The organism is Pseudarthrobacter quantipunctorum, assembly GCF_045291495.1.
GTDB classification, from domain to species: domain Bacteria; phylum Actinomycetota; class Actinomycetes; order Actinomycetales; family Micrococcaceae; genus Arthrobacter; species Arthrobacter quantipunctorum.
The window spans coordinates 3,758,104-3,870,546 of sequence record NZ_CP148033.1 but is presented as its reverse complement, the minus strand read 5'-3'; the positions used below and the strand labels follow the sequence as shown (position 1 = coordinate 3,870,546).

The 112,443-nt window shown below is 66.9% G+C and carries 108 protein-coding genes (2 of these 108 cut by a window edge); 73 read left to right on the top strand and 35 right to left on the bottom strand.

Annotation, left to right across the window (positions count from 1 at the left end):
- Window positions 1-463, top strand: the 3' portion of a protein-coding gene (locus WHH00_RS17680) for a glycerophosphodiester phosphodiesterase (RefSeq protein WP_406634836.1). 341 nt of this gene lie to the left of the window's left edge; 463 of the gene's 804 nt are visible here — the last part of the coding sequence; the start codon falls outside the window, past its left edge; it ends in the stop codon at window positions 461-463.
- 43 nt (window positions 464-506) lie between these two features.
- Here the strand turns inward: WHH00_RS17680 and WHH00_RS17675 are convergent, their stop codons facing one another.
- The gene (locus WHH00_RS17675; protein ID WP_406634834.1) at window positions 507-974 is read right to left on the bottom strand and encodes a hypothetical protein; all 468 of its coding nucleotides are present in this window, start codon (window positions 972-974) and stop codon (window positions 507-509) included.
- 140 nt (window positions 975-1,114) lie between these two features.
- Here WHH00_RS17675 and WHH00_RS17670 point away from each other — a divergent pair, with 140 nt between their 5' ends.
- On the top strand, window positions 1,115-1,381 hold the full coding sequence (locus WHH00_RS17670; protein ID WP_406634832.1) for a DUF6480 family protein: 267 nt from the start codon (window positions 1,115-1,117) through the stop codon (window positions 1,379-1,381).
- Window positions 1,382-1,439: 58 nt separating this feature from the next.
- On the opposite strand, the gene WHH00_RS17665 is transcribed toward WHH00_RS17670, so the two are convergent.
- The 3 genes from WHH00_RS17665 to WHH00_RS17655 all read right to left on the bottom strand — a co-directional run bounded on the left by WHH00_RS17665 (window position 1,440) and on the right by WHH00_RS17655 (window position 5,874).
- Complete coding sequence (locus tag WHH00_RS17665; RefSeq protein WP_406634830.1) at window positions 1,440-2,501, bottom strand: EAL domain-containing protein; 1,062 nt, start codon at window positions 2,499-2,501, stop codon at window positions 1,440-1,442.
- Window positions 2,502-2,666: 165 nt separating this feature from the next.
- Window positions 2,667-4,214, bottom strand: coding sequence for a putative bifunctional diguanylate cyclase/phosphodiesterase (locus tag WHH00_RS17660; protein ID WP_406634828.1), 1,548 nt, complete (start codon window positions 4,212-4,214; stop codon window positions 2,667-2,669).
- A gap of 19 nt (window positions 4,215-4,233) precedes the next feature.
- Entirely contained in the window at window positions 4,234-5,874 is a 1,641-nt protein-coding gene (locus tag WHH00_RS17655; RefSeq protein ID WP_406634826.1) for an ATP-binding protein, read from the bottom strand.
- A 258-nt stretch (window positions 5,875-6,132) separates the two neighbouring features.
- Here WHH00_RS17655 and WHH00_RS17650 point away from each other — a divergent pair, with 258 nt between their 5' ends.
- The 5 genes from WHH00_RS17650 (at window position 6,133) to WHH00_RS17630 (ending at window position 10,110) form a co-directional block, all read left to right on the top strand.
- Complete coding sequence (locus WHH00_RS17650) at window positions 6,133-6,915, top strand: class I SAM-dependent methyltransferase (protein WP_406638667.1); 783 nt, start codon at window positions 6,133-6,135, stop codon at window positions 6,913-6,915.
- Between the two features lie 156 nt (window positions 6,916-7,071).
- The gene (locus WHH00_RS17645; RefSeq protein ID WP_406634824.1) at window positions 7,072-7,521 is read left to right on the top strand and encodes a hypothetical protein; all 450 of its coding nucleotides are present in this window, start codon (window positions 7,072-7,074) and stop codon (window positions 7,519-7,521) included.
- 93 nt (window positions 7,522-7,614) lie between these two features.
- Window positions 7,615-8,031, top strand: a complete 417-nt coding sequence (locus WHH00_RS17640) for a hypothetical protein (protein WP_406634822.1) — start codon at window positions 7,615-7,617, stop codon at window positions 8,029-8,031.
- 71 nt (window positions 8,032-8,102) lie between these two features.
- Window positions 8,103-8,912: an SDR family oxidoreductase gene (locus WHH00_RS17635; RefSeq protein WP_406634820.1), complete on the top strand. Its 810-nt coding sequence runs from the start codon at window positions 8,103-8,105 to the stop codon at window positions 8,910-8,912.
- A gap of 73 nt (window positions 8,913-8,985) precedes the next feature.
- Window positions 8,986-10,110, top strand: a complete 1,125-nt coding sequence (locus WHH00_RS17630) for a glycerate kinase (RefSeq protein ID WP_406634818.1) — start codon at window positions 8,986-8,988, stop codon at window positions 10,108-10,110.
- Window positions 10,111-10,114: 4 nt separating this feature from the next.
- On the opposite strand, the gene WHH00_RS17625 is transcribed toward WHH00_RS17630, so the two are convergent.
- From WHH00_RS17625 to WHH00_RS17615, 3 genes are read right to left on the bottom strand one after another with little or no spacing between them, the layout of a single operon-like run.
- A complete protein-coding gene (locus tag WHH00_RS17625; protein WP_406634816.1) occupies window positions 10,115-10,459 on the bottom strand; it encodes a LuxR family transcriptional regulator in 345 nt (114 codons plus the stop codon).
- Window positions 10,460-10,484: 25 nt separating this feature from the next.
- Entirely contained in the window at window positions 10,485-11,147 is a 663-nt protein-coding gene (locus tag WHH00_RS17620; protein ID WP_350001407.1) for a DUF6766 family protein, read from the bottom strand.
- Window positions 11,148-11,149: 2 nt separating this feature from the next.
- Window positions 11,150-11,671 carry a DUF6328 family protein gene (locus tag WHH00_RS17615; protein ID WP_406634814.1) on the bottom strand — a complete coding sequence of 174 codons (522 nt, stop codon included), beginning with the start codon at window positions 11,669-11,671 and terminating at the stop codon, window positions 11,150-11,152.
- Between the two features lie 207 nt (window positions 11,672-11,878).
- On the opposite strand from WHH00_RS17615, the gene WHH00_RS17610 reads away from it, so the two are divergent.
- The 5 genes from WHH00_RS17610 (at window position 11,879) to WHH00_RS17590 (ending at window position 16,104) form a co-directional block, all read left to right on the top strand.
- Window positions 11,879-12,778, top strand: a complete 900-nt coding sequence (locus WHH00_RS17610) for an SDR family oxidoreductase (RefSeq protein ID WP_406634812.1) — start codon at window positions 11,879-11,881, stop codon at window positions 12,776-12,778.
- A gap of 55 nt (window positions 12,779-12,833) precedes the next feature.
- Window positions 12,834-13,181, top strand: coding sequence for a hypothetical protein (locus tag WHH00_RS17605; protein ID WP_406634810.1), 348 nt, complete (start codon window positions 12,834-12,836; stop codon window positions 13,179-13,181).
- 181 nt (window positions 13,182-13,362) lie between these two features.
- On the top strand, window positions 13,363-14,235 hold the full coding sequence (locus tag WHH00_RS17600) for a glycosyltransferase family A protein (RefSeq protein WP_406634808.1): 873 nt from the start codon (window positions 13,363-13,365) through the stop codon (window positions 14,233-14,235).
- Window positions 14,236-14,329: 94 nt separating this feature from the next.
- The gene (locus WHH00_RS17595; protein WP_406634806.1) at window positions 14,330-15,226 is read left to right on the top strand and encodes a GAF domain-containing protein; all 897 of its coding nucleotides are present in this window, start codon (window positions 14,330-14,332) and stop codon (window positions 15,224-15,226) included.
- A complete protein-coding gene (locus WHH00_RS17590; protein WP_406634804.1) occupies window positions 15,223-16,104 on the top strand; it encodes an SGNH/GDSL hydrolase family protein in 882 nt (293 codons plus the stop codon). Before WHH00_RS17595 ends, WHH00_RS17590 begins: the two co-directional genes overlap by 4 nt.
- Here the strand turns inward: WHH00_RS17590 and WHH00_RS17585 are convergent.
- Window positions 16,101-17,441: a uracil-xanthine permease family protein gene (locus WHH00_RS17585; RefSeq protein WP_406634803.1), complete on the bottom strand. Its 1,341-nt coding sequence runs from the start codon at window positions 17,439-17,441 to the stop codon at window positions 16,101-16,103. The genes WHH00_RS17590 and WHH00_RS17585 overlap by 4 nt on opposite strands.
- Window positions 17,442-17,651: 210 nt before the next feature.
- Here WHH00_RS17585 and WHH00_RS17580 point away from each other — a divergent pair, with 210 nt between their 5' ends.
- Complete coding sequence (locus WHH00_RS17580; protein WP_231456333.1) at window positions 17,652-18,257, top strand: malonic semialdehyde reductase; 606 nt, start codon at window positions 17,652-17,654, stop codon at window positions 18,255-18,257.
- Between the two features lie 166 nt (window positions 18,258-18,423).
- Window positions 18,424-18,933 (top strand): 2'-5' RNA ligase family protein, encoded by a 510-nt coding sequence (locus tag WHH00_RS17575; protein WP_406634801.1) that lies wholly within the window; start codon window positions 18,424-18,426, stop codon window positions 18,931-18,933.
- On the opposite strand, the gene pgm is transcribed toward WHH00_RS17575, so the two are convergent.
- Window positions 18,930-20,591 (bottom strand): phosphoglucomutase (alpha-D-glucose-1,6-bisphosphate-dependent), encoded by a 1,662-nt coding sequence (pgm, locus tag WHH00_RS17570; protein WP_406634799.1) that lies wholly within the window; start codon window positions 20,589-20,591, stop codon window positions 18,930-18,932. The two genes, WHH00_RS17575 and pgm, sit on opposite strands and share 4 nt — an antisense overlap.
- A gap of 247 nt (window positions 20,592-20,838) precedes the next feature.
- Between pgm and WHH00_RS17565 the strand changes: the two genes are divergently transcribed.
- Both WHH00_RS17565 and WHH00_RS17560 read left to right on the top strand, forming a co-directional pair.
- Window positions 20,839-21,705 carry an NERD domain-containing protein gene (locus tag WHH00_RS17565; protein WP_406634797.1) on the top strand — a complete coding sequence of 289 codons (867 nt, stop codon included), beginning with the start codon at window positions 20,839-20,841 and terminating at the stop codon, window positions 21,703-21,705.
- 49 nt (window positions 21,706-21,754) lie between these two features.
- A complete protein-coding gene (locus WHH00_RS17560) occupies window positions 21,755-22,375 on the top strand; it encodes a DUF4190 domain-containing protein (RefSeq protein ID WP_406634795.1) in 621 nt (206 codons plus the stop codon).
- A gap of 109 nt (window positions 22,376-22,484) precedes the next feature.
- On the opposite strand, the gene WHH00_RS17555 is transcribed toward WHH00_RS17560, so the two are convergent.
- Together WHH00_RS17555 and WHH00_RS17550 are read right to left on the bottom strand one after the other, a co-directional pair.
- Entirely contained in the window at window positions 22,485-23,912 is a 1,428-nt protein-coding gene (locus WHH00_RS17555; protein ID WP_406638665.1) for an FAD-binding oxidoreductase, read from the bottom strand.
- Window positions 23,913-24,152: 240 nt separating this feature from the next.
- Window positions 24,153-24,851, bottom strand: coding sequence for a FadR/GntR family transcriptional regulator (locus WHH00_RS17550; protein ID WP_406634793.1), 699 nt, complete (start codon window positions 24,849-24,851; stop codon window positions 24,153-24,155).
- Between the two features lie 134 nt (window positions 24,852-24,985).
- On the opposite strand from WHH00_RS17550, the gene WHH00_RS17545 reads away from it, so the two are divergent.
- Genes WHH00_RS17545 through WHH00_RS17535 form a run of 3 tightly spaced genes read left to right on the top strand, consistent with a single transcriptional unit; the run spans window position 24,986 to window position 29,127 of the window.
- Window positions 24,986-26,353 (top strand): SLC13 family permease, encoded by a 1,368-nt coding sequence (locus WHH00_RS17545; protein WP_406634791.1) that lies wholly within the window; start codon window positions 24,986-24,988, stop codon window positions 26,351-26,353.
- A gap of 49 nt (window positions 26,354-26,402) precedes the next feature.
- Window positions 26,403-27,617, top strand: coding sequence for a CaiB/BaiF CoA transferase family protein (locus WHH00_RS17540; protein ID WP_406634789.1), 1,215 nt, complete (start codon window positions 26,403-26,405; stop codon window positions 27,615-27,617).
- A 1-nt stretch (window position 27,618) separates the two neighbouring features.
- Window positions 27,619-29,127 carry a carboxyl transferase domain-containing protein gene (locus WHH00_RS17535; RefSeq protein WP_406634788.1) on the top strand — a complete coding sequence of 503 codons (1,509 nt, stop codon included), beginning with the start codon at window positions 27,619-27,621 and terminating at the stop codon, window positions 29,125-29,127.
- A gap of 134 nt (window positions 29,128-29,261) precedes the next feature.
- On the opposite strand, the gene WHH00_RS17530 is transcribed toward WHH00_RS17535, so the two are convergent.
- From WHH00_RS17530 to WHH00_RS17515, 4 genes are all read right to left on the bottom strand, one after another.
- Window positions 29,262-29,765, bottom strand: a complete 504-nt coding sequence (locus WHH00_RS17530; protein ID WP_406634786.1) for a lipopolysaccharide assembly LapA domain-containing protein — start codon at window positions 29,763-29,765, stop codon at window positions 29,262-29,264.
- A gap of 186 nt (window positions 29,766-29,951) precedes the next feature.
- Entirely contained in the window at window positions 29,952-30,152 is a 201-nt protein-coding gene (locus WHH00_RS17525; RefSeq protein ID WP_406634784.1) for a hypothetical protein, read from the bottom strand.
- Window positions 30,153-30,329: 177 nt separating this feature from the next.
- The gene (locus WHH00_RS17520; protein WP_406634782.1) at window positions 30,330-30,557 is read right to left on the bottom strand and encodes a hypothetical protein; all 228 of its coding nucleotides are present in this window, start codon (window positions 30,555-30,557) and stop codon (window positions 30,330-30,332) included.
- Window positions 30,558-30,694: 137 nt separating this feature from the next.
- Window positions 30,695-32,146 carry an amidase gene (locus WHH00_RS17515; protein WP_406634780.1) on the bottom strand — a complete coding sequence of 484 codons (1,452 nt, stop codon included), beginning with the start codon at window positions 32,144-32,146 and terminating at the stop codon, window positions 30,695-30,697.
- Window positions 32,147-32,342: 196 nt separating this feature from the next.
- Between WHH00_RS17515 and WHH00_RS17510 the strand changes: the two genes are divergently transcribed.
- The 3 genes from WHH00_RS17510 (at window position 32,343) to WHH00_RS17500 (ending at window position 34,076) form a co-directional block, all read left to right on the top strand.
- Window positions 32,343-32,669, top strand: coding sequence for a rhodanese-like domain-containing protein (locus tag WHH00_RS17510; protein WP_406634778.1), 327 nt, complete (start codon window positions 32,343-32,345; stop codon window positions 32,667-32,669).
- 128 nt (window positions 32,670-32,797) lie between these two features.
- The gene (gene pheA / locus WHH00_RS17505) at window positions 32,798-33,778 is read left to right on the top strand and encodes a prephenate dehydratase (RefSeq protein WP_406634776.1); all 981 of its coding nucleotides are present in this window, start codon (window positions 32,798-32,800) and stop codon (window positions 33,776-33,778) included.
- A 94-nt stretch (window positions 33,779-33,872) separates the two neighbouring features.
- Window positions 33,873-34,076, top strand: coding sequence for a hypothetical protein (locus tag WHH00_RS17500; protein WP_406634774.1), 204 nt, complete (start codon window positions 33,873-33,875; stop codon window positions 34,074-34,076).
- Window positions 34,077-34,079: 3 nt separating this feature from the next.
- Here the strand turns inward: WHH00_RS17500 and WHH00_RS17495 are convergent, their stop codons facing one another.
- Window positions 34,080-35,135 (bottom strand): diacylglycerol/lipid kinase family protein, encoded by a 1,056-nt coding sequence (locus tag WHH00_RS17495; RefSeq protein ID WP_406634772.1) that lies wholly within the window; start codon window positions 35,133-35,135, stop codon window positions 34,080-34,082.
- 91 nt (window positions 35,136-35,226) lie between these two features.
- Between WHH00_RS17495 and serS the strand changes: the two genes are divergently transcribed.
- The 4 genes from serS to WHH00_RS17475 all read left to right on the top strand — a co-directional run bounded on the left by serS (window position 35,227) and on the right by WHH00_RS17475 (window position 39,351).
- Window positions 35,227-36,507, top strand: coding sequence for a serine--tRNA ligase (gene serS / locus WHH00_RS17490; protein ID WP_406634770.1), 1,281 nt, complete (start codon window positions 35,227-35,229; stop codon window positions 36,505-36,507).
- A gap of 189 nt (window positions 36,508-36,696) precedes the next feature.
- Window positions 36,697-37,710 carry a hypothetical protein gene (locus WHH00_RS17485; protein ID WP_406634768.1) on the top strand — a complete coding sequence of 338 codons (1,014 nt, stop codon included), beginning with the start codon at window positions 36,697-36,699 and terminating at the stop codon, window positions 37,708-37,710.
- A 170-nt stretch (window positions 37,711-37,880) separates the two neighbouring features.
- Complete coding sequence (locus WHH00_RS17480) at window positions 37,881-38,741, top strand: HAD family hydrolase (protein ID WP_406634766.1); 861 nt, start codon at window positions 37,881-37,883, stop codon at window positions 38,739-38,741.
- Window positions 38,742-38,766: 25 nt separating this feature from the next.
- Window positions 38,767-39,351 carry a histidine phosphatase family protein gene (locus tag WHH00_RS17475; protein WP_406634764.1) on the top strand — a complete coding sequence of 195 codons (585 nt, stop codon included), beginning with the start codon at window positions 38,767-38,769 and terminating at the stop codon, window positions 39,349-39,351.
- A gap of 12 nt (window positions 39,352-39,363) precedes the next feature.
- On the opposite strand, the gene WHH00_RS17470 is transcribed toward WHH00_RS17475, so the two are convergent.
- On the bottom strand, window positions 39,364-39,963 hold the full coding sequence (locus tag WHH00_RS17470; RefSeq protein ID WP_406634762.1) for a hypothetical protein: 600 nt from the start codon (window positions 39,961-39,963) through the stop codon (window positions 39,364-39,366).
- A gap of 137 nt (window positions 39,964-40,100) precedes the next feature.
- Here WHH00_RS17470 and WHH00_RS17465 point away from each other — a divergent pair, with 137 nt between their 5' ends.
- Window positions 40,101-42,479, top strand: a complete 2,379-nt coding sequence (locus WHH00_RS17465; protein WP_406634760.1) for a phosphoketolase — start codon at window positions 40,101-40,103, stop codon at window positions 42,477-42,479.
- 74 nt (window positions 42,480-42,553) lie between these two features.
- Here WHH00_RS17465 and WHH00_RS17460 read toward each other — a convergent pair whose 3' ends face one another.
- Window positions 42,554-43,738 carry an IS30 family transposase gene (locus WHH00_RS17460; protein WP_374152828.1) on the bottom strand — a complete coding sequence of 395 codons (1,185 nt, stop codon included), beginning with the start codon at window positions 43,736-43,738 and terminating at the stop codon, window positions 42,554-42,556.
- 82 nt (window positions 43,739-43,820) lie between these two features.
- A complete protein-coding gene (locus tag WHH00_RS17455) occupies window positions 43,821-44,573 on the bottom strand; it encodes a DUF429 domain-containing protein (RefSeq protein ID WP_406634758.1) in 753 nt (250 codons plus the stop codon).
- Window positions 44,574-44,710: 137 nt separating this feature from the next.
- Here WHH00_RS17455 and WHH00_RS17450 point away from each other — a divergent pair, with 137 nt between their 5' ends.
- The gene (locus WHH00_RS17450) at window positions 44,711-45,559 is read left to right on the top strand and encodes an alpha/beta fold hydrolase (RefSeq protein ID WP_406634756.1); all 849 of its coding nucleotides are present in this window, start codon (window positions 44,711-44,713) and stop codon (window positions 45,557-45,559) included.
- Here WHH00_RS17450 and WHH00_RS17445 read toward each other — a convergent pair.
- Window positions 45,481-46,902: a carboxylesterase family protein gene (locus WHH00_RS17445; RefSeq protein WP_406634754.1), complete on the bottom strand. Its 1,422-nt coding sequence runs from the start codon at window positions 46,900-46,902 to the stop codon at window positions 45,481-45,483. The two genes, WHH00_RS17450 and WHH00_RS17445, sit on opposite strands and share 79 nt — an antisense overlap.
- Window positions 46,903-47,008: 106 nt before the next feature.
- On the opposite strand from WHH00_RS17445, the gene WHH00_RS17440 reads away from it, so the two are divergent.
- Window positions 47,009-48,193: an IS30 family transposase gene (locus WHH00_RS17440; RefSeq protein WP_374152828.1), complete on the top strand. Its 1,185-nt coding sequence runs from the start codon at window positions 47,009-47,011 to the stop codon at window positions 48,191-48,193.
- Window positions 48,194-48,345: 152 nt separating this feature from the next.
- On the opposite strand, the gene WHH00_RS17435 is transcribed toward WHH00_RS17440, so the two are convergent.
- Window positions 48,346-48,834 carry an inorganic diphosphatase gene (locus tag WHH00_RS17435; protein ID WP_015935533.1) on the bottom strand — a complete coding sequence of 163 codons (489 nt, stop codon included), beginning with the start codon at window positions 48,832-48,834 and terminating at the stop codon, window positions 48,346-48,348.
- Between the two features lie 152 nt (window positions 48,835-48,986).
- Here WHH00_RS17435 and dacB point away from each other — a divergent pair, with 152 nt between their 5' ends.
- The 14 genes from dacB (at window position 48,987) to panC (ending at window position 62,979) form a co-directional block, all read left to right on the top strand.
- Window positions 48,987-50,516, top strand: a complete 1,530-nt coding sequence (gene dacB, locus WHH00_RS17430) for a D-alanyl-D-alanine carboxypeptidase/D-alanyl-D-alanine-endopeptidase (RefSeq protein ID WP_406634751.1) — start codon at window positions 48,987-48,989, stop codon at window positions 50,514-50,516.
- Window positions 50,517-50,669: 153 nt separating this feature from the next.
- Entirely contained in the window at window positions 50,670-51,803 is a 1,134-nt protein-coding gene (locus WHH00_RS17425) for a zinc-dependent metalloprotease (protein ID WP_406634750.1), read from the top strand.
- Between the two features lie 171 nt (window positions 51,804-51,974).
- Entirely contained in the window at window positions 51,975-53,030 is a 1,056-nt protein-coding gene (gene tilS / locus WHH00_RS17420; RefSeq protein WP_406638663.1) for a tRNA lysidine(34) synthetase TilS, read from the top strand.
- 31 nt (window positions 53,031-53,061) lie between these two features.
- Window positions 53,062-53,613 (top strand): hypoxanthine phosphoribosyltransferase, encoded by a 552-nt coding sequence (gene hpt / locus WHH00_RS17415; RefSeq protein WP_041651844.1) that lies wholly within the window; start codon window positions 53,062-53,064, stop codon window positions 53,611-53,613.
- Between the two features lie 233 nt (window positions 53,614-53,846).
- Window positions 53,847-55,910, top strand: a complete 2,064-nt coding sequence (gene ftsH / locus WHH00_RS17410) for an ATP-dependent zinc metalloprotease FtsH (protein WP_406634747.1) — start codon at window positions 53,847-53,849, stop codon at window positions 55,908-55,910.
- Between the two features lie 9 nt (window positions 55,911-55,919).
- Window positions 55,920-56,564 (top strand): GTP cyclohydrolase I FolE, encoded by a 645-nt coding sequence (gene folE / locus WHH00_RS17405; protein ID WP_231457894.1) that lies wholly within the window; start codon window positions 55,920-55,922, stop codon window positions 56,562-56,564.
- 11 nt (window positions 56,565-56,575) lie between these two features.
- Window positions 56,576-57,496, top strand: coding sequence for a dihydropteroate synthase (gene folP, locus WHH00_RS17400; RefSeq protein WP_406634744.1), 921 nt, complete (start codon window positions 56,576-56,578; stop codon window positions 57,494-57,496).
- Window positions 57,497-57,506: 10 nt separating this feature from the next.
- Window positions 57,507-57,914: a dihydroneopterin aldolase gene (folB, locus tag WHH00_RS17395; RefSeq protein WP_406634742.1), complete on the top strand. Its 408-nt coding sequence runs from the start codon at window positions 57,507-57,509 to the stop codon at window positions 57,912-57,914.
- Window positions 57,911-58,456 (top strand): 2-amino-4-hydroxy-6-hydroxymethyldihydropteridine diphosphokinase, encoded by a 546-nt coding sequence (gene folK / locus WHH00_RS17390; protein WP_406634740.1) that lies wholly within the window; start codon window positions 57,911-57,913, stop codon window positions 58,454-58,456. Before folB ends, folK begins: the two co-directional genes overlap by 4 nt.
- A complete protein-coding gene (locus WHH00_RS17385) occupies window positions 58,453-59,025 on the top strand; it encodes a DUF3180 domain-containing protein (RefSeq protein WP_231455725.1) in 573 nt (190 codons plus the stop codon). The genes folK and WHH00_RS17385 overlap by 4 nt, the downstream gene beginning before the upstream one ends.
- Window positions 59,006-59,518 carry a PH domain-containing protein gene (locus WHH00_RS17380; RefSeq protein WP_406634738.1) on the top strand — a complete coding sequence of 171 codons (513 nt, stop codon included), beginning with the start codon at window positions 59,006-59,008 and terminating at the stop codon, window positions 59,516-59,518. Before WHH00_RS17385 ends, WHH00_RS17380 begins: the two co-directional genes overlap by 20 nt.
- A 35-nt stretch (window positions 59,519-59,553) precedes the next feature.
- Window positions 59,554-61,173, top strand: coding sequence for a PH domain-containing protein (locus WHH00_RS17375; protein WP_406638661.1), 1,620 nt, complete (start codon window positions 59,554-59,556; stop codon window positions 61,171-61,173).
- A complete protein-coding gene (locus tag WHH00_RS17370; RefSeq protein WP_406634736.1) occupies window positions 61,166-62,059 on the top strand; it encodes a Rossmann-like and DUF2520 domain-containing protein in 894 nt (297 codons plus the stop codon). Before WHH00_RS17375 ends, WHH00_RS17370 begins: the two co-directional genes overlap by 8 nt.
- A gap of 2 nt (window positions 62,060-62,061) precedes the next feature.
- A complete protein-coding gene (gene panC, locus WHH00_RS17365) occupies window positions 62,062-62,979 on the top strand; it encodes a pantoate--beta-alanine ligase (protein ID WP_406634734.1) in 918 nt (305 codons plus the stop codon).
- A 10-nt stretch (window positions 62,980-62,989) separates the two neighbouring features.
- Here panC and WHH00_RS17360 read toward each other — a convergent pair whose 3' ends face one another.
- A complete protein-coding gene (locus tag WHH00_RS17360) occupies window positions 62,990-63,256 on the bottom strand; it encodes a hypothetical protein (RefSeq protein WP_406634732.1) in 267 nt (88 codons plus the stop codon).
- Window positions 63,257-63,384: 128 nt separating this feature from the next.
- Here WHH00_RS17360 and WHH00_RS17355 point away from each other — a divergent pair, with 128 nt between their 5' ends.
- Window positions 63,385-64,056 carry a TetR/AcrR family transcriptional regulator gene (locus WHH00_RS17355; RefSeq protein ID WP_406634730.1) on the top strand — a complete coding sequence of 224 codons (672 nt, stop codon included), beginning with the start codon at window positions 63,385-63,387 and terminating at the stop codon, window positions 64,054-64,056.
- A gap of 43 nt (window positions 64,057-64,099) precedes the next feature.
- Here the strand turns inward: WHH00_RS17355 and WHH00_RS17350 are convergent, their stop codons facing one another.
- On the bottom strand, window positions 64,100-65,137 hold the full coding sequence (locus tag WHH00_RS17350; protein ID WP_406634728.1) for a LacI family DNA-binding transcriptional regulator: 1,038 nt from the start codon (window positions 65,135-65,137) through the stop codon (window positions 64,100-64,102).
- On the bottom strand, window positions 65,116-66,876 hold the full coding sequence (locus WHH00_RS17345) for an alpha-amylase family glycosyl hydrolase (protein WP_406634726.1): 1,761 nt from the start codon (window positions 66,874-66,876) through the stop codon (window positions 65,116-65,118). Before WHH00_RS17345 ends, WHH00_RS17350 begins: the two co-directional genes overlap by 22 nt.
- Before the next feature lie 217 nt (window positions 66,877-67,093).
- Between WHH00_RS17345 and WHH00_RS17340 the strand changes: the two genes are divergently transcribed.
- The 5 genes from WHH00_RS17340 to WHH00_RS17320 all read left to right on the top strand — a co-directional run bounded on the left by WHH00_RS17340 (window position 67,094) and on the right by WHH00_RS17320 (window position 73,306).
- On the top strand, window positions 67,094-68,422 hold the full coding sequence (locus WHH00_RS17340) for an extracellular solute-binding protein (RefSeq protein WP_406634724.1): 1,329 nt from the start codon (window positions 67,094-67,096) through the stop codon (window positions 68,420-68,422).
- 8 nt (window positions 68,423-68,430) lie between these two features.
- A complete protein-coding gene (locus tag WHH00_RS17335) occupies window positions 68,431-70,035 on the top strand; it encodes an ABC transporter permease subunit (protein ID WP_406634721.1) in 1,605 nt (534 codons plus the stop codon).
- Window positions 70,032-70,973, top strand: a complete 942-nt coding sequence (locus WHH00_RS17330; RefSeq protein WP_406634719.1) for a sugar ABC transporter permease — start codon at window positions 70,032-70,034, stop codon at window positions 70,971-70,973. The genes WHH00_RS17335 and WHH00_RS17330 overlap by 4 nt, the downstream gene beginning before the upstream one ends.
- 136 nt (window positions 70,974-71,109) lie before the next feature.
- Window positions 71,110-71,676, top strand: a complete 567-nt coding sequence (locus WHH00_RS17325) for a type 1 glutamine amidotransferase domain-containing protein (RefSeq protein WP_406634717.1) — start codon at window positions 71,110-71,112, stop codon at window positions 71,674-71,676.
- Between the two features lie 154 nt (window positions 71,677-71,830).
- Window positions 71,831-73,306: a DHA2 family efflux MFS transporter permease subunit gene (locus WHH00_RS17320; protein ID WP_406634715.1), complete on the top strand. Its 1,476-nt coding sequence runs from the start codon at window positions 71,831-71,833 to the stop codon at window positions 73,304-73,306.
- 67 nt (window positions 73,307-73,373) lie between these two features.
- Here the strand turns inward: WHH00_RS17320 and WHH00_RS17315 are convergent, their stop codons facing one another.
- A complete protein-coding gene (locus tag WHH00_RS17315; RefSeq protein WP_406634713.1) occupies window positions 73,374-74,210 on the bottom strand; it encodes an alpha/beta fold hydrolase in 837 nt (278 codons plus the stop codon).
- A gap of 78 nt (window positions 74,211-74,288) precedes the next feature.
- Complete coding sequence (locus tag WHH00_RS17310) at window positions 74,289-74,960, bottom strand: TetR/AcrR family transcriptional regulator (protein ID WP_406634711.1); 672 nt, start codon at window positions 74,958-74,960, stop codon at window positions 74,289-74,291.
- Between the two features lie 235 nt (window positions 74,961-75,195).
- On the opposite strand from WHH00_RS17310, the gene WHH00_RS17305 reads away from it, so the two are divergent.
- The 5 genes from WHH00_RS17305 to atzF are packed head-to-tail and all read left to right on the top strand — an operon-like array spanning window position 75,196 to window position 83,911.
- Window positions 75,196-76,698, top strand: coding sequence for an amino acid permease (locus WHH00_RS17305; RefSeq protein WP_406634709.1), 1,503 nt, complete (start codon window positions 75,196-75,198; stop codon window positions 76,696-76,698).
- A gap of 52 nt (window positions 76,699-76,750) precedes the next feature.
- On the top strand, window positions 76,751-77,626 hold the full coding sequence (locus WHH00_RS17300; RefSeq protein WP_406634707.1) for an urea amidolyase associated protein UAAP1: 876 nt from the start codon (window positions 76,751-76,753) through the stop codon (window positions 77,624-77,626).
- The gene (locus WHH00_RS17295; protein WP_406634705.1) at window positions 77,623-78,300 is read left to right on the top strand and encodes an urea amidolyase associated protein UAAP2; all 678 of its coding nucleotides are present in this window, start codon (window positions 77,623-77,625) and stop codon (window positions 78,298-78,300) included. Before WHH00_RS17300 ends, WHH00_RS17295 begins: the two co-directional genes overlap by 4 nt.
- Window positions 78,297-82,058 carry an urea carboxylase gene (gene uca, locus WHH00_RS17290; protein ID WP_406634703.1) on the top strand — a complete coding sequence of 1,254 codons (3,762 nt, stop codon included), beginning with the start codon at window positions 78,297-78,299 and terminating at the stop codon, window positions 82,056-82,058. Before WHH00_RS17295 ends, uca begins: the two co-directional genes overlap by 4 nt.
- Window positions 82,055-83,911: an allophanate hydrolase gene (atzF, locus tag WHH00_RS17285; RefSeq protein WP_406634701.1), complete on the top strand. Its 1,857-nt coding sequence runs from the start codon at window positions 82,055-82,057 to the stop codon at window positions 83,909-83,911. Before uca ends, atzF begins: the two co-directional genes overlap by 4 nt.
- An 89-nt stretch (window positions 83,912-84,000) precedes the next feature.
- Here the strand turns inward: atzF and WHH00_RS17280 are convergent, their stop codons facing one another.
- Window positions 84,001-84,855: an alpha/beta hydrolase gene (locus WHH00_RS17280; RefSeq protein WP_406634699.1), complete on the bottom strand. Its 855-nt coding sequence runs from the start codon at window positions 84,853-84,855 to the stop codon at window positions 84,001-84,003.
- A gap of 104 nt (window positions 84,856-84,959) precedes the next feature.
- Here WHH00_RS17280 and lysS point away from each other — a divergent pair, with 104 nt between their 5' ends.
- From lysS to WHH00_RS17230, 10 genes are all read left to right on the top strand, one after another.
- Window positions 84,960-86,492, top strand: coding sequence for a lysine--tRNA ligase (gene lysS / locus WHH00_RS17275; RefSeq protein WP_406634697.1), 1,533 nt, complete (start codon window positions 84,960-84,962; stop codon window positions 86,490-86,492).
- Between the two features lie 2 nt (window positions 86,493-86,494).
- A complete protein-coding gene (locus WHH00_RS17270) occupies window positions 86,495-86,674 on the top strand; it encodes a hypothetical protein (RefSeq protein WP_406634695.1) in 180 nt (59 codons plus the stop codon).
- Window positions 86,675-86,808: 134 nt separating this feature from the next.
- A complete protein-coding gene (locus WHH00_RS17265) occupies window positions 86,809-87,141 on the top strand; it encodes an Lsr2 family protein (RefSeq protein WP_406634693.1) in 333 nt (110 codons plus the stop codon).
- Window positions 87,142-87,469: 328 nt separating this feature from the next.
- Complete coding sequence (locus WHH00_RS17260; RefSeq protein WP_104185679.1) at window positions 87,470-89,962, top strand: ATP-dependent Clp protease ATP-binding subunit; 2,493 nt, start codon at window positions 87,470-87,472, stop codon at window positions 89,960-89,962.
- 457 nt (window positions 89,963-90,419) lie between these two features.
- Entirely contained in the window at window positions 90,420-92,540 is a 2,121-nt protein-coding gene (locus WHH00_RS17255; protein ID WP_406634691.1) for an alpha/beta fold hydrolase, read from the top strand.
- 70 nt (window positions 92,541-92,610) lie between these two features.
- Window positions 92,611-93,120 carry an amino-acid N-acetyltransferase gene (locus WHH00_RS17250; RefSeq protein ID WP_231455765.1) on the top strand — a complete coding sequence of 170 codons (510 nt, stop codon included), beginning with the start codon at window positions 92,611-92,613 and terminating at the stop codon, window positions 93,118-93,120.
- Between the two features lie 245 nt (window positions 93,121-93,365).
- Complete coding sequence (dhaK, locus tag WHH00_RS17245) at window positions 93,366-94,367, top strand: dihydroxyacetone kinase subunit DhaK (RefSeq protein ID WP_406634689.1); 1,002 nt, start codon at window positions 93,366-93,368, stop codon at window positions 94,365-94,367.
- A 2-nt stretch (window positions 94,368-94,369) separates the two neighbouring features.
- Window positions 94,370-95,002 (top strand): dihydroxyacetone kinase subunit DhaL, encoded by a 633-nt coding sequence (gene dhaL / locus WHH00_RS17240; protein WP_406634687.1) that lies wholly within the window; start codon window positions 94,370-94,372, stop codon window positions 95,000-95,002.
- Window positions 94,999-95,691 carry a dihydroxyacetone kinase phosphoryl donor subunit DhaM gene (dhaM, locus tag WHH00_RS17235; protein WP_406634685.1) on the top strand — a complete coding sequence of 231 codons (693 nt, stop codon included), beginning with the start codon at window positions 94,999-95,001 and terminating at the stop codon, window positions 95,689-95,691. The genes dhaL and dhaM overlap by 4 nt, the downstream gene beginning before the upstream one ends.
- Window positions 95,692-95,758: 67 nt before the next feature.
- A complete protein-coding gene (locus tag WHH00_RS17230; protein WP_406634683.1) occupies window positions 95,759-95,935 on the top strand; it encodes a hypothetical protein in 177 nt (58 codons plus the stop codon).
- A gap of 52 nt (window positions 95,936-95,987) precedes the next feature.
- Here WHH00_RS17230 and WHH00_RS17225 read toward each other — a convergent pair whose 3' ends face one another.
- The 3 genes from WHH00_RS17225 to WHH00_RS17215 form a co-directional block, all read right to left on the bottom strand.
- A complete protein-coding gene (locus tag WHH00_RS17225) occupies window positions 95,988-96,476 on the bottom strand; it encodes a hypothetical protein (RefSeq protein ID WP_406634681.1) in 489 nt (162 codons plus the stop codon).
- 118 nt (window positions 96,477-96,594) lie between these two features.
- Window positions 96,595-97,026 carry a DUF3592 domain-containing protein gene (locus WHH00_RS17220; protein ID WP_406634679.1) on the bottom strand — a complete coding sequence of 144 codons (432 nt, stop codon included), beginning with the start codon at window positions 97,024-97,026 and terminating at the stop codon, window positions 96,595-96,597.
- A gap of 77 nt (window positions 97,027-97,103) precedes the next feature.
- Window positions 97,104-98,039 carry an A/G-specific adenine glycosylase gene (locus tag WHH00_RS17215; RefSeq protein WP_406634677.1) on the bottom strand — a complete coding sequence of 312 codons (936 nt, stop codon included), beginning with the start codon at window positions 98,037-98,039 and terminating at the stop codon, window positions 97,104-97,106.
- A gap of 192 nt (window positions 98,040-98,231) precedes the next feature.
- Here WHH00_RS17215 and WHH00_RS17210 point away from each other — a divergent pair, with 192 nt between their 5' ends.
- Window positions 98,232-98,918 (top strand): hypothetical protein, encoded by a 687-nt coding sequence (locus WHH00_RS17210; protein WP_406634675.1) that lies wholly within the window; start codon window positions 98,232-98,234, stop codon window positions 98,916-98,918.
- 64 nt (window positions 98,919-98,982) lie between these two features.
- Here the strand turns inward: WHH00_RS17210 and disA are convergent, their stop codons facing one another.
- From disA to WHH00_RS17195, 3 genes are all read right to left on the bottom strand, one after another.
- Window positions 98,983-100,059 (bottom strand): DNA integrity scanning diadenylate cyclase DisA, encoded by a 1,077-nt coding sequence (gene disA, locus WHH00_RS17205; RefSeq protein ID WP_066280172.1) that lies wholly within the window; start codon window positions 100,057-100,059, stop codon window positions 98,983-98,985.
- Between the two features lie 261 nt (window positions 100,060-100,320).
- Window positions 100,321-100,827, bottom strand: a complete 507-nt coding sequence (locus WHH00_RS17200) for a 2'-5' RNA ligase family protein (protein ID WP_406634672.1) — start codon at window positions 100,825-100,827, stop codon at window positions 100,321-100,323.
- A gap of 110 nt (window positions 100,828-100,937) precedes the next feature.
- Window positions 100,938-101,147, bottom strand: coding sequence for a hypothetical protein (locus WHH00_RS17195; protein WP_406634670.1), 210 nt, complete (start codon window positions 101,145-101,147; stop codon window positions 100,938-100,940).
- Between the two features lie 259 nt (window positions 101,148-101,406).
- Here WHH00_RS17195 and WHH00_RS17190 point away from each other — a divergent pair, with 259 nt between their 5' ends.
- Together WHH00_RS17190 and WHH00_RS17185 are read left to right on the top strand one after the other, a co-directional pair.
- Window positions 101,407-103,020 (top strand): peptide chain release factor 3, encoded by a 1,614-nt coding sequence (locus WHH00_RS17190; protein WP_231455777.1) that lies wholly within the window; start codon window positions 101,407-101,409, stop codon window positions 103,018-103,020.
- A 5-nt stretch (window positions 103,021-103,025) separates the two neighbouring features.
- A complete protein-coding gene (locus tag WHH00_RS17185; protein ID WP_406634668.1) occupies window positions 103,026-104,270 on the top strand; it encodes a beta-ketoacyl-[acyl-carrier-protein] synthase family protein in 1,245 nt (414 codons plus the stop codon).
- A 223-nt stretch (window positions 104,271-104,493) separates the two neighbouring features.
- On the opposite strand, the gene WHH00_RS17180 is transcribed toward WHH00_RS17185, so the two are convergent.
- Window positions 104,494-105,009, bottom strand: a complete 516-nt coding sequence (locus WHH00_RS17180) for an NUDIX domain-containing protein (protein WP_406634666.1) — start codon at window positions 105,007-105,009, stop codon at window positions 104,494-104,496.
- A gap of 119 nt (window positions 105,010-105,128) precedes the next feature.
- Between WHH00_RS17180 and WHH00_RS17175 the strand changes: the two genes are divergently transcribed.
- Window positions 105,129-105,401, top strand: a complete 273-nt coding sequence (locus tag WHH00_RS17175) for a hypothetical protein (protein ID WP_350001243.1) — start codon at window positions 105,129-105,131, stop codon at window positions 105,399-105,401.
- 126 nt (window positions 105,402-105,527) lie between these two features.
- Here the strand turns inward: WHH00_RS17175 and radA are convergent, their stop codons facing one another.
- On the bottom strand, window positions 105,528-106,901 hold the full coding sequence (radA, locus tag WHH00_RS17170; RefSeq protein WP_104185665.1) for a DNA repair protein RadA: 1,374 nt from the start codon (window positions 106,899-106,901) through the stop codon (window positions 105,528-105,530).
- 224 nt (window positions 106,902-107,125) lie between these two features.
- Between radA and WHH00_RS17165 the strand changes: the two genes are divergently transcribed.
- The 5 genes in view from WHH00_RS17165 to WHH00_RS17145 are tightly spaced (at most 58 nt apart) and all read left to right on the top strand, a layout consistent with a single transcriptional unit that may run on beyond the window.
- The gene (locus tag WHH00_RS17165; RefSeq protein WP_406638659.1) at window positions 107,126-108,391 is read left to right on the top strand and encodes an ABC transporter substrate-binding protein; all 1,266 of its coding nucleotides are present in this window, start codon (window positions 107,126-107,128) and stop codon (window positions 108,389-108,391) included.
- Between the two features lie 58 nt (window positions 108,392-108,449).
- On the top strand, window positions 108,450-109,466 hold the full coding sequence (locus tag WHH00_RS17160; protein ID WP_231455783.1) for a carbohydrate ABC transporter permease: 1,017 nt from the start codon (window positions 108,450-108,452) through the stop codon (window positions 109,464-109,466).
- Entirely contained in the window at window positions 109,463-110,383 is a 921-nt protein-coding gene (locus tag WHH00_RS17155) for a carbohydrate ABC transporter permease (RefSeq protein WP_406634663.1), read from the top strand. Before WHH00_RS17160 ends, WHH00_RS17155 begins: the two co-directional genes overlap by 4 nt.
- Window positions 110,383-111,825: a GH1 family beta-glucosidase gene (locus WHH00_RS17150; protein ID WP_406634660.1), complete on the top strand. Its 1,443-nt coding sequence runs from the start codon at window positions 110,383-110,385 to the stop codon at window positions 111,823-111,825. Before WHH00_RS17155 ends, WHH00_RS17150 begins: the two co-directional genes overlap by 1 nt.
- Before the next feature lie 48 nt (window positions 111,826-111,873).
- Window positions 111,874-112,443, top strand: partial view of a LacI family DNA-binding transcriptional regulator gene (locus tag WHH00_RS17145; protein WP_406634658.1) — the 5' portion only. It continues 447 nt past the right edge of the window; the window shows 570 of its 1,017 coding nt (coding positions 1-570); the start codon lies at window positions 111,874-111,876; its stop codon lies off the right edge, out of view.

Sequence of the window (112,443 nt, the reverse complement as noted above, 5' to 3'; positions counted from 1 at the left end):
GGACGTCAAGGACTGGAACTCCGTCCGCAGCATCGCGGCCGGAATCGAAAAACACCAGGTGCACCACCGGGTGTTGCTGACGAGCTTCTCGGACCGCCGGCGGCGGGCGGTGCTGAAGTTGCTGAGCCAGCCGGTGGCGGCATCGGCCGGTGTGGTGTCGGTGGGTTTGTTCACCCTGCTGGGCCGCCTGCTCCCCGGGCCGGTCTTCAGGTGGAGCATGCGCTGGAACCTTCGCGGAGTCCACGCCCTGCAGGTTCCGGTGCGCTACGGCCGGGTGCACGTGGTGACACCCGGCTTTGTCCGGCGGGCCCACGCCCTGGGCCTCGTGGTGCACGTCTGGACCATCAACGATCCGGAGGAGATGCGCCGGCTCCTGGAGCTGGGCGTGGACGGGCTGGTCACCGACCGCGCGGACCTGCTCCGCGAGGTGCTGCTTGAACGCGGAGAGTGGCCGCGCGGCTGACGGCGCCAGCCGCGCTGACTACTCCCCGGATCGCGCGCCGCTCCTAGCCGCGGCCGGTGCTGGTGGACGGGTCCTGGTCGCCTTCGGACGGGTCGGCCCGCAACTCGTCAGGGTTGGACTCCGGCAGGCCTCCTGAGCCCGGGACGCCGCGGTGGGAAGCGGGAGAGCCGCCCGGTGCCTGCGCGCCGCCGGCGGGGCCGCCGTCGTCGTCCTGGCCTGCACTGCTGTTTCCAGCGGCGGCCGGGCCGCCACCCTCCCCATCCGACTCCACGTCCCCGCCAAAGGGGGACTCGGAGACCGGGCCCGGAGCAGCTCCGGTCTTGAGCCCCGGGGCTTTCTGCTTCTCCGCCTCCATGGCATTGGAGCCCTCGCTGATGGACGAGTGGACCTCCACGTCATCATTCGGGTCGGTGGGCTCAGGAACATGCGCTGACTCTGTGGGCTTTGATGTACCCGCCAGATCCTCCATGGCGTTTTCTGCTGCCTTGCCGATGCTGTCGCCGATACCCATGTGACTGCTCCTTCTCGCGTCGCGTGCCGGGCGCCCCAGCGGATGCCCGGAGCATTACCCTTCCAGAATTATCAGCATGCTTACAATTAGTCCAGAGCCGGGGCAAGGAACCGCGGCCGGGCAGGAAGGACGCAAGCACCATGAGCAGCTACCATCCCGAAAATGATCCAGCAAACCCGGACCAGCCGGGCAAGACCCCGCCTGCCGGTGCCAGGGAAGGCGTGAGCCAGCCAACTGCCGGCCGGCCCGGCGGCGCCGGTCAGGGCGGGAAAGACTCTGCCGGCTCGTCGAATCCGGATCCCGCCGAGGGCAATATCACGGGCCTGGAACCGGGCGGGGGAGTACCTCCGGGCGAGACGCCTCCGGCAGAAGACCAGATGAGCGGCGACCAGGGCCACAGCGAATAGCACCAGCGGCGGCTGGTCCTCCGGATGTCCTCCGGAGGGCGCCGGCCCCGCTGGCGGGTCAGTGCGATTCGTTGGCCACCGAAGGTTCGCCGGCCTGTCCGCTTCCCGCAAGGTGGCGGTTGAGCCCGTCCACGTCCAGGCGACCGTTCCAGCTGGCCCAGTCTATGGGCCGGACAGAAGGCCTGCCCAGGAGGTAGCCCTGCCCTGCGCTGATGCCGAGCTCGGTGAGGACTTTGAGTTCCCCTGCGGTTTCTACGCCTTCGGCGACAAGGGTGGTGCCGATCTGCTCCGCGAAGTCCACCAGGCAGGCGGCCAGGGCGCGCTGGATGCCGTCATTGTCCACATCGCCGATCACGTTCCGGCCCAGTTTCAGGAAGTCCGGCCGGAGGTGCACCATCCGGCTCAGTGCCCCCGCCCCTGAGTGGGTGTCGTCCACGGCGATCCTCAGGCCCCGGTCCCGCAGCGGGTTGATGGCGGAAATGAACTGCGGGTATTCCTCGTCCTTGACGGTCTCCGTCATTTCGAGCACTACCCGGTCAATGGGCAGGTCGATGTGATCGAACAATTCAGGCAGGCGGGGGTCCAGGCAGGAAGCGGGCGAGATATTGAGGGACACGAACAGGTTCCCGGGAAGCGACTTCGCCGCGGCGGCCGCAGATCCCAGTGCGGCGAATTCCAGGTTCGCGCCCAGGCCGACGGCGGCGGCCTCGGCAAACCACAGTTCCGCGGCAGCGCCGTCATCGCTGACGAACCGGGACAACGCCTCGACTCCCACCACGCTTTTTTCTGCCAGGCCATAGATTGGCTGGAAGGCGGTCATGAGCATCTGGCTTTCGAGCAGCGCGCTGATGCGTGACATGCTGCGGATCGCGTCGATTTGCTCTGCCACTTTCGGCGGGACTGCGGGGGTAATCCGCATTTCCCGGGCGCTCTCCAGCGTTTCCGCGGTATTGGCGTCGCTGCGCCGCGTCTCCAGGAGATATTCGAGCAGCGCCCGTTCCGGCACTCCCGGATTTTCATCCAGGCTGTTGCTCAGCCGCTGCCGGACAGCCTCTCCGGACGGATCAGTATCCGCCAGCACAGCGGCAATAATTCCCCATGCTTGTGTACGAACCGACATTAGCTACGCCCCCAGTTGACGAAGTAATGACCCAGTGGCCCCGATGTTGTTCAATTTCCAAACGCCTTTTAATTCCGGTGTCCATGCTGAAACCTGATTTTCGCGGCGACGAAAACCAGACACCGCACGATGATCGTATATCGCGGGAAACAAAAGCGCAGTACTTTACCCCTGCTGGGCCGGGCTTTCAGCCTGGGCCGCCAGCAATTCCGGAATTTGCCCGGGCGGGACGGGCCTGCTGAAGAAATAGCCCTGCGCGCTGAGGCAGCCCAGGCCGCGAAGGAGTTCGGCCTGCTCTGCCGTTTCCACGCCTTCCCATACGGCCTCGAGTCCGCAGGCCCTGACCAGTTGCAGGACCGCTGCCACCAGTGCGGGCTGGGTCGGATCGGTTCCCAGGCCAGTGATGAGGGACCGGTCCACTTTGACCCGGTCCACCGGAAGCCGGCGCAAATAACTGATGGACGAGTAACCGGTGCCAAAATCGTCGATCTCGATGCCCACACCCAGTCCCCGGAGACCGCCCAGCGAATAGCGGTCCAGTTCGTTCCCTTTGACGATTGCCACTTCCGTCAGCTCCAGCACCACCTGCTCGGGCCTTACGCCGGTTTCCTTCAGGACATTCCTGACGTCCTCGATGAACTGCAGGCTCTGCAGGTCCGTGGCCGAGATATTGATCCGGACGGAGAACCGGCTGTCCACCAGCCCTGCGTCGATCCAGTCGCGGAGCTGGTGCACCGCGGCCCGGAGCACCCACAGCCCCAGCTCGGAGATCAGGCCGGCCTCTTCGGCGAGGGGAATGAACTCATCGGGCATGATGAAGCCGCGGGTGGGGTGGTTCCAGCGGACCAGGGCCTCCACGCCTTCGATCCGTCCGGTAGCCAGCTCCACCACGGGCTGGTAGTAGAGGGTCAGGCCGCCGTCCTTGAGGGTGGCACGCAGGTCCTCCACCAGCTGGCTGCGAAGCCTGCGGACCAGCAGGAGCCCGGGTTCGAAGCGGTGCAGCCGGTTCTGGCCTTCCGCCTTTGAGGCATACATGGCGACGTCGGCTTCCATCAGCATGTCCTCGGGGGTCTTGCCGGCACCGCCTGCGCTGAGCCCGATGCTCGCACCGCAGCGCACGCTGCGGCCGGGCAGCTCCACCGGCTGTCCCAGCGCCGCCAGGATGCGATGCCCTACGATGCCCGCCTGGTCCGGGGACGCCGCGGGCAGGACGATGGCGAACTCGTCGCCGCCCAGGCGGGCAACGACGTCGGATTCACGGACGGCGCTGCGGATCCTTTCTCCCACGGTCACCAGGACGTGGTCGCCGGCGGTGTGGCCCAGGCTGTCGTTGATGGATTTGAAGGCGTCCAGGTCCATCAGCAGGAGGGCCGGGCCCTCCCCGGACTGGGGATTGGCGTCCGCCTCCAATGCGCCCTTCAGCGCGTCGATCAGGGCGGAGCGGTTTGCCAGGCCCGTGAGCGGGTCCTGCATGGCCATCTTCTGCATTTCCAGGTGGGCTTCGTGCAGGAGCTGGGTCCGCACCTGCACGCGCTGCTCGAGCTCTTCGTAGATGATCTGAAGGTCCTCGGCGAGCAGGTTGGTGCCCATGATGATCGCGTCGAGTTCATCGCGCGCGGGGGACACTTCGATCCGGGAGGTCAGGTCGCCGGATGCCAGGCGCACAATGCCTTCCAGGAGCTGGGAGAGCCGCGGGTCGTTATCCGCAAACATTCTGTTCCTGCATTCGGGTTCAGTTTTCCTGGCTGCGGGTGTCAAGGGGGAGGCTGACGGTGACCGTGGTGCCGCTGCCCAGGGTCGAGGACACATCGATCCGGCCGCCGTGCCGGGACACGATGTCCTTGGTGATGGCCAGCCCCAGGCCGGTCCCGGGAATGGCGCCGGACATGGCGTTGGAGGCCCGGTAGAAACGCGTAAAGACGTGGTCGATCTCATCACTCGAGATGCCGATGCCGGTGTCCGCGACGCTGACGGTGGCCCAACGGGTGCCATCCGATGCCGAGTGCGACTCGCTGCCCACCTCGATCCGCCCACCGCTCGGTGTGAACTTGATGGCGTTGGAGACGAGATTGGTGAAGACCTGCTGCAGCTGCACCTCATCGGCAAGGATCTCCGGATCCTCGGGAACCGGGTCCACGGCGATTGTGACGTTTTGCTGCGTGGCCAGGGGTCTGAGTGCTGCCGCAACCAGGTCCAGTGTTTGTCCCAGCCGTACCGGGGTGAGGTGCAGCAGGCTGTCATCAAGGCCATTGCGGGAGACGCTCAGCATGTCCTCGATCAGGATCCGGAGCCGCTCGGTGTTCCGGACCACGATGTCCAGCATCTGGTGGACTTCGGGGGAGACGGGCTGTTCGGTGCTCTCCTGGATCATGTCCAGGTAGGCCATGATGGACGTCAGCGGCGTCCGCAGCTCATGGTTCACTGTTGCCAGGAAGTCCGTTTTGGCCTTGTCGAGCTGCTGCAGCTGCTTCACTACCTGCTGCTGGCTGCTGATCAGGTGGCTCTGGATGAGTCCGTACGCCGCATTGCCTGCCACGTGCTGCATGAGCCCGAGCTCGGTGCCGGACCATGTCCGCGGTCCGTCAAGCATCGCGATCCAGATGATGCCCAGCGACGAGCTCCCCTCGCCCATGGGCACTGCCAGCGACGACACGGCATTGGCGATTCCCGGTGCAGGCGCATCTCCCGCCGCAGGCTCGTCCGTCCCGGCAGTGGACATGGTCTCGGCGTTGGCCCAGAGCCGGTCCGCCGTCTGCTGCGCGTACTCTTCATCCGGAAGCGCCTGTTCGGGGAGGGGCTCAAGGCCCGGCCTGCTCCAGGCGGCGTTGATGCGGGGTACCCGGCTGTCCTCGAAGGTGGCCAGCCATACGTGATCGGCCTTGAACGTCCGGCCGAAGCCGGCCACCACATGGCGGGCTATCTCCTGCGGATCGTTCGTTGCCCGGACTGCTGCCGATACCTCCCGGAGCTGTTCGCGGAGGGCTTCGGTTTCCTGCCGCGCGGCTTTGCGGCGGGCCACCTGGTCGATCAGCGCGGTGGCGCGGTGGACCAGTTCCCGGGACGGCGGCGGCTTCGCGATGCAGTCATGTATTCCGGAGGGGTTCATGGCTGCGAGCTCCGCCGGATCGTCCAGGTCCACCACCACCAGGACCGGCGCGGCCGTTTCCACAGCGGAGAGCGAAGCGTCCACCACCACCACGGAAGGCCGGCAGGAGTCCACTGCAGCCGCGAGGCCGTTAGCGTTTCCCGCGCACAGGACGCTGTACCCGGCGTCCCGCAGCGTCCGGGCGTACGTTTCCAGCCGCCCGCCGTCGGGATCAGCCACGACGGCGGTGCGCAGCGCGCCCAGGTCACTCGGCGATTCAGCCGCCACAGTGCCCCCTTCCCTCCCAGTTGACTCTCATTGTATGGCGACGCCGGGCGGGCGGACCGGTGAAAAGCGCACGTTAAGGGGGCGGAGGACTTGCCGGTCCCGGCCGGGGCGGGGGAAGTGCCGGAATTACGGGCATGCAGCCTGCAGCAATACGGCAGATCGCGTCCGGGAGCGGCGGACACCTATATTTGTTCCGTGTCCTCCCCAGCGAAGTCCCCTGCCGCAAAGTCTGTGCGTTCCGTCCTGCAGAAATACCTGATGGTTCCCAAGCTCATCAGGCTGTCCCGCTCTGCCCCCAAGGACCGGCCGGTGGCATGGGACACGTACTGGGCGGGTATCCGTGGCAGGGGCGCCGGCAGTGACATTCTGTGGGACCCGGGCACGGACAATGAGTTCCTCGGCTACCGGGACGTGCTGCTCCGTTACCTGGACCGTGGACTTCCCGTCATAGACGTGGGGTGCGGGCACGGACGTTTCACCAGGGCTTTGGCCGGCGTCTTCGCCGAGGCCGTGGGTGTGGATGTATCCGGCCACGCGGTAGCCCATGCCGAAGCGCATGCCGATGCGCATGCCGGGGCCGGCAGCCGGGCAGGCAGGCTCCGCTACCAGGCCGTGGACATGACCAAAACGGGGGCAGCCGGAGCGCTCGCCATCCAGGGCGATGCGAACGTCTTCATCCGGGGCGTCCTTCACGTCCTGAATGCGGCTGACCAGGTGGCGATGGTCGAAAACCTGCGGCTGCTGGCCGGCAGCAGCGGCACAGTGTTCCTGGCGGAGACCAATTTCCAGGGCAACCCGGTGGAGTATGTCTCCCACCTCGGCGCCACGCGCCGCAACATCCCGGCTCCGCTGGAACGTGCGATCCGCGGTCTGCCCATGCCCGGCCACTTTGGCCCCGGGGAACGCTCGCGCGCTTTTCCTCCGGAGGCCTGGGAACTCCTGGCAGACGGCGGGGTAGCCATCGAAACCAACCCGGCGACCGGGGTTGACGGCCAAAGCCAGGTTCCGGGCTATTTCGCGGTGCTGCGCCCGAGGAAGTAGCCGTCCGCCGCTCTCTTTCCGCAACTGTGGCCTGCCCGGTTGGTGTTCCCCACAGTTGTTCCACAAGGTGCTTCCAGAACCCTTGACACAGGGGCGGATCCGGAGGCTAGATGGTAAGTAGACTTACTAGTTAACGACCTTGGGGAAAGGATGGCCGTGGCACAGGACAAGGGCAACAAGGCCAGCGAACGCGGGGCGGACCGGGATCCGGAAGATCTGGGTGCCGGCCCCGACGAAGGTAAGGTCCGCACTGGCCCCGAGTCATCAAAATCCCTCAAATATTCACAGGAGGTCACCTCAACGGAGGACGAACCCGAGCGCGAAGGCCGGAGCCTGGCCACCACGCACCATGAAGTGATCCGGCAGTGGGCCGAAGAGCGTAACGGCGTTCCGGCAACCGTGGAAGGCACCGAGCACGGTGACCATCTCGGAGTGCTCCGGATCGACTTTGGCGACGAGAACGACAAACTCCGCCACATCAGCTGGGAGGAATGGTTTGAAACCTTCGACTCCCGCGGGCTGAACTTCATCTACCAGGAACAACGCAGCGACGGCCAGCAGTCAAATTTCTTCCGGCTGGAAAATCCCGGCCGCGAGGACGCCTGAGCCGCTACCCTTCCAGCCGCGCACGGCCCAGCCCCGGCCCATCACGCCGGGGCTGCTTCGCCAACGGCGGAAGCAGAAACTACAGGAACTACTATGCGCAAACTTATTCCCTCCGGCGATCTCCGGACGATGCTGCTGCCCCCCACCTACGGCCAGCACGTTACCCGCTCCACGGAATTCACTGTTCTCTCGGTCGAGATCTGGGCCACCGGGCTGGTGGTCAACATCCATATGGCTTCCGATGGCGGACCTGAGCCACGCATCATCCTTGAGGACCACTTCGGCACCGAGTACTTCTTCCAGGACTCCGCCACGCTCGGGTCCCGGAATTTGCAGGTTTTCAGCCCGTCCGTGCCGCCCGGAACCAGGAGCCTGACCATAAGGTCCGCCGATGATCCCGAAGGCCGTCCGGTGGTGACCTTCGCCGTCCCGCTGATGGCCGTGCCGGAAGCGGAACACTCCGCACAGGACGGCGATACCCGGCAGGAGGAACTCCGCCGCCCGGCCTAGCCAGCTGAGGAGCAATTCGGCCGTCATCCATCCACGTACTGCCCCGCTTGACTGACTGAAAGGCTGCCACCATGCAGGACACCGCAGGATTCACCCCAAGCACCGCCATCGTGACGGGATCGGACTCGGGCATAGGGAAGGCTACCGCCGTCGCCCTTGCCCAGGCGGGGATGGATGTCGGCATCACCTGGCACTCGGATAAAGCGGGGGCCGAGGACACTGCCGAGGAGGTCCGCCGGCTGGGACGCAAGGCTGTGGTGCGGCAGCTGGACACCACCGAACTGCGTGCCGCCGCCGCTGTCATTGAGGAACTGGCAGACGAGCTGGGTGGAGTCGATGTCTTCGTCAACAACGCCGGCACCGGTGACGGGACCAAGTTCCTGGACCTGGACATCGACACCTGGATGCAAACCCTGGACACCAATCTCAACGGCGCGTTTGTCTGCCTCCAGGCAGCTGCCCGCAGGATGGTGAAGGCGGGCAGGGGAGGGCGCCTCATTGCAGTCACCAGCGTCCATGAATTCCAGCCGAGGGTCGGGGCGTCCGCCTATGACGCGTCCAAGCACGGCCTTGGCGGGCTCATGAAAACACTGGCCCTCGAGCTGGCCGAGCACGGCATCACGGCCAACAGCGTGGCCCCGGGCGAGATTGCCACGCCCATGACCGGGCAGGAAGATGAGGACCCCACCACCAAGGACCGGCCGGGTGTCCCGCTGGGAAGGCCCGGCGACGCGCGGGAAATTGCTGCCGTCATCGCCTGCCTCGCCTCGCCGGCGGCCAGCTACGTCAACGGCGCCTCCTGGGCAGTGGACGGCGGGATGCTGCAGATGGGCCCGCAGGCAGGATCGCACATCACCAGCCAAGAGTGGCGCGAAGGCTGACCCGCCTCCCCGTGCTGTCCGCATTCCGGATTTGGCAAGCGCTTTCCAATCTCCGGCTGGCATGATGGAGCGCATGCGCATTCTTATTGCTCCGGACAAGTTCAAGGGTTCCCTGACGGCGGCTGAAGCCGCTGCTGCCATCGCCGAAGGTGCGCTGCGGGTGTACCCGGAGGCCGTTGCCACCCAGTTCCCCATCGCCGACGGCGGCGAAGGAACCCTGGAAGCAGCCGTGGCCGCCGGCTTCGAGGAGCGGCTCAACGCCGTCGTGGGTCCCATCCTGGCCCCCCTGGCAGCCGCGTGGGCCATCCACACGTCCGACGACGGCAAGGTCACCGCCGTCATCGAAACGGCCCAGGCCTCCGGCCTTGCGGACATGGAGCCCACCCCGGCCAACGCACTCCGCGCCCACAGCTACGGCTGTGGGCAGCTCATCGCGGCGGCGCTGGACGCCGGCGCCACAGAGATCGTGCTGGGGCTGGGCGGATCGGCAATGACCGACGGCGGCAGCGGCGCCCTGCGCGCCCTGGGCCTCAAGCCGCTCGACTCGGCCGGGAACGTGGTCCCCCTGGGCGGCGGATCCCTTGCCGACGTCGTCTCGCTGGACACCACCGGCCTCGACCCCCGGCTGGCCGCCACCACCTTCAGGATCGCCGTGGACGTCCGCAACCCGCTCTATGGAACGTCGGGGGCCGCGCACGTCTTCTCGCCGCAGAAGGGCGCGGACGCGGACACTGTGGAACTGCTCGACGCCGGCCTCCGCAACTGGGCATCGATCCTCCGTGAGGCCACCGGCCGGGACGTGAACGTCCCCGGGGCCGGCGCCGCCGGCGGCTTCCCGGCGTCGTTCCTTGCCTTCACCGGGGCCACGCTGGAAGGCGGCTTCGCGCTGGTGGCAGGGCTTACCGGCCTGGCCGCGGAACTGGGCGGCGCGGACCTGGTGATCACCGGCGAGGGGTCCATGGACTCGCAGTCCCTGACCGGTAAAGCGCCCATCGCGCTGGCGGACGCGGCACGTGAGCGCGGAATTCCCGTGATCGTCGTGGCTGGCCGCATCCTGGTGACGCCCGAGGAACTTGCCGAACACGGTGTGGTGGCTGCCGCGCAGCTGCTGGACGTGGCCCCCAGCCCCCAGGACGCCGTCGCCCACGCCGCCAAGTACCTGGCGTGGGCAACAAGCCAGGTACTTGAGGGCGCCTGACGGACTAGACGATGGTGGTGTTGCGGCGCCGCCGCCAGATCAGGATCAGGATCAGCACCACGACGGCGATCCCGGCAATGACCCACGGGGCGAAATTGACCCTGGTGGACTCGTTCTCAGCCGACTCGCCCGTGCCCGGATTCGCAGGGCCGGTGGAAGCGGTATCCCCCGGGGAGGGCGTCGGGGAGGTGCCCGCCAGCGCCCACCCGGCGGCGGAGGGTGCGGCGCCTTCCTGCGCCACGACAGGCGCCGCGCCGGCGGAGGGCGAGGCCTGGGCCGTTCCCAGCGAAAACGCGGGTGCGGCGATGAGCAAAAGTGCCAGAAGTGCAGACCTCAGGATCGTTCGCATGCTCTTTTCCTTTCGGGGAAGCGGCTCAGGTGCCGGTGTCGTGATGGGGTTCTGCCACGGGCTTCGATTCGGGTGATCCTTTTTCGCGCAGGTACACCGACGCGCCCACCAGGACGGCGACGGCCAGGAATTCGCTTTGCCAGTTTTGGAAGGATTCGAACCAGAAGCGGCTTGTGCCCACATACTGAAGGGCAGTGACGGTGGGCTGCCCGTGGCTTTGCTGTTCCTCGTTGTACGCCTCAGCCCCGCCCAGTGCGTGCGCCGTAAACGAGCCCAGGAACAGCAGGAACAGGAGGATCGACAGCGAGTGCTCGTAGACCTTCAACGCGGCGCCGCCGGCCTTGACCGGCCAGGGGGTGGCCTTTGTGATGGCCGCCTGCCTTGGGTCCTCGTCCTGGGGAGCGTCCTTGCCCACCGGCTTGGATTCGGATGAGCCTTTCTGGAACAGGAAGACAGTCAGGACCACATACATGGCCATCTGCAGGAACTCGGACTCCCAGTTTTCAAAAGTGGCCTCGATGAATTCGCCGGTGGCCATGAACTGGAGGACTGAGACTGCGGGTTCCCCGTGCGCCTGCTGTTCCTCGCTGTAGTTGGCGGCTCCGGTAAGGATCATGCCGGTGAAGAAGACCAGGAACAGGCCCGCATTCACCAGGAGCAGCCCATGCTCCTTTACCCATTTGCGCATGGCTAATCTTCGTCCTGGTCCGGCGACGCCTGCCCGGCCGCAGCGCGCCTGTTCAAGTGGATGGGGACGTAGACCAGCAGGACCACCATCACGGCCATCAGCGTTCCGCCCGCAGTGAGGCCGGCGGTGCGCCCCGCAGCCACGTCAAAGACCAGCGCCGCGGTGCCCGCGCTCAGCAGCGCGATGCCGGCAAGGGTGATTTTGGCGATCGTGTCCCCGCTGGAGACCAGGGTTTCCTTGAGCCGCTTCCGGAAGAGCCGCCGGTGCACACTGACCGGCAGGAGGATGAGCGCAGTGGTCAGGGCGGCAATAACCACGTTGGCCAGGTAGAGCCCCACCTGGAAATCATCAAGGTCTTCAAACCGTTCCTGGAAAGGGAGTGTCAGCAGGAAGCCGGCCAGGATCTGGACGCCCATCTGCAGTACCCGCATCTCCTGCAGCAGCTCGGCCCAGTTCCGGTCCAGCTGCTCCTCACGGGTTTCGTTCCTGCCCGTTCTGCCCGTGTAGTCCTCCACCTCGGACATTGCCTCTCCTTCCTTCGCCTGCCCCTTGTTCCCTTTCTACTCTTCCCGTACCCAGAAACAAGGCAGGCGTTGCGCCCGGAACAACATTTGATAAGTTTACTGATTATTCGCCCCGATCGGTGGACTTTGCTCCTCCGGCCGGGATAGCTTCGAAGAGCAGGTGAACGGCGGAGCTCTTCGAAAACCGACACAGTGAGCAGGCGGACTATGAGCGACACAGACAAACAGGTGGACCAGCCCAAGGATCCCCGGGGCGGCTACCACGCGGGCCCGTTTCCGGAGCAGGAACAGAAGCAGCCCGGGCTCACGGCGCCCATGGAACCGAAGCCGGACCACGGGGAACTGAGCTACGAGGGCCACGGCAAACTGCAGGGCAAGGCGGCACTCATCACGGGCGGCGACTCCGGGATCGGCAAGGCCGTCGCCATTGCGTTCGCGCGTGAGGGCGCAGACGTGGCCATCTCCTATCTTCCGGAAGAGGAAGAGGACGCCCAGGACACCGCGGACTGGATCCGCAAGGCGGGCCAGCGCGTCCTCCTGTTCGCGGGGGACGGCCGCGAAGAGGCCTTCAGCACCCGCATCGCCGAGGAAACCGCAGCCGGATTCGGGCGGCTGGACGTGGTGGTCCTGAACGCGGCCTACCAGAAGAACCGCGAGAGCCTTGAGTCCCTGCCCACAGAGGAATTCGACCGGGTCTTCAAGACGAACCTCTACTCACTGCTCTGGACGGCGAGGGCCGCGGTGCCGCTCCTCAAGCCGGGCGCCTCGATCATCACCACTGCATCGATCCAGGCTTTCAATCCGTCCCCGGGGCTGATCGACTACGCCATGACCAAGGCTGCCCAGGTGGCGTTCACCAAAGCGCTGGCCCAAGAATTGGGTCCCAACGGCATCCGGGTCAACGCCGTGGCCCCCGGGCCTATCTGGACGCCGCTGATCCCGGCGACTGAGTGGCCGGAAAAGCTCCCCAAGTTCGGCCAGGACACGCCCCTGGAGCGGGCGGGCCAGCCGGCCGAACTCGCCGCTGCCTACGTGCTGCTGGCCTCCGAGGACGGCTCCTACATTTCCGGGGCCGTACTGCCGGTGACCGGCGGCAAGGGCCTCTAGGCAGGAAGCGGCCGGCAGCAAGAAATTCCATCCCAACGGACAACAGGAGGAAATGATGACGCAGGAAAACCAGCACGCACAGCCCGAGACGGACCCCGGCGGCTACGGCACGCCCACCGCGGAGCAGGAACTGGGTGAAGGCCAGGGCGCTGTGGGCGGCGGAACGGGCAGCGTGGACACCAACGAGCCGCAGTCCGGCAGCGGCGGGAATCCCGTGCCGCGCGACGTGGACCTTCCCTCCAGCGCCGCCGAAATCGACGAGTCCAACGACGACTCCCAGGGTTCCGCTCCGGTCTCGTCCGAACCCGGACAGGAAGCGGCCGGAATTCCGGACGGCAGCGGCAACGACCTCCCCAAAGAGAAGTCACCGAACGACGACGACGAGAGCTTCGACGCCGGCTGACCGGCCGGCCGACGCCGTCTGACGGCATGGCATCACTTCCCTGGAGGCCTCCTTCCTGGTTCCCCGGAACCGGGGGCGGAGGCCTTCGGCGTGCCGGGCATAGACCGGCGTGAGGTGGGTAAGGGTCACGGCGAACCCCATTCGCAATCAATGCCCTCATGCAGGCGCCAGGAGGTGGGCCGTGGCCAGGAGATCGTCGGAACAATGGGCGCAGCGCGTGGAGCTGCCGGACAGCGTGGACGTGGATGTCCTGTTGCCTACCTGCAACCGCCCGGCTGAACTTGCCGTCACCCTCGCAGGTCTTGCCGCGCAGGCCGAGCCGTCGTTCGCCGTCGTCATCAGTGACCAGTCAACCGGAAGCCCCGGCTGGGACCATCCTGCTGCCGCGGCCATGGTGCGGGTGCTCGAAGCCCAGGGCCGGCCCGTCACCCGCCTCCGCCACCTGCCGAGGCGTGGCTTGGCTGAACACCGCCAGTTCCTGCTGGAGCAGTCCAGCGCGGAGAAATGCCTGTTCCTGGACGACGACGTGTGGCTGGAACCCGGGGCGCTCCACCGGCTCAGCTGTGCCCTTGACGAGCTGGCATGTGGTTTCGTGGGGATGGCACCCCAGGGCCTGTCCTATCTTGAGGACAGGAGACCGGAGCAGACCGCAGCCTTTGAGGCGTGGGAGGGCCCGGTTACGGCTGAGCGGATCCGGCCCGGCGCTCCCGGTTTTGAGCGGTGGCCCCTGCACAGCGCCGCAAACCTCAGCCATATCAGCGCCGACCTGTCCCTGCAGCCCGGCCAGTGGGTTCCGTACCGGGTGGCCTGGCTGGGCGGTTGTGCGATGTACCGCCGCGACGCACTTACCGCCTCCGGGGGCTTCGCCTTCTGGGACAGCCTGCCGCCGGACCACGCCGGCGAAGACGTCGTGGCCCAGTGGAAGGTGATGGAGTTGTACGGGGGTGCCGGCATCCTGCCCTCTGGGGCCGTCCACCTTGAGTCGCCCACCACGGTGACGGACCGGGATGTGGAGGCGCGCGACGTCGTGCTGAGCCAGGAGCCGGCCGGCTGATCCGTACGTCCCCCCTCCCTTGAATCGCGCGGGGGACGTATTCTTAGAAAGAGGTTTTGCAGTAGGCCGGAGCGCTTCAACCAAGGCGTTGATTATGGCCGCGGAACCCACAGGTCAGCTCGGCTGGGGACCCCTTCCAGTACCCCCGGAACAGGTGTTCGACAGCAAGGACGTTGAGACCTACCTCTGGGACGTCACGCGCGACTTCATGGCCGATATCAAGGGGAGCCAGCGCGGCATCAGCTGGGCTGCCACCATCTTCCGCCTGGGCCAGGCGCACACCGTTGCTGCCGGCACCGAAACCGCCCGTGAAGCGGACCGGGAACAGTGCTCCTTTGCCGACGGCCCGGTCATGGAGGCGCTCCGAACCAGCGAATTCGTGCTGCTGTCCGACGTCAGCCGCGACCGCCGCTGGCCCGGGTACGCCAGCGCCGCCGCCGGGCATGGCGTGCAGTCCCTCCTGTCCGTGCCCATCGCATCCGAGGGCGGAACGAGTGCCGCCATCAACCTTTATGCCGCCTCTCCGCACGCCTTCAGCAGCGACGACCTCCTGCGGAGCCGGACCTACGCGCAGCAGGTGGCCAGGGCCCTGCGTGTTGTAGTGCGGGTGGCGGAGCGCGCCGAGGCGACGGCGGGGATCGCCGTCGTGCAAAGCTCCCTTGTCCTGGTGGACCTGGCGGTGCGCAGCCTCATGGACGAGTACGGCCTCAGCCGCGAGGGGGCCCTTCGGTTCCTGCAGACGCAGGCGCTGCACCACGAACTCGACCTGCGCGATGCCGCCCTGAACGTCGTTGTGCCGGGTGCCGGGAGGGAGGGCCCCGGTCCTCAGCCCGGCAGGGAGCCTGCCGGGCTGAGGCAAGGAACGCCCGACGGCGTCGCGGACTTCCGCCTGCTGCCCCCCGCCGAGCTGGACCAGGAGGTGCGGCCCCGGCGGCGTAAAGCCCGTCGCGCCAAGGACCCATCGCACACGGAGGAAGGGAGGACGGCATGACAACGCCGATGCAGGAGCAACGGCCCGGCCAGCCGGTTGGCCCGGGGCGGCACCCATGGCACCGCTTTGTGGCACTCGGCGATTCCTTCACCGAAGGGGTGGGGGATCCCGAGCCCCTGAACCAGGGCGGGCTGCGGGGCTGGGCTGACCGGGTGGCTGAGGAGCTCAGTGCGCGGCAGCCTGATTTCGCCTACGCCAACCTGGCGGTCCGGGGCCTGCGGCTGCAGGAGATCCTCGATCAGCAGGTGGGGCCGGCGCTGGCCGCCATGCCTGACCTGGTGACGCTGTCCGCCGGCGGCAACGACATCGTGTTCCGCCGCAGCGATCCGGACAAGCTGGCCGAGAAGATCGACGCCGGCGTGGAGCAGCTCACCCGTTCGGGGGCCACCGTGGTCCTTTTCGCCGGTCCGGACTGGGGCACCACTCCGGTTTTCGGCCAGATACGCGGCAAGGTGGCCATCCTCAACGAAAACCTGCACGTGGTGGCCGCCCGGCACGGCGCCGTCATGGTTGACCTCTGGTGCCTGCGCGACCTCACCCGACCCGGCATGTGGGATCCTGACCGCCTTCATTTCTCGCCGCTGGGCCACCACACCATAGCTTTGGGGGTACTGCAGGCCCTGGCCGTCAGCCACAGCCTTGAACCGTTGCAGCCCAAGGCGCTTCCGCCGCGCAACTGGAAGGAAGCCCGGGCGAACGACCTCGCCTGGGCCCGGGAATACCTTGTTCCCTGGGCGATCCGGCAGGTCAGGCATCCCGCGGAGGCCCCGCTGGTTCCCAAACGTCCCCGTCCCGGGCCCGTCTTCGGGCACGGGCATCTGCCGGTCGTCCATCCGGCGGTCCTGCCCGCCGAGCCCCTGTCGCTGAACGAGGCCTAGCGCTTTTTCGGTGAGCGTTTCGCGGCCGCCTTGGCCTCCGGAGGCAATCCGGCGTGCTCAGTTTCGGGCTCGGCTACCGTGCCCCGGGCCTTCGCGATGGCCTTCATGCCGTGGTAGATCACCAGGGCGGCGGCTGACCCCAGGGCGATGCCTGTGAACTTCAGGTCACCGATGGTCCAGGTGTAGTCCGCAATGCCGACGATCAGCGCCACCGCGGCGGTGGTCAGGTTTACGGGGTTGGAGAAGTTCACCTTGTTCTGCACCCAGATCTTTACGCCGAGGATCCCGATCATGCCGTACAGCATGGTGGCCGCGCCGCCCAGCACTCCGGGTGGGACGGTAGCGATGAGCTCGCCGAACTTGGGGGAGAAGCTCAGGAGGATGGCGAAGACGCCTGCCACCCAGTAGGCCGCCGTCGAATAGACCTTGGTGGCAGCCATGACGCCGATGTTCTCGGCGTATGTGGTGGTGCCGGAGCCGCCGCCGAAGCCGGCCAGCACGGTGGCGGCTCCGTCGGCCATCAGCGCACGTCCGGAGACGCCGTCGAGGTTCTGGCCGGTCATTGCGGCCACGGACTTCACGTGGCCGATGTTCTCCGCCACCAGGACCAGCACTACAGGCACGAACAGTCCCAGGACGCCCACATGGAACTCGGGGGTCTGGAACTGCGGCAGGCCCACCCAAGCCGCGGCCTCCATCTTGTCGTAGCTCACCTCACCGCGAAGCATCGCCACAAGGTAGCCCACCACCACGCCCACCAGGATGCTGAGGCGGCCCAGGATTCCCCTGAACAGCACGCTGACCAGGATGATGGTGGCCAGCGTAACCACGGCGGTGACGGGAGCGGCGTCGAAATTCTGCTTTGCCGCAGGCGCAAGGTTGAGCCCGATAAGCGCCACGATGGCGCCGGTGACGATAGGCGGCATCAGGCGGTTGATCCAGCCTGCGCCGAACTTCTGGACGATGGCCCCCACCAGGGCCAGGGCGGCGCCGGCCATGACCACGCCACCCAGGGCTCCGGGCACGCCGAACTGCTGCTGGGATGCCATGATGGGCGCGATGAACGCGAAGCTTGAGCCCAGGTAGCTGGGAACCCGGCCCCTGGTGATCACCAGGAACAGGAGCGTTCCGATGCCGGAGAAGAACAGCGTGGTGGCTGGCGGCATTCCGGTGATGATGGGCACCAGGAAGGTGGCGCCGAACATGGCCACCACGTGCTGCATACCCACGCCGATGGTCAGCGGCCAGGCCAGCCGCTCGTCCGGGGCCACCACATGCCCCGGCTTGATGGACTTGCCTGTGCCGTGCAGCTTCCATTTGATTCCGAGCATGCTCATGGGCGGAGGCCTTTCGGGGGCTTTCGAGGGGGGCCGCGGAGGGCGGAGATTAACTGGGATAAGAATACCGCCCGTGAACTCGCGCCGGACTGCTGTGTCTGATGTCACGGGCCGTCACGGGAAGAGGACACGGCTGGTTGAAGTTGCAACCATTGGAAAGCAACGAGGCCAGCCCCATACGGACGGGGAGGCACAGCGAAAGGGAAGCCAATGACCATTGCCCATGAAGAAGCGGTTATCGATTCGGCCGCCGTCGACGCTATCTTCGCGCAGGCCCGCACCGCCAACTCCTTCACCGGAGAGGTGACCGACGAGCAGGCGCAGGCCATCTACGAGCTCACCAAGTTCGGCCCCACCGCTTTCAACTCACAGCCGCTGCGCGTGACCTATGTCCGCTCGGACGAAGCGCGTGCCAAGCTGGTGGACGCCCTCATGGCCGGCAACCGCGCCAAGACGGCCTCAGCCCCGCTGGTGGCCATCCTCAGCTACGACACGGACTGGGCCGGCCGGTGGGACGCCTTCCTCCCCGGCTACAACGCCCCCAAGGCCATGTACGACGCCAACCCGGAACTCGCCGCCGCCACGGGCAACAACAACGCGCACCTGCAGGCCGGCTACTTCATCCTGGCCGTCCGCTCCCTCGGGTTCGCCGCAGGCCCCATGACGGGAGCCGACTTCGGTGCCATTGACGAGGCGTTCTTCCCCGACGGCGGCCAGAAGAGCTTCCTGGTGGTCAACATCGGCCAGCCGGCCGAGGACGCATGGGGCGAAGCCAAGCCCAAGTTCGCCTACGAGGATGTTGTCCGCACCGTCTAGGACGCTCTCTCACTTAATGTGCCCTTTCTGCCAACGCTCCTTCACCCGGTGAGGGAGCGTTGGTGGTTAAGGCGCATCAAGTGCGAGAGCGTTGGTGGTTAAGGCGCATCAAGTGCGAGAGCGTTGGGTTGTGCCGGCCGGGTTGGGGGAGTGGGAGACTGGTGCCATGCCGATGCGGAACCTCATCTTCGTGGCGTTCGTGGAGCCGGTGGCGGAAGGCTCCGTTTTCCTGCGCACGGAATGGCCGCTGCACATCACGCTTGTGAGGTTCGACGTCGGGACTGCCGACAGTGCCGACGTCTCCGTCCGCCTGGCCGGCCTGGCAGGCCCCCATGCGGCAGCGGCCCTGGGCGCGAACCTCCAGGTGGGGGAGGACGCGGGTTTCGGCCGGAACGGCTCCGTGCCCGTCAGCCTTGTCCAGCCGCAGCCGGACCTGCAGGCGCTGCACGAGCAGCTGGCCACGGTTGTTGAAAGCTCCGGCGGCAGGATCCTCACGCCGGCCCACACCGGGTCCGGCTACCGGCCGCACATCTCCCACCAGCACGGCCGCCGCCTGCGCCCGGGCGAAACGCTGGTGCTCGACCGGATTGCGCTGGTGGACATGGCGCCGGACGGTGACCATACCGTCCGGCGCATCCTGCGGCTGTGGGCCCTGCCGGAAAACCGGGGCAGCTAGGCGATGACGCTGTCCACCAGGGCCTTGGCTTCCGCCTGGACCTGCTTGAGGTGCTCCTCGCCCTTGAAGGACTCGGCGTAGATCTTGTAGACGTCCTCGGTGCCGGACGGGCGGGCGGCGAACCACGCATTCTCAGTGACCACCTTGAGCCCGCCAATCGATGCGCCGTTGCCCGGAGCCTCCGTCAGTTTGGCCAGGATGGGTTCCCCGGCCAGGCTCGTCGCAGTGACGTCCGACGGCGACAGCTTGCCGAGTGCCGACTTCTGCTCCCGCGTGGCTGCTGCATCAATGCGCGCGTAGACGGGGGCGCCGAACTGGTCCGTCAGGCCCTTGTAGAGCTGGGACGGGGACTTGCCGGTGACGGCAGTGATTTCCGAAGCGAGCAGGGCCAGCAGGATGCCGTCCTTGTCCGTGGTCCAGACGCTGCCGTCCAGCTTGTTGAAGGAAGCGCCGGCCGATTCCTCGCCGCCGAACGCACCCTCCCCGGAGAGCAGGCCCGGTACGAACCACTTGAAGCCGACCGGAACCTCAACGAGCTTGCGGCCCAGGCTCTCGGCCACGCGGTCGATGATGGAGGACGAGACAAGGGTCTTGCCCACCACGGAGGCCGGGTTCCAGCCGCTGCGGTTGCGGTAGAGGTAGTCGATGGCCACGGCGAGGTAGTGGTTCGGGTTCATCAGCCCACCGTCAGGTGTAACGATGCCGTGCCTGTCGGCGTCGGCATCGTTGCCGGTGGCGACGTCGAACGCGGCCGACCCGTCCGCACCAGCAGACATGCGCTTGATCAGGGAGGCCATGGCCGCCGGGGAGGAGCAGTCCATCCGGATCTTCTCGTCCCAGTCCAGGGTCATGAAGGCCCACTGGGGATCCACGGTGGGGTTCACCACGGTGAGGTTCAGGTGGTGGCGCTCGCCGATCTCGCCCCAGTAATCCACGGACGCGCCGCCCATGGGGTCGGCGCCGATGCGCACACCGGCGTCACGGATGGCATCCAGGTTCAGGACCGAGGGGAGGTCGTCCACGTAGCTGCTCAGGAAGTCGAACTTGCCGGTGGTGTCCGCAGCCTGCGCGTCGGCCAGCGGAATCCGCTTAACCCCGCGCAGGCCGTTCTCGAGAAGTTCGTTGGCGCGGTTGGCGATCCAGCCGGTGGCATCGGAATCGGCAGGGCCGCCGTGCGGGGGGTTGTACTTGAAGCCGCCGTCTGCCGGCGGGTTATGGCTCGGCGTCACCACGATGCCGTCTGCCTGCGGGGCGCCGGCGGCGGCCTTCCGGTTATACGTCAGGATTGCGTGGCTGAGCGCCGGGGTGGGGGTGTAGCCGTGGCGGGCGTCCACGAGGACCTGGACGCCGTTGGCTGCCAGGACCTCCAGCGCGGAGTTCTGCGCCGGCTCGCTGAGGGCGTGCGTGTCCTTGGCCAGGAACAGCGGCCCGGTAATGCCCTGCCCCGCCCGGTACTCCACGATGGCCTGGGTGATGGCAACGATGTGCTGCTCATTAAAAGATGCCTTCAGGCTGGAGCCGCGGTGTCCGGAGGTACCGAACGCCACGCGCTGGCCGGGATCACCTAGATCGGGCGTGATGTCGTAATACGCGTCAAGAAGCGCAGTGATGTCAACAAGGTCCTGGGGTTGGGCAACTGTGCCCGCGCGGCTAGCCATGCCACCAGCATGCCAGACAGGGACCTGAGTCAAAACGATCCGTCCGGAATCCGGCCACTGTGTCCGGCCTGTGACGGAAGATCGTCATCAAACGAGTAGTGAACCTGAGTACCGGCCCCACCAAAGTACTTATATACCGCCTGCTGCACGCCCTGTTACTTTCGAGAAAGTCGGGGAAATCATCCGTAAGCAAGGCACGACGGCGGCCCTCCGCCGTCGTCCTTCCGGCAGGGAAGCAGGGGCGGCCATGGGGGCAGGAGACGGGAAAGCCGAGCAGTCCAGGCTGGCCGCCGAAAGGGTGGCCAGGCTCAAGCGCCGGCTTGACGAAGCGGAGGTTTCGACAAAGCCCTGGGACACGGATGCCGTAAGCGGGAAGATGGTGGCGGACAAGCTGGGCGAGTTGGTCCCGCACGGCTGGTACGTGCTCCATGATGTGCACTGGCCGGGCAGGCCGAAAGCCAACCTGGACCATGTCCTGGTGGGGCCGGGCGGAGTTGTGGTGGTGGACTGCAAGAACTGGACGGGCGAAGTCCGGGTGTTGTCCGGGGTGCTCTGGCAGGGGCGGTACGCAAGGACGCAGGCTGTGGAGGGCGCCCTGGCCCAATGTGCTGCGGTGTCCTCCGTGGTTTCGCCGCCGTACCGGAGGCTGGTGCGTCCGCTGATCTGCATGGCCGCCCAACCGGACCTGTTTGGCGTGACCGGCTCTGACGTGGCCGTGGCCGGTACGCAGCGTGTGGTTGGCGCCATTGAGGCGTTGCCCCAGGTGCTGGACCAGCAGGCGGTGGCGGGACTGTATGCGCAGCTGGGCCAGGAGCTGACGCATGAACAGGAACCGGGCATCATGGCGTTCCGGCACGTCCGGCCGGGGACGGTAGTTCCGCCTTCGGTGCCACCCGCGAGTGCCGGAGCCCCCGCTCTTAGGCCGGCTCCGCCAGCACGTCCGGTGGCCCGGGGCGGCTCTTCGGCAGTCCGGTCCGGGGAGGGCCACACTCCAGCGGGACGCCGCCCGGGTTCAAAAGCCCGCCGCCCCGGTACCGCCGGTGCCGGACAGCTGGCACTGCTTGCGGCGTTCGTCATCTTTGCCATGTACGTATTGCCCTACTGGGGCCAATAGATCCGCCCGGGGGCGGGGTAGGCTGGAACCAAAATCCGTAGGGGGAACCATGTCTGACCAGCCCGGCCAGCGGCCTGTATCCGGCCAACCTGAGTCCAATGCGCCGTCCGGCCTTGAGCCGCCCCGGTTCGCGCCGCCGTACGGCAGCCAGCCGCCCCTGCCGCAGTACGGGCAAGGCGGCTACGCGCAGGGCCGCTTTGGGCAGGACAGCCTTGGGCAGGACAGCGTGCGACAGGACAGCGTGCGACAGGACAGCTACGGGCAAAGCGGGTCCGGGCAGGGCACGTACGGGGAACCCGGCCAGTATGGCGGAGCCTACGGCCAGCCGCCGAGCCCGTACAGCCAGCACCCCGCTCCCTACGGCCAGCCCGCGGGCCCGTACCCCCAGCAGGGGTACTACGGCATGCAGCCGGAGCCGAAAACGCTGAGCATCGCCAGCATGGTGTGCGGCATCGCCTCGGTGATCATGGGCTGGCTCCTGCTCCCGCAGATTGCAGCAATCATCACCGGCCATATGGCGCTCAAGCGCGAACCGGCCGGCAGGGGCATGTCCATTGCCGGGCTGGTCCTGGGCTACCTGTGCCTCCTGGGCTACGGCGCGTTCTGGCTGCTGGCCATCATCGGCCTGGCGATTGCCAGTTCCAGCAGCGGTCCAACGTACACGTTCTAGGCGGGCCTGACGCTAATCCTGCCTAGCGCTGTGGCGGGCTGAACGCAATGCGACGGCCCGCGCCCGCGGACGTGCCGCCGTCGTGCATCCAACGCGGGCGCCCGCCCCATCAGCTGGGCGCCCGCGTTGGCGGGATGTTGTGGTTGAGGCGGAAGACATTCTGGGGATCGTAGCGGTCCTTGAGTGCCACCAGGCGCTCGAACTTCTCCGGACCGTACGCTTCACGCGCGGCGTCCACGCCCTTCAGCCCCACCTCGGCGCCGAGGAAATTGACGTACTCGCCGTGCTCCGCGAACGGCTGCATGAGTGCGTAGGCTTTCCGGGCAAACGCGGTCAGCCGTTCGTCCTCTGCAGGGTCGCGCCAGAAGCCGTAGACATTGAGCCAGTACCGGGCAGACCGGTTGGGGAACGCCGTCGCGTCCTCCGGCACCCTTCCGAACGCCCCCTCCAGGTGGTGGATGTCGATGCCTGTACCCTCCCACGCGAGCTCGGATGCGAAACTGAGCAGGACGTCCACCGCTTCCGCGTCGAGGCGGGAAAAGGAGACGTTCTTCCAGTAGCCGCGTGAGCCTTTGGGAAAGGCGCTGTCCATGGCGCTCTGCCAGGTGGTCCACGGGGCAGGGCCCACCTCCTCCTCGTCAGGCGGGGCCGCGGCCCGGAGCCGGTCTGCCAGGGCGAGGCCGGCCTGCTGGTCCTCCGCCACCCACGCGAATCCGATGACCATCCATGGATCGCCGCCCATCCCAAACTCCGCCGGAAAAACCAGGAACGAGACTATGGGGTTCATCTCCTCGGGCAGGTCCCGGGTCCACTCGGCAAAAGCCAGGAGGGCGCTGCGCCAGTGCTCCCTGCGGTAGAACAGGTTCCCTCCCAGCGGCTCCGGCGGCAGGGGGCGGGCACGGAAGGTGAAGGAGGATGCCACACCGAAATTTCCGCCACCGCCGCGCAGCCCCCAGAACAGTTCCGGATTCTGCTGTCCGCTGGCGTGCAGGTGCTCACCGGTGGCGGTGACAACGTCCACGGATTCAAGGTTGTCCAGGGTCAGGCCGTTGGAGCGGGTCAGCCACCCCACGCCGCCGCCGAGGGTAAGTCCCGCCACGCCCGTCCCGCTGATCACTCCCAGCGGGACGGCAAGGTTGTGGGCGGCAGTTGCGCGGTCGACGTCGGCAAGGGTGGCTCCAGGCTCTACGGTCACCAGCCTGCTCCCGGCGTCCACATCAACGCGCTTCAGCGGTCCCAGGTCCAGTACAAGTCCACCTTCAACACTGCCGTGGCCTGCGACGTTGTGCCCGCCGCCACGGACGGCCAGCGCCAGCCCGCTGTGCCGGACGGCGTCCAGCACGGCGTCGATGTCGGCTACCGCCCCGGCACGGACGACGGCGCGTGGCCGGAGGTCGACCATGCCGTTCCATACCGCGCGGGCTTCTTCGTACAACGGATCATGCGGCTCGATCAGGGAGCCGGACAGCCGCGTGCGCAGCTCGCGCAGTGCCTGCTGTATTTCCAGTTCCCGGGTGGTGTCGTGGACTGTGGACATCATCAGTGCTTCCGCTATGGGTCTAAGCCCTTGCCTATGAGGGGAAGTGAGAGGCGCCGGGGCGCCTCGACGGAAGAAAGGCCTGCGAGGACCGGCGGGCAGGCTCATGCGATGTCCAGATTTTAGGATCGCCGGAAGGCCCGGTCAACAGGTTTTTGGCCGATGCCGAGGCTGGTGTTCGAACACAGCCATGCGGCGGCCACCTGTGTTTGACCCTGCAGGCGCTGTGGCCGCGTGCTGCTAGCGGAGCAGCTCCACGTCCGAGACCAACTCAATGTGCGCAAGCATGGCTTCCGCTGCCCCCTCAGCGTCCTGATCCCGGATGGCATCGGCGATCTTCCGGTGCGAGGCGAGCGACTGCTCGGGCCGGCCGGGCTGGCCCAGGGACTCCATCCGCGTTTCCAGGATCATCTCCGCGATAAAGGCCATCAGCTGCGCAAGCACGGAGGAGTGGGCCGCGGCCGTGATGGCCTCGTGGAAGAGCTCATCGCCGTGCGCGCCGCGCTCGCCGTCCTTGATCTCCCTGGCCATGACGTCGAGGGCGTTGTCAATGGCAGCCAGGTCCTCATCAGTACGGCGTGCTGCGGCAAGGGCGGCAAGCTTCACCTCCAGGGTGCTGCGAGCCTCGACGATTTCAGGCAGCCGGCTGCGGTGCTCCCGCAGGCCTTTGATCACGGAGGCGACACTGGGCCTCCGCGCCAGGACCGCACCGGTCCCGTGCTGGACGTCAATGACGCCGAGCACTTCGAGGGCCACCAGGGCCTGGGCCAGGGTGGCGCGGGAAACCCCCAAACGCTCCGCGAGGTCACGCTCCGCCGGCAGCAGGTCGCCGGGCTTCAGCTGCGCAGATTCGATGTAGGACAGGATCTGCTCCACCAGCTGTTCATACAGCCGGGGGCGGGTAACGCGTTCAAGTCCCAGCCGTGATGCCTTCTCCACAAAGCCCTCGCTACGTCGTCGGTGCTTCCAGAATACAGGCACAACTATTGACAGAATGACTCGGTGTCTAGGAGGCTAGTCCAGTGAGCCAGTTACTCACGTCACACTTTTCATTCCCCAATGGAGGACCAACGATGTCCGCTCCTGTTTTATCGATCATCATCCTGGCGGCAATGTTCCTGCTCGCCACCGTCCTGCCCCTGAACATGGGCGCGCTGGCCTTCGTTGGCGCTTTCCTCCTGGGCACCGTGGTGCTGGGCATGACCACCAATGACATCCTGTCCAACTTTCCGGGCGGGCTGTTCCTGACCATCGTTGGCGTCACGTACCTCTTCGCCATCGCCCAGAACAACGGGACCATCGACTTGCTTGTCCGCGGGGCCGTCCGGATGGTGGGAAGCCGCGTTGCATTGATCCCCTGGGTCATGTTCGCCGTCACCGCCGTCATTACCGCAGTGGGTGCACTGTCTCCCGCCGCCGTCGCCATCATTGCCCCCATCGCCCTCAGCTTCGCGGGCAAGTACAAAATCAACCCGCTCCTGATGGGCATGATGGTGATCCACGGCGCGCAGGCCGGCGGGTTCTCTCCCATCGCCGTCTATGGCGTCACGGTGAACGGAATCCTGGCCAAGACGGACCTCGACTTCAGCCCCACGGCGCTGTTCCTGTCCAGCCTCGTGTTCAACCTCATCATCGCCCTGGTCCTCTTTGTTGTCCTCGGCGGACGGAAGCTGCTGTCCTCCCGCGTGAGCCACTTCGTGGAGCAGGCGGCGGAGGCGCGGATGGCAGTGAGCGTCGGCGCCAAGGCCGGCTCGGATGTTCCCTTCAAGGGATTCGGCTCCGGCATGTACGGCCCCCGGGATCCGGCGGGCGACGGCGTGGCCGCCACCAGGGAGCGCTCCGAGCGCATCCCGCAGATGGTCACCATCGGCGGCCTCATCGCCCTGGCCGTCATCGCCCTCGGCTTCAAGGTGGACGTCGGATTTGTCTCCATCACCATCGCGATCGTGCTGGCCCTGGTCTCACCGGCAGCCCAGAAGGGTGCCATCAACAAGATCAGCTGGTCCACGGTGCTGCTCATTTGCGGCATGCTGACGTTCGTCGGGGTGCTGGAGGAAGCCGGAACCATCGAATTCGTCTCCAACGGCGTGGCCGGGATGGGGATGCCGCTGCTTGCAGCCCTGCTGATCTGCTACATCGGGGCCGTGGTGTCCGCCTTTGCTTCCTCCACCGCCATCCTCGCAGCCCTCATCCCGTTGGCCGTCCCGTTCCTCTCCACCGGCGAAATCGGCGCCGTCGGCGTGATCTGCGCCCTGGCTGTGGCCTCCACCATCGTGGACGTTTCGCCGTTCTCCACCAACGGTGCCCTGGTCCTGGCCAATGCTCCCGAAAGCGTGGACAAGGACCGGTTCTACAAGCAGATCCTGGGCTACAGCGGCGTGGTGATTGTGGCCGGGCCGGTCCTGGCCTGGCTCGCGCTGGTGGTCCCCGGGTGGCTCTAGCCCGCATCAAAACCAGAACTTTCCCTGTCATGAGAAAAGGAACCAGCGCATGAGCAGAACCGATAGCACGCAAGGCCCCCTCTCCGGCCACCTCGTTGTTGACCTGAGCCGGGCCCTGGCCGGGCCGCATGCCGCCATGATGCTGGCCGACCTGGGAGCGCGCGTCATCAAGGTGGAGAACCCGGGCACCGGCGACGACACCCGCGGTTGGGGCCCGCCGTTCGTCGGCCCGGAGGACGACCTCCAGTCCACCTACTTCATGTCCTGCAACCGCAACAAGGAGTCCATCAGCCTGGACCTGAAGAGCGGGGACGGCCAGGCCGTGCTGCGGCGGCTGCTGGAGCGCGCGGACGTGGTGATCGAGAATTTCCGCCCCGGCGTCATGGACCGGCTGGGCTTCTCCACCGCCGCCATGCACGGGATCAACCCCCGGCTGGTGATCCTCTCCATCACCGGCTTCGGCCACGACGGTCCCGAGTCCCAGCGCAGCGGCTACGACCAGATCCTCCAGGGCGAGGCGGGGCTGATGTCCCTCACCGGTTCAGGGCCCACGGATCCCCAGCGTGTCGGCGTCCCCATCGCGGACCTGCTTGCCGGCATGAACGGCGCCTCCGGGGTGCTGGCGGCCCTGGTTGAACGGGGCCGGACGGGCCGCGGGCAGGTTGTGCGCACCTCCTTGCTGGCCTCACTGATCGGGGTGCACGCCTTCCAGGGGACCCGCACCACCGTGGCGGGCGAAGTTCCGCAGGCCCAGGGCAACCACCATCCGTCCATCGCACCCTACGGACTGTTCGCCTGCCGGGGCGGGAGCGTGCAGATCAGCGTTGGCAGCGAACGGCTCTGGGCCTCCTTCGCGGCCGCCTTCGGCCTGGACCCGGCGGCGCCGGGCTTTGCCAGCAACGCTGAAAGGGTGCGGAACCGCGCCGGGGTGATTGCCGCCGTCGAACGCGTCTTTGCGGACTACGACGCAGCGGAGCTGCTGCAGAAACTGAACGACGCCGGGATCCCGGCAGGCAAGGTGCGCTCGCTTGACGAGGTGTATGCATGGGAGCAGGTGGCATCCCAGGGCCTCGTGGTGGACGTGGACCATCCGCTGCTCGGCAAGGTCAGCCTCCCCGGCCCGCCGCTGAGGTTCTTCGCCCCCGGGGACGCCGCGGAAACCACGCTGACCCAGCACGACGCGCCGCCGCTGCTGGACGAGGACGGCCAGGACATCCGCCAGTGGCTGGGCATGGAAGCCACTGTGGCGGCAGGGGCGAAATAGCATGACGACGGCGGAAAAGGTGCGGCACCTCAGTGCAGCTGAACTGCTGGAGAACGTGGTGGACCAGGGCTCCTTCGTTTCCTGGGATGCGCCGGCGCAGGAGCCCGCGCTGTCCGACGACTACGCCCGGGACCTCGCCAAGGCGAGGGAACGCAGCGGAACCGACGAATCCGTCATCACGGGGGCGGGGCTCATCAGGGGCCGCCGGGTGGCGGTGATCGTCAGCGAATTTTCCTTCCTGGCCGGGTCAATCGGCCACGCGGCGGCGCAGCGGATCGTCGCCGCCGTCGAACGGGCCACCGCCGAGGGGCTGCCGCTGCTCGCCGGCCCGGCCTCCGGAGGGACGCGGATGCAGGAAGGGACGCTGGCTTTCCTGTCCATGGTGAAAATCACCGGGGCCGTGCGGGCGCACCGCCAGGCAGGACTTCCGTACCTGGTCTACCTGCGGCACCCCACCACCGGCGGGGTCATGGCGTCCTGGGGGTCCCTGGGCCACATCAACGTGGCCGAACCCGGGGCATTGCTGGGCTTCCTGGGCCCCCGGGTCTACGAAGCGCTGCATGGGGAGGCCTTCCCTGAGAACGTGCAAACAGCGGAGAACCTGTTCAGCAAGGGGCTGATCGACGGCGTGGTGGAGCCGGACCAGCTTGCCGACCTTGTGGCCCGGGCGCTGGATATCCTCTGCGCGACGGCGGGGCCCGTGCCTGTCCCGCCGGCGACGCTCGCGGTGAGGCCCGCTGCTGTGGATGCCTGGGCCTCCATCGGCATCTCCCGCCATCCCCGGCGGCCCGACCTGAAGCAGCTCTTGAAGTACGGTGCCGTTGACGCCCTGCCGCTTAACGGCACGGGCCAGGGGGAGAAGGACCCCGGGCTGCTGCTTGCCCTGGCACGCTTCGGCGGGCAGTCCTGCATCGTCCTGGGGCACGCCCGTCCGCTGCGCAAGGATGCCGCGGGCATGGGCCCCGGTTCCCTCCGCGAAGCCCGGCGCGGCATGAAACTTGCGGAGGAACTGCGGCTGCCGCTGCTCACGGTCATCGACACTGCAGGCGCGGCGCTCTCGCAGGAGGCGGAAGAAGGCGGGCTGGCAGGAGAGATTGCGAGGTCCCTGCACGAACTCATCGGGCTGGCGGCGCCGTCAGTCTCGGTGCTGCTGGGCCAGGGGTCCGGGGGAGGGGCGCTGGCGCTGCTGCCCGCGGACAGGACCATCGCGGCGCAACACAGCTGGCTCTCCCCGCTGCCTCCCGAAGGGGCCAGCGCCATCGTGCACCGCACAGTGCAGCATGCTCCCGCGATGGCCCAGGCGCAAGGAGTGAATGTGGCGTCCCTTTATGCCCACGGACTGGTGGACCACATCGTGGACGAGCGCGACGACGCGTCCCTGGAACCCCGTGACTTCTGCCGGCGGATGGCCCAGGCCATCGAATACGAGCTGGCGTCGATCGCCGGCCTGCCCGTGCCGGAGCTCATCGCCGCGCGGTCCGCGAAATACCGCAACCTCGGCGCAGCGTAACCGGCCCGCGCCGGGCGAGGAACCGCCGTCGGCCCTTCAGCCCGGCTGCCCGGCGCCGCTGTGCGGGCCCCCGCTGTGCATGGCTGGTCCTCTCCCCGGTTGCTTTGTGCCGGGCTGCTTGCGGCGGGCCGGCGCTACTTCCGCTGGCGCAGCCGTGCGCGGTGGGCGTTCCTGCGGAGCTGGAGGATGCGGGCGCCGCCGGCCACGGCCACCAGGACTCCTCCGGTCACGCTGGCAATAAACAGCGCCATGCCCAGCGGTACAAGGCCTTCAAGGCCGAAGTACCGCACGGCCACCTGGTCCTGGTTCTGCAGGATAAAGATGATCAGCAGGATCAGGAGCACCAGGGCGGCCACCACTGCCGCCCACACCACTCCCGCGCGGGTCACGCCGGGCTGATCCGCAGCCGAAGAAGGTTGTGGCGCGGGCGTGCCCGTGCCTGCCGGCTGGGATGCGTCCGGCCGGGACTGTGCCAGGCCGGCGGAGGTATCTGCGGTGGAATCCGTAGTGGAATCCGCGGCGTAATCCGCAGCGTAATCCGCCGGGAAGGGTGTGCTGGACGGTGCCGAGGGGCCACCGGCATGGTTTCCCGGTCCCTGCTCCGGTTGTCCGGCGGGTGGGTAGTTTCCGGTACTCATGCTGGTTCCCTTCGTGACGCGTCAATGATAAGCATGCTTATGGTTACACCATAGTGGGAGCGTTTACCGGGGCACAATGCGGGGCGCTCCTGCTCCAGCCCATTTCAGGCGCTTTTCCGGTCCCCCGATGCCGAAAACAGCGGAGGGGCCTTCAGTGAAAACCGCTCCGCGGACCGTGACGCGGCCTCAGACCTTCTCTTTGCTCCGTTCAGCTGAAGGGGCGCCGGGCGTCCGGGTCTTGCGCCAGCCAGGGAATGCCCAGAACGTGAAGTCCTGCGCCTTCACCGGCTTCTCCGGGGTTTCCGCCGGAGTTTCGTGCTTTGCCTCGGGTTTGCGTTCGGTGTCTTTCCTGCCCCACCCGAAGTCCTTGCTGGATGAATAGCACATCACAAACCTCCTCACCGTGACTGCCCTTTAATCGTCCTCCTGATCGGCGGCTGAGTCGACACTTTTGCCTATGGCCGTGGCGCAGCTTTCGGAGCTGCTGTACTCCAGCGCGGTCACCCGCCCGGCCGTCACTCTCCGGCGTCCACCCGCCCGGCGGCGGTCACTCTCCAGCGCCGGTCACCTGCCGGCGGCCACGTCGTCGGCTTCCTGCGGCCGGTGGAACTCGCACGGTCCGTGGTGCCGGAGCGGCAGGAGGCAGGTCCGTCCGGTGGGGAGATGGACCAGGGCGCAGCGGCCCTGCCCGGCCAGGTCCTCCCTGATATTGGCGTTGCTGAGGTCCGGCCTGGCTCCGTCCGGTTGGGATCGCGCGTCGCTGGCAGTCGTGACGGGATTTTCAGCTTTCATAAGGCGACTCCTCGTCGAGCAGTGGCCGGCGGAAGGACGCCGCGGCCTGGCACTGCCACAAGTCTGCTCCGCACGGGTTACAGGCGCATTAAGGCGGCGTTAGGAGTAGGTCAACAGTGGCGCCGCAGGCAGCCAGTTCAGAACCCCAGTTGGCGGGCCACCTGCAGCAAGAGGGTTTCTGATCCCATCGACCCCACGAGCTGCACTCCCATCGGCAGTCCCTGCCCCGGCGTCCCGCCGGTCCAATGCACGGGCAGCGTGATGGCCGGCAGGCCGCACACGTTGACCAGGGAAGACCAGGGCGCGAATTCGCACTGTTTGCGGTAGTCGCCGTCGGCATCGCCCGGCCACTGCGCAGCGGGCCAAAGGTCGGTGCCGTGCATGGCGCCGGTGAACCAGCCCACCGGGCGGGGGGTCTGGGCGAGGGACGGCATGAGCACCAGGTCCCATTGCGCGTACTGCGCCATGGTGTCGTGCTGGAACCGCCGCAGGAACGCCACGGACTCCGCGAGTTTGGCCGGGCTCCGCTGCTGGGCGCGGCGCCGGAAGGTGCGGGTCAGGGGCGCCAGCAGCGCTTCGCGGTGGGGGCTGATCCTGGCCGCTCCTACTGCGGCGGTCCACGCGGTAGTGAACGCGTCGGGGTACCGGTTGTCGTACCGGATGGAAGCTTCGCTGAGGGCATGTCCGGCATGCTCCAGCAGGTCCCCGCCCACCCGAAGGGCGTCCAGCGCATCCTGCTCGATCGCAAAAGGAAAGGTGCCCGACCACGGGCTGTCCAGGCTGATGCCGATCCGCAGCCTTGGGGGCTCCTGATTAACCGCTGCAAGGTAGCCGCCGTCCGGCCTGCGCGTTGCGTCAGGGCCCCTAGCAGGTCCCGCGTCGGGTCCAGTCAGGGCGTCCATCATGAGCGCCGCATCAAGGGAATTTCTGGCGATGGGGCCGGCCACCACCAGGCGGGCCGGATCGCCAACGCTCTCTCCGGCAGGGACCACGCCGCGGCCCGGCTTGAGACCTACCAGTCCGCAGGCGGCAGCAGGGATCCGGACGGAGCCGCCGCCGTCGGTGCCCGGTGCGAAAGGGAGCAGTCCCGCGGCCACGGCAGCAGCACTGCCGCCGGAGGACCCGCCTGAGCTCCTGCTCAGGGCATGGGGGTTGCGCGACGGCGGCGCGATGCGGTTTTCGCTGTAGGCCGTCAGCCCGAATTCGGGAACCTGGGTCTTGCCCAGGGCGATTACGCCCGCTTCCTTGAGCAGGGCCACCAAAGGGGCGTCGCTGGGCGCCGGCTTGTGGTCCAAGGCCGCGCTGCCGTGTGTGGTCACCACACCGGCCACGTCGGTGAGGTCCTTGAAAGCCAAGGGAATGCCGTGCAGCAGCGGCAGCTCCCCGGCAGGCACCTGGGCCCGCGCCGAGTCCGCGGCGCGGGCGTCTGCCATCGCCTGTTCCGCCGTCACGGTCACAAAGGCGCCCAGCAGGGGGTTCTGCTGCTCAATCCTGGCGAGGAAATGCGCCGCAGCTTCCGCTGCTGACACATGCCCTTGGCGCAGGAGGTCCCGAAGGGCCACGGCCGACAGTTCGTGAAGTTCAGTCAAGGCCGCACGCATCCACGCCAGGGCGCTGATCGGGCAGGAAGCTTCGGCCTCCTGTAATGGCACGGGCCTGCTGCTCAGGGAACAACGGTTCCTCCTAGGGTCACTCAGAAGCTTAACGCGGGTGGAGCCGGACGCCGGATGGGGCCCAAAGCACTAGGCTTTAAAACGACACCGATCCGCGAAGGCAGGACCCTCCATGAGCGATTTCGATAACGTCCCCGTCGGCGACATCCCCGATGACGCCGTCATTCTTGACGTCCGTGAGGACTATGAATGGGTGGCCGGCCATGCAGATGGCGCCCTCCACATTCCCATGGACCAGCTTCCGGTGCGTCTGGAGGAACTCGATCCGGACGAGGACGTCTACGTCATCTGCCGCACGGGCGGGCGCTCATTCCGCGTTGCCCAGTGGCTCACCGGCCAGGGCTATACCGCAATCAACGTTTCCGGCGGAATGGACATGTGGCTGGAGGCCGGCAAGCCGCTCGTCTCCGACAACGGCCTGAAGCCGATGGTGCTGTAACCGATGGTGCTGTAACGGCCGGGCCTGCCGCCGGGCAGGCCTCCGTTCACGTCCGGACCGAGCTTCCGCTTCCGCCGGCGTCTCCTGCTGCGGCACCTGCCGGCGCTTATACCCAAGAAGGAATGTCTATGTCCGCGTCCTCTTCCGTCTATGCCTTCCTCGGGCCGCAAGGTACCTTCACCGAGGCAGCCCTCCTGCAGGTGCCGGACGCTGCGCAATCCACCCGGGTCCCGGCGTCGAACGTCAACGCTGCACTGGACAAGGTGCGTGACGGCTCAGTCAATGCCGCGATGGTCCCCATCGAAAACTCCGTTGAAGGCGGCGTCACTGCCACCTTGGACGCGATCGCCGGCGGGGGCGAGCTGCGGATTATCCGCGAGGTCCTGGTGCCAATCAGCTTCGTGCTGGTCGCACGGCCCGGAGTCCGCCTGGCCGACGTGCGGCGGGTGTCAACCCACGGCCATGCCTGGGCCCAGTGCCGCCTGTGGATGGATGCGAACATTCCGTCAGCCGAATACGTGCCCGGCTCCTCCACGGCGGCCTCAGCCATGGGGCTCCTGGAGGAAGGCTGCCATTATGACGCCGCCATCTGCGCTCCGCTGATAGCCCGGGACCAGCCCGGACTCTCGGTGCTGGCTGAGGACATCGGCGACAACCCGGAGGCCGTCACCCGCTTTATCCTGGTCAGCCGCCCGGGTGTCCTGCCCGCGCGCACAGGCGCGGACAAGACCACGCTGGTGGTCCCGCTCCCCGAAGACCGGCCCGGTGCCCTGATGGAAATCCTGGACCAGTTTGCCAGCCGCGGGGTGAACCTCAGCCGCATTGAGTCCCGGCCCACCGGACAGTACCTGGGGGACTATTTCTTCAGCATCGACGCCGACGGGCATGTGGGCGACGAGCGGATGGCCGATGCCCTTGCAGGGCTCCACCGCATCAGTCCTGCAACCCGGTTCCTTGGGTCATATCCCCGGGCCGACATGCAGGCGGCGCCGGTGGAACCGCACACTGCTGACCAGGCCTTCCAGGCAGCACGGGCGTGGGTCGCGGGAATTTTCCGGCCCGCGGACGAGTCCGCCGAAAGCGGTTCCCCCGCTTCGCCCAAAGCGTAGGTGAATGCCGTTCCAAGTACTTCCGCGGGTTGTGGACAGTGCGTATGCTTACTTGATCCACACGGGGGATGGCCCCTAACGAAGGGAGCGCGTCATGACTACCAGCGGCACCGAAAACGACGGCCAGGGGATGATCGTCAACCCCCGGCCCACTGCCGACAACCAGGACTGGGACGGGGATGACGCCGACCGTGCCGACCGCCTGCGCTTTGAAGAAGAGCAAGCCATGATCCGTGAGCAATCCGAGGCCCATGCAGCGGCAAAGGCCGCCGAGGAGAAGAAGCGCGGGAGCGAATAGCCGCTAATCCTGGGCCTTCACCCGGATCAACAAGGACCGCGGCTCCACCTGGACGGTGAGCCTGGTAGCTTCCCCGGCCGTGTCGCCGTCCAACTGGATGGCCATGGGTTCCGGGCATTTGATGACCACCCTCCCGGACCGGTAGACGGTCATGACGGGCAGTTTCCCGCTGTGCTTGAACATGATCTTGACGTACATCAGCAGCCAGCCAAGGGCACTGCGCGGGCTCATCACCACCACGTCCAGCATGCCGTCATCAATCATGGCCTGCGGAATGAAGTCGATGCCGCCCGGGATCAGCCCGCAGTTCGCGAACAAAACGCTGCGGATATTCCGGACCTGCTCCGGGCTCCCGTCCAGGGAGATCGAGACCTTCTTCCGGCGTCCGGGCAAATGCCGCATGCCTGCCTCGGTATATGCCAGCCAACCCACCGCTTTTTTCAGGCCGGCGTTGGTGTCGGCGAGGATCTCGGCGTCCATGCCGATGCCGGCTATCACCAGGAACACGTGCTCTGAGGCGCTTCCGGTGCGGGAGTTTTCAATGCCCATCCGGGCTGTGTCGATGTACCGCTGCCGGCCGAACAGTGCGGTGTTGACGTTGGCGTGGAGGTCGTTGAGGTCCAGGTCCACGTTCCGTGCCAGGAGGTTGCCGGTACCCAGCGGTATGAGCCCCATGGCCACGTTGGTGTGCACAAGGGCCTCGGCCACCACCCGCACTGTCCCGTCCCCGCCGCCCACCAGGACGACGTCGGGCTTGTAGGCAAGCGCAGCCGCCACCTGGGAATGGCCGGGGTCCTCCGCCGTCGTTTCGAAAAAGACGGGGTCCTCCCAGCCTGCCGCCAGGCAGCCGCGCTGGATGAGGCGTTTCGCTTCGCCCGACTGTGCCTTGATGGGGTTGAGGATCACCGCGACACGCTGTTCCGTGAGGCCCGGATCCTGGGCATCGCCGCCCACGGTACTGCGGATGTGCAGGGCTTTGAGCCTGCGCACGCCCCACCAGCTGGAGATGGCGAAGGCAAGCGCCACCGCAATCAGCAGATAGAGAATCAGGTCGCTCATGGTGCTTCAACAGTAGCCCGGCGGAAAGGCTCCGGCTCCGGCACGCCCGCTGCCGCCCGCCGTCGTGCGCGGGATTGGATACCCTTGTGTGGTGATCGACGTAAAAGACCTCAGCGAAAACCCTGATAAATACCGTGCCAGCCAGCGTGCCCGCCGCGCGGACGAGTCAGTGGTGGACGCGATCATCTCCGCGGATGCCGCCCGCCGTGCGGCGCTGATCCGCTTCGAGAACCTCCGGGCCGAGCAGAACGCGTTCGGCAAGAACGTGGCCCAGGCGAAGGGCGATGAGAAGAAGGCCCTGCTGGCCGAGGTCAAGGAGCTGGCCAACGCGGTCAAGGCCGCGTCCGCCGAGGCCGACGCCGCGCAGACCAAGCAGGAAGAGCTGCTGCGCACCATCCCCAACGTCATTGAGGACGGCGTTCCGGAGGGCGGCGAGGACGACTACGTGGTGGTCAAGACCGTAGGTACTCCGCGTGAATTCCCCGACTTTGAGCCCCGGGACCACCTGGAAATCGGCGAACTGATCGGCGCCATCGACATGGAGCGCGGCGCCAAGGTTTCCGGTGCCCGCTTCTACTTCCTCCGCGGCGTCGGCGCCCGGCTGGAGATGGCGCTGCTGCAGATGGCCATGGACCAGGCCATCGACAACGGTTTTGTGCCGATGATCACGCCCACGCTGGTGCGCCCGGAAACCATGCAGGGCACGGGCTTCGATGTGCAGCACGACGCCGAGATCTACCGGCTCGCCGAAGACGACCTCTACCTGGTGGGCACCTCGGAAGTAGCCCTGGCCGGATACCACGCAGACGAAATCCTGGACTTTTCCGCCGGCCCCATCCGCTACGCGGGCCAGAGCTCCTGCTACCGCCGCGAAGCCGGCTCGCACGGCAAGGACACCCGCGGCATTATCCGGGTCCACCAGTTCAACAAGGTGGAAATGTTCATCTACACCACAGTCGAGGAAGCCGCCGCCGAGCACCAGCGGCTGCTGGCGTGGGAAGAGGAAATGCTTGCCAAGTGCGAGCTGCCCTACCGCGTGATCGACACCGCTGCGGGCGACCTTGGCACCTCCGCCGCACGGAAATTCGACTGCGAGGCCTGGGTTCCAACCCAGGGCGCGTACCGTGAGCTGACCTCCACCTCGAACTGCACCACCTTCCAGGCCCGCCGCCTGAACATCCGCGAACGCGCGGTCAACCCGGAGGGTGTAGCCAAGGGCACCCGCGCTGTGGCCACCCTGAACGGCACGCTGGCCACCACCCGCTGGATCGTGGCGCTGCTGGAGCACCACCAGAACGCGGACGGCTCGGTCAACGTGCCCAAGGCGCTGCAGAAGTACCTGGGCGGCCTTGAGGTCCTCCCGGTCCTGTAGCTGCCCTTTCCTCCAACCGCTCCTAAGCTTGTTCGCGGATCCGAACCTTCAAGATGAGGTTCTGCGAACAAGCTTCTGACCTGGCGCGTTCGAGAAAGTTCCGGCGCATCAATCAAGCCGTGCCAGGCATTGTCCACATAGCCCGGCCACGCTGCTGACTCCCCGAACTGTTCCGGCCAGCCTTGACCCATGGAGATTTTGCCGGGGCTCATCGATTCCGCTGCCATCCTTCGTGAGCGCGGGACTACGGACGCTATCCACCGCGAGTTCCGGACCGGAAGGCTTGTCCGTATCAGGCGGGGCTTCTACGTGCAGACCGCCGACTGGCTCACGGCCCGGCCGTCGGAGCGCTTCGCCTGGTCGACGGCGGCAATCACCAGATCCGTCAAGGGCGCCGTGCTGTGCGGGGAGACGGCAGCGCTGGCCAGTGGATTGCCCATCCTTCGCACGCCTCCCTGCGTTGAGCTGGCCACCACCCTGCCGGGACGGAGCGGGGTGCGGCGGTCGCCCCTGATGGTCGTGGGGGAGGACAGTGCAGCACAACAGGTGCGGGGAGTGCGCTCGTACCCGCTGCGGTACTGCCTCAAGCCGGATGTGGAACCAGTGGCTTACGGGGAGTACCGCTGCACAAGCCGGATCCGGACAACCGTTGACGTTATGGTCACGGCCAGCTTCCCCGAAGCCCTGGTGGTGGCTGACGGGTTGGCTCGGATACTTAGCCGCGAGGGAAGGCTGCCGTCGGATGCGGGTCTTCTTGCCATCCGGGCAATAGCTGATGGCATAGCGGCCCACCCTCATGCTTCCGCTCGACGCCGGGCGGAAAGGGTGGCGGTTCTGGCCAGCCCCCTGGCAGAGTCCGTTGGTGAGTCCTACAGCCGGGCGGCTTTCGACTTGCTTGGATTCGAACAGCCCGTATTGCAGCACGCCTTTCATGACGGGGAGGGCTTTATCGGCAGGGCAGACTGCTGGTGGCCCAAGCAGCGGGTGGTGGGGGAATTCGACGGAAAGGCCAAGTATGTCGAGGCCGCTGTCCGGGGCAAGGCCTCAGCAGAGGAGGCCGTATACCGGGAAAAGCTCCGCGAGGATCGGATCCGGCGGTTGGGCTTCGGCTTTGTGCGCTGGAGCTGGGCCGACCTGGAAGACCCCGGCCGACTCAAACGTAGGTTGCTCGCAGCCGGGCTGCGCCCTCGGATCAGAAGCTAGTTCGCAGATCGGAACCTTGAAAGCCATGATCTGCCAACAAGCTTGGGAGTGGTCGGCGCTCTCACATTAACACCCGCACCGGGAAACAAACTGCGGATGTTAATGCGGTGTTCAACATATCTGTGGCCTGCGTCCTAGCGCGGCAGGGGGACGTCTGGTTCACTATGTGAATGACCACGCTGACTGAAACCTCAGTCGCCGGCAACGATGACCGGCGAGACAACGAAAACAACAACAACGGGCAGAAGCTGATGGTCGCCCTGGACGTGGACGGCACGCTGGTTGACCACGACGGCCACATGTCCCCAGGCGTCCGCGAATCCGCGCAGGCGGTGGTGGCTGCCGGGCACGAGGTCATGATCGCCACGGGCCGGTCCCTTAACGCCACATTGCCCATCATCGAGAAAATCGGGATCGAGCGCGGCTACGCTGTCTGCTGCAACGGCGGAGTCACCCTGCGGCTCCACCCCGGGCTGGACGGCGGCTACGAGGTCATCCACAAAGCCACCTTCGACCCCGGACCCGCCCTCCGCGCGCTCCGCGAGCGGCTTCCCTCGGCCAAGTACGCGCTGGAGGACGCTGACGGGAACTTCCTGTCCACCGAGCGCTTCCAGGACCCGAGTTTTGGCGTCGAGGCTGTGGGCGTGGATTTCCACACCATGCTTGAAGCCACGGCTGTGCGCGTGGTGGTTTTCAGCACTGAGAACACCCCCGAAGAGTTCAACGAGGCGATTGAGCACGTGGGCCTCGCCGGGGTCACCTACTCGGTGGGCTGGACGGCCTGGCTGGACATCGCCGCGGCCGGAGTGACCAAAGCGAGCGCGCTGGAGAACCTCCGGGGGAGGCTCGGCATCGAACAGCACCGCACGGTGGCCATCGGCGACGGCCGCAACGACATCGAGATGCTCAGCTGGGCCGGACGGGGTGTGGCCATGGGGCAGGCGCCGGAGGAAGTCATCGCCGCTGCGGACGAGGTTACCCACTCCGTGTTCGACGACGGCGCCGCACACGTGCTGCGCAGCCTGCTCTAACGCCGTACAAGGCAGAATGGACAGCATGACCCTCACGACGTTCGCCCTCATCCGCCACGGCCAGACAGACTGGAATGCGCAGCGCCGGCTGCAGGGATCCACTGACATCCCCCTGAACGACGTCGGCCGGGTCCAGGCGCGCGACGCCGTCGCTGTGTTGTCCTCTTACGAATGGGACGCGATCGTGTCCTCGCCGCTGAGCAGGGCCGCCGAAACGGCGGACCTGATCGCAGCTGGCCTGGGCCTCAGCGATGTCCGCCGCGTTCCGGAGCTGGCCGAGCGCAGCTTTGGCCCCGCCGAGGGCATGCAGGCAGGGCCCGAGCTGGAGGCAATGCGCGTCCCCGGTGGTTTCCGCGGCGCCGAAAGCGAAGAGGAGGCAGCGGACCGGGGGCTGGCGGCGCTCGAGGCGCTTGCCGCGGAATTCCGCGGCAGCCGGCTCCTCGTCGTCGCCCACGGAACGCTCCTGAGGGTCACCCTCAGCCGCGCCGTGGGAAGTACCCTGACCAGCATCGACAACGCGGTGCTGAACCTGGCGCACCACCATGCCATTGACGGCTGGCAGCTGGAATACTTCAACGGCGAACCGGTGATGGCCGCGACCCAGCGCTAACGCAGGCAGCTGCTAGCGCACTTCAAGGATCAGGGCCAGCAATCTGGCCGCCGCCGGCCGGGCCGCGTGCTCCTCATTCCACTGGGCCCGCGCCACCGCCTTGCTCACGGCCTGCGTGGTGATTCCCAGTTCCTGGGCCACCGCCTTCTGCTGGCCGCGGACGCCGGGGGTCATCAGGTCAAGCACCCGCCATTCGGCGCCGGACCTGTCCCGCACGATATACCCCAGCAGCCGCAGTACGGCCTCTGCGTCATGGGCGATGTCCGCCAGCGGCCCCTCCACCGCAACGGGAACCCGTTCCTTGCTGTTCCGGAGCCGGTCCACGGCACGCCGCGCGTACACCAGGCCGTGGCCGGACGCGTCCTTGATCTGGTTTGGCAGCGGCTCGTTGACAGGCCCGACGCCGATCCCCACGTACCAGGAACCGCAGCGGAGCGCGATCATTGCGGCCTCCACCGCCTGGTGCGGACAGTCCACGATGCCCTGGACCTCGTCTTCCACCGACCGGTCGAAGTCGAGGCGCGCAGGAATATGCCGCAGGTCCTTGAGGAGCTGCGGCACCCGGTCGCCATCGCGCCGGCTATCCGTCTGGTTGATTGTCAGCGTGAACATCTGAATCCAAAGACTACCGGTTGGTAGCAGCCCCAGGGCAAGCGGGGTTGCCTCGCGCTGGCCCATCTGGTGCGATGGGGGAACGGCCGGCCCCGGCGGCGACCAACAAGGGGGCCATACGCGACGTGAGGACGGTTATGACCAGCAGCATTGGGCCCGACGAACTTGAACTTGTGGACCGCTGGTGGCGCGCCGCCAATTATCTTTCCGTCGGACAGATCTACCTCCGTTCCAACCCGCTGCTGCGTGAACCGCTGAAGGCCGAGCACACCAAATCCCGGCTCCTGGGCCATTGGGGCACCACTCCCGGCCTGAACTTCGTCTACGCCCACCTTAACCGCGTGATCCGCCGCGACTCCGCCGAGATGCTCTTCGTGGCAGGTCCCGGCCATGGCGGGCCCGCCGTCGTCGCCAACGCCTGGCTGGAAGGCACCTACTCCGAGATCTATGGCCATGTGGGCAATGACGCCGACGGCATGGCCGAGCTTTTCCGACAGTTTTCCTACCCGGGCGGCATCCCCAGCCATGCCGCTCCCGAAACCCCCGGCTCCATCAGTGAGGGCGGGGAACTCGGGTACTCCCTGGCCCACGCCTACGGCTCGGTGCTGGACAATCCCCAGCTGGTCACCGCCGTCGTCATTGGCGACGGCGAGGCGGAAACCGGGCCGCTCGCCGCCAGCTGGCACTCCCACAACTTCCTGGACCCGGCCGCGGACGGTGCCGTGCTGCCCATCCTGCACCTGAACGGCTACAAGATCGCCAACCCCACCATCCTGGCCCGGATGCCCGAAGAGCAGCTGGAACAGCTCTTGCGCGGCTACGGCCATGAGCCGTATTTCGTCACGGTCAAGGACCCGGAGAACACCGAACAGGCGCACCGGGATTTTGCCGAGGTACTGGACCGGTGCCTGGCGGATATCCGCACCATCCAGGATTCCCGGCGGACGCCGCAGCCCGGTACGGAAGATCTTGATGGTGCCCCGCGCTGGCCCATGATCGTCCTGCGCTCGCCCAAAGGCTGGACGGGGCCGCGCGTGGTGGACGGGCTGCAGGTTGAAGGGACGTGGCGGAGCCACCAGGTGCCGCTCGCGGAGGTCCGGACCGACGCCGGGCACCTGAAGCAGCTGGAAGAGTGGCTCCAGTCCTACCGGCCGGAGGAATTGTTCGACGGCGACGGGCGGCTGCGGCCCGACGTCGCCGGGGCAGCACCCGCCGGACCACTCAGGATGAGCGCCACGCCTCACGCCAACGGCGGGCTGCTCCGCAAGGCCCTGAAGCTGCCCGCCTACCGGGACCACGCCGTCGAAGTCCCGGAGCCCGGGACGGACCGCGTCAGCCCGATGATCACGCTCGGCTCGTGGATGCGGGACGTCATCTCGCTGAACATGGAAACCTTCCGGCTTTTCGGCCCGGACGAGACTGCGTCCAACCGCCTGCAAGACGTCTACGAGGTCACCGACAAGGTGTGGCAGTACCGGATTGACGACGGCGACGAGCACCTAGCGCGGTCCGGCAGGGTGATGGAGGTGCTCAGCGAACACCTGTGCCAGGGCTGGCTGGAAGGCTACCTCCTGACCGGCCGGCACGGCGTCTTCAGCTGCTACGAGGCCTTCATCCACATTGTCGACTCCATGTTCAACCAGCACGCCAAGTGGCTTAAGGTGCACCGGCAGCTGTCCTGGCGCCAGCCGGTGCCCTCGCTGAACTACCTGCTGTCCTCCCACGTCTGGCAGCAGGACCATAACGGGTTCTCGCACCAGGACCCCGGGTTCATTGACCACGCCGTGAACAAGAAGGCCGAGGTCATCCGGGTGTACCTGCCGGCCGACGCCAACACCCTGCTCTGCGTCATGGCCCACTGCCTGGCATCCACGGATTATGTGAACATCGTGGTCAGCGGCAAGCAGCCCTCACCCACGTGGCTGGGCCCGGCCGACGCCGCCAACCACTGCCGCCGGGGGCTGGGGATCTGGGACTTCGCCGGGTCGGAGGTCCCCGGCGAGGAGCCCGACGTCGTGATGGCCTGCGCGGGCGACGTGCCCACGGTGGAGACGGTGGCAGCGGCGGAACTGCTGCGGGAGGGTGCGCCCGGGCTGAAAGTCCGGGTGGTGAACGTGGTGGATCTGATGCGGCTGCAGGACGTGAGCGAGCACCCGCACGGGCTCCCGGCGCGGGACTTCGACGGGATCTTCACGGCGGACAAGCCCATCATCTTCGCCTACCACGGCTATCCCGCGCTGATCCACCGGCTTGCCTACCGCCGCAGCAACCAGGACGGGCTGCACGTGCGGGGCTACAAGGAAGAGGGGACCACCACCACGCCGTTCGACATGGCCATGCTGAACGGCATTGACCGGTTCCAGCTGGCCATTGACGCCATCGACCGGGTGCCCGGGCTGGCCGAGCGGCATTCGTCCCTCCGCCAGAGCCTCCAGGACCGGCGGATGCGGGCCCGGGAACACACCCGCACGCACGGTGAGGACCCGGAGGAGATCCGGAACTGGCAGCTCGGCTGACTCACAGGAGTTTTTGTCCAGATATGCGGACTTCCGACGGGGCAATGTCAAGTGGTGGGAGCAACGCGGGGTGGTTAGGCCGCTTGCAGCAGCTGGTTTAGCCGGTTGGCTGGGGTGTCGAGGTTGAGGGTCGGTCGGGGGCGGCGGTTGAGCTTTGCCGCGATGCGGTTGAGGTCCTCAGGGGTATGGGCCGAGAGGTCGGAGCCTTTTTCGAACCAGAACCGCAGGAGCCGGTTGGTGTTTTCATTGGTGCCGCGCTGCCAGGGCGAGTGCGGGTCGCAGAAATAGAGCGTGGTTTCCAGCGCGGTCTGGATCTTCGCGTAGCCGGCGAGTTCTGTGCCGCGGTCCCAGGTGATCGAGCGGCGCAGGTGCTCCGGGAGGTTCGCCATTTCCCGGATCATCGCGGCGGCGACGGTTTCGGCGGTGTGGTCCCCGGGCAGGTGCAGCAGGATCGTGAACCGGGTTGAGCGCTCCACGAGAGTGCCGATCGCGGTCCCGTCAGAACCGATGATCAAGTCACCTTCCCAGTGCCCGGGGACTGCCCGGTCCTGGACCTCGGCGGGGCGTTCGCTGATCTTGAACGCCTCCTTGTAGGGGCTGCTCTTGAGCCGGTCGGCGGTGTGGGGGATGCGTTGTTTACGTTTCAGGCTGAGGTTTTCGGCCAGGTCTTTCCGCAGGCTTCCGCGGGTTTGGACGTATAGGGCCTGGTAGATCGTCTCGTGGCTCACCTGCATAGTCTGGTCACCGGCAAAGTAAAACGCCAGCATCGACGAGATCAGCTTAGGGCTCCACCCATCGTCCATCCACACCGCGATCAGCCGGCACAAATCCTCGTCCTCGATGAGCTTGAAGGGCTTGGGCCGGCGGCGTGCCTGATGGGCTCTGGTGTGCGCGACTTTAGCGTTGTACCTGCCCTCGGCGTCACAGTTGCGGTTGACCTCCCGCCAGATGACGGACTTGTCCCGTCCGATGGCCGCACCGATCTTCGCGTAGCTCATCCCGGCTTGCCGGCCCATCTGAATCATCCCCCTCTCGGCTTCGCTTAGTGCCCGCCCGCAGGAGACCTCCACGGACGGGGCAGGATCTGCCAGGCCGCCATGGGCCGAGATGCTCAGCGTCATCTGACCAGACTCGGCCCACCACTTCTTCCCGGTCCCGCGCGAGGCTCCGACACGCCGTGCAGCCTCACTGACGGACGCGCCGGAGCACACCAAATCAAGAAAATCATCACGAACATGGACAGGAAACAACTTCGGCATCAAACGCTCCATCAATCAGAGCGTTGCAACCACCATATGAATCTGCCCGGGGCAAAGTCGTCTTATTTGGACAAAAAGTCTTTTAGGTGACCAGTCCGTCGAGGCCGCACGAGGGCAGGTGGATCCAGCCCTCGGTGCGGGCGGCCTCCACATGGGCTTCGCCAGGACGCTCCGTCAGCCCGAGGGCCACGGCGCGGGCCGTGAGCGAGGCGATGACGGCGTCGAACATGTCGTCCGAGCCAGCCAGCTGATCCCCGTAGCCCTGCAGGTCCAGCCAGGGAGCCTGCTCACTCAGGGTGTCAAGGAGCGCGGCAAGCCGTTCCGCCTCGGAACCGCCCCGTCCCTTGTAGCCCCGGGCGTTCAAGCCCCAGACCTTGAGCGAAGCGGCCGGGTAGACCTCCGCAAGGCGTCCGGAACCGTCCCGGAGCTGCGGTTCGTGGAGCGCGGCGATTTTTGCCTGGATCACGGCGCACCGCATGGCGGGATGCGCCAGCCTGTCGGCCGAAACACTCAGCGGTATCAGGCCTGTCCGGCCCGTGACATACCGGTCCGTGTCCCGGTAGGCCAGCAGCCGCCGTCCTTCTATGCCGTCGTACTCCAGGACGGGCCCGGCGTCGAAGGCCAGGTGGCCGGCAAGAAACGGAATCAGCGCGTCCGGCCAGCCGACAGGGCAGTCCACACCGGTCATGTCGCTGGTGCCGAAGAGCGAGACGATTTCCTGGTCCTGGACGTCCAGCCCGAGGTGCACCAGCCGGGCTGATCCGCGGCTCCACTCGATGACTGCCACGGCCGTCTTTTTGGCAGCCGCGGCCAGGTCCACTCCGAGCGTCTTCACGTGACCAGACTCTACCGCCGCCGCCTGGCGCCGGCCGACGCCGTCCGCGGTGGACATTGGATGACGACCTGCCGTGGTTCTGCAAGGCTGGTGGGTGGTGGGCCGGCCGGCTGGCCAGGCCCGAAAGGAACATCCTCATGCCATGGCTCGATGTGCTCGGCAACGACATCCACTACACGGACGCAGGCCGCGGCCAGCCGGTGGTGCTGCTGCATGGGCATGCCTCGGCCGCGGCGTGCTGGGAACCGATCATCCAGGACCTCGGGCGGGACTTCCGGGTGCTGGCGTACGACACGTACGATCACGGCTGGTCATCGAACTCCCCACGGCAGGGCCCGCTGGTTGACCGGGCCGAGGAGCTGGAGCATTTCATCAGCTCCCTGGGCCTTGAAGACCCCATTATTGTGGGGCAGTCCATGGGCGGCATGACCACGCTCCGCTGGGCCGTCCGCCACCCCGGCAGCGCGGCTGCCCTGGTGGTCTGCGGGATGGGATGGCCGCTGGTGGTGCCGCCGCCGGGACAGGAAGGCCAGCCGGAAAAGTTCGAGGTCTTCAGCTCGCTCGACCAGGATGAGCGGATCTGGCTGGGCGTGGGAAACTCCTTCACGGAGCGGTGGATCGCGGACAACCCGAAGGACTTTGCCCGCTATATCAGGGTCCGTTCAACCGCTACGGCCATTGAAGCCGCCCGGCACCCGCGCAGCCTCGAACACAGCCAGGGGGAGTTCCTCAGCGCTGACCCGCATGACGTCGAAGCCTTCCAGCAGGGCCTGGAATCAGTGGTCAGCCCGCTGGTGGTGCTGATCGGGGACGGGGAGAGGCCGCGCATCCGCCGGGGCGCGGAGCACGTTGCCGCCACGGTGCCCGGTGCCCGCCTCCTGGTTGTAGCCGACGCCGGCCACAATGCCTACTTCCAGCGCCAGGACATCCTGGTGGAGGCGATCCGCACCGCAGTTTCCACCACCCGGGGACGCCGGCGGGCCTGATCAGGCCGCTCCGAGGTGTACTGGAGGGCGCCCGGGATGCCGCCTTTTTCGCCAAGGCTGTCACCGCGGGCAAAACGTGACCAAAGCGCCCGCAGTTCCCGCCCCACGGCGTCCACATCCTCCCAGCCGGCACCGGAGATCAGGCCCGCGCCATCCCAGGTGTTCCGGTTCCCGAAGAGCAGCGGAAGGTCGATGGTGTGCGCGGCGCCAAGGACGTTCCCCGGGGCATGCCAGTGCAGCTCGTAACGGTGGGCCATGCCGCCGGCCAGGACGTGCCGGCGCGCGAACTTCCGGGCCGCCCGGCCGTAGACGGTTTCGGTGACCACCCAGTTGATGGCCCTGAGGGCGGCCGGCCCGGCAACCGGAATACCATCCAGCCGGCTGAGGTAGGGGCTGCGGGGGAGGAAGAGCCTCGCCTCCTCCGAGGTGTGGCCGATCAGGATCTCGATGCCGGGCGCGGAGCGGTTCCAGGCGTCCTCGATCCCGGCTTCCTCCGGCAGGGGCGCGTGCCCGTACTGCGTCCCGAACGGCATCGCGGCCAGCATCCCAAACTTCCGGGCCACCTGCGCCACATGGTCCTCCCGCTCCACCACCTCCATGGCGGGAGTCTCTTCGCTAACGGCCTCGGCGGCGATGCCCATGGCATGGTTCATTTTTGCCCGGCCCCGGGAGATGCCCAAGGGGGCGCTTTGGATGATGGCACGCTGGAACAGGGCCGGCGCTTCGGGCGTCGCCATCAAGTGGGCGATCGCGTCACCGCCCGCGGACTGGCCGAAAGCAGTCACCCGGCCGGGGTCGCCGCCAAATGCGGAGATGTTGCGCTGCACCCAGCGGAAGGCCTCGAGCTGGTCCAGCAGGCCCAGGTTGGCAGGCCGGCCAGAGCGGGTTGCCAGGAACCCGAACAGCCCCAGCCGGTAGGTCACCGAGACCACAATCACGCGGTTCTCGGCCACCAGCACTGCCGGGTCAAAGATGGCAAGGTCGCCGGATCCGGTGGTGTAGGAACCGCCATGGATCCACACCATCACGGGCAGTTGCAAGCTTTCCGGGCTGGAAAGGTCCACGTCAGCGGGCATGGTGATGGACAGGTTCTGGCAGTCCTCGCTGCCCGGCAGTTCCCCGTACCGGGTGCCCAGGATGTCGTCCAGGAACGGCACCGGCCCCTGCGGGCAGGCGGGGGCGGGGGAGGTTGCAGCGTACGGTTCGGTCCAGTCAGGTGCCGGAACCGGCGGCTGGAAACGCCCGGCGGTGGCGTATGGAATCCCGGTGGCGCGGAGGACGTTGCCGTCCCGCCAGCCTGTGACAGGACCGCATGGGGGAGTAAACAAGGGCTCGGAACTCACAGGGCAACGATTCCACAGTTTCCTGGGAGTTTTTGTCCACGTATGCAGGCTTGGCGGGCGGCAGATTCATATGGTGGTTGCAACGCTCTGATTGATGGAGCGTTTGATGCCGAAGTTGTTTCCTGTCCATGTTCGTGATGATTTTCTTGATTTGGTGTGCTCCGGCGCGTCCGTCAGTGAGGCTGCACGGCGTGTCGGAGCCTCGCGCGGGACCGGGAAGAAGTGGTGGGCCGAGTCTGGTCAGATGACGCTGAGCATCTCGGCCCATGGCGGCCTGGCAGATCCTGCCCCGTCCGTGGAGGTCTCCTGCGGGCGGGCACTAAGCGAAGCCGAGAGGGGGATGATTCAGATGGGCCGGCAAGCCGGGATGAGCTACGCGAAGATCGGTGCGGCCATCGGACGGGACAAGTCCGTCATCTGGCGGGAGGTCAACCGCAACTGTGACGCCGAGGGCAGGTACAACGCTAAAGTCGCGCACACCAGAGCCCATCAGGCACGCCGCCGGCCCAAGCCCTTCAAGCTCATCGAGGACGAGGATTTGTGCCGGCTGATCGCGGTGTGGATGGACGATGGGTGGAGCCCTAAGCTGATCTCGTCGATGCTGGCGTTTTACTTTGCCGGTGACCAGACTATGCAGGTGAGCCACGAGACGATCTACCAGGCCCTATACGTCCAAACCCGCGGAAGCCTGCGGAAAGACCTGGCCGAAAACCTCAGCCTGAAACGTAAACAACGCATCCCCCACACCGCCGACCGGCTCAAGAGCAGCCCCTACAAGGAGGCGTTCAAGATCAGCGAACGCCCCGCCGAGGTCCAGGACCGGGCAGTCCCCGGGCACTGGGAAGGTGACTTGATCATCGGTTCTGACGGGACCGCGATCGGCACTCTCGTGGAGCGCTCAACCCGGTTCACGATCCTGCTGCACCTGCCCGGGGACCACACCGCCGAAACCGTCGCCGCCGCGATGATCCGGGAAATGGCGAACCTCCCGGAGCACCTGCGCCGCTCGATCACCTGGGACCGCGGCACAGAACTCGCCGGCTACGCGAAGATCCAGACCGCGCTGGAAACCACGCTCTATTTCTGCGACCCGCACTCGCCCTGGCAGCGCGGCACCAATGAAAACACCAACCGGCTCCTGCGGTTCTGGTTCGAAAAAGGCTCCGACCTCTCGGCCCATACCCCTGAGGACCTCAACCGCATCGCGGCAAAGCTCAACCGCCGCCCCCGACCGACCCTCAACCTCGACACCCCAGCCAACCGGCTAAACCAGCTGCTGCAAGCGGCCTAACCACCCCGCGTTGCTCCCACCACTTGACATTGCCGGCGGCGAAGCCTGCATATCTGGACAAAAACTCCAGGAATGACGACGGCGGGTGGTGAGGTTCGTTGAGAACCGCACCACCCGCCGTCGAGCGTAAATTGTGAGGGAGACGGTGGGGACTAGTGGCCCGTGGGCACGTAGCGTTTGATGGAGGCTTCCAGCTCCGCCTCGGCGGCGGCGCGGTCGCCCCAGCCCTCGGCCTTGACCCACTTGCCCGGCTCCAGGTCCTTGTAACGGGTGAAGAAGTGCTCGATTTCCTTGATCAGGAACTCACTGACGTCGCTGACTTCCTGGATGTGGTCAAAACGGGCGTCAACGGGAACGCACAGGACCTTGGCGTCTCCGCCGCCGTCGTCGGTCATGTTGAACACGCCGATGGGGCGGGATTCGACGATGACGCCGGGGTGCAGGTCGAAGTCCTGCAGGAGCACCAGTGCGTCCAGCGGGTCACCGTCCTCGCCCAGGGTGTTTTCGAAGAACCCGTAGTGCGTGGGGTACTGCATGGAGGTGAAGAGGACGCGGTCCAGGCGGACGCGGCCGGTCTCGTGGTCGACTTCGTACTTGACGCGTGATCCCTTGGGGATCTCGATGGTCACGTCATGCTTCATGGAATGCTCCTCGGCAATTCGGGGGGTTCGCGGCACTTCTGACAGGCAATCAAAGGACTGTCAGTGCCGCCGACTATTATCGAGGATATAGCGAGAGGCCCTGGAATCAGGAACTTGTGGGGAAATTTCAGGACTTGGGGATTGGCACCGGCATGACCACATCGGGCAGTACGGATCAGTGGCTTGGCCGTGCCCGGCAGGCGGCGCGGAGCGGCGCCAACGGCGTGCGGACGTCCTGGCCGTTGGTCCTGCTGTCGGCACTTCTGGTGGCCCTCGCCCTTCCGGCAGCCCTGTTGGTGGCGCCGGGCTTCCTTGGACCGGAACCACCGGCCCCCGCTCCGCCCGCACCCGCCTGGCAGCAGGTTCCGGCCACTCTTTCCGCCGTTCAGGGACTCGCCCCGCCGGATGGCTCTGCCCCGGTGCCCCTCCCGTCCAGCGTCAGTGCCCAGCTGGAGCCGCTGTTGAAGACCGACGGCGGCGGGACCTTCACCGGTCTGGTGCAGGACGCTCTCACGGGCCAGGTGCTGTTTGACCGTGGCGGTTCGGAAGCCCGGGTGCCGGCGTCCAACATGAAGCTGCTGGCGGCGGTCGCCGCCCTGCGGTCCCTGGGCCCGGAACACCGCTTTACCACCCAGGCTGTCGCCGGGCCGGCGCCGGGTCAGGTGGTGCTGGTTGGCGGCGGCGACGTCCTTCTTGGGCCCGGCGAGTCCGCCCCGGAACAGGTGATGGGCCACGCAGGCCTGGCAACGCTGACGGCCCAGGCCGTGGAGGCGCTGCAGGAAGGCGGTGCGGCAGGGGAGATCAAGGTGCTGGTTGACGATTCCCTCTTTTCCGGCCCCGCACTGAACCCGGCGTGGCAGTCAGGGGACGTGGCGGCCGGCGAAGTTGCTCCCGTATATCCCCTTGCATTGAACTCCGCCCGCTACGATCCCGCCGTTACCACCGGCCCGCGCCCACAGGATGCGGCAATGACGGCAGGGGAGGAGTTCGCCGCGCGGCTGCGGACGGCCGGTGCCGCCGCGGGACTCACCGTGGCAGCCGCCGTCGAACGCCTGCCCCAGGCGGCACCAGGCACGCTGGCGCTGCCAAGCCCCGAGGGAACCAGCCAGCCGGCGGTGCTGGGCGAGGTGCAGTCGGCCACCGTTGCTGAGCAGGTGAACCTGATGCTCCAGGACTCGGACAACTACCTGGCGGAGGCGTTGGGCCGGCTGACGGCGCTGGCTGGCGGGCTGCCGGGCAGTAACGACGGCGCCACGGCGGCAGTGGGCGCGCAGCTGGCCGCTGCTGGCCTGGCATCAGAGGGGATGAAGCTGGTGGACGTGTGCGGCCTGGCCATGGGCAACCAGGTCCCGGCCCGGCAGTTTGCCGAGGTGGTGCGGGCCATCGCCTCCGGCACTGACACCCGGCTCCGGGCTGCGCTGGACGGCTTCCCGGTGGCCGGCCTCTCCGGAACCCTGGACACCCGGTACGGTGATGCCGCCACCGCCCGGGGCGCGGGGCTCGTGCGCGCCAAGACCGGCACCCTTAACGCCGTGCTGGCACTGAGCGGCTACGTGGTGGACGCGGACGGCCGGCTGCTGGTCTTTTCCTTTATTGGGAACGGGCTGAGTCCCGGTGCGGCAGGAAATAAGGAAGCGCTGGACCGCGCCGCCACCGCGCTCGCGGGCTGCGGCTGCCGCTAGGGCGGGACGTTAAGCGGAAAGGTGGCTTGCCCCGCATGAACGGCCCTGCCCAGCGCCGCCCCCTGCGGCGCCGCGCCACTCATGGTGGGCGGATGGTTCGCCGGTGAGCGAACTTAAGGACTATCCCCAGCCTGCTGTGTTCTGATGGGAACCATGGAGTCCACTGCACGCGAGTCGTCAGCCAAGACGTTGTCCGCCACGGCACAGTCCCTGATCAACTGGGACCTTGCCGCCTCCACCGCCGCGCGCCTGGCTCCGGCCGGGCCCGTGCTGGACCAGGCGGCCATCAGCGAGGCCGTGGACAGCCTGCGGCGCCTGGCGGATGTGTCTGTTGACCATGTCCATGAGATCACCGGGCTGGAAGCCGCCCGCGACCTCCGCGACTCCTCCGTGCTGGTGGTGGACCGCGCGTCCTGGGCCAAGGCCAATACGCAGAGCTTCGCCGTGATGCTCAAACCCGCCATGGAAAAGATGCTGGAAAGCAGGCAGGGAAACCTGAGCCCAAGCGCCGCGAGCGTCAGCGGGGCCATCACCGGAAGCCAGCTCGGCGCCGTCCTGGCATTCCTGGCCAGCAAGGTCCTTGGCCAGTACGATCCCTTCGCGGCCCTTGCCGAAGGGTCCACCGCACCTCCGGCCGGCCGGCTCCTGCTCGTGGCCCCGAACATTGTGGCCGTGGAGCGCGAACTCAACGTCACCCCGGAGGATTTCCGGCTCTGGGTGTGCCTGCACGAGCAGACCCACCGTGTGCAGTTCGCCGCCGCCCCTTGGCTCCGGCATCACATGCTGGAGCAGATCGACCAACTGAGCGTGCACCTGCTGGGCAACGTCGATTCCCTGATGGATCGCGCCACTGCTGCTGCCCGCTCGCTGAAGGACCGGACCGGCACAGGGAACACTCCCGGCCGGGGCGCCATTCTCGACCTCCTGCAGGACCCGGAGGAAAAGGCCGCCATCTCGCACCTGACCGCCGTCATGAGCCTCCTGGAAGGCCACGCGAATGTGGTGATGGACGCCGTGGATGCCAGCATCATCCCGTCCGTCAAGACCATCCGGCAGCGGTTCAATGACCGCGGCAAGGACCGCGGCGTGATCGAGAAATTCATCCGCAGCCTCCTGGGACTGGACGCGAAAATGCGCCAGTATTCCGACGGCGCAAGGTTTGTCCGGGCCGTGGTGGACGCAGCCGGCATGGAGGGCTTCAACAAGGTCTGGGAGTCCGCGGACCACCTGCCCACCGAACCCGAGATCCACGACGCCAAGCTGTGGCTTGAGCGGATGGGACTCTGATTGCCGGGCAGCCAGCAACCTGAGGCCACTGCCGCCGTTGATGCGGCCGCCGCGGATTCCGTCCAGCAGGCTGCCGTTAGCGGTTCCACTAGCGGTTCCACGGGCGGTTCCAGCAGCGGACGACGACGGCCGGGCAGGCTGGCGCCCGTCGTCGGCAAGGCGCGTAAAGCCCTGGGGGACGCGCTGGCGCAGGCCGGCTATCCCCGCCACGTCCTGGTTGCCTGCAGCGGCGGCCCGGACTCCCTGGCACTGGCCGCCGTGGCCGCCTACTTTGCCCGGCGCGGCCACGTGGACGGCCACCCGGTGACGGTGGGCGCGGCAGTCGTGGACCACCAATTGCAGGAAGGGTCAGCGCAGGTCGCGGCCAGGACCGCGGAAACCCTGAAGGAGCTGGGCCTGGGCCCTGTGGAAATCCGGACCGTCACGGTGGCCGGAGAAGGCATGGGACCGGAGGCGGCAGCGCGGGAGGCCCGGCACGCCGCACTCGAAACGGCAGCGGCAGCCCAGGGGGCCGCGGCAATCCTGCTGGGCCACACGCTGGATGACCAGGCCGAACAGGTGCTCCTGGGCCTGGCGCGCGGCTCGGGCACGCGCTCGCTTGCAGGCATGAGGCCCGCGAGGGGCGCTCTGCTGCGGCCGTTCCTGGGGCTTCGCCGGGCGGATACGGAAGAGATCTGCGAGGTGGAAGAGCTCCAGCCCTGGCATGATCCCACCAACCGGGACCCGTCCTATGCCCGGTCCCGGACGCGGGTGGAGGTCCTGCCCCACCTGGAGGAAAAACTGGGTCCCGGAGTGGCGGAATCCCTGGCCCGGACAGCCTCCATCCTGCAGCTGGACGCCGACTACCTCGAAGATGTGGCGGAAGCCACCTTTGCGTCAATGGTGGAGCGCAACGGCCCGGAACTGAGCCTTCCGGAGGAGGCGTTGCGCGCCTTGCCCCCTGCCATCCGGTACCGTGTGATCGCCAAGGCCGCGGCCGACGTCGGCGGGCAGCAGCCCAGCTACCAGCGCCTTTTGGCGGCGGAGGCGCTGCTGCGGCGGCATGGTTCGGCGGGGCCGGTGGAACTACCCGGCGGAGTGAGCGCCTACCGCCTGTCCCTCGCCCAGCTGGCCAGCGCCGAAGCCGCGGACGGCCCGGCTGCCGGCGGCAAAGCCAAACCCGTTCCCCGCGAAGCCGCACGCTGTGGGAAGCTAGTACTCCGGCCCCAAGAGCCGCCCGCAAAATAGTCGCACCCCCGCATCTACACAGGAGCCATTGGTGGATTCAAACGACGTCCAGGCAGACCTCAAGCACGTTCTCTACACCAAGGAACAGATCCAGCAGCGGATCACCGAACTCGCTGCCCAGATCGACAAGGACTACGAGGGCCGCGAAATCCTCATCGTGGGCGTGCTCAAGGGCGCGGTGATGGTCATGGCGGACCTGGCCCGGGCGCTGCACAGCCACATTTCCATGGACTGGATGGCTGTGTCCTCCTACGGGTCCGGCACCCAGTCCTCCGGGGTTGTCCGCATCCTGAAGGACCTGGACACGGACCTCATGGGCAAGGACGTCCTGATCGTCGAGGACATCATCGACTCCGGCCTCACCCTGTCATGGCTGAAGACCAACCTGGAATCACGCGGCACGGCATCGGTGGAGATCTGCACCGCCTTCCGCAAGCCCACTGCCGCCAAGGTGGAGATCGACGTTAAGTACGTGGGCTATGACATCCCCAACGAATTCGTGGTTGGCTACGGCCTGGACTACGCAGAGAAGTACCGCAACCTGGACTTCGTGGGCACCCTGGCCCCGCACGTTTACGAGTAGGCCGCCCCTCCCAGACCGCCGCCGCGCCGCCGTCGGCCTTTCCTTGAAAAACCCCGCCCTTGGGGCAGGCCTCGGCCGTCCTGGCAGCGCTACGCCCACAGGGAACTTTTGCCGTCCATCATGCGTGATCTACTCCGGACGGTGTATAGCTAGAAGCTGACGCAGCACCATCACGCGCGCAGACTACTCGCCGTGCAGCACTACCAGAAGGGACGGGGTTAGCCCCCGAACAGATGAAAGCTAAGAACTTCTTCAAAGGCCCGGGCATCTGGATCGTCGTCGTGGTCGGTCTGCTCCTGGTGGCCTTTGCAACGCTTGCCCCTGGTGGTGCGGCACGGATTGACACGGACAAGGGCCTTGAACTGCTCTCCGGGGACCAGGTGGAGCAGGCCAAGATCTTCGACGGCGAAAACCGCGTTGACCTGACTTTGAAGGACAACCTGCAGCTGGACGGGCAGGACAAGGGCAAGAGCGTCCAGTTCTACTTCGTGGACGCCCGCGCCCTGGATGTAGTCAAGGCCGTCACTGCCTCCAAACCGGCCCAGGGCTACACGGACCAGCCGATTGAGAGTAACTGGTTCTCCGGCCTGCTCTCCCTCCTGATTCCCGTCATCCTCCTCGGCGCCCTCTTCTGGTTCCTAATGACCCGCATGCAGGGCGGCGGCTCCAAGATCATGCAGTTCGGCAAGTCCAAGGCCAAGATGGTCAGCAAGGACATGCCGCAGGTGACCTTCGCCGACGTCGCAGGATCCGACGAAGCCGTGGAAGAACTCCAGGAGATCAAGGAATTCCTCCAGGAGCCCGCCAAGTTCCAGGCCGTTGGCGCCAAGATCCCCAAGGGCGTGCTGCTGTACGGCCCTCCGGGCACCGGCAAGACCCTCCTTGCCCGCGCCGTCGCAGGCGAGGCCGGCGTCCCGTTCTTCTCCATCTCCGGCTCGGACTTCGTGGAGATGTTCGTTGGTGTGGGTGCCTCCCGTGTCCGCGACCTCTTCGAGCAGGCCAAGGCCAACTCCCCGGCCATCATCTTCGTGGACGAGATCGACGCCGTCGGCCGCCACCGCGGTGCCGGCATCGGCGGCGGCAACGACGAACGCGAGCAAACCCTCAACCAGCTCCTGGTGGAGATGGACGGATTCGACGTTAAGACCAACGTCATCCTCATCGCCGCCACCAACCGCCCGGACGTGCTGGACCCCGCGCTGCTCCGCCCCGGGCGTTTCGACCGGCAGATCGGCGTGGAAGCGCCGGACCTGATCGGCCGCGACCAGATCCTGCAGGTCCACTCAAAGGGCAAGCCGATGGCGCCCGGTGTGGACCTCAAGGCCGTGGCCAAGAAGACCCCCGGATACACCGGCGCAGACCTGGCCAACGTCCTGAACGAGGCAGCGCTGCTCACCGCGCGCTCCAACGCGAACCTCATCGATGACCGCGCCCTGGATGAAGCCATCGACCGCGTCATGGCCGGCCCCCAGAAGCGCAGCCGCGTGATGAAGGAGCATGAGCGCAAGATCACCGCGTACCACGAGGGCGGCCACGCCCTGGTGGCGGCAGCGCTGCGGAACTCCGCCCCGGTCACCAAGATCACCATCCTGCCCCGCGGCCGCGCCCTGGGCTACACCATGGTGGTCCCGGACAACGACAAGTACTCCGTGACCCGCAACGAACTGCTGGACCAGATGGCCTACGCCATGGGCGGCAGGGTGGCGGAAGAAATCGTGTTCCACGACCCCTCCACCGGCGCGTCCAACGACATCGAAAAGGCCACCGGCACCGCACGCAAGATGGTCACCGAGTACGGCATGAGCGAACGCGTCGGCGCAGTCCGCCTGGGCCAGGGCGGCGGAGAGCCCTTCCTGGGCCGCGACGCCGGGCACGAGCGCAACTACTCCGACCAGATCGCCTACGTGGTGGACGAGGAAGTGCGCCGGCTCATTGACCAGGCCCACGACGAGGCCTACGCCATCCTCACCGAGAACCGCGACGTCCTGGACCGGCTGGCGCTTGAACTGCTGGAGCGCGAAACGCTGAACCAGGCCGAGATTGCCGACATCTTCCGCGATATCCGCAAGCGCGATTTCCGCGAGGTGTGGCTGTCCAAGGAGTCCCGTCCGGTCCAAATGGCGGGCCCGGTGGAGTCCCGCCAGGAGCGGGCTGAGCGCGAGGCCCAGGAGGAAGCCAAGCAGGCGCGCCTGGATGAGCCGCTCGACGCCCGGCCGCCGCACCCGCAGGGTGTTCCCGAGGATGCTCCATTCCAGGGCGGCGTCACCGACGCAGGCCCGGACACCCTTCGCGGCTAAGCTTTCTACGTGACCCACTTCGACGACGACGACGTTCCCGCCTCCGCCGGATACCCGGCGGAGGGCGGATCCCACCACTCAAAGCACCACAAGGTGGACCGGCCCCGGATCGAGGCGGCCGTCCGTGAGATTCTCCTGGCCATTGGAGAGGACCCGGACCGCGGCGGCCTCATTGACACCCCCAAGCGGGTGGCCAAGGCCTACGCCGAGGTGTTCGCCGGGCTGCACCACGATCCCGCGGACGTCCTGTCCACCACCTTCGACCTTGACCATGAGGAACTTGTCCTGGTCAAGGACATCCCCTTCTATTCCACCTGCGAGCACCACCTGGTGCCGTTCCACGGGGTGGCCCACGTGGGGTACATCCCCTCGCATGAGGGCAAGGTGACGGGCCTGAGCAAGCTCGCCCGGCTCGTGGACATCTATGCCCGCCGCCCGCAGGTCCAGGAGCGGCTCACCACTGAGATCGTCGAGGCGTTGGTGCGCTACCTCAAACCCCGTGGCGCCATCGTCGTTGTTGAATGCGAACACATGTGCATGTCAATGCGCGGTATCCGCAAGCCCGGAGCGAAGACCGTCACCAGCGCGGTCCGCGGGCAGCTTCATGACCCGGCCACCCGCGCCGAAGCCATGAGCCTCATCCTCGGAAGGTAAACCATCAGACCATGGACTCACTAGCTGCAGCGCCGGGAACCGGCCCCGCAACATCGCCACTGCCCATCCTTCGCAAACCGCGCCCGGCCGCACGGTTCGAAGACCTCCCCACGGACCGCACGCTGGTCATGGGCATCCTGAATGTCACCCCGGATTCCTTCAGCGACGGTGGCCGGCACGCCACGGCGGACACCGCCATCGCGGCAGGGCTCCGGATGTTCTACGCAGGTGCGGACATCATCGATGTCGGCGGTGAATCCACCCGGCCCGGCGCCGAGGACGTCACCCCGGAGGAAGAGCAGCAGCGCGTCATCCCCGTCATCCAGGCCCTGGTGAAGGCCGGAGCGCTCGTCAGCATCGACACCACGCACGCCTCCACGGCCGCAGCCGCGGTGGAAGCCGGTGCTGCCATTGTCAATGACATCTCGGGGCTCAGCATCGAACCGGAAATGGCCGAGTTCGTGGCCGCTGCCAAGGTCCCCTACATCCTCACCCACCGCCGCGGGGACGCACGCACCATGAATTCGCTCGCCGACTACAAGGACGTGGCGGGCGAAGTGGTGGCCGAACTCGCGGGGGTGCGGGACAAACTGTATGCCGCCGGCGTCGCCGCGGAACAGATCATCGTGGACCCGGGTCTGGGATTCGCCAAGAACGACGCCCAGAACTGGGAGCTCCTGCAGAACCTGGACCAGCTGGACAGCCTGGGCCACCGCGTCCTGGTGGGGGCCTCCCGTAAGCGGTTCCTCGGCACCCTGCTCACGGTGGCCGGCAAGTCCGCGGCCCCGGAGGAGCGCGACGGCGCCACAGCCGCCATCACTGCCATCAGCGCCTACCGCGGCGCCTGGGCGGTCCGCGTGCACGACGTCGGCCCCAGCCTTGACGCCGTCAAGGTTGCCGCGCGCATGGCCGCACCCCGCGCCCGCAGCTAAGCCGCGCCCCATGGACAGGATTACGCTGACTGGTGTGACGGCCGTGGGCCATCACGGCGTGTTTGATTTTGAACGCCGCGAGGGCCAGCCTTTTGTTGTGGACGCAGTGCTGTACCTGGACTTTGCCAAGGCGGCAGAATCCGACGACGTCCAGGACACTGCCCACTACGGCGAGGTGGCCCAGCGTATTACCCAATGGATCTCCGGCGAGCCGCTGAACCTGATCGAAGCCCTGGCAGTGCGGATCGCGGACGGCCTGCTGGACGAGTTCGGGCTGGCGGCCGTGGACATTACCGTCCACAAGCCGCAGGCTCCCATTGAGGTTCCCTTCGGCGACGTGGCGGTCAGCGTCCACCGTGCCCGCCGCGATGGTGAAAAGCGCGCTGGGGGACAGCAAGCCCAGGGGGAGGGGCCATGAACGGCGGCTATACCAAGGCGGTCCTGGCGCTCGGCAGCAACCTGGGTGAGCGCAATGACACCCTTTCCGAGGCTGTGGCAGACCTCGTAGACCCGCCGGAGGTGCGGCTGCTCGCCGTGTCCCCGGTTGTGCAGACGAAGGCCGTGGGCGGTCCCCCCAACCAGCCGGATTTCCTCAATATGGTCATTACGGTGGAAACCAGCCTGTCCCCGCACGAACTGCTGGAACACTGCCAGGCCGTGGAGAACAAGCACCACCGCGTGCGGGAGGTGCGCTGGGGGCCGCGGACGCTCGACGTCGACATCATCACCTACGGCGACCTCCGCAGCGACGACCCCTCCCTGACATTGCCCCACCCCCGGGCCGCCGTCCGCGCTTTTGTGCTCTACCCGTGGTCGCTCATCGAGCCGGCCGCCACCCTGGACGGCGAACGGATCAGCGCACTGGCCGCGCGGGCTGACGACTTTGGCGACCTCGCCCCGTTCGACGGCTTCGGCGACTTCGACGGCGTACCCACCGCCGGAGCGGTGGAAGAACGATGAAACCCATCAATCCGCTGCGCCTCCTGCTGATCGGTTTCATCCTGGCCGTGGCGGGCTGGTCCGCCACCGTGGTGACCAGCCGGTTCGGCATGTCCACCCCCGTCCTCCCGGCCACCGCCCTGGCCACCATGGGCGTGATCGTGGCCATCACCCTGATCCTGGGCATCCGCGTGCTGAAGTGGCGCAACAGCCTCGACGCCAACGGCGCCAGCAAGGGTACCAAAGCGGGACCCAGGAAAAGGCCCGTGCTTGATCCGCTCCTCGCCGCCCGGACCCTGGTCCTGGCCCAGGCCTGCGCCTACGCCGGAACGGTGCTGCTGGGCTGGCACGTGGGCATCTTCCTGGACCAGCTCCGCATCTGGAGCCTGCGCAGCAACCAGGGCATCACCTGGCTGGCGCTTGCCATGGCCGGCGGGGGACTGGTGATGATCGTGGTGGGCCTGCTGGTGGAGCGGTTCTGCAAGATCCCGCCGGAAGACGGCGACACCAAGGGGATCGAGGGAAAACCGGGCCGCGCCGTGCACGGTGAAGCCTCCGGGGAAGGCGAATATGCATACCGGGGCGATTGATCCGCCAGGCATCACCTGGCAGCGCGTCTCACCGAAATACGTCACCGCCAGGGTGGTGCAGTGGGCCCTGGGCAACCTGGCCGCCGTGCTGGTCCTGTCCCTTCCGCTGGTGCTTGTCCTCGCGGGCGTGTGGGCCTGGCCGCCGCTGTGGCTGGCAGCCACCGTACCCGCCGTGGCTTTGGTGGCGGCCCTCTGGAAACTGGCACTCATCCCGCGGCAGGTCCGTGCCATCGGATACGCCGAACGGGACGACGACCTCCTGATCAGGACCGGCATCTTCTTCCAGCGCACCATGGCCGTCCCTTATGGGCGCATGCAGTACGTGGACATCGGCGTGGGCCCGGTGGAGCGGTCCCTGGGCCTGTGCACCCTCAAACTCCACACAGCGTCACCCGGCACCAACGCCCAGATCCCGGGCCTGCCCGCCGCAGAAGGTGCCCGACTCCGAGAGCAGCTGGCGGCACGGGGCGAAGCCAGGCTGGCAGGGCTGTGACCGCGGAGGAACCGCGTCCCGCCCCCTTCCCTGGTGTGGGCGGCGCCGCGGCTGCACCCCAGCCAGGCGATACACCCCAGCCCACCAATGCACCCCAGCCAGGCAGCGCACCCCAGCCAGCCAGTGCATCCCAGCCAGGCAGCGCGTCCGACGGCGAGTGGCTGCGTGTGCACCCGGCGTCGCCCTTTGTCCGCGGCTGGGTGGCCCTGGCCGCCATAGGTTTTTTCTTTGGCCGTGACATCTTTGAACGCTCGCTGCAGGGCCGGCCGGTCTTCGAGGAAGAAGTCGCCGGCCGGGCGTCCTGGCTGCTGGCGGGCGGCGCCATGGTGCTGCTGGTCTCGGTGCTGGGCTTCCTCCTCACCTGGTACTTCACCAAGTACCAAGTGTCCGGCGGCTACGTCCGGGTCAACACCGGGTTCCTGTTCCGGCAGCAGCGCCAGGCGCGGCTGGACCGCGTCCAAGCCATCGACATCGAGCAGCCGCTGCTGGCCCGGATTTTCGGCCTCGCCGAGCTGAAGTTCGAGGTGGCCGACGCAGGAGAGTCGGCGGTGCGGCTGGCCTACCTGAAGATCGACGAGGCCCGGCAGCTCCGCGCCACCATCCTGGCCCGTGCCGCAGGGGTGCCCATTAACCCGGCCCATCCGGAGGAACCCTCACCCGAGGCGCCGGAATACCAGATACTGTCGGTGCCGCCGCAGCGCCTCGTGGGTTCCCTGCTGCTCAGCGAGCAGAGCTTTTTCGTGGTGCTTGGCGGCATTGCGTCCGTGGTGCTCGCCGCCGCCACGGACAGCCAGACGTTCTACCTCTACCTCATTCCGGCTGCCCTGGGCCTGGCCGCCAGCTACTGGGGGCTATTCAACAAGGGGTACAACTTCACCGCGGCAATCTCCCCGGACGGCATCCGGCTGCGCTACGGCCTGCTGGACACCCAGGCTCAAACCCTGCCGCCGGGGCGCATCCAGGCCCTGAAGGTCAGCCAGCCGCCGCTCTGGCGCCCGCTCGGCTGGTACCGGATGCAGGTCAACGTGGCCGGCTACGGAGTGGTGGAAAACGCCGGCGAGGGCTCCGCCCGGACCACACTCCTGCCCGTCGGCACGCTGGCGGACGTGATGGCAATGCTTGCCCTGGTGCTGCCTGACCCCGGCACCCCGCAGCCAGCGGCCGTCTTTGGCGCGGGGCTCACGGGTTTGGATTCCGACGGCGGATTCGTCAGCACTCCGCCAAGGGCCCGCTGGCTCGCCCCGCTGGGCTGGCGGCGGAACGGGTTTGCCGCCACGGACACCGCCCTGCTGCTCCGTTCAGGTCGGTGGTGGCGGCAGCTTGTGGTGGTTCCGCACCAGCGCACGCAGTCCATGGCCCTGCACCAAGGCCCGCTGGCACGCCGGTTCGGGGTAGCCGACCTGATTCTGCACACCACCCCCGGCCCCGTTGTGCCGCGCCTGGTCCAGGCCGGCCGGGATACGGCGCTGGCCCTGTTCGACGAACAGTCTGCCCGTGCCCGGCTGGCCAGGAAGCGGCAAACTACGGAACAGTGGCTCCGGCAGGTGGTTCCGGAAGCATCGGCCATTGGGGCTGGCGGCGCCGGCCCCCAGCCAGTGGCCGGGCCCCTGGAATCCCACACCCCACAACAACAGGAAGGCGGGCAGCATGGCTAAGCCCGGACGCCTCGGCGTCGGAGTCATCGGCGCGGGCAAGGTGGGGGCGGTCCTTGGTGCCGCCCTGCGCGCCGCTGAACACGCCGTCGTCGGAGTTTCGGCGGTGTCCGAAGCGAGCCGTGAGCGCGCGGAAACGCTGCTCCCCGGTGTGCCCGTCCTTGAAGTGCAGGAGATCGTGGAGCGGGCGGAACTGGTCCTGCTTGCTGTGCCCGACGACGCCCTCCCGGGACTGGTGGACGGGCTCGCAAAGCTGGGCGCCTGGCAGCCGGGCCAGCTGGTTGCCCACACCTCCGGCCGGTTCGGCGTGGGCGTCCTGCACCCGGTCCGCGCCGCCGGTGCCGTACCGCTGGCGCTGCACCCCGCCATGACGTTCACCGGAATGAGCCTGGACCTGACCCGGCTGCTGGACTGCACCTTCGGCGTGACGGCAGATGCCGCCATGCTTCCCATCGCCCAGGCACTGGTGGTGGAAATGGGCGCGGAACCGGTGGCCATCGCCGAGGCGGACCGGACGCTGTACCACGCAGCCCTGGCGCACGGCTCCAACCACCTGGTCACCCTTGTTGCCCAGTCGTCCGAGCTGCTGCGCTCGGTGGGAGTGGAACTGCCCGAACGCATGCTGGGCCCGCTCCTGCGGGCCACCCTGGAGAACGCGCTGGCGTCCGGCGAGTCAGCCCTGACCGGTCCGGTAGCGCGCGGTGACGTTGGCACCGTCGCGGCGCACGCGGAGGCGCTGCGGGAGTTCGACGGCGGCGGGCACGGCGATGTACTGGCCGCCTACCTTGCCATGGCCCGCGCCACCGCCCTGCGTGCAGAGGGTCGCGGACTTCTGAAGCCGGACCAGCTGGAGGGGCTGCGCCACGCCCTCGATCCTCAGGAGGACTGACGATGCCCATTAAACTTGCCACCACGGTGGCTGAGCTTCGCACCGAAGGCGCCCGGCTGTTGGGCGCCAGGCAGGGAACATCGCAGGGGCTGGTGCCCACCATGGGCGCACTCCACGAGGGCCATGCCGCCCTGGCGCGTGCCGCCGTCGAACAGAACGACGTTGTGGTGGCCACCATCTTCGTCAACCCGCTGCAGTTCGGCGACGCCGTGGACCTGGGCCGCTACCCGCGAACGCTGGAGGCCGACCTCGCACTGCTGGAAGACCAGGGCGTGGACCTGGCCTTCGCGCCGTCGGTGGAGGAGGTCTACCCTGGCGGGGAACCGCTGGTGCGGGTCACCTCGGGCCGGCTCGGGGAAAAATGGGAGGGGGCCTCCCGGCCGGGCCATTTTGACGGCGCCCTGACGGTGGTGGCCAAGCTGCTCCACTACGGGTTGCCCGCCGCGGGCCTGCCCGCCGCCGGGCCTGCTCCGGGAGGGCTGCCTGCCTACCGGGCGTACTTCGGCCAGAAGGACGCGCAGCAGCTTGCCCTTGTCCGGCGCATGGTGGCGGACCTCAACTTCCCGGTGGAGATCGTGGGGGTGCCCACGGTGCGTGCCGTTGACGGGCTGGCACTGTCCAGCCGCAACCGCTTTCTGTCGGACGAAGAGCGGGAGGCGGCCCTGGTGCTGTCCCGGGCCCTCCGGCTGCTGGAGGAACGCGCGAACGCCCGGCAGCCGCTGGACCTTGACTCAGCCCGGGCCCTGGTGGAGTCCCAGCCGCTGGTGGCGCTGGACTACTTCGACGTGGTGGACCCGGACACCCTGGAGCCGCTTGCCGAGAACTGCCGGGAGACGCCGTTCAGCGGTGAAGCCCTGGCGCTCATCGCCGCCAAAGTGGGGCCGGTGCGGCTGATCGACAACGCACCGCTGAGTTCCTGAGGCCAGGCCGCTAGATGCAGGGCTCTTCCCGGTTGATCATCAGTTGTTCGAGCAGCGCGCGCTCCGGCCTGCCGGGGTGCTTGGCGACGCAGCGGCGCAGGCGTGCCCTGGCGAGCTCCTCACCGGGTTCGCGGCTGCGGAGGACTTCATCAATGATTTCCTGGGCCTGCCATCGGAGCGACTCAATGGCGAATTCCCGGATCTCGGACGGGGTGACTTCGGCCATCCAGGGATCAGGGTCTGAGGGAACGCTCTGGAACATCCGCTCTGCTGACATCGGGGCCTCCTTGCACCAGTCCGAAGGGCCTGTGTGGGGGCCTCCACGGCGTCGAAGCACTGCGCTACGGGAAACATTACAGGGGGGAAGACCGGTCTGTCTCCCCCCGGGAGTAGACTGAAATCGCGATGAATCCAGAGGCGAAGGTCCCGGCAATCCACGAGGTTGCCACAGTCCCAGAAGTTGCCACAGACCCAGAAGTCGCCGCATACCCCCAGGCGGCCGCGGTGGCGGAATCCGGTCCTCCCCATTCGGTGGACAGGATCCTGGCCGTTGCCTACGATCTGTTCTCCACGCGGGGCGTGCGGGACGTGGGCGTCAACGAGCTCATCGAGCGGTCCGGGGTTGCCAAAGCCACGTTCTACCGCCATTTTCCGTCAAAGGATTCCCTGGTGTTCGCATTCCTGGAGCAGCGGGACAAGCAGTGGACGATAGACGGGATCCTCTCCGAGGCGCGCCGCCGGGGCAGCACTCCCCAGGAGCAGCTGCTGGCCATTTTCGACGTCTTCGGGGACTGGTTCCGGCGGGAGGACTTCGAGGCCTGTTCGTTTGTGAGGGTCATGCTGGAGATGGGTCCGGCCCATCCGCTGGGGCGGGCCAGCATCGATTACCTGGCAAAGATCCGCGGCCATGTGCAGGCCCTGGCGGAGGAAGCCGGGCTCCAGAGCCCCGGGGACTTTGCCCGTTCCTGGCATATCCTCATGAAAGGTTCGATCATCCAGGCCGTGGAAGGTGACGCGCTGGCCGCCGAACGCGCCCGGCAGATGGCGGTCTGGCTGATCGGGCACCACACCAGCTGACCGCAGGCCGCTCAGGCAGCCGCTGCCTGGAAACCAGCGCTGTTCAGGAGCCGGAATGCCCGGCGGGGATGCGGGGCGCGGAGGTGCTATGGCGGACCAGCAGCCGGGTCTCCATCAGTTCATCCGCCGGCCCAGCGGCGGCCTGGCCGTCGTCCTGCACCAGCGCCAGCAGGCGTTCTACGGCCCGGGTGCCCTGGTTTCGCGGAAACTGGTCGATGGTGGTCAGTCCCAGGATTTCGCCCATTTCGTGGCCGTCCACCCCAATGACGGACAGCTCCTCGGGGATCCGCAACCCGAGGTCGCGGGCTGCCAGCATTGCGCCAAAGGCCATCTCGTCGGAGGCGCAGAAGATGGCGGTGGGCCGTTCCTCGGCATCCGCCAGCAGCTGCTTTGTCTCCTTGTACGCATCGTTCGCCGAGTAGTCGGAAATGAGGGACCACGCCTCGCGCAGGGGCAGGCCTGCCGCCGCCATCGCTTCCTCGTATCCGGCGCGGCGGCCGCTGGAGATCTCGAAGTTCCTGCCGTATTCGTGCTCGCCGCCGAGGTGCGCCACCCGTGAGTGCCCCAGGCTGATCAGGTGGTTGGTGGCCCGGCGGCCCACCTCCACGTCATCGATCCGGAGGGTAGGGATGTCCGGCAGCGGACCGCCCACGCCCACCACCGGAATCCCGGCGGCCAGGATCTGTTCGGTCTCATGGGCGTTGAGCTGGAGTGAGACGGCCAGGACGCCGTCGAGCCGCTTGCGCAGGAGGAAGTCCCCCAGCACCGATTCCCGGTAGCGGTCGCCCTGGAAGTCGTAGAGGGTGAGGTCGTAGCCGGCGTCCATCAGGGCTGAATTGGCGCCCTCGAGCAGCGTGGCGAAGTACCACCTGTTGACGAAGGGGAGGACCACTCCAATGTTGTGGCTGCGCCCGCTCGCCAGGCTGGAGGCGTGGTAGGACATGACAAAGCCGAGTTCGCTGGCGGCGGCAGTCACGGCCTCCCTTGCCCGGGCGGACACACTGCCCTTCCCGCTCAAAGCCCGCGACGCCGTCGCCTGCGAAACACCCGCCAAACGTGCTACATCCCTGATTCCTGCCACTGACCCTCTGATGCTCCGCTTGGCCCCATGCGCAGCCAGATGCACTGCGCAGGACCCAGTTTACGCTGGGCGGTAGCGTCCCCATCCGTGCTGAGCAGGATCTCCAGGCCGGGCAGGTCAACCGGCGCCTCACCCATGTTCATCATCACCAGGACTCCGTTGTTCACGAACGTCACGCAGTCCGAGGCTGAGGAGCCTTCAAGCCAGTCCAGGGAACCGGCGCCAAGCTTCAGGTCGCGGCGGAGCCCCAGGGCCCGGCGGTACAGCGACAGGACGGAGGACTCGTCCCGGTCCTGCACGTCTCGCGACAGCGCGGCCCATTCCTCCGGCTGCGGCAGCCAGGACTCGCCTGTGCTGTTGAAGCCGAATGCCGGGGCGTTCGCCTCCCAGGGCAGGGGCACCCTGCAGCCGTCCCGGCCGATGCGTTCTCCCGCGGTGCGCCGGAACGAGGGGTCCTGGCGGAACGCGTGGTCCATGGTGGTGTGATCGGGCATGCCCAGCTCTTCGCCCTGGTACAGGTACACGCCACCGGGCAGGGCGAGCATGAGCATCGAGGCCGCGGCGGCCCGTCGCAGGCCCAGCTCCGCGTCAGGCTGGACATCCTCGGCGCCCAGGCCGTCGCCGGGGCGGGCCGCAGGCTCCACGATGCCGAAGCGCGTTGCGTGCCGGACGACGTCGTGATTTGAAAGGACCCAGGTGGTGGGTGCCCCGACCGAATCGAACATCCGCAGCGAGCTCTCGATCACGGCACGCAGCCGGGCCGGGTCCCACGGGGTGCCAAGGTAGGCGAAGTTGAACGCCTGATGCATCTGGTCCGGCAGGACCCAGTTGGTCAGCCGGGACAGGGGATCGATGCTCGCTTCGGCGCAAAGGATGCGGTCGCCGTCGAACTCGGCCAGGACCTCGCGCCACCTGCGGTAGATGTCATGGATTTGCGGCTGCCCGAACATCGGCGCAAGGTGCCCCGGGAAGTCGTCGGTGCTGACGCCGTCGGGCCGTCCGTGCCAGTCCGGGAGTCCGTCGGCCTTGACCAGGGCGTGCGCCACGTCCACCCGGAAGCCGGCAACACCCCGCTGGAGCCAGAAGCGCAGGACGCGTTCGAACTCGGCGTGCACGGCAGGGTTGTCCCAGTTGAAGTCAGGCTGGGATGAATCGAAAAGGTGCACGTACCACTGCCCGGGTTCGCCGCTGGGTTCGGTGATGCGGGTCCAGGCCGGGCCGCCGAAGTGCGACTGCCAGTTGTTGGGCGGGAGCTCCCCGGATTCCCCGCGGCCGTCCCGGAAGATGAACATCTCCCGTTCAGGGCTTCCCGGCCCTGCCTGGAGTGCGGCCTGGAACAGGGCGTGGTCGGAGGAGCAGTGGTTCGGCACGAGGTCGATGATCACCCGGATGCCCAGCGAATCCGCGCGGGCCACCAGCGCGTCGAAGTCGTCCAGGGTCCCGAAGACGGGATCGACGTCGCAGTAGTCGGCGACGTCATATCCGCCGTCCCGCTGCGGCGAAACGTAGAAGGGTGAGAGCCACACGGCATCGACGTCCAGCGCCGCCAGCTGGTGCAGCTCGGCCGTGATGCCGGGCAGGTCGCCTTCGCCGTCGCCGTTGAGGTCCCGGAACGAACGGGGGTAGATCTGGTAAATCACCGAGGACCGCCACCACTCCGTACCTTGGTCGGCGGGGTGGACCGGCACCAGTTGGAGGGCGGAGACGTCGGACTCGTCAAGCATGAGTGTGTTGGTCATCCGGTTATGCTAGCGGTCTTTACGCAAAAAATGGAACAGCTTCCATCCAGCAATGGCAAGGAAATCGTTAATTCGCTAACCGTGTGGACGTTCTCAATGGAATCGCTTACAGTTGTGACTTGTCTCACCGCCAGGGTTGGCACCTGACAGCCGATATCTCCCAGGGCGGGCATTTCTTACACCGGGCAGTTGCCCAATTCATGAAGGAGGCGCATCGGTGCGCACAGCTCTTACCAAGCCCTTGGTCCGCAAGGCCAGGCTTTCACTCACGACGGCGGCCGCCGTCTCCCTGATGCTTCTCGCCTCAGGCTGCTCCGGCGGGCAGGCCCCGGCAGGCGGCGCATCAGGCGCCGCATCCGAAAGCGCCGCAGCTGCCCCCGCCTCCTCCGGCGAGGCACCCGCACGCGGGGACGCCGACCTCGTCATCTGGGCCAACGGCCCCGTGGTCCAGGCGCTGCAGCCCATCGCGGACAAATTCGGCGAGGAGAACGGCATCACGGTGGAAGTCCAGACCGTGGCCACCGAACTGCAGACCAACTTCGTCACGGCGAACGCTTCAGGCAACGGCCCGGACATTGTGATGGGAGCCCACGACTGGATCGGCAACCTGGTCCAGAACGGCGCCATCGATCCCGTCCAGATCACGGCTGAGCAGAAGGCGGACCTCCTGCCTGTCGCCACGGACGCTGTCACCTACAACGGCCAGACCTACGGCATGCCCGCTTCCGTGGAATCCCTGGTGCTCATCCGCAACAAGGCCCTTGCACCCGAGGCGCCCGCTTCCTTCGAGGAGCTGCTCACCGCCGGCAATGCCGCTGTTGCCGCCGGGACCGCTGAACGGGCGCTGAACCTGCAGGTGGGCCCCAAGGGTGACGCCTACTTCATGCAGCCCCTCTACTCCTCAGCCGGTGGCTACCTCTTCGGCAAGAAGGCCGATGGCAGCTTCGACACCGCTGACCTCGGGGTTGGCAAGGAGGGCTCCATCGCAGCTGCGCAAAAGATCTCTGAACTGGGCGAAAAGGGCTCCAAGGTCCTCAGCAGCTCCGTCAGCGCCGACAACTCCATTGCGCTGTTCAATCAGGGCAAGACAGCCTTCATGGTGAACGGCCCCTGGGCTCTTGGCGACGTGAAGAAAGCCGGGATTGACTACGGACTGAGCGCCGTTCCGGGCTTCGCCGGCATGCAGCCCGCCCAGCCCTTCACCGGCGTGCAGTCGTTCTACGTTGCGTCCAAGGGCAAGAACAAGTCCTTCGCCGAAACCTTCGTCCAGACGGCCGCATCGCAGAAGGAAACCCAGCGCGCGCTGTACGAGGCAGTCCGCATCCCGCCGGCGATCGCATCCCTGGTAGAGGAAGTGGCGCAGACCGACCCGGACACCAAGATCGCCGCCGATGCCGCGGCTGCAGGCATCCCCATGCCTTCGCTGCCCCAGATGGCTGCCGTGTGGGCCCCGCTGGGCCAGGCAGAAGCTGCCATTGCCGGTGGCGCAGACCCGGCGGCCACCATGGAGCAGGCCGGCCAGACAATCGCCGGTGCGCTGAAGTAACACCGGCGATGACCACCCGAATCAAGAATTCCTCGGGGAAGGCGGTGGGGCCCGGACTTTCGCTGGGCTCCACCGCGTCGGTCCCCGCGCTGCTGGCCAAGATCCTTGGGCTCGGCGCCGTGCTGGGGGCTGCCGTCTCCCTGACGCCACTGCTGATTGCCGGCGGCGAGTGGGCCATGCTCATCGGACTGTGGGCCGGCGCGGCCGGGCTCCTGGCCGTATATTCCACCAAACGCCTGGTTCCGCTGAAGTACCTGCTGCCGGGCACCCTCCTCCTCACGGTCTTCGTCCTCCTGCCGATTCTTTCCACCGTGCAGCTTTCCTTCACCAACTCGGGCGACGGAACCCGCGGGTCCAAGGAGGATGCGGTATCCACCATCGTCCGGAATTCCGTGACCCAACTGCCCGAATCCAGGACCTTCAACCTCACGGTGGGCACCGAAGGGTCTGCCGCCGATGGCCCCTTCACGTTCTTCCTGGTGGAGACGCCGTCGAACGATGTTTTTGCCGGTGACGGACAGGGCCTGCGCCCCCTTGCCGGGGAGGACGTGACGGTCGACGGCGGCTACGTCCGCGCTGCGGACGGCTACCAGATCCTCACCGGCAAGGAAGTCAACGCCGCCGGGGCGAAGATCAGCGGACTGACTGTTCCCACGGACAAGGGCGCCATCCGCGCCCAGGGCATCAACCGTGCCTTTGAGGGCGTCCAGACACTGACCTACGACGCCGGAACGGACAGCATCACCGATTCGGTTTCCGGGAAGGTCTTCACCGTCCAGCAGTTCGGCGACCGGGAATACTTCGCGGACGCGAACGGCAGCAAGGGATTCGACCAGAGCTGGGAAAAGAACGTCGGCTTCGCCAACTACGTCCGGCTCTTCACCGACCCCCAAGTCCGGGACGCCCTCCTGGGCTCCTTTGTGTGGACGCTCGTCTTCGCCGTCGGCTCGGTGGCCACCACCTTCGTCGTCGGACTCCTCCTCGCCAGCGCCCTCAACGACCCCCGCATCCGCGGACTCAAGCTCTACCGGGCCGTCATCATCGTTCCCTACGCCATCCCGGTGTTCATCTCCTTCATCGTGTGGCAGAGCTTCTACAACAAGGACTTCGGGCTCATCAATTCAATGCTCGGCGGAGCCAAGATCGACTGGCTGGGCGACCCTTTCCTGGCCAAGGTGGCCGTGCTGCTGACCAATCTTTGGGTGGGCTTCCCCTACATGTTCCTGATTGCCACAGGTGCGCTGCAGGCGCTGCCGCAGGACATCGCAGAGGCGGCAAAAATCGACGGCGCCAGCTCCTGGACCACCTTCACCAAGGTCCAGTTCCCGCTGCTGCTGGTGGCCGTTGCGCCGCTGCTGGTGTCCTCGTTCGCATTCAACTTCAACAACTTCAACGTCATCCAGCTGGTCACCGGAGGCGGTCCCTTCCCTGCCGGCGGCGGACAGATCGGCGCCACCGACATCCTGATCAGCGGCGCTTACCGCATCGCGTTCGGCGGTGCCGGCGCCGAGTTCGGTTTCGCCTCGGCAATCTCCGTAGTCCTGTTCATTGTCACGGCAGTGCTCGCAGGCATCCAGTTCCGTTACACCAAAGCCTTGGAGGATGTGCGATGACCAATCTGCTCACGGAAGCACCGGCAGAAAAAGGCGCACCATCCCGCCGGACCAACATGCTGGTCCGCAAGGACGGGCTTGAGCTGCCCCGCGGCAGGCGGTGGTGGCGGGAAGTGGGCTGGCGTCACTTGGTGGGCCTGGCGGGCGTCGCCTTTGCCGGGTTCCCCGTGCTCTACATCATTTCCGCGGCGTTCAACCCGCTGGGCAGCGTGGCCACCACGGAACTGATTCCCACCACGTTCAGCCTGGTCAACTTCGAGACCCTGCTGGGAGGCTCCAAGGGGCCGTATGGAACCTGGTACCTGAACACGCTGGTCCTTTGCACTGTGGTTTCCGTGGCGCAGGTCCTGCTGAGCACGCTTGCAGCCTACGCGTTCTCCCGCTTCCGCTTCTACGGGCGCCGCGGCGGCCTGCTGGCGCTGCTGCTGGTCCAGATGTTCCCGCAGTTCCTGGCCATCGTGGCCCTGTTCCTGATGATCGCGAAGTTCGGTGAGGTGGTGCCCGCCATCGGGCTGAACACCCTGGCCGGTTATGCGCTGGTGCTCATGGGCGGGGCGCTGGGGCAGGTGTGGCTCATCAAGGGCTTCTTCGATTCCATTCCGCATGAGCTCGACGAGGCGGCACGGATCGACGGGGCGGGACACTTCCTGACGTTCACCAGCGTGATCCTCCCGCTGATCACACCGGTGCTGGCCGTGACCGGACTGCTGGCGTTCGTTGCCGTTATTGGCGAGTACATCCTGGCGAGCATCTTCCTGACGGACAACGGCGTCAAGACACTGGCGGTCGGTATGTTCGGCATCATCGCAGGCGACCGCAGCAATAATCTTGGCGTCTTCGCTGCCGGCTCGGTGATGATTGCGCTGCCGGTGCTCCTCCTGTTCCTCTACCTGCAGAAGTTCATTGTGGGTGGACTGACGGCCGGGTCCGTCAAATAGGGGAGGCCAGCAGGAATAGTCAGCTTGCTTATCACTTTTCTTCTTCCTAGGCTGGAAGCTGTCCGGCAAGCAAAACTCTCGGGCCGCGGCCGGCGCCAGTAACCAGGTGCCGGCCCGGCCCAGGCCAGGAGGAAAAATGTCAGAACACAGCATCGCAGGCAAGAAGGTCGCATTCCTGCTGACGGACGGCGTGGAGCAGGTTGAGCTCACCAGTCCCTGGCAGGCAGTGAAGGACGCCGGCGGCCAGCCCACCCTGGTGGCACCCAAGAGCGGAAAGCTGCAGGGGTACAACGGCACTGAAAAAGGTGACACCTTCGACGTCGACCTCACCGCTGCGGAGGCAAATGCCTCCGACTACGACGCCCTGGTCCTTCCCGGCGGCGTCGTCAACGCCGACCATCTTCGCGTGGACAAGGACGCCCAGAGCTTCACCCGGAGCTTCTTCGAGCAGCACAAGCCGGTGGCTTCCATCTGCCACGGACCCTGGCTCCTGATCGAAGCCGGTGTACTGACGGGGAGGAACGTCACGTCCTACCACACCCTGGCCACTGACCTGAAGAACGCAGGCGCCAACTGGTCCGATGAGGAAGTGGTGGTGGACCAGGGACTGGTGACCAGCCGCAACCCTGACGACCTCCCCGCTTTCAACAGCAAGCTGGTAGAGGAAATCTCGGAAGGCCGGCACGCCGGCCAGACAGCCTAGAACCGCCGGAGGCTGCCTGGCAGCGCAGCCCCCATGTGTTCCCTCAGGGTTTGAGAAATGTTCCGGTTCCGGGAATTAGTCCAACCGGTAGAGTGTTGGCATCTGCAGCGGCCATCCCCGCGCACCACTCAAATCACGCCCTGAGGGAACACCCATGTCTACCGAAGTCTCGCCGAACGCAAGCGGCCAGTCCGTCAATACCGAAGGAACCAGGCCCGCCGCGCCGGAGAAGATGTCCCGCGAATCGGTGACCATCATCAGCACGCTGCTGGTGGCAACGTTCGTGGTAATCCTCAACGAGACCATCATGAACGTTGCCCTGCAGCGGCTCATGGTGGACCTGCAGGTGGACGCGCCCACCGTCCAGTGGCTCTCCACCGGCTTCATGCTCACCATGGCCGTGGTCATCCCCACCACCGGGTTCATCCTGCAAAGCCTGTCCACCCGCGCCGTCTTTATGCTGGCCATGGGCCTGTTTGCCAGTGGTACTGCGCTCGCCGCCGTGGCCCCCGGGTTTGAGCTGTTGCTGCTTGCCCGCATCATCCAGGCAGGCGGCACCGCGATCATGCTGCCGCTGCTGATGACCACCATCCTCACCCTTGTCCCGCTCGCCAAACGCGGCGCCGTGATGGGCAACGTCAGCATCGCCATCTCCGTCGCTCCTGCCATGGGGCCCACCGTCTCCGGGCTGATCCTCGAGCACTTCACATGGCGCTTCATGTTCGTGTTCGTCCTTCCCGTTGCCCTTGCGGCCCTGGCGATCGGCGCAAAATACCTGACCAACATCGGCGAAACGGAACGAACCAGGCTCGATGCGCTGTCCGTGGTCCTCACCGTGCCCGCCTTCGGCGGACTCGTCTACGGACTCAGCCAGATCGGCGGCGGCCACGGCGGCCAGGCCGGCCCGGGAACCACGGCCGTTGCCGCCCTGGTGATCGGCGTGGCCAGCCTCGCTGTCTTCGTCCTTCGGCAGGTGCGGCTCCAAAAGGCCGAAGCCCCGCTGCTGGACCTCCGCGCGTTCAACTTCCGGATGTTCACGGTCTCCGTGCTGCTGATGGTGGTGGCCATGATGGCCCTGTTTGGCGGCGTCATCCTGCTCCCGCTCTACCTGCAGGAGGTCCGCGGCCTGGGTTCGCTCGAAACCGGCCTCGCGCTGCTCCCCGGCGGGCTGGCCATGGGCCTGCTGGGCCCGGTCATCGGCCGCCTGTTCGACAAAGTGGGGCCGCTGCCGCTCACCGTCTCCGGGTCCGTCCTGATGGTGCTGTCCCTCTGGCAGTTTTCAATGCTCGACGCCGGCACGGCCGTAGCGTGGATCGTCACCCTGCACGTGGGGCTGAGCTTCGGCCTGGCGCTGCTGTTCACCCCGGCGTTCACCACCGGCCTGAACCCGCTGCCGCCGCACCTGTACTCCCACGGCTCGGCCATCATGAGCACCACCCAGCAGGTGGCCGGTGCCGCCGGCACCGCGCTGCTGGTGTCCATCTTCGCCGTGGTGTCCGCGGCGTCGGGACTCGTTGCGGGGATGAGCGCCGCCTTCCTGACGGCAACCGTGATCTCCCTTGCCGCCGTCGTCCTCTCCGCCATGATGCGCAAGACCGAAGGTGCCGTCCCGGCCCACGCGGCCCACTAGCCCAACCAGGTAGCAGCAGATGTCGGAATGAGCCGTCAAAACAACATCTGCTGCTACTTACTTGGGGTCAGCCGGCGTAGAAGTCAGCCAGCTCTTTGATCAGCCTGTCCGGGGCCTTGATGACGCCGTCGTGGCCGTAGCCGGGGAGGATGGTGTAGCTGGAGCCGGAGAGCACGTCGTGGATCTGGCCGCAGGCAATGCCGAAGTAGGCCGGGCTCTTCTCGCCCACCACAATCAGTGTCTCCAGCGGCAGCGCCAGGAACGGCTCGGCAGGCATGTCCGCGGCGATGATCGCCTTGATCTCGCGGACGCCAGTGCGCATCATCTCCCGCTGCTGCTTGCCCTCCGAGGTGCCGGCGGTCAGCTTGTTGGCCAGTGTCAGCATGGAGAGCGGCATGCGGGACGAAAACGCGCCGCCGGCTTCAAGACCGCGCTGCAGCACGGCCAGGGCGCGGTCGTCGTCGCCGGCAGCGGCGGCACGCTCGTACTCCGCCGTCCAGTCCGCCTTGACGCTGTGGTTCACGGAGACGGCGGGATCGTACACGGCCAGCCGTTCAACGGGCAGCGTCCGGGCTGCGTGCAGCGCAACGGCACCGCCGAAGCTGTGGCCGAACACGTCCGTGCTGGACGTATGTTTCATGACCGTCTGCAGATCGCGGATGTCCACGTCCAGCGTGTAATCCTCGGGCTGGGGCGACGACGAACCGCGGCCGCGCCTGTTGAAAGTGTGCACCGGCCGGCCCAGCGCCGCGCTCAGCTTCTGCGCGAATCTGGTGTAATCCGCAGCGGTCACCATGGAAGGCGGGACAATAACAACGCCCGAACCGGCGGAAGCGAGTTCGGCACCCGTGGAGAAGAGCTCCAGCGTGCCGCCGTCGGGGGTCCTGATGTTCTCACGCGTCATGTTCCGAGCCTAGCTGAGCAACCTGATTGCAGGCACCACGCTGCGCTCCGGGAGAACAGCAGCCGCAGCCGGCGGCGGTCAGCCGAGGCGTGCGATGAGCGCCGCGCCCTGTTCCCGGATGGCGGGCAGGTCAGCGGCCAGCCCGCACAGGATCAGTCCCGCGTCCGCAGCCTGCAGCGGCGATTCGGGGGTTGCCATGCCGTCCGCCCGGAGATTGATCAGCGATTCCACCAGGCGGAACGCCAGGTCTCCCGGGCTGGACTGCCAGCTGGCCGCTGTCACGGCGGGGGACAGGCCCGCGCCCAGCTCCCGGTACAGGTTGCGCAGTTCCTGCCGGTCGGCCAGGAACCGGGTAAAGCGGCCGCTGCGCGCTTCGGGCAGGTGGTAAAGAATTCCGAGGTTCCAGCGGGCGCTGCACAGTTGCGTTCCGTCGTAGAGGGCGACGGCGTGAAGGCGGCTTGCTGCCTCCCCTTCGGCTGGCGGCAGGGCGGCCACCGCCCGGGCAAACTCCAGCCCTGCCAGGACGGTGCCCTCCAACAGGTCCTCAAGGATGTCGTCCTTGGTCTTGAAGTGGTGGTAGAGCGAGGACTGCCTGATTCCCACCGCATCCGCTATGGACCGCGTGGACGTGGTGGCGAACCCCTGCGTGGTGAACAGCTCAGCGGCTGCGTCAAGGATTTCGTCCCGGGCTGTGGCCCCTGGCCTGGAGGGCTGTTGGCTGCGAGGGCGTCCCGGTCCGGCTGAAGTCACCGCATCATTCTTGCATTGCCTCACCACGGATGCGGCGCCCAGTCCCGCGCCTGCATCCGCGGTGAGGGAACGGAAATACAGCCGAAACAGGATGTCTATCCGCCTTTTACAGGGGTGAAACTCCCCGGGGACATCCCGCTGGAAAACTATCAAGTGACCGGTATTCCGCAGCTTTCGGCCGAGTGCTGCAGTGCCGGCGGCCCCCGCCACGCATTCCAGCCCCCCGGAGAATCTGATGACTTCAACCGTTCTTCCCACCGTCCACGCGGACGATGCGGACCTGACGTCCCTGGGCTACCAGCCCACCCTCCACCGCAAGCTCGGCCGCTACGCCTCCTTCGCGGCCGGCTTTTCCTTTGTGTCCATCCTGACTACCATCTTCCAGCTCTTCGCATTCGGCTACTCGTTTGCCGGTCCCGCGTTCTTCTGGACCTGGCCGGTGGTCCTCATTGGCCAGCTGCTCGTGGCCCTGAACTTCGCGGAGCTCGCTGCCCGCTACCCGCTGTCCGGAGCCGTGTACCAGTGGGCACGCCGGGTGGGCGGGGAAGGCGTGGGCTGGTTCGCAGGATGGTTCATGGCCATTGCCCAGGTTGTGACCGCCGCAGCCGCCGCCATCGCCCTGCAGGTGGTACTGCCCCAGCTGTGGGACGGCTTCCAGGTGGTGGGCGGTGATCCCGCGCTGAACACCGTTACCGGCGCCGCCAACGCCGTGATCCTTGGAGCAGTCCTCCTGGTGGCCACCACCATCATCAACTCGCTGGGCGTCAAGCTCATGGCCCACGTGAACTCGGTCGGCGTCACCTGCGAAATCGTCGGCGTCGTGGCCGTGATCCTCGCCCTCATCAGCGCCGCCCAGCGCGGTCCGGACGTGGTTGCGGACACCACGGTCCTCCAGACCTCCGACCTCGGCGCAGTGGGAGCCTTCCTGGTTTCGGGCCTCATGGCCGCCTACGTGATGGTGGGCTTCAACTCCGCCGGCGAACTCTCGGAAGAAACCAAGGACCCGCGCCGCACCGCCCCGCGGACCATCCTTTCGGCGCTTCTCATTTCGGGCATCGGCGGGGCGCTCATGATCATCACGGCCCTGATGGCAGCACCCAGCCTCGACGACGGCCGCCTCGCCACCGAAGGGCTGCCCTACGTCCTCACCGCCGTCCTGGGCACCTTCTGGGGCAAGGTCCTGCTGGTGGACGTCGCCATCGCCATCTTCGTCTGCACCCTTGCCATCCAGACCGCCGGTTCCCGCCTGGTGTTCTCCATGGCGCGGGACGGCAAGCTCCCCGCATCCGCGCTGCTCTCCTCCGTCCACCCCACCCGCGGGACCCCCATGTGGCCGTCCATCGTCATCGGGGCCCTGGCCGTGGGCGTCCTCGCCATCAATGTGGGCAACGCGGCACTGTTCACCACCCTCTGCAGCGTCTGCATCGTGATGGTCTACCTCGCCTACCTCCTGGTCACCGTGCCGCAGCTCATCAACCGCCTCCGCGGTGACTGGAACCGGGTGGGGCAGACCCTGCCGGCGGGCCTGTTCTCCCTGGGCCGCTGGGGCCTTCCCGTCAACATCCTCGCCGTCCTCTACGGTGCCGTGATGGTGGTCAACCTCGCCTGGCCGCGGCCCGAGGTCTACGACCCCTCCGGGGAAAACGGGATCCTGCTCTACTCGGCGCCGCTGATGGTCACCGTGGTCCTGCTCCTGGGCATCTGGGTGCGGCGCCGGAACCTCGCGGCCAACGCCTGAGCCAGTCCCGAACAGTTCAACAGCCCTTCTCCAGAACCAGCACAGGATTGACATGACACAAGTAACCGAAAGCCCGGCAACCGGCACCGCCACCACCGCAGGCGCCCGCGCCCACGCCCGGGAGCAGCACGGCAGGACCGTGGAGACCATGCGCTTCGTGCCCGCCCCCACGGCCCCGGCGCGCCTGACGGAAGGACTGCCCGACGGCGCGTCCCCCACCTGGGCCGAATCCCTCGCCTTTGGCCGCTACACCACCATGTCCCTGGCCCGGGGCACCCGGATCAGGCTCACCGACACTTCCGGTGACGCCTGCGTGCACACACTCCTTTACCGCTCCGGAGCCCTCCACGAGCGGCTCAACGTGGCGGACACCGTCAAGGTCCCCTGGCAGGCCTACCCGGGCACGGGCCACCCGCTCCTGTCCGACGCCGGGCGCCTGATGGCCACCATCGTGGCGGACACCTCCTCCCGGCACGACGCCCTGACCGGTGCCACCACCCTGGAAGGCAACGCGGCCCGGTATGGTGCCGGAACCGCCCACAGCGCATCCCCCGCGGCCCGCGAACTGCTCACCCTTGGCGCACTCAAGGGCGGGCTGGGCCCCGCCGACGTGGCGCCGTCGCTGTCCTTCTTCAAAGGCATCACCGTGGACCCTGCCGGCAGCATTGCCTTCACCGGAAGCGCAGGCCCGGGAGCCGCCGTCGAACTCCTGCTCCAGATGGATGCAGTCCTGGTGCTGGCCAACACCGCACACCCGCTGGACCCCCGCCCGGACTTCACCGGGGCCGCCGTGGACATCGCTGCCTGGCACGCTCCGCAGGACCTCGCAGCCCTCGCAGCGGGCACCCTCACCGGAGCCCTGCCCCCTGAACACCTGCAGGCACTGCAGAACACCGAACACGATCTCACCGCAAGGAACGCCCGATGAACACCGCCACCTCCGCCGCTCCTGCCGCTGATGCCCGCCGGACAGCCCTCGCCCCCGGAGACGTGGTCCTTGACGAATACGTCGAGGCACGCGGTCCCTGGTCCGCCGTCGTGGCCGCCGGGGACGTGCTGACCATTGTGGACCTGGAAGGCAACCAGGCCGTGGACTGCCTGCTCTATGCTGCCGGGGACACCACCGTGCGCTACTCGGCCGCCGTCACCATCGCCCGGCAGCAGTCGATCGTCCTCACCACGGGGTCGGTCCTGCGGGCAGAAACAGGCGCCCCGCTGATGACCGTGGTGGCTGACGAGGTGGGCGTGCACGACACCATCGGCGGCGCCTGCTCACAGGAATCCAACACCCTCCGCTACGGACAGCACACCCGCGAACAGCACGCCTGCGTGGAGAACTTCCTGATCGAGGGCTCACGCTGGGGCCTCGGGAAGCGGGACCTGGTGTCCAACATCAACTGGTTCATGAACGTGCCCGTAGATCCGGACGGAGCCCTGGGCATTGTGGACGGGCTGTCCGCTCCCGGAAAGCGCGTGGCGCTCAAGGCGGAAGTGGATACTTTGGTGCTCGTCTCCAACTGCCCGCAGATCAACAACCCGTGCAACGGCTTCAACCCCACGCCTGTCCGCATGATCGTCACCCGGCCGGAGGCTGCACTGTGAATACTTTCGACACCCTTTTAGTTGCCAACCGCGGCGAGATCGCCTGCCGCATCATCGAGTCCGCCCGGAAGCTGGGACTGCGGACCGTTGCCGTGTTCTCCGAAGTGGACAGGGGCGCCAAGCACGTCCGGCTGGCCGACGAAGCCGTGCTCCTGGGGCCGGCCCCGGCAAAGGAGTCCTACCTTCGGGTGGATGCCCTGCTGGATGCGGCCAGGTCCACCGGGGCCGGTGCCATCCACCCCGGCTACGGATTCCTTTCCGAGGATGCCGCATTTGCTGAAGCCGTTGAGGCAGCAGGCCTGGTGTTCGTGGGGCCCACCGCCGAACAGCTGCGCATCTTCGGCACCAAGCACACGGCACGCGATGCCGCCAAAGCCGCCGGAGTGCCCATGATCGCCGGATCCGGGCTGCTGGCAGACGTTGACGACGCCGTTGCTGCCGGTTCCGCCATCGGCTTCCCGCTCATGCTCAAAGCCACCGGCGGCGGCGGGGGCATCGGCATGACGGTCTGCCGCGACGAGGCCGAACTCGCGGAGAGCTTTCCCCGCGTGGCCCGGCTGGCCGGGGCAAGCTTCGGCACCGCCGGTGTGTTCGCGGAGCGGTACGTCGAAAACGCGCGGCACATTGAGGTGCAGGTCTTCGGCGACGGCGCAGGCCGGGTGGTCAGCCTGGGCGACAGGGACTGCTCCCTCCAGCGCCGCCACCAGAAGGTCCTCGAGGAGGCGCCCGCCCCGGACCTGCCGGACGGACTCCGCGAGGAACTGCACCGCAGCTCCCGTGCCCTGTGCGCGTCCCTTAACTACCGCTCCGCCGGGACCGTGGAGTTCGTCTACGACTCCGCCCGCCAGGAGGCATCCTTCCTGGAGGTCAACGCCCGGCTGCAGGTGGAGCACCCCGTCACCGAGGCAGTCACCGGCGTGGACCTGGTGGAGTGGATGCTCCGCCTGGCCCAGGGCGGCCCTGAAGCGGCGTCGGTCCTGGCGGACCGGCCGGACAGCCTGCCCGTTTCAGGCCACGCCGTTGAGGCGCGCGTCTATGCCGAGGACCCGGCCCGCGGCTTCCAGCCCAGCGCCGGCACCGTGACCAACGCCGTCTACCCCGCCTCCGCCGATGTGCGCGTGGACGCCTGGGCGGAAACCGGCACCGAAGTGTCCACCAACTACGATCCCCTCCTGGGCAAGATCATCACCTCCGGCCCGAACCGGGCCGAGGCCTTCGACCGGCTGGCTGCCGCGCTCGCCGGCTCCCGGATCGACGGGATCGAGACCAACCTGGGGATGCTCCGCGCGGCCACCGGCCTGGAGGTGGTCCGCAGCGTGCAGCACTCCACCAGCACGCTGGACAACTTGGGGGACCCCGAACCCCGAATCACCGTGGGCCGCCCCGGCCTCCAGACCAGCGTCCAGGACTGGTCGGGAAGGACCGGCCTGTGGCAGATCGGCGTTCCGCCGAGCGGCCCCATGGATGACTTGTCCTTCCGGCTCGGCAACACCGCCCTGGGCAATCCCGAAGGCGCCCCGGGCCTGGAGTTCACCATGACCGGGCCCTCCCTGACCTTCACGCACGCCACCACTGTCTGCGTCACCGGCGCGGAAGTAACGGTCACCGTCGACGGGAAGGAGGTGCCAGCGTGGACGCCGGTGACCGTCCCAGCGGGCGGAACGCTCGACGCCGGCACGGCCTCCGGTGCCGGGCTTCGCGGCTACATACTGTTCCAGGGCGGCCTGGACATCCCGCAGTACCTGGGCAGCGCCTCCACGTTCACCTTGGGCCAGTTCGGCGGCCATGCCGGGCGCGTGCTGCGTGCCGGAGACGTTCTCCGCGCAGCAGCACCGTCCGCTGGCGGCGGCAGCGGAAACATGGCGACGGCGGCAGTCCCCGTGGACAGCCGCCCCGCCCTGGCCTCAAGTTGGGAACTTGCCGTGACGGAAGGGCCGCACGGCGCGCCGGAGTTCTTCCGGCGCGAAGACATCGACGAGCTTTATGCGTCCGAGTACGAGGTCCACTTCAACTCCGCCCGCACCGGCGTGCGGCTCATCGGCCCCAAGCCGCGCTGGGCACGTACCGACGGCGGCGAGGCCGGCCTGCACCCGTCCAACATCCACGACACCGCCTATTCAGTTGGCGCGCTGGATTTCACGGGTGACACCCCCATCCTGCTCGGCCCGGACGGACCCAGCCTGGGCGGGTTCGTCTGCCCGGTCACCGTGGTGACGGCCGACCGCTGGAAGCTCGGCCAGCTCCGGCCAGGCGACAAGGTACGGTTCGTTCCCGTCCGCGTCAGCCAGGCGCCGTCGGCCAGGGACCTTGGCCCGGGCCGCCAGCTGGTCCTGCCCGGCGACTCCGGGTGGTCCGGCAATTTCTCAACGATCCTTCCAACGGCCACACCCGCGTCCGCCGCCGGCCGTCCTGAACGTACGGTGCGGGGGGAAGGCGACGACGGCGTCCTGGGCCGGGTGCCGGAAGGCCCCGGAAGGCCTGCGGTCACCTACCGGCGCTCCGGTGATGACAACCTGCTGGTGGAATACGGGGAGATGGTCCTGGACCTTGGCCTCCGTGCCAGGGTGCACGCCCTACACCAGCACCTTGAGCAGCTCCGCGTGCCCGGAATCGTGGACCTGACCCCGGGAATCCGCTCCCTCCAGGTCAAGGTTGACCCGTCGGTCTTGTCCACGAAGAAACTGCTGGGTCTCGTCCAGGAAGTCGAGGCAGCCCTGCCGGCGAGCTCGGAGCTGGTGGTTCCCAGCCGCACCGTCCGGCTGCCGCTGTCCTGGGACGACCCCGCCACCCGGGAAGCGATTGAACGCTACATGGCCGGTGTCCGGGACGATGCCCCCTGGTGCCCCTGGAACATCGAGTTCATCCGGCGGATCAACGGCCTGGATTCGGTCAACGACGTGTTCGACACCGTCTTCAACGCCGAATACCTGGTCCTCGGCCTGGGCGACGTCTACCTCGGCGCCCCCGTTGCAACGCCGCTGGATCCCCGCCACCGGCTGGTCACCACCAAGTACAACCCGGCCCGCACCTGGACACCCGAGAACGCGGTGGGCATTGGTGGCGCGTACATGTGCATCTACGGCATGGAAGGCCCCGGCGGCTACCAGTTTGTTGGCCGCACCACCCAGGTGTGGTCGCGCTACGCGGACTCCGCCCCGTTCGAACCGGGTTCGCCGTGGCTCCTGCGCTTCTTCGACCGCATCTCCTGGTACCCGGTCAGCCCCGAGGAGCTCCTGGACCTGCGCGCGGACATGGCCGCTGGAAGGGGCCGCGGCGTCGAGATCGCGGACGGCACCTTCTCGCTGGCCGAGCATGAGGTGTTCCTCGAGGAAAACCGCGAATCGATCACCGCCTTCCGGGACAAGCAAGGTGCGGCTTTCGCGGTGGAACGGCAGGCGTGGGCCGACGCCGGCGAGTTTGACCGGGCGGACGCTCTTGCGGCTGTTGTGTCACCGGTTGTGGATGAAGTGGCTGTTCCGGACGGCGGGTCACTCGTGGCCGCGCCGTTCGCGGCGAGCGTCTGGAAGGTCGATGTCAAGGAAGGGGACCGGGTGGTGCAGGGCCAGCCGCTGGTGTCCCTTGAGGCGATGAAGATGGAAACCGTGCTGGAAGCGCCGTGCGACGGCGTGGTGGTGCGGGTCCTGCCGGCCGCGGGCTCGCAGGTTGTTGCGGGCGAGGCCGTGGTGGTCCTCGGCACCGTGGCCGTGGAAACCGAATCCGTAATCAAAGCGCAGGAACTGGAAGAGGCAGCAGTATGACCAGCACAACCACCGGCAAGGCCGCCACGCGGGTCCGGGCCGCCCTCGCCGCCGTGGACGCGGTGGACCGGCCGGAAATCTGGATCACCCTCCGCGGGGCGGACGAGCTTCTGGCCGAAGCCGCGGCGATCGACACCGCTGCTGCAGGGGGCGCTGACCTGCCCCTCGCCGGGCTCCTGCTCGCCGTCAAGAACAACGTTGACGTAGCGGGCATCCCCACCACGGCGGCGTGCCCCGGCTTTGCTTACACGCCGGAACAGGACGCGGAAGCAGTGGCCCGGCTCCGTGCTGCCGGCGCCCTGGTCCTGGGTGCCACCAACCTGGACCAGTTCGCCACCGGGCTCGTCGGCACACGGAGCCCGCACGGCGCAGTCCGCGATTCCCGCCGCCCGGACTTCATCTCCGGCGGTTCCAGCTCCGGCTCCGCGGTTGCCGTGGCGCTGGGCCTGGTGGACATCGCCATCGGGACGGACACGGCCGGCTCGGGCCGGGTTCCCGCCGGGCTGCAGGGAATCGTGGGCATCAAACCGACGCTGCACGTGGTGTCCACGGCCGGGGTAGTGCCGGCCTGCCGGTCCTGGGACGCCGTCACCATCTTTGCCCGCCACCTGTCCACGGCAGAACTCGCCATGGGGGTCATGGCTGGAGGTGCGCGGCCCTGGCCGGCGAATATCCGGCTGGCTGCGCCGGAGCGGCCACGTGTTGCGTACCAGGCAAGCCTTCCGGCGCTGCCGGCAACCTGGGCCGCGCAGTTCCACCGGAACATCAACCGGCTGCGGGAGCTGGGCGTGGAAGCCGAAGCCATCGAATTCGATGCCTTCCTCGACGCTGCCCGGCTGCTGTACGACGGCGGGCTGGTGGCCGAGCGCTACGCCGCAGTCGGCGAATTCCTTGAAGGTGACTTCCTTGAAAAGGGCGACGGCGGCACTGGCACCCCGGCGGGCATCGACCCCACCGTGGAGGGCATCATCCGGGCCGCGGGCACAGTGCCTGCCCACCGGTACGTGGCTGATACGGCCAGGCTGGAAGCGCTGAAGGACAAGGCGATGGCCCAGCTGGAAGGGTTTGATGCGCTGCTGATCCCCACCGCCCCGTTGCACCCCACCCTTGCCGAGGTGGCCGCCGATCCGGTGGGCGTGAACTCGCTGATGGGGACCTACACGAACTTCTGCAACCTGTTCGACCTGTGCGCGGTGGCGGTGCCGGCCGGTGAAGTGGACGGCGCCCAGTTCGGCCTGACCGTGGTGGGCCGGGCCTTCGACGACGCCGTTGCCGCCGATATTGCGCGCCGGCTGGAGTCAACCCCGGATGTTCCGGCGCTTTTTGCCGGGGGAGCGGCGCCGGCGGACGAAGCTGCCAATCCGTCGTCGTCCGTTCCCTGGCCGCTGGCCGCAGGTGCCAAGGCCGTGCCGCTCGTTGTGGTGGGCGCGCACCGCAAGGGCCAGCCGCTGGCGCCGCAGCTGGAAGAACTGGGCGCCGCCTGGGACGGCCCGGTGCTGACCGCGGCCCGCTACCGCATGGTGTCCCTGGACACCGTGCCGCCCAAGCCGGGAGTGTACCGCGCGGACGACGGCGCAGAACTGGTGGGTGAGCGGTGGCTGGTGTCCCCGGCAGGGCTGGGCGCATTCCTGGCTGCCCTGCCCGAACCCATGCTGCTGGGCTCCATTGAACTCGCGGACGGGTCGAAGGCTGTGGGGTTTGCCTGCGATGCTGTGGCTGCTGCCGGCGGGGAGGACATCACCCGCTACGGCGACTGGCTGGCGGACCGCACCGGGGCAGGCCAGTCCAGGAGCATCTGGCAGGACCTGGGAGACGCGGCCCTGGCCGGCTTCAGCAGGGGAGAGCGCACCTGACCCCGCCACAGGAGTTTTTGTCCAGATATGCAGGCTTCAAGGCACCTTAACCCTGCATATCTGGACGAAAACTCGGCCGGGGTCCGTGCCTAGCCATTGAAATACTGCGAGATGTCCGTCACCAGTTCATCAACGGCGGCCGGGATGGAACCGTGGAAGCCCTTGGGGGAGAGCTCGTACGTGCTGCCGGGGACGGCGGCGTGCAGGCGCTCGGCTGTTGCCTTGTAATAGCTGGGGCTCTTGCCGCCGGCCATGAAGTGGGTGTTGGCGGGAAGCACGCTGAAGTCCCTGGCATGGTCCGCCTCCTTGTAGGCAGCCCGCAGCTCGCCCACGCCGCTGGGCATGACCTCGCGGAACATCTTGTTCACCTTGGTCCTGGACAGCACGGCCATCAGCCCGGCAAGGACGGGCTCGGGGATCTTGGACATCGCCGAGCCGGCGCTCGTGGCCTTCTTCATGTGGGCCAGGGCATGCCCCACCCTGCCGTTGTTCACAGCGTCCTCGAACCCGTCCAGCCAGCCGGTGTCGATGCTGCCGTCGATATTGACGGCGGGGTCGTACACCGCCAGCTTGTCCGGCACGTAGGCAGTTCCGGTGAACTCCTGGACGGCGTTCAACGCCACGGAACCGCCCAGGCTGTGGCCCAGGATGTTCCGGGCGCCGGTGGCATCCAGGACGGTGCGGACATCCGCGATCTCGGTGGCCATGGAGTAGTCGGCGGGCTGCTCGGAGGAGCTGCCGCGGCCCCGGCGGTCGTACACGTCCACGGCCCATCCTTCGCCCAGGCCATTTGCCAGCGCCTCGGAAAACGGCCGGTAGATCAGGGCAGTCAGGAAGGCGCCCCCGATCACCAGCACACGGCGCTCTCCCGGCGCATCCTCGGTGCCGTAGCTGTACAAAGCCAGCCGGCCGCCGTCGTGCGTTGGAAGTACCTGTTCTTTCACCACCCCATCCTAGGCGGGACTGCGCTGCCGTCCCGGGCGCGCCGGGGACTGGGCGGGTTGCGCCCGGATCCGGCCTACCCGAAGTCCCGGTAAACTTGGGGATTGTGACTTCCCAAAACACCCCCGCGCCCAAGAACGCCCCAGAGCCCCTCGATGCCAGCGAGCAGATGCGGATCCGCATGGAGAAGCGGGCCAGACTTCTTGAGCGCGGCGCCGAGGCGTACCCGGTAGGTGTGGAACGGACGCATTCCCTCGCCGAGGTCCGCGAAAAGTACGCCCATCTCGAGGCGGATGACACCACCGGAGACATCGTGGGCGTCACCGGACGCGTCGTCTTTGTCCGCAACACCGGAAAGCTGTGCTTCGCCACCCTCCAGGAGGGCGGAACCGACGGCAAAGGCACCCGGCTGCAGGCCATGCTCAGCCTCGCCAATGTGGGTGAGGAAGCGCTCGCCGACTGGAAGGCGCTGGTTGACCTCGGGGACCACGTGTTCATCAAGGGCGAGGTCATCTCCTCCCGCCGCGGCGAGCTCTCGGTCATGGCGGAATCCTGGTCAATGGCCTCCAAAGCCCTCCGCCCGCTGCCGGTGCTGCACGCCGAACTGAACGAGGAAACCCGCGTCCGCCAGCGCTACGTGGACCTGATGGTCCGCGATGAAGCCCGCGAAATGGTCTACACCCGCGCAGCCATCACCCGCTCCATCCGCGAAACGCTTTTCCGCCACCGCTACGTCGAGGTGGAAACCCCCATCCTGAACCTGGTCCACGGCGGTGCCCTGGCCCGCCCGTTCGAGACCCACATGAACGCCTTCGACCAGAAGATGACCCTGCGCATCGCCACCGAGCTGTACCTTAAGCGCGCCGTGGTGGGCGGGATCGACCGCGTGTACGACATGGGCCGCGTGTTCCGCAACGAGGGCGTGGACTCCACCCACAGCCCCGAGTTCACCACCCTTGAGTGCTACGAGGCATGGGCTGACCAGTTCGTCATGGCCGAACGCATCAAGGAGATCATCCTTGACGCCGCCGACGCCGTGGGTGCCGGACGGGTCCTCCAGACAGAGGCGGGGGAGATCAACCTCGACGGCGAGTGGGCATGGCTTGCCGTCTACCCGGGGCTTTCCGACGCCGTTGGCCAGGAAGTGACACCGGAGACGCCGCTTGAGGTGCTTCGCGAGATCGCCGAAAAGCACGAGGTCAAGGTGGACCCGAAATGGGACGCCGAGAAGCTGGCTGTTGAACTGTTCGGCGAAATCGTGGAACCAACGCTGCTGAACCCCACGTTCGTGTACGACTACCCGCCGTCGGCCCAGCCGCTGGCCCGCCCGCACCGGGAGGACGGCCGGCTGATCGAGGCCTGGGACCTCATCATCGGCGGCATGGAGCGCGGCACTGCCTTCTCCGAACTGATCGACCCCGTCATCCAGCGCGAAAGGCTCACCGAGCAGTCGCGCCACGCCGCCGCCGGTGACGACGAGGCCATGCAGCTGGACGAGGACTTCCTGCGCGCGCTGGAATACGGCGCTCCGCCCATGGGCGGAATCGGCCTGGGCATCGACCGTCTGGTCATGCTGTTCACCGGCGCCGGAATCCGCGAAACCATCCTTTTCCCGCTCCTCAAGCCCGAAGGGCACTGACCATGGAATACGTGGCCGTCCTCCTCCCGTCCATCGTGGTGGGCCTGCTTTTCTGGTTCGCCATGAAATCGATCTTCAACGCGGACAAGGCAGAGCGCCAGGCCGAGGCCCAGGCACAGGCAGAAGCCGAAAGCCGGATTGCGGCACCCACGGACCGGCCGGACCCGGAAACGAATAGATAAACCCCCGGACTTTCTTGCCAATATCCTCTGGAACCATTGGGTACTTTGACGCGTTGCCATAAAAAGAGTCATACTTTTTAGGAAACATCCTGCTTTTCTGAAAACCGAACCCTTTCCAAAAGGAAGTCTTTTAAATGGCACAGAAAGTAAACATCATCCTCGTTGATGATCTGGATGGGGGATCCGCAGACGAGAATGTGAAGTTTGGCCTTGACGGGGTCAACTACGAGATTGACCTTTCGGCGTCAAACGCCGCCGAGCTCCGCTCTTCGCTTGAGCGGTTTGTAGCAGCCGCACGGAAATCCTCCGGCGGGGGCCGGGCCGTCCGAAGCAAAGCAGCAGCCAGCGGCCGCAGCCACGATTCTGCCCAAATAAGGCAGTGGGCGCGTGAAAACGGCTACACGGTTAACAGCCGCGGCCGAATTCAGGCCGAAATCCAGGAAGCCTACCAAAAGGCAAATTCCTAGTTCTACCCAAGGCTCCGGTAAGCCCTGCTTCCCAACAACGGGGAAGCGGGGCTTTTTCCGTTCCCGGACTTAACCCTGCTTTGCGGCCCGGCCGGGCAATTCGGTTTTAGCGGCCTCCATGTTGCAAAGGCTCCCGGGTGGTGGCGGTGTGCGTGCCCTGCCCGGCAGGAGGCGCCGGCGGGGCCGTGCGAAAGCCGGCGGGGGCACCCGCGGACGGCCCGCCGTCGTATTCCCTAAGCCACCACGGTTTCCCCTGTGGCGAACACGCTCCACAACCAGTGGCCAGCCACGTAGCATCAAAGTACGTCGTAGCTAGGAGTGTGGCGAAATGTTTGAGCGATTTACGGACCGTGCCCGTCGCGTAGTTGTGCTTGCCCAAGAAGAGGCACGCATGCTGAACCACAATTACATCGGTACCGAACACATCCTCTTGGGTCTGATCCATGAGGGTGAGGGTGTTGCCGCCAAAGCTCTTGAGTCCTTGAGCATTTCGCTCGACGGCGTTCGCGAGCAGGTGCAGGAGATCATCGGGCAGGGCCAGCAGGCGCCGTCCGGACACATCCCCTTCACCCCCCGTGCCAAGAAGGTGCTGGAGCTCTCGCTGCGCGAAGCCCTCCAGCTGGGCCACAACTACATCGGCACGGAGCACATCCTGCTGGGCCTCATCCGCGAGGGTGAGGGTGTTGCCGCCCAGGTGCTGGTCAAGCTCGGCGCCGACCTGAACAGGGTCCGCCAGCAGGTCATCCAGCTCCTCTCGGGCTACCAGGGCAAGGAGACCACCGGCGCAGGCGTCGGCTCCGGCCAGCCCGAGGGCGCCCCGGCAGGATCCGTCGTCCTGGACCAGTTCGGCCGCAACCTCACCCAGGCTGCGCGCGAAAACAAGCTGGACCCGGTCATCGGACGCGAGCAGGAGATGGAACGCGTCATGCAGGTCCTCTCCCGCCGTACCAAGAACAACCCGGTCCTGATCGGTGAGCCGGGCGTCGGCAAGACCGCCGTCGTCGAGGGCCTTGCCCAGGCGATTGTCCGCGGCGACGTCCCCGAGACCATCAAGGACAAGCAGCTCTACACCCTGGACCTCGGTTCCCTGGTGGCAGGCTCTCGCTACCGCGGTGACTTCGAAGAGCGCCTGAAGAAGGTCCTCAAGGAAATCCGCACCCGCGGGGACATCATCCTCTTCATCGACGAGATCCACACCCTGGTGGGTGCCGGTGCCGCCGAAGGCGCAATCGATGCTGCCTCCATCCTGAAGCCCATGCTGGCCCGCGGTGAGCTGCAGACCATCGGCGCCACCACGCTGGATGAGTACCGCAAGCACATCGAAAAGGATGCTGCCCTGGAGCGCCGCTTCCAGCCGATCCAGGTCAAGGAACCCTCCGTGGCGCACGCCATCGAGATCCTCAAGGGCCTGCGTGACCGCTATGAGGCGCACCACCGCGTCACCATTACGGACGGCGCCCTTGCCTCTGCTGCCAGCCTCGCCGAGCGCTACATCTCTGACCGCTTCCTGCCGGACAAGGCGATCGACCTGATCGACGAAGCCGGCGCCCGGCTGCGCATCCGCCGCATGACCGCTCCGCCGGAGCTCAAGGCCATGGACGAGCGCATCGCCAAGCTGAAGATGGAAAAGGAGTCCGCGATTGACGCGCAGGACTTCGAAGGTGCAGCCGCGCTCCGTGACAAAGAGCAGAAGATGATCACCGAACGTGCCGAAAAGGAACGCCACTGGAAGTCCGGCGGCATGGACGACATCTCCGAGGTGGATGAGGACCTCATCGCCGAGGTGCTGGCCAACTCCACCGGTATCCCCGTGTTCAAGCTGACCGAGGAAGAATCCTCGCGCCTGCTGAAGATGGAAGACGAACTGCACAAGCGCGTCGTCGGCCAAAACGAGGCCATCAAGGCACTGTCCCAGGCCATCCGCCGCACCCGTGCAGGGCTCAAGGACCCCAAGCGTCCCGGTGGCTCGTTCATCTTCGCCGGCCCCACCGGCGTCGGCAAGACCGAGCTGGCCAAGGCACTCGCGGAGTTCCTGTTCGGTGAAGAGGACGCCCTCATCACGCTGGACATGTCCGAGTACTCCGAGAAGCACACCGTCTCGCGGCTCTTCGGTGCCCCTCCGGGCTACGTTGGCTACGAGGAAGGCGGCCAGCTGACCGAGAAGGTCCGGCGCCGTCCGTTCTCCGTGGTGCTGTTCGACGAAGTGGAAAAGGCCCACGCGGACCTCTTCAACTCGCTGCTGCAGATCCTGGAAGACGGCCGCTTGACCGACTCCCAGGGCCGCGTGGTGGACTTCAAGAACACCGTGATCATCATGACCACCAACCTGGGCACCCGGGACATCTCTAAGAGTGTGGCCACCGGCTTCCAGTCCGGCACCGACACGCAGACCGGCTACAACCGCATGCGTGCCCGTGTGACGGAGGAACTCAAGCAGCACTTCCGCCCCGAGTTCCTGAACCGTGTGGATGACGTTGTGGTGTTCCCGCAGCTCACCCAGGACGAGATCATCGAGATCGTGGACCTCTTCGTCACCCGGCTGGAGAAGCGCCTCAAGGACAAGGACATGGGCATCGAGCTCACGCCCGCGGCCAAGGTGCTCCTCGCAACCCGCGGCTACGACCCCGCTATGGGTGCCCGGCCGCTGCGCCGCACCATCCAGCGCGAGATCGAGGACCAGCTCTCCGAGAAGATCCTCTTCGGCGAGATCCACGCCGGCGACATCGTCGTAGTGGACGTGGAAGGCGAAGGCGACGACGCGAAGTTCACGTTCGCCGGCAACGCCAAGCCACGCATCCCGGAGATCGCTCCGAGCGTCTAGATCTCCACAGCCAAAGCCCCGTCACTCCACAAGGAGCGGCGGGGCTTTCGCTTTGCCCTCCGTCCCGTCAAAGCGTTGGCATGCGCGTCCACGGTCACTACGCTGCGGCACCGGAGTCATTTGCCGCTTGCTGCTCCTCCGTCGCTTTGACGCAAGCTACACAAATGACCCCGGCCCCTCCGCTTCACGCGAAGGCGCACCTCGCGCGGGTGGCGGCGGTCAGGCATTTGTGTAGGCGCCGTCAAAGCTGGGCCCACGCTGGCAGGGTTCCCTGGCCGAGCTTGCGAGGTTAGGGGTCACCGCGGGGAGGAACGAGCACGCGCCGGCAAATGGCTCGGCCGACGGCGCCAACCCGGCCCCGCACCCCTCTGCCCACGAAGCGACGGATGTCCCGTCGTCGTTCCGCCGGTAGTGAAGTGGTTGTGACGGGCGGCACAACTCGGGTTGAATCGGGGGCATGGCTAACTTGGAACCGGTGATCCCGGATGAGCAACCTTTGACCCCTTTTCATGATCTGGACCACTACCTGTCCATCCCGCGGGTGAGTGGACTGGCTTTGAGCCCGGACGGCCGGCGTTTGGTCACTACCGTGGCCACACTGAACGGCAAGGGCACCGAATTTGCCACCGCCCTGTGGGAGCTTGATCCCTCGGGCCAGAAGCAGGCGCGACGGATCACCCGCAGTGCTAAAGGCGAGGCCGGAGCGGCCTTCGCGGCCAGCGGCGATGTCTACTTCACGTCGGCGCGGCCGGACCCGGACAGTCCGGAAGGCGACCCCGTGAACGCGCTGTGGCTGCTTCCTGCGGACGGCGGCGAGGCCCGGGTGGTGCTGAACCGGCCGGGTGGCGTGGGCGCTGTGATGACCGCCAAGGCGGCGGACGCCACGTTCGTTGTCGCGGAGGTCCTGACGGGGTCGGCGGATGAGGACGACGACGCCGAACGGCGCAAGTCCCGCAAGGACAACAAAGTTTCCGCCATCCTGCACAGCGAGTACCCGGTCCGCTACTGGGACGCTGATCTGGGTCCGGGCCAGCCCCGCATTTTCGCCGTCGAGCAGGGAACCGACAAGGCGCCTGGCAAGCCGAGCACCGTGGATGCCTCGGCGCCCCTGGCGCTCCGGAACCTCACGCCCGATGCCGGGCCCAGGCTCCGGGAAGCCGAGACGGCGGTGAGCCCCGACGGCAAGACCATCTACGCGAGCTACACCAGACCGCTGGCCAAGGCTGACAGCCGCAGCATCCTGGTTGCCGTGGATGTGGCTTCCGGGAGCACCAAGGTGCTTCTGGACGAGGAAGGCATGAGCTACTTCCCGGGGCCCGTCAGCCCGGACGGCAGCACCCTGGCAGTGGTCAGCGAAAGCGACACCACGCCGCACCAGGCTCCGCTGGTCAAGCTCCACCTGCTGGATGTATCCGGGGCGGACGGCGCTCCCTGCGGCCTTACGCCGCTCGCCCACGACTGGGACCAGTGGCCGAAACCTGCGGCCTGGCTTCCTGACGGTTCCGCCCTCCTGGCCACCGCGGACGACGACGGCGCGTCGCCGGTTTTCCGGATCAGCGTCCCCGCCGCGCCGGCTCACGTTGGCGTCACCCGGGTTACGGAGGACGCCGCGGCCTATACCGACGTCGTGGTTTCTCCGGACGGGCGCAGCGCCTACGCGCTCCGGAGCTCGTATGAGTTCCCGCCCGAACCTGTCCGCATCGACCTCCAGACCGGCGAGACCACGCGCCTGCCCGCCCCCGCTGAGCGGCCGGTCCGCCCCGGCAGGCTGGAACGCATTGCGGCGACGGCGGCTGACGGGTCCCGCGTCCCGGCCTACCTGGCGCTGCCGGAGGGAGCGGCGGCGGAGTCCCCGGCGCCGATGCTGCTGTGGATCCATGGCGGGCCGCTCGGGTCGTGGAACGCCTGGACCTGGCGCTGGAACCCCTGGCTGTTGACGGCCAAGGGCTACGCGGTGCTGCTGCCCGACCCGGCCCTGTCCACCGGCTACGGCCAGGCCCATATCCAGCGCGGCTGGGGAACGTGGGGCAGGGCTCCCTTCACCGACCTCATGGCGGTGACGGACGCCGCCGTCGAACGCCCTGACATCGACGCTGGCCGCACTGCGGCCATGGGCGGCTCCTTTGGCGGCTACATGGCCAACTGGGTGGCGGGACAGACGGACCGGTTCAAAGCCATCGTGACCCACGCCAGCCTGTGGGCCCTGGACCAGTTCGGTCCCACCACCGATGCCTCGCAGTACTGGCTGAAGGAAATGACCGAAGAGATGGCGCTGGAGAACTCGCCGCACCTCCATGTGGAGAACATCAGCACACCCATGCTGGTGATCCACGGGGATAAGGACTACCGGGTACCAATCGGCGAGGGGCTGCGCCTCTGGTATGAACTGTTGTCCAAGTCAAAACTGGCCGCGGACCAGGACGGGCAGACCCCGCACCGGTTCCTGTACTTCCCCGACGAGAACCACTGGGTGCTCCAGCCGCAGCATGCCAAAGTCTGGTACCAGGTGGTGGAATCGTTCCTGGCAAAGAATGTCCTGGACCAGGAGCTGCCCCTGCCGGCTGAACTCGGGCTTTAGATTGGTTGGCGCCGTACCAGGGCCGGCACTGTTCCCCGAGCGCAGCCGTCACGCCTCGTAGGATGGCTCTGTGACTGAGTCCTTCCATATCCGCCCTGCCCGCACCAGCGATGTCTCCGCCATCAAGAAACTGGTGGCGCCGCTGGCAGACCAGCGGATTCTGATGGCCAAGGAAACTGTGGCCTACTACGAGAGCCTGCAGGAGTTCCGCATCGCAGAGTCCAGCGACGGCGAGGTGATCGGCTGCGGAGCGCTGCATGTGATGTGGGAGGACCTCGCTGAAGTCCGCACCCTGGCCACGTCCGAGGACTGGCGCGGCAAAGGGGTGGGGCACGTGCTGGTGGAAAGCCTGCTCGAGGAAGCGCGTGCCGTGGGGGTGGCGCGCGTCTTCTGCCTGACTTTCGAGGTGGAGTTTTTCAAGCGCCACGGCTTCGAGGTGATGGCTGACCAGTCCGCAGTGGATCCCGTGGTGTACTCCGAGCTCCTGCGCTCCCATGACGAGGGCGTGGCTGAGTTCCTGGACCTCGCCCGGGTCAAGCCCAACACCCTTGGCAACACCCGGATGATCCGGGTGCTCTAGCGGCATCCTCCCCAAACGCTTCTTTACGCCCCTGACCTGCGCATACTTGTTTTATTCGAATTGATGGATAAACTTATTGAGGCCGGGTTGGGGGGCCCAGGGGGAAGGGACAGTCATTGGGGGCTGTCCCTTTTCTGCGTTCCGGGCCGGACGTCCGGGCGGCTGCCGCGAACCTACCGCTGCCGGGCCTGCCGGTAGTAGGGTCAAGGTGACATTCTCCAGGAAGCAGAGCCAGGAGCACCGCCATGAAAAAACTCATCAATAACCCACGGGCCGTCGTCGAAGAATCTGTACAGGGCTTTGGCCTGGCCTACCCCGATTTGGTAACCGTCAGCACGGACCCCACGTTCATTACCCGCAAGGACGCGCCGGTGAGCGGCAAGGTGGGGCTGGTCTCCGGAGGAGGCAGCGGGCATGAACCGCTGCACGCAGGCTATGTGGGGGTGGGAATGCTCGACGCCGCCGTGCCGGGGGCGGTGTTCACCTCACCGACGCCGGACCAGATCCTTCCGGCGACCCTCGCGGCCAACTCAGGAGCCGGCGTCGTCCACATCGTGAAGAACTACACCGGCGACGTCCTGAACTTCGAAACGGCAGCCGAACTCGCGGAGGCTGAGGGCGTCAGCGTCCGCACGGTCCTGGTCAACGATGACGTCGCCGTTGAGGACTCGCTGTACACGGCCGGCCGCCGCGGCGTGGGCGGAACTGTGCTGGTGGAGAAAATTGCCGGCGCGGCCGCGGAGAGGGGCGATGGCCTCGAGGCGGTGGCGGCGGTGGGTGAACGCGTCAACGCAAATGTCCGCACCATGGGTGTGGCGCTGTCCGCATGCACCGTCCCGCACGCAGGCACGCCAAGCTTCGACCTTGCCGAAGACGAGATCGAGATCGGCATCGGCATTCACGGCGAGCCGGGCCGGCACCGGATCCCCATGGAGAACGCTGACGGCATCACGGACCGCCTGCTGGAACCTGTCCTGGCCGACCTGGGAATCACATCCGGGGACAGGGTGCTCCTGTTCGTCAACGGCATGGGCGGCACGCCCTTGAGCGAGCTGTACATCGTCTTCCGGCGGGCGGCGCAGGTCCTGGCGGAGCGCGGCGCAACGGTGGAACGTTCACTGGTGGGCAACTACATCACCGCACTGGAAATGCAGGGGTGCTCCATTTCGGTCCTGAGGCTGGATGATGAGTTCACGGAACTGTGGGACGCGCCGGTGCACACGGCAGCCCTTCGCTGGGGCGTGTAGCGGTGGGGCTTGATGTTACCTGGGCCGTTAAGTGGCTGACCCTCTCCGCCCAGGCCATGGCCGAGCACCGGGTGGAGCTGATCGAACTCGACAGGGCAATCGGGGATTCGGACCACGGGGAAAACATGGACCGGGGCTTCCAGGCTGTCCTGGACAAGCTGGCTGAGGCCCCGCCGCAGACCCCCGGGGCCGCCCTGAAGCTGACAGCCATGACCCTGATGTCTAAGGTCGGCGGGGCCGCCGGGCCGCTCTATGGCACAGCTTTCCTCCGGGCCGCAACATCCCTGGGGGACGCGTCGGAGATCGATCCCGCAGCCTGGGCAGGCGCCCTTGCGGCAGCCCGGGACGGCATCGTGGCACGCGGGAAGGCAGAGTCCGGAGACAAGACGATGGTGGATGCGTGGACGCCGGCCGTGGACGCTGCCCGGAAGGCCGCAACGGACGGCAACGGGGATGTCCTCACCGTCCTGGTGGCGGCGGCCGAGGCTGCCGAAGCGGGCGCCGTTGCCACTGATCCCATGGTGGCGCGGAAGGGCCGCGCAAGCTACCTGGGGGAGCGCAGCGCGGGGCACCGGGACCCCGGTGCGGCCTCGTCCGCCTTGATTCTCCGCGCAGCCGTGGGGGCCGCAGCGTGACCGTTAGCATCGTGGTGGTTTCCCACAGCGAGAAGATTGCCGACGGCGCCGCGGAGCTTGCCGCGCAAATGGCGCCCGACGTCCTGGTCCTCACTGCCGGGGGCACCACGGACGGAAGGATCGGCACCAGCCTGGAGAAAGTCCTGGCCGCGCTGGACAAGGCGGACAGCGGCGGCACCGTGATCCTCACTGACTTGGGCTCGGCCGTGATGACGGCCGAATCCGCGCTCGAGTTCGCCGAGAACCCGGAAACCATGGTGCTGGCGGATGCCCCGCTGGTGGAAGGGCTGGTGGCAGCCGCCGTCGCGGCGCAGGGCGGTGCGGACATGCACGCGGTCAAGCGGGCGGCGGAATCCGTGGGCGGTCCCGCCCGCCATCCGGAGGACGCCCCGCTGAAAATGGTTGGTGAAGGCTCCGCCACCGGAAAGGGTCCGGACTTCACCGGCGACTTTGAACTGGTAAACCAGGCCGGGATGCACGCCCGCCCCGCCGCAAAGATTGCGGGCGGACTGTCCGCGCTGGATGCGGAGGTGACGGTCAACGGTGTGGACGGGGCGTCCATGACGGGCCTGATGACGCTCGCCGCCGGCAAGGGGTCCGTGCTGCATGTGGAAGCCTGGGGCCCCGACGCGGAACGGGCCGTGAACTACGTGGGCGGACTGGTGCAGGCAGGATTTGGCGAGCCGTAGGCCTCGTTTGGGTAACCGGCGGTGTGTTCCCGGGGGAGCGGCCCTTCCTGCGAATAAGCTCGATGCCATGGAACGGCCCCAACTCGAAGACAGCCCCGCAGAAATTGAAGTACTGGAAGGGCAGACGTCCGTCGAGGAACTGCTGGCTGATCTTGGGTTCGAATGGCGGCACAGCACTCCGGCGCAGGGTGCCGGATCCGCAACCGCCGGGGACGACGCTTTCGGGCAGCCGGCGCTGTTCTGACCCAACCCGGCACTGCAACACGCGTCGCCTGAACCAGCCTGACCTCCAAGGGTCAGTCCTGCTGGCGCAGGCCTTCGGCGTCGAGTATTACGGTTGCGGTGATGAAGCGGCCGCACTGCTCGCCAAACGGATAGTCCCCGCGCGGACGGAATTCGACGCTGCGCACGGGCAGTGCCGTCCCGTCCGGTGCGGTTCCCGATGCTGTTACTGCCATGGGGGATTCGGTGAGGGCCTGCAGCATCAGCACCCCGTCTTTGCTGCCGTTCGGAGAGGCTGTGGCCGAACAGACGCCGTCAGTGCAACCCTGGTCGATGGATGAGCTGCCCGGGCGGAGCTCCACATCGTCCTCTGTGCACGTGCCGTCCTGGCAGGCCTTCAGGTGCAGGCCAGCGACCTGCTCCGCGTAACTGGCCTGGATCATTACCGAGACTGCGGTGGCCTGGGCGATCGCCGGGCAGGGAACCGCGCCGGGACCCGGGCCGCAGGCCGTGGCGAGTCCCGCCGTCGTGATCAAAGCCAAAAGCAGCCCCTGCCTGCGCATACTTCAGCGTAGGGCGCCGTGGCCGGGGCGTCCCGGGCCCAACCCAACTGACGCCCGCATCGTTATGGCCGGCGCAGCAGTGACTGCCAAACGGTGACCGGCGCAATCAGGGGCCGCGTCAGTCCACAGGGAAGATACTGATGAACCACAGTGAGGCAAGGGCGAAAACGGCGAAGAAGGGGACAACGCACCCCAGCGTGGACCGGGGCTTGGAGGAAACCTGCCGCGACTCGTTGGGATTGGCGGGGTTGTAGGCCACCTCAAGGGGCGCACCCGGCACCGGCTGGCTTGCGAAGGGGACCTCAGATTCGCCGGCAAACAACGTCCCCTGCGGATCCGTGAACTGGTACATCGGAAAGTAGCGCCGGCTGCGGCTGGACCCGCCGCCGCCGTTGGTCCACCCCACCACGCTGCCCGTGACGGTGGCCTGCACTTTGGGCCATGACGCGGCCTGCTGCTCTTCGCGTTTCGTGGTGCGCACAGCACGGACCACCGCGAACGCCGCGGCGATGACGAACAGCACCCACACGATGTACAGGATCATCTTCATGGTTCCCCCTTGTTCCCGTCCCCTGAAAGTATGCCACCCAGCGCATACTTTCCGTGCCCCCTGTCCCTGTCTTGTGCTTAGGCGGGAAGCCGGTAGCCGCCGCCGTGCATCTCCGCCAGGCCGTCGGCAAGCAGGCCGGCCAGTGCCCGTTCCAGCTGTTCAGGCGCGGAATTGAGCCGGTGCAGGGCGGCCAGCGGCACACCGATTCCCGCCGGGGCAAAGCCCAGGTCGGCCGGCTCACGGAAGAACATGTCCGGCGGCACCGGGGTTTCGGCCAGCCGCAGTACGGCAACCACGGCACCGCGGACCTGCCTGTCCGTGCCGTGCCAGGCCTGCCCCTTGGGAACATACGACGGCGGCGGCTCGCCTGCCGCGCGCCATGCACAGAGGTCGCTGACCGGGCAGGCTGCGCACTTTGGTGCCCGCGCGGTGCACACGAGCGCCCCCAGTTCCATGACCGCAGCGTTCCAGCGCACGGAGGAACCGTCGTCGGCCGGAAGGAGTGACGCGGCCAGGCGCATCTCCGCTGCGGTCAGCGCCGGGGCCGGAAGCGCGGAACCGGAAACCAGGCGCGCATGGACCCGCCTGATGTTGGTGTCCACCACAGTCTCCCGCCGGCCGTACGCGAAGGCAGCCACGGCGGCGGCTGTGTAGCTGCCCACCCCGGGAAGCGCCAGCAGTTCCGGGTACGTGTCCGGGACCCTGCCGTTATGGTCACTGGTAATCGCCGCGGCTGCGGCGTGCAGCCTCAGCGCACGGCGCGGATACCCCAGCCGCCCCCACGAGCGCACCGCTTCCCCTGCGGGTTCTCCAGCCAGGGCCGCCGGGGTGGGCCAGCGCTTCAGCCATTCGTGCCACACCGGCAGCACCCGGACAACGGGCGTCTGCTGGAGCATGATCTCGCTGACAAGGATGCCCCAGGGCGAACACGAGGGTTCACGCCAGGGCAGGTCGCGGGCAGTTTCGCTGAACCAGCCGTTGATACGTTCGTGCAGCAGGTCAAGGCCGGCCACGGTCCCGTCGGTACTTACAGGACCCTCAGGACCGGAAGGGCGCGCGGAAACAGCAGTGGAGGAGGATTCAGTGTCGATGCCAACACTGTAATCGATGTGTTTGGGCGGGCTGAAACGGGATGTGACCAGAGCGTCGGCGGCACGGCGGCGTGGTGGGTGAACAGAAACGGGGCTGTTCTCTAGCCTAGGAGGATGGGCAGGCAAGGCGAATCATCACCACATGGCAGGGCACCGGGATCCGGTTCCACTGCCGTCCGCAAGCCGAGCGCGGCTGTGTACCGCCGCCGTCGGCTGTTCCTGGCCGGCGCGCTCCTTTTGATCATCGCGCTGGTCAGCAGCTTCGCCGTGGCCGGTGCCTTGAGCAATAAATCCGAGCAGGCCTCGTCCACCGAGACGGGAGCGACGGCGTCTGCCGGACCTGCCGCCGGGGCCTCACCTTCGCCGTCGGCGTCCGAACCCGCGGCGACGCCCACGCCGTCAGCCACGCCCGGCTGCAACCAGAACATGGTGACTGTTTCGGCGTCCACTGACAAGGCGGCGTACGGGCCTGGTGAAAACCCCATGCTGACGCTCAAGGTGACCAATGGCGGCACCATGCCCTGCGAAGTCAACATCGGTACCTCGCAGATGGAGTTCCTGGTGACCAGCGGACCGGACCGGATCTTCTCCTCCCGGGACTGCCAGGCAAAGAGCGAGGACCTGGTGAAGGTCATCGCGCCGGGAGCCAGCGAGACGGCCAACTTCCCCTGGTCCCGCAACCGGAGCGTGGAGGGCTGCCAGCCCATTGAGGCCAAGCCGGGCGGCGGCGGGGCGTACTACATTTTCACGGCGAAGCTCGGGTCCAAAGCAAGCCCCAAGGCTGTCTTCCAGCTGAATTAGCATCGACTGCTCCATAAATGCCGTTCTCAGCCTCCATAACGACGATTACGGAGCAAACGATGGGCTATAGGAAGCGGTCCAGGAGGCTTGCTTCCGCCATCCGGCTCAGGCCCTCCCGGACGGTGCGGGCACGCTGGTCGCCAATGCCGTCAACGGTCATTAGGTCATCGATCGTGGCGGCCATCAGGAACTGCAGCCCGCCGAAGTGGTCCACCAGGCGGTCAGCGACAGCCTTTGGAACTGCCTTCAACCCGGACAGCAGGCGGTAGCCGCGCGGCTGCACGACGGCGTCGAGGTTGGCCTCGCCGCCCGCGAACCCGACAATTCCGGAAATCTTCCCTAGGTCGATCAGCTCCGTGGGGCCAAGGCTGACCAGCGCGCTGACGGCGTTCTCGATGTCCTCCGGGGTGGCGTCCGGAGCCCCGTAGTCGCGGATGATGACGTCGCTGCCGGGGCCCCGGCCAACAGTGAGCTCATCGAGCTGCAGGGAGAGGAGGCGGCCGTCTTCGCCGAGTTCCAGGACGTACTGGGCAATTTCCTCGGAAATCCGGCGGACCATTTCCTGCCGCTGCAGCGTCACGGCGACATCCCGTACGGTCACCATGGCTTCGATTTCCAGGGCCGAGAGTGAGCTGGTGACCTGGTCCAGGCGTGAGCGGTAGCGCTCCAGCGTTGCGAGGGCCTGGTTGGCGCGGGCAAGGACTTTCTCCGAGCCCTCCAGGACGTGCCGCAGGCCGTTGACGTACAGGGCGATGATCTGCATGGACTGGCTGACTGAAATGACCGGCACGCCGGTCTGGATGGCAACGCGCTCGGCTGTGCGGTGCCGGGTGCCGGACTCCTGGGTTTCGATGCTCGAGTCGGGGACAAGCTGGACGGCCGCGCGGAGGATGTTGCCGGCGTCCTTGTCGCAAATAATGGCGCCGTCCATTTTGGCGAGTTCGCGGAGCCGGGTGGGGGAGAAGTCGATGCCGATGTCGAAGCCGCCGGAGCAGATGGAGTCAATGGTCCGGTCCGAGCCAAGGACGATCAGTGCGCCGGTGCGGCCCCTCAGGATCCGCTCAAGGCCGTCACGAAGGGGAGTTCCGGGAGCCACCCTGCCCAGTGTTGCCCTGAGCGATTCTTCGGGGCTCCGCGCCATAGTGTTCCCTTCAAAGGTGCGGACCGCGGCCCGCAGGATTGCCGGCTTCAGCAGGTTGCCGGCAGGACCAGAAAATGCTCTGTTTCCCGCAAGCTCAATGATAGGGGCAAGGAACCGCGTCTTCCGCACGGGCAAGCCCTAAAGTGCCTCATTAGGGAGTGCGGGAACAGGGGTCCGGAACGCGTCCGACGACGGATGGCAGGGCGGGCATTTTTGGTGCCACTGCGGGAGGGGTTGGGCAGGCGGATTGATCCGGCTGCGCTAGGCCGGGTTCCAAAGTGGAGTCAGCGTCCTGGTGTTGCTGTCCCAGAGGCGGGCTTCCGTGCAGCGGCCAGCCAGGCGCAGGTCAAGCAGGTCCATCGCACTCCCGAGCTGGTGCGCGGGGACGCGGCGGGCAAGGGTCACATGGGGTGTCCAGGCATCCGGCCGGGTCAGCGGCAGGGCCCCTGAAATGCCTTCATGCAGGACGCGGTGCAATTCAAGGAGCTGGCGGGTCACCACCACGGAGCGGGCGAGGACATACATTCCCGTCCGCGCGGGGAAAATATGGACGCCCGAAAAGCTGATGTCCAGCGGCAGCCGCTGCCAGGGGTCTTCCAGGGAGTCCGGCAAATTCATGTCCGCACCGGCTGCAAGGGTGATGTGGGGACTGTTGCTGGGCGAGGTATGTCCTGCCAGGCTTGGGATTCCGGCTTCCGCCAGCCTTGCCCAGTCAGCCCGGATGGCGGAATCAAGGGATTCCCCGAAGGTCAGCTCAATGCTCTGCATCCACCCATCATGCCGCGCAGCCAGCTCAGTCCGACCAGCCCAGTCCGGCCAGCCCGCTCCGGCCAGCCCTACGGCTGCGCCGGGGCTGCGCGCCGGCTGAGGGAACCGCGTCAGCGCATCCGTTCCCGCAGCATACGCTCCAGGTCTTTGCTGACTTTCGTGAGCGACGCCGCCCTGAGCGCTTTTTGCTCGGCCGGTGTCTGGCTTCCCCGTCGGCGATGCTCGGCTGCCGGGCGGGCCGGATCAGGGGCTCCGGCTGCGGCCAGTCCCGTCGCCAGGGGATCGAAGAAAAGGTTGCCGGAAAAGAAGACGCCCTGCACCGTTCAGGTCCTTCCCGCGCGGCAGGGGGAACCGTCCCGCGTCGCGTTGTCTTTGGTCATCATGCGGCCACGCTAGCGGGATGGCGTTTCACGGCCTTGAACGTCCGGTTTCGCGGGTGTTAAGCGGCGCCCGCAGCCGGTTTGCTGCCCTGCGATAAACTGGAACTTGGCTGTTTGCCAGCCCGTTTCCCCGGTCCCAACGCCGCAGTGCCTCATCAGGCAGCGCCCGGGCAGTCCCAACCGCAGCGAAAGTAGCACCGTGTCCCAAGATGTCCTGACCCCCGCCCGGATCTCCGGTATCCACAAAGAGGCCGGCCGCCGCAGGACCTTTGCTGTCATCTCCCACCCTGACGCAGGCAAGTCCACCTTGACCGAAGCGCTCGCTTTGCACGCAAAGGTGATCGGCACGGCCGGCGCCTCCAGCGGCAAGGCGAATCGCAAGGAAACCGTGTCCGACTGGATGCAGATGGAAAAGGACCGCGGCATCTCCATCAGCTCCGCGGCGCTCCAGTTCTCTTACCGCGACACCGTCATCAACCTGCTGGACACGCCCGGCCACGCCGACTTCTCCGAGGACACCTACCGGGTGCTGGCCGCCGTCGACTGCGCCGTGATGCTCGTGGACGCCGCCAAGGGCCTGGAAACGCAGACCATGAAGCTGTTCGAGGTCTGCAAGCAGCGCAACCTGCCCATCATCACCGTCATCAACAAGTGGGACCGGCCCGGCCTGGACGCACTGGCCCTGATGGACGAAATCACCGAACGCACCGGCCTGCAGCCCATGCCCCTGACCTGGGCCGTGGGCATCTCCGGCGACTTCCGCGGCGTCTGGGACCTCCGCAACGACCGTTTCGCCCGGTTCCAGCGCAACAACGCCGGCGCGCAGATCGCCCTCACCGAATACTTCACCCCCGAGGAAGCCGCCGAGAGCCAGGGCAGCAACTGGACGGACGCCGTGGACGAGGCAGGACTGGTGATCGAATCGAACCTGGAGTTCGACGTCGAGGCCTTCCACGCAGGCAAGGCCACCCCCATCCTGTTCAGCTCCGCCGCGCTCAACTTCGGCGTCAAGGAACTCCTGGACGCGCTGGTGGACTTCGCCCCGCCGGCAGCCCCGCGCCCCGACGTTGACGGCAATCCCCGCCCGGTGGAATCCCCGTTCTCCGGCTTCGTCTTCAAGGTGCAGGCCGGCATGAACAAGGCCCACCGCGACCACGTGGCCTTCATCCGCGTCTGCTCCGGCGTCTTTGAGCGCGGCATGGTGGTCACGCAGACCCGCACGGGCAAGTCCTTTGCCACCAAGTATGCCCAGCAGGTGTTCGGCCGGGAACGCGAAGTAATTGACGAGGCCTACCCCGGCGACGTCGTTGGCCTGGTCAACGCGTCCTCCCTGCGCGTGGGGGACAGCCTCTTCCTCGAGGGGCCGGTGGAATACCCCGCCATCCCGCTGTTCGCCCCCGAGCACTTCCAGGTGGCCCGCTCCAAGGACCCCAGCAAGTTCAAGCAGTTCCGCCGCGGCATCGAGCAGCTCGAACACGAGGGCGTCATCCAGGTGCTCCGCTCCGACGTCCGCGGAGACCAGGCGCCGGTGCTTGCCGCCGTCGGACCCATGCAGTTCGAGGTGGTGGAGGACCGCATGGCTCACGACTTCAGCGCCCCCATGCGGCTGGAACGCCTGCCCTACTCCCTCGCAAGGATCTCGACGGCGGAGGCCATGCCGGCGCTCGCCAACGTCATCGGCGCCGAGGTGCTTTTGCGGTCCGACGGCGAGTACCTCGCCCTGTTCAACGACGTCTGGGCCCTGCGCCGCATTGAGAAGAACCACCCGGACCTCACCCTCGTGCCCATCGGCACCCACAACCCCGCAAAGTAGGAACCGTGAACGCAGGCCCCAACAGCGCAGTTCAGCCCCGCGCCATCATCACCGGCGCCGGAACCATCAATCCGGTAGGTTCCACGGTGTCCGAGACCTGGGCCGGCCTGGTGGCGGGTAAATCCGGCATCGCGGCGCTTGAGGACGACTGGACCGGCCAGCTGCCGGTAAAGATTGCCGGCCAGGTTACCGCAGACCTCTCGGAGCACCTGAGCACCCGCGAGATGAAGCGTATGGACCGTTGCGGGCAGCTCGCGCTGATCGCAGCACGTGAGGCCTGGGCCCAGGCCGGCGCCCCGGAGGTGGATCCGGAGCGTTTTGCCGTGGTGATCGGCTCCGCGTACGGCGGGCTGGGTTCCACGCTGGAGCAGGACCGGACGCTGGCAGCCTCGGGCCCGCGCAAGGTCTCGCCGCACACGCTGACCCGCCTGATGGTCAACGGACCCGCGGCCTGGGTGTCGATCGACCTCGGTGCCCGCGGTGGTGCCCGGACGCCGGTCAGCGCGTGTGCCTCCGGGGCTGAGGCGATTGTCCAGGCAGCCGAGATGATCCGCTCCGGTGCCGCCGACGTCGTTATTGCCGGCGGTGTCGACGCCTCCGTCAACGACCTGGTGATCACGGGCTTCTCCCAGATCCGCGCACTGTCCACCCGCAACGATGACCCGCAGCGCGCATCCCGCCCGTTCGACGGCGGCCGCGACGGCTTTGTCCTCGCCGAGGGCGCCGCCGTGGTGGTGCTGGAGAGCGAAGAGCACGCCCGCGCCCGCGGCGCCGGGGTGCTGGGGGCTGTTGCCGGCGGGGCGGTGACCTCGGACGCCAACGACATCGTGGCAGCCGATCCCGCCATGCAGCGGCGGGTCATGCAGAAGGCCCTCGAATCCGCCGGCCTGGCTGCCGGGGACATCGGCTTTGTCCACGCCCACGCCACGTCCACCCCGGTGGGGGACAAGCTTGAAGGCCAGGCCATCAACGCAATTTTCGGCCCTGAGGTTCCGGTCACGTCCACAAAGGGACACACCGGCCACCTCCTGGGCGGCGCCGGCGCGTTGGCCGCCGTCGTGGTTGTCGAAGCCCTGCGGACCGGCGTGCTTCCCGGCACCCTCAACGTCCAGGAAGTGGACCCCGAGGTGGACCTCAACGTTGTTACCGAGGACGCCCACCGCCTCCAGCCGGGTTACAGCCCGGCCGGGCTGGTCAACGCCTTCGGCTTCGGCGGGCACAGCGTTGCCCTGGTAATCACCGGCTCTTAGCCCCTGCGCCCGGCCTGCTTTTCACCCCGGACGCCGGAACGGTGCCCCGACGCTGGAACGCTACAGCGTCCCGGCACCGTTCCCGCGTGCGGGCGCCACCCGCATGCCGGCCAGGAACAGAGGTGATGCGCTTTGAATCTCACAGCGAGTACATTTGCACCCGCATGTGGACAACACACCCGGGCGCTCGCGGGTGCAAGGACCAGTAGCGGGTGCCACCCTACTAGGGGTCGCGGACCTGGCGGACGAGGGCGTCCAGGACCGGCAGTTGGCCCTTCACCAGCTTGAGCCGGGCTTCCGGTTCGGGGAACCAGCGGGCGTCGTCAATTTCCGGGTAGTGCTGGATCCGGCCTGATCCCCTGGGCCACTCCAGCGGAAACGTGTTGCTGGCAATGGTTTCCGGTTGGAAGTCCCGCTCTGCGGTGAAAACGGTGATGAGCTTGCCGGAGGGCTGGCGGAATTCGCCAAGTTGGACGTAGTCCGCGGTTGGTGCCGGGGTGCCCATCTCCTCGGCGAACTCGCGCATCGCCGCGGCCAGCGGATCCTCGCCCTCCGTGTATTCGCCCTTGGGAATGGACCAGGCGTGGGCGTCCTTGCGGGCCCAGAACGGCCCTCCCATATGGGCTATCCACACCTCGAGCCCGTCCAGGCTCTCCGGCATGCGGTCCCGGGATGCCCCCTCGACGCCGATGGGCGCGGCCAGCCTGTAGAGCAGGATCCCTGCACTGCGAACGGGCACTTGTCCTCCTGTAGCTGGAATTTTCACGCACGAACGGAAGCTGCCGTCCAACGTTAACCCGCAGTTCATGGTGCTGCTTTAGGTTATTCCTTCAGGCACTCTGCTCGAAGGGACCCGTCATGGCCAGTATTGCCGAGGTGTTGGGACATCTGACGCCGGAAGAACTCGATGAGCTGCACAGCCTTGGTCCGCAGGGCCACTTGCCACGGCACCTGGTTGACGCCCTGGACCGGGCGGCCGGCGGGCCGGGTTCCGGCCGCGGCTACTACGTGCCCACAGGCAACGTGAACGCAACCGGCGGGCCGCTCCTGGTGCTGCGCAGTGATGTGTCCGGTTGGCTTCTGGGCTCCCGCCGCGACGATCCCGATTCCTTGCCGCGCCACAACGGCTGACAAACGCAGCACGGGTGTGCGCGCCAGGGGCGCGCAGCGCCCACCAGACGGCATCAGTCGCTGTCAGTGTCATCCGCCGATAACAGGCATGAGCCAACCAGCCGTTGCTGGCTCACCAGAAAGCCGCTAGCCAATCAGCAGGCTCAAAGCCTCGGTGAGGTGCTCCACTTCCCGCACGGAAAACCCGGCCGGTATGGGCCCCGGCCCGGCATGGCTGGCAGGTACCACAGCGTGCGTGAACCCGAGCCGGTGGGCCTCCTGGATGCGCTGGTTGATGCCCGGCACCGGCCTCACCTCGCCAGCCAGGCCCACCTCGCCGAAAGCGATCAGCCGGATGGGGAGCGGCTTGCGCGCCTTCGCCGATGCCACGGCAAGGGCAACCGCCAGGTCCGTGGCCGGTTCGCTGAGCTTCACGCCGCCCACCGTGGCCACGTAGGAATCATCCTTGTGCAGCAGCGTTCCCGCGCGCTGCTGCAGGACAGCCAGCAGCATGGAGACGCGCGAAGAATCCAGTCCGCTGGTGGCCCGCCGCGGCTGCGAGTTGGGGCTCTCCGCCAGCAGGGATTGGACCTCGGCCAGCAGCGGACGCCGGCCTTCCATGGTCACCGTGATGCAGGTGCCGGACACGGGTTCCTTGGTGCGGCTGACAAAGAGCCCGCTGGGGTCCGCGAGGCCCTGGATCCCGTCCTCGTTCAGGTCGAAGCAGCCGACATCGTCCGTGGGCCCGTAGCGGTTCTTGACCGCACGGAGCAGCCGGAGCCGCGAATGCCGCTCGCCCTCGAACTGGCACACTACGTCCACCAGGTGTTCCAGCAGCCGCGGACCGGCGATGGAGCCGTCCTTGGTCACGTGGCCCACCAGCAGGGTGGTCATGTTCCGCCGCTTTGCGGCCGCGATGATGGATGCTGCCACTTCGCGGACCTGCGAGACGCCCCCGGCGCTGCCGTCAACGTCGGCGCTGCTGAGGGTCTGCACCGAGTCCACGATCAGCAGCCGCGGCTCAATCTTCTCCACCTGCCCCAGGGCCTGGCCCAAGTCCGTTTCGGCGGAGAGGTACAGCGATTCCGCCACGGCGTCGATCCGCTCGGCACGGAGCTTCACCTGGGCCGCGGATTCCTCACCCGTCACGTAGAGCACGTCCTGGGCGGTCCGGGCGAACTTCGCCGCGACGTCCAGCAGCAGGGTTGACTTGCCCACGCCGGGCTCGCCCGCCAGCAGGATGACGGCGCCCGGTACCAGACCGCCGCCCAGCACCCGGTCCAGCTCATCGACGCCGGTGGGCAGGAAGGCTGCCGTGGTGGCGTCCACCTCGGCAATACGGCGGGCGGGCTCCAGGACTGTTGTGGCCGCCGTCGTACGCGCAACGGCAGCGCCGGTCTCCTCAACCGTGCCCCACGCCTGGCACTCGCCGCACCGGCCCACCCACTTGACCGTGGTCCAGCCGCATTCAGCACATTTGTAGGCGGGCGCCTTGGAGGCCCGGGAAGTCTTTGTTGCCATGGGTTCCACCCTAGCGGCGGGCACTGACAATCACCGCCCGGTGGTCATCGCGGGCTAACTGCACGCTTGAGAGAGCGCTCTCTTGACAGTGATCCGCGCCACGCTTACAGTTGAGGAACTTCCCAGAGAGCGCTCTCTCAGCGCCGGTAGTTCCCCCCCACAAAGGAGTGACGTTGAAATTTTTACCTCGATACACCGCGTCCGTAATCGCGGGCGTGGCGGCCATGGCCATGCTGGCCACGGGCTGCAGCAGCAGTACAGGACAGGCAGCAAGCGCAGACAACCCCGTGGAGCTCACGGTCACCACCTTCGGCACGTTTGGCTACAACGACCTCTACGGTGAGTATGAGGAAGCCAACCCGGGCGTGAAGATCAAAGCCACCAACATCGACCGTGGGTCCAATGCCCGCACCGACGCCTTCACCAAGCTCGCCGCCGGTTCCGGCCTGAGCGACGTCGTGGCCATCGAGGAAGGCTGGCTGGGCTCCATCATGGAGGTTTCGGACCAGTTCGTGGACCTGAACGAGCACGGTGCAGCGGATATCAAGGACAACTGGGTGGACTGGAAGTTCCAGCAGGGCACCGACCCTGACGGCCGCGTTATTGGCTACGGAACGGACATCGGCCCCCAGGGCCTGTGCTACAACGGCAAGCTTTTCGAGGCCGCCGGAATGCCCAGCGACCGGGAATCAGTCGCAAAGCTCTTCGGCGGCGAGGATGCAACCTGGGAAACCTATTTCAAGCTCGGTGAACAGTACAAGGCAGCCACCGGCAAAGCCTGGTACGACCAGTCCGGATTCGTCTGGAACTCCATGGTGAACCAGATGGAGGAGGGCTACTACACCAAGGGCGGCGAGCTGAACGTCGACGGAAACTCCGAAATGAAGGCCAGGTTCGAGATGCTTGCGGCCGGCACGGCTGCCGGTCTCTCAGCGAACCAGACCCAGTGGGACTGGGGCAACGGCAAGGCCTTTGTTGACGGCTCGTTCGCCACCTTCGTCTGCCCGGGCTGGATGCTCGGCACCATCAAGGGCCAGCTGGAATCAGCGGGCGGCGGCACGGAAAGCGGCTGGGACTTTGCCGACGTCTTCCCCGGCGGAGCCTCCAACTGGGGCGGAGCTTTCCTCTCCGTGCCCAAGACCTCACAGCACCAGGCTGAGGCCGCAAAGCTCGCAGCCTGGCTCACGGCACCGGAACAGCAGGTCAAGCAGTCAGCTGCAGCCAACAACTTCCCCAGCACGCTGAAAGCGCAGGAGAAGCTGGTGGCAGATGCCGCCCCCAATGTGGTCTTCAACGACGCCCCCAGCGGCGTCATCCTCGCCAACCGGGCCAAGGGCGTGGTGGCCCAGTTCAAGGGACCGGACGATTCGGTGATCCAGGAAAACGTCTTCGGCCCGGCGCTGAAGATGCTTGACGCCGGCACGGCTGACGCAGACAAGGCCTGGTCCGAAGCGCTGACCCTCCTCAACGACCTGGTCGTAAACAACTAGCACCACCCGCTGTGGGGCCTTCCGCAAGGGAGGCCCCCCGATGGAGGGCAAGAGCCCAATGACAACCACCCTGAACCGCCCCGCAAAACAACCAGCGGCCATCAAGCCCAAACCCACCTTCAAACAGAGGCTGAACGTCTTCGACGTCAAAGCCTCGCCCTACCTCTACATCGCACCGTTCTTCATCCTCTTCGCGCTGGTAGGGCTGTTCCCGCTGGTCTACACCTTCGTGGTCAGCCTCTTCGACTGGCACCTGCTCAAAGGCCAGGGCGACTTCGTAGGCCTGCAGAACTTCGCGGAAGTCCTGCAGGACCGCTTCTTCTGGAACTCCCTGTTCAACACCATGAGCATCTTCCTGCTCTCCGCGATCCCGCAACTGGCCGTGGCGCTGTTCCTGGCCGCCGTGCTGGACCAGAACCTCCGGGCCAAGACCTTCTGGCGGATGAGCGTCCTGCTGCCCTACATCGTCACTCCGGTGGCGGTGGCCATGATCTTCACCAACATGTTCGGCGAGCAGTACGGCCTCATCAACAATGTGTTGGGGAATTTCGGCCTGGATCCGGTGATGTGGAAGAACGAGACATTGCCCAGCCACATTGCCATCGCCACCATGGTGAACTGGCGCTGGACCGGCTATAACGCCCTCATCCTGCTGGCAGCAATGCAGGCCGTTCCCCGTGACCTGTACGAGTCGGCGGCCCTGGACGGTGCCGGAGCGCTGCGCAGGTTCTTCAGCATCACCCTGCCGAGCATCCGTCCCACCATGGTGTTCGTGGTGATCACCTCCACCATCGGCGGCCTGCAGATCTTCACCGAACCCCGCCTCTTTGATCCCGCCAGCGCCGGCGGCTCCCAGCGGCAGTTCCAGACCACCGTCCTCTACCTGTGGGAAATGGCCTTCCAGCGCCAGAACTTCGGCAAGGCGTCCACCATCGCCTGGCTGCTGTTCCTGATCATCGTGCTGTTCGGCGTGATCAACTACCTCATCTCCCGGCGCATCGCCACTGCCGATGCCGCCAAGCCCTCCCGGTCAATCCGGAGGGCCCGGGAACGTGCTGAAAGGACTACGCGATGAGCATCATCGAGGGGGCGCCCCCCGCGCCGGCCGGCACGCTGCCGGGCAGGAAGACGCCTGCCGGCCGCCCCGCCACCTTCCGCAAGCGCTTCACCGGCTCCGGCGAAAAGCCAGGGTTCCTTACCTACGGCCTGCTCCTCGCGTTCCTGGTATCGTCGGCCTACCCGCTGTGGTGGTCCGCCGTCATCGGCAGCCGCTCCAACGAGGCCCTCGGCGAAACCTGGCCGCCACTGCTTCCCGGCGGAAACTTCTGGACCAACGTGGGCGAGGTCTTTGACACCATCCCGTTCTGGCTCGCCCTCGGAAACAGTGTCCTGATTTCCTGCATTATCACCGTCTCCGTGGTGGGGTTCTCCACCCTGGCCGGCTACGCCTTCGCCAAACTGCGCTTCAAGGGCCGGAACGGGCTCATGCTCATGGTGGTGGCCACCATGGCCATCCCCACCCAGCTGGGCATCATCCCGCTCTTTATGGTGATGCGCACCCTGGGCTGGACCGGCGAAATCGGTGCCGTGGTGGTGCCCACGCTGGTGACCGCATTCGGCGTCTTCTTTATGCGCCAGTACCTGGTGGACGTCATCCCGGACGAGCTTATCGAGTCCGCCAGGATGGACGGGGCCAGCATGATCTCCACGTTCTGGCACGTTGCCATGCCTGCCGCCCGTCCCGCCATGGCCATCCTCGGACTGTTCACGTTTATGACGGCCTGGACCGATTTCCTCTGGCCGCTGCTGGTTCTCGACGCCGGCAATCCCACTTTGCAGACGGCGCTCAGCCAGCTGCAGTCAGCCCGCTACGTGGACTACTCCGTGGTCCTCGCCGGAGCGGTGCTGGCAACACTGCCGCTCCTGGTGCTCTTCGCACTGGCCGGCAAACAACTCATCTCAGGAATCATGCAAGGAGCAGTGAAGGGCTAATGCAGCACCCTACCTACAGGCGGCAATGGCCCGAGGGCTTTATATGGGGGTCGGCGACGGCGGCGGCACAGATAGAAGGAGCCGGCCACGAAGGCGGCAAGGAAGATTCCATCTGGGACCGCTTCGCGAGAATCCCCGGAGCCATTGCCCGTGGCGAGAATCTTGAGCAGGCAGTGGACCACTACCACCGGATGCCCCAGGATGTCCGGCTGATGAAAGAGCTGGGGCTGGACTCGTACCGCTTTTCCACCAGCTGGGCGAGGGTGCGCCCCGGGGACAGGGAGGTGAACCGCGAAGGGCTGGACTTCTACTCCCGGCTGGTGGATGAGCTTCTTGACGCAGGGATCCTGCCGTGGCTCACCCTCTACCACTGGGACCTGCCGCAGGCCCTCGAGGAAAAGGGCGGCTGGGCCAACCGGGACACCGCGTACAGGTTCGTGGAGTACGCGAACGATGTCTACTCGGCACTGGGGGACAGGGTCCAGCACTGGACCACCTTCAACGAGCCCTTCTGTTCCTCCCTCTTGGGGTACGGCTCCGGAGTGCATGCCCCCGGCCGGCAGGAGCCTGCGGCAGCCATCGCCGCCGTCCACCACCAGCACCTGGCCCATGGGCTGGCAGTACATGCCCTGCGTGGGCGCGGTGCCCGGCATCTGGGCATCACCCTTAACCTGAGCAATTCCATCCCGCGGGACAGCCAGGACCCCGTAGACCTTGACGCCGCCCGCCGCTTTGACTCGCTGCAGAACCGGATCTTCCTCGATCCCATCCTGCGCGGAGCCTACCCGGAAGACACCCTGCGTGACCTCGCCCCCTTCGGCCTGCAGGAGCTGATTCTCCCGGGCGACCTGGATTCCATCAGCGCGCCGCTGGAGTTCCTCGGTGTGAACCATTACCACGATGACCTCATCAGCGGCCACGCGGACGATGCCGGCAGCGACGGCCACTCCGGCGGCGCGGAACGTGCCTCTGCCTCACCATGGATCGGTTCGGAGGACATCGCGTTTCCCAGCCGCGGCCTTCCGCGGACTGCGATGGGGTGGGAAGTGAACCCGGAGGGGCTCCGGAAACTCCTGGTCCGGCTGGGGGAGGAGTATCCCTCGCTGCCGCCGCTGTACATCACCGAAAACGGAGCGGCGTACGAGGACACTGTCAGCCCCGACGGCGCCGTGCACGACGCCGAACGCACCCGGTTCATCCTGGACCATGTGGCGGCAGTGGGTGAAGCAATCGACCAGGGCGCCGACGTCCGCGGGTATTTTGTCTGGTCCCTGCTGGACAACTTCGAGTGGTCCTGGGGCTACGGAAAGCGCTTCGGTATTGTCCGCGTGGACTACGGCACGCTGGAACGCACCGTCAAGGACAGCGGCAAGGCCTATGCCGGGCTGATCGCCGCGGCACGGCAGAGCGCGTCCCAACTTCCCGCGTTCCTGCCCGCCTAAACTGAAATTCCCGGCACCTGTGCCAGCCAGACCACGGAGCGAAGAAAAGTGAAGCAAGACACCAGCGGAAACCGGCCAACGCCCACCTTGGAAATGGTGGCGGCGCTGGCCGGCGTCTCCCGCGCCACAGTGTCGCGCGTGGTTAATGATGTGCCAAGCGTTGACGAGGACATTGCAGCCAAAGTGCGGCAGGCCATCCTGGCCGTCAACTACACGCCCAACCGGGCCGCCAGGTCCCTGGCCAGCAGGCGCCCCAACTCGGTGACGCTCATCGTGCCGGAGTCCATGTCCAAGGTCTTCGCGGACCCGTTCTTCGCCTCCGTGGTACAGGGCGTGGCCCTGTACCTGGCGGACACGGACTACACGCTGAACATGGTCATTGCTTCCGAGGCGAAGCCGGAGAAGACCCGGGCCTTCCTTCTCGGCGGGAATGTGGCGGGGGCGCTGGTGGTGTCCCACCACGCAGGGGACCGGTCCTGGACCCACCTGAGCGATTACATCCCCATGGTGTTTGCCGGCAGGCCGCTGGGCGAAAGCGCCAGCTACTACGTGGACGTGGACAACGAAGCTGCTGCTGCCGGGGCCACAAGGCTGCTCATCAGCAACGGACGGACCAAC

What these genes read in the sequence shown, in the direction of transcription:
- WHH00_RS17675 (WP_406634834.1), bottom strand. Translation starts at nt 974, where the DNA reads ATGGGTATCGGCGACAGCATCGGCAAGGCAGCAGAAAACGCCATGGAG.
- WHH00_RS17670 (WP_406634832.1), top strand. Translation starts at nt 1,115, where the DNA reads ATGAGCAGCTACCATCCCGAAAATGATCCAGCAAACCCGGACCAGCCG.
- WHH00_RS17665 (WP_406634830.1), bottom strand. Translation starts at nt 2,501, where the DNA reads ATGTCGGTTCGTACACAAGCATGGGGAATTATTGCCGCTGTGCTGGCG.
- WHH00_RS17660 (WP_406634828.1), bottom strand. Translation starts at nt 4,214, where the DNA reads ATGTTTGCGGATAACGACCCGCGGCTCTCCCAGCTCCTGGAAGGCATT.
- WHH00_RS17650 (WP_406638667.1), top strand. Translation starts at nt 6,133, where the DNA reads ATGGTTCCCAAGCTCATCAGGCTGTCCCGCTCTGCCCCCAAGGACCGG.
- WHH00_RS17640 (WP_406634822.1), top strand. Translation starts at nt 7,615, where the DNA reads ATGCGCAAACTTATTCCCTCCGGCGATCTCCGGACGATGCTGCTGCCC.
- WHH00_RS17635 (WP_406634820.1), top strand. Translation starts at nt 8,103, where the DNA reads ATGCAGGACACCGCAGGATTCACCCCAAGCACCGCCATCGTGACGGGA.
- WHH00_RS17630 (WP_406634818.1), top strand. Translation starts at nt 8,986, where the DNA reads ATGCGCATTCTTATTGCTCCGGACAAGTTCAAGGGTTCCCTGACGGCG.
- WHH00_RS17625 (WP_406634816.1), bottom strand. Translation starts at nt 10,459, where the DNA reads ATGCGAACGATCCTGAGGTCTGCACTTCTGGCACTTTTGCTCATCGCC.
- WHH00_RS17620 (WP_350001407.1), bottom strand. Translation starts at nt 11,147, where the DNA reads ATGCGCAAATGGGTAAAGGAGCATGGGCTGCTCCTGGTGAATGCGGGC.
- WHH00_RS17615 (WP_406634814.1), bottom strand. Translation starts at nt 11,671, where the DNA reads ATGTCCGAGGTGGAGGACTACACGGGCAGAACGGGCAGGAACGAAACC.
- WHH00_RS17610 (WP_406634812.1), top strand. Translation starts at nt 11,879, where the DNA reads ATGAGCGACACAGACAAACAGGTGGACCAGCCCAAGGATCCCCGGGGC.
- WHH00_RS17605 (WP_406634810.1), top strand. Translation starts at nt 12,834, where the DNA reads ATGACGCAGGAAAACCAGCACGCACAGCCCGAGACGGACCCCGGCGGC.
- WHH00_RS17595 (WP_406634806.1), top strand. Translation starts at nt 14,330, where the DNA reads ATGGCCGCGGAACCCACAGGTCAGCTCGGCTGGGGACCCCTTCCAGTA.
- WHH00_RS17590 (WP_406634804.1), top strand. Translation starts at nt 15,223, where the DNA reads ATGACAACGCCGATGCAGGAGCAACGGCCCGGCCAGCCGGTTGGCCCG.
- WHH00_RS17585 (WP_406634803.1), bottom strand. Translation starts at nt 17,441, where the DNA reads ATGAGCATGCTCGGAATCAAATGGAAGCTGCACGGCACAGGCAAGTCC.
- WHH00_RS17580 (WP_231456333.1), top strand. Translation starts at nt 17,652, where the DNA reads ATGACCATTGCCCATGAAGAAGCGGTTATCGATTCGGCCGCCGTCGAC.
- WHH00_RS17575 (WP_406634801.1), top strand. Translation starts at nt 18,424, where the DNA reads ATGCCGATGCGGAACCTCATCTTCGTGGCGTTCGTGGAGCCGGTGGCG.
- pgm (WP_406634799.1), bottom strand. Translation starts at nt 20,591, where the DNA reads ATGGCTAGCCGCGCGGGCACAGTTGCCCAACCCCAGGACCTTGTTGAC.
- WHH00_RS17565 (WP_406634797.1), top strand. Translation starts at nt 20,839, where the DNA reads ATGGGGGCAGGAGACGGGAAAGCCGAGCAGTCCAGGCTGGCCGCCGAA.
- WHH00_RS17560 (WP_406634795.1), top strand. Translation starts at nt 21,755, where the DNA reads ATGTCTGACCAGCCCGGCCAGCGGCCTGTATCCGGCCAACCTGAGTCC.
- WHH00_RS17555 (WP_406638665.1), bottom strand. Translation starts at nt 23,912, where the DNA reads ATGTCCACAGTCCACGACACCACCCGGGAACTGGAAATACAGCAGGCA.
- WHH00_RS17545 (WP_406634791.1), top strand. Translation starts at nt 24,986, where the DNA reads ATGTCCGCTCCTGTTTTATCGATCATCATCCTGGCGGCAATGTTCCTG.
- WHH00_RS17540 (WP_406634789.1), top strand. Translation starts at nt 26,403, where the DNA reads ATGAGCAGAACCGATAGCACGCAAGGCCCCCTCTCCGGCCACCTCGTT.
- WHH00_RS17535 (WP_406634788.1), top strand. Translation starts at nt 27,619, where the DNA reads ATGACGACGGCGGAAAAGGTGCGGCACCTCAGTGCAGCTGAACTGCTG.
- WHH00_RS17530 (WP_406634786.1), bottom strand. Translation starts at nt 29,765, where the DNA reads ATGAGTACCGGAAACTACCCACCCGCCGGACAACCGGAGCAGGGACCG.
- WHH00_RS17525 (WP_406634784.1), bottom strand. Translation starts at nt 30,152, where the DNA reads ATGTGCTATTCATCCAGCAAGGACTTCGGGTGGGGCAGGAAAGACACC.
- WHH00_RS17520 (WP_406634782.1), bottom strand. Translation starts at nt 30,557, where the DNA reads ATGAAAGCTGAAAATCCCGTCACGACTGCCAGCGACGCGCGATCCCAA.
- WHH00_RS17510 (WP_406634778.1), top strand. Translation starts at nt 32,343, where the DNA reads ATGAGCGATTTCGATAACGTCCCCGTCGGCGACATCCCCGATGACGCC.
- pheA (WP_406634776.1), top strand. Translation starts at nt 32,798, where the DNA reads ATGTCCGCGTCCTCTTCCGTCTATGCCTTCCTCGGGCCGCAAGGTACC.
- WHH00_RS17500 (WP_406634774.1), top strand. Translation starts at nt 33,873, where the DNA reads ATGACTACCAGCGGCACCGAAAACGACGGCCAGGGGATGATCGTCAAC.
- WHH00_RS17495 (WP_406634772.1), bottom strand. Translation starts at nt 35,135, where the DNA reads ATGAGCGACCTGATTCTCTATCTGCTGATTGCGGTGGCGCTTGCCTTC.
- WHH00_RS17485 (WP_406634768.1), top strand. Translation starts at nt 36,697, where the DNA reads ATGGAGATTTTGCCGGGGCTCATCGATTCCGCTGCCATCCTTCGTGAG.
- WHH00_RS17480 (WP_406634766.1), top strand. Translation starts at nt 37,881, where the DNA reads ATGACCACGCTGACTGAAACCTCAGTCGCCGGCAACGATGACCGGCGA.
- WHH00_RS17475 (WP_406634764.1), top strand. Translation starts at nt 38,767, where the DNA reads ATGACCCTCACGACGTTCGCCCTCATCCGCCACGGCCAGACAGACTGG.
- WHH00_RS17470 (WP_406634762.1), bottom strand. Translation starts at nt 39,963, where the DNA reads ATGTTCACGCTGACAATCAACCAGACGGATAGCCGGCGCGATGGCGAC.
- WHH00_RS17465 (WP_406634760.1), top strand. Translation starts at nt 40,101, where the DNA reads ATGACCAGCAGCATTGGGCCCGACGAACTTGAACTTGTGGACCGCTGG.
- WHH00_RS17460 (WP_374152828.1), bottom strand. Translation starts at nt 43,738, where the DNA reads ATGCCGAAGTTGTTTCCTGTCCATGTTCGTGATGATTTTCTTGATTTG.
- WHH00_RS17450 (WP_406634756.1), top strand. Translation starts at nt 44,711, where the DNA reads ATGCCATGGCTCGATGTGCTCGGCAACGACATCCACTACACGGACGCA.
- WHH00_RS17440 (WP_374152828.1), top strand. Translation starts at nt 47,009, where the DNA reads ATGCCGAAGTTGTTTCCTGTCCATGTTCGTGATGATTTTCTTGATTTG.
- WHH00_RS17435 (WP_015935533.1), bottom strand. Translation starts at nt 48,834, where the DNA reads ATGAAGCATGACGTGACCATCGAGATCCCCAAGGGATCACGCGTCAAG.
- dacB (WP_406634751.1), top strand. Translation starts at nt 48,987, where the DNA reads ATGACCACATCGGGCAGTACGGATCAGTGGCTTGGCCGTGCCCGGCAG.
- WHH00_RS17425 (WP_406634750.1), top strand. Translation starts at nt 50,670, where the DNA reads ATGGAGTCCACTGCACGCGAGTCGTCAGCCAAGACGTTGTCCGCCACG.
- ftsH (WP_406634747.1), top strand. Translation starts at nt 53,847, where the DNA reads ATGAAAGCTAAGAACTTCTTCAAAGGCCCGGGCATCTGGATCGTCGTC.
- folP (WP_406634744.1), top strand. Translation starts at nt 56,576, where the DNA reads ATGGACTCACTAGCTGCAGCGCCGGGAACCGGCCCCGCAACATCGCCA.
- folB (WP_406634742.1), top strand. Translation starts at nt 57,507, where the DNA reads ATGGACAGGATTACGCTGACTGGTGTGACGGCCGTGGGCCATCACGGC.
- folK (WP_406634740.1), top strand. Translation starts at nt 57,911, where the DNA reads ATGAACGGCGGCTATACCAAGGCGGTCCTGGCGCTCGGCAGCAACCTG.
- WHH00_RS17385 (WP_231455725.1), top strand. Translation starts at nt 58,453, where the DNA reads ATGAAACCCATCAATCCGCTGCGCCTCCTGCTGATCGGTTTCATCCTG.
- WHH00_RS17380 (WP_406634738.1), top strand. Translation starts at nt 59,006, where the DNA reads ATGCATACCGGGGCGATTGATCCGCCAGGCATCACCTGGCAGCGCGTC.
- WHH00_RS17370 (WP_406634736.1), top strand. Translation starts at nt 61,166, where the DNA reads ATGGCTAAGCCCGGACGCCTCGGCGTCGGAGTCATCGGCGCGGGCAAG.
- panC (WP_406634734.1), top strand. Translation starts at nt 62,062, where the DNA reads ATGCCCATTAAACTTGCCACCACGGTGGCTGAGCTTCGCACCGAAGGC.
- WHH00_RS17360 (WP_406634732.1), bottom strand. Translation starts at nt 63,256, where the DNA reads ATGTCAGCAGAGCGGATGTTCCAGAGCGTTCCCTCAGACCCTGATCCC.
- WHH00_RS17355 (WP_406634730.1), top strand. Translation starts at nt 63,385, where the DNA reads ATGAATCCAGAGGCGAAGGTCCCGGCAATCCACGAGGTTGCCACAGTC.
- WHH00_RS17345 (WP_406634726.1), bottom strand. Translation starts at nt 66,876, where the DNA reads ATGACCAACACACTCATGCTTGACGAGTCCGACGTCTCCGCCCTCCAA.
- WHH00_RS17335 (WP_406634721.1), top strand. Translation starts at nt 68,431, where the DNA reads ATGACCACCCGAATCAAGAATTCCTCGGGGAAGGCGGTGGGGCCCGGA.
- WHH00_RS17330 (WP_406634719.1), top strand. Translation starts at nt 70,032, where the DNA reads ATGACCAATCTGCTCACGGAAGCACCGGCAGAAAAAGGCGCACCATCC.
- WHH00_RS17325 (WP_406634717.1), top strand. Translation starts at nt 71,110, where the DNA reads ATGTCAGAACACAGCATCGCAGGCAAGAAGGTCGCATTCCTGCTGACG.
- WHH00_RS17320 (WP_406634715.1), top strand. Translation starts at nt 71,831, where the DNA reads ATGTCTACCGAAGTCTCGCCGAACGCAAGCGGCCAGTCCGTCAATACC.
- WHH00_RS17315 (WP_406634713.1), bottom strand. Translation starts at nt 74,210, where the DNA reads ATGACGCGTGAGAACATCAGGACCCCCGACGGCGGCACGCTGGAGCTC.
- WHH00_RS17305 (WP_406634709.1), top strand. Translation starts at nt 75,196, where the DNA reads ATGACTTCAACCGTTCTTCCCACCGTCCACGCGGACGATGCGGACCTG.
- WHH00_RS17300 (WP_406634707.1), top strand. Translation starts at nt 76,751, where the DNA reads ATGACACAAGTAACCGAAAGCCCGGCAACCGGCACCGCCACCACCGCA.
- WHH00_RS17295 (WP_406634705.1), top strand. Translation starts at nt 77,623, where the DNA reads ATGAACACCGCCACCTCCGCCGCTCCTGCCGCTGATGCCCGCCGGACA.
- atzF (WP_406634701.1), top strand. Translation starts at nt 82,055, where the DNA reads ATGACCAGCACAACCACCGGCAAGGCCGCCACGCGGGTCCGGGCCGCC.
- WHH00_RS17270 (WP_406634695.1), top strand. Translation starts at nt 86,495, where the DNA reads ATGGAATACGTGGCCGTCCTCCTCCCGTCCATCGTGGTGGGCCTGCTT.
- WHH00_RS17265 (WP_406634693.1), top strand. Translation starts at nt 86,809, where the DNA reads ATGGCACAGAAAGTAAACATCATCCTCGTTGATGATCTGGATGGGGGA.
- WHH00_RS17260 (WP_104185679.1), top strand. Translation starts at nt 87,470, where the DNA reads ATGTTTGAGCGATTTACGGACCGTGCCCGTCGCGTAGTTGTGCTTGCC.
- WHH00_RS17255 (WP_406634691.1), top strand. Translation starts at nt 90,420, where the DNA reads ATGGCTAACTTGGAACCGGTGATCCCGGATGAGCAACCTTTGACCCCT.
- dhaK (WP_406634689.1), top strand. Translation starts at nt 93,366, where the DNA reads ATGAAAAAACTCATCAATAACCCACGGGCCGTCGTCGAAGAATCTGTA.
- WHH00_RS17230 (WP_406634683.1), top strand. Translation starts at nt 95,759, where the DNA reads ATGGAACGGCCCCAACTCGAAGACAGCCCCGCAGAAATTGAAGTACTG.
- WHH00_RS17225 (WP_406634681.1), bottom strand. Translation starts at nt 96,476, where the DNA reads ATGCGCAGGCAGGGGCTGCTTTTGGCTTTGATCACGACGGCGGGACTC.
- WHH00_RS17220 (WP_406634679.1), bottom strand. Translation starts at nt 97,026, where the DNA reads ATGAAGATGATCCTGTACATCGTGTGGGTGCTGTTCGTCATCGCCGCG.
- WHH00_RS17210 (WP_406634675.1), top strand. Translation starts at nt 98,232, where the DNA reads ATGGGCAGGCAAGGCGAATCATCACCACATGGCAGGGCACCGGGATCC.
- disA (WP_066280172.1), bottom strand. Translation starts at nt 100,059, where the DNA reads ATGGCGCGGAGCCCCGAAGAATCGCTCAGGGCAACACTGGGCAGGGTG.
- WHH00_RS17200 (WP_406634672.1), bottom strand. Translation starts at nt 100,827, where the DNA reads ATGCAGAGCATTGAGCTGACCTTCGGGGAATCCCTTGATTCCGCCATC.
- WHH00_RS17175 (WP_350001243.1), top strand. Translation starts at nt 105,129, where the DNA reads ATGGCCAGTATTGCCGAGGTGTTGGGACATCTGACGCCGGAAGAACTC.
- radA (WP_104185665.1), bottom strand. Translation starts at nt 106,901, where the DNA reads ATGGCAACAAAGACTTCCCGGGCCTCCAAGGCGCCCGCCTACAAATGT.
- WHH00_RS17165 (WP_406638659.1), top strand. Translation starts at nt 107,126, where the DNA reads ATGGCCATGCTGGCCACGGGCTGCAGCAGCAGTACAGGACAGGCAGCA.
- WHH00_RS17160 (WP_231455783.1), top strand. Translation starts at nt 108,450, where the DNA reads ATGACAACCACCCTGAACCGCCCCGCAAAACAACCAGCGGCCATCAAG.
- WHH00_RS17155 (WP_406634663.1), top strand. Translation starts at nt 109,463, where the DNA reads ATGAGCATCATCGAGGGGGCGCCCCCCGCGCCGGCCGGCACGCTGCCG.
- WHH00_RS17150 (WP_406634660.1), top strand. Translation starts at nt 110,383, where the DNA reads ATGCAGCACCCTACCTACAGGCGGCAATGGCCCGAGGGCTTTATATGG.